The following is a 103,520-nucleotide window of genomic DNA, read 5'->3' as shown; positions in this document are numbered from 1 at the left end:
AAGGGAAAGAAATCCCAACCATATAAAGGAATCCGTCATCCACACCCGAAAGCATGGACATGACGGGGTTGTGCATCATGCACTGGCTTTTAACACACTGTTGAGTTCTCAAGAAACGGACGCGTACTCCCCAACCTGCGAGAGGCGCACATTTCGTTTTGTTCTTTCGTTGTGTCTCTATTCTTTCACCAGTCCGTTTTTCTGTCAAACTGACCGGACTTGCTTAGAATTTCGACCGCCTCTTCAATTTACCATCCCGTAGACCGGGTAGCGAATCGAAGCGACTGCCGCCCAGCACAGCGCAACGCACATCAAAGCCACCGAAGTGGAAGAGGTTGGTTGCGCCGCACCCTGGCGGCTTCTAAAGATTAGCAGCGCCTCCGACCACTCGAGACGCCTTCACTCCGATCAACGGCCACAGAACGATCACGGCCAGGAACATAGACTCCCCACGTGAGCAGCAACACACCGCCTGTGGCGAAGAAATCTCCAACTGAGCGCACCCATCACGGCGACACCGTGATCGACGAGTACGCCTGGCTTACCAATAAGGACGATCCCGACACGATCGCCTACCTGGAGGCGGAGAACGCGTTCCTCCAAGACCAGACCGCTCATCTCGGCGACCTCCAGGAGCAGGTCTTCCAGGAGATCAAGGGGCGCACCCAGGAGACCGACCTGTCGGTGCCGAGCCGCAAGGGCGCCTGGTGGTACTTCAGCCGCACCGAGGAGGGCAAGCAGTACGCCGTCTCCTGCCGCGTGCCCGCGGACGGCGAGACCCCGCCGGCGGTCACCCCGGGCGGGCGGCTCGACCAGGAGCAGGTCATCCTCGACGGCAACGAGCTGGCGGGCGACAGCCCGTTCTTCTCCGTCGGCACCAGCGCCATGACGCCCGACGGGACACTGCTGGCCTACTCCACCGACTACAAGGGCGACGAGCGCTTCACGCTGAGGTTCAAGAACCTCGAGACCGGCGAGCCGCTCGACGACGAGATCGAGAACGTCTTCTACGGCGGCGCCTGGTCGGCCGACGGGTCGGCGTTCTTCTACACGCGCGTCGACGACGCCTGGCGCCCGTTCCAGGTCTACCGGCACACGCTCGGCACGAGCGAGGACGTCCTGGTCTACGAGGAGACCGACGAGCGCTACTGGGTCGGCATCGGGCTCACCCGCAGCGAGAAGTACCTCGTGCTCGGCGCGGGCAGCAAGATCACCAGCGAGGTGCGGATCCTCGACGCGAACGACCCGACGGGCGAGTTCCAGGTCGTCCGCCCCAGGAAGACGGGTGTCGAGTACGGCATCGAGCACGCCGGTGACTTCTTCTACGTGCTCCACAACGAGGGCGCCGAGAACTTCGAGCTGGCCACCGCCCCGCTCGACGACCCCGGCACCTGGACGCCGCTGATCGCCCACAGCGCCGACACGAGGCTCCTGGAGATCGACGCGTTCGCCGGCCACGCCGTCGTCCACTTCCGCCGCGACGGGCTGACCGGGATCCGCGTCTTGCCGTACGAGGGCGCCGAATACGAGATCGAGTTCCCCGAGCCGCTCTACGAGGTCGGCCCCGCGGGCAACCCGGAGTTCAGCACCGGCCGGCTCCGGCTCGCCTACACCAGCATGATCACCCCGGCCAGCGTCTACGACTACGACCTGGCCACCCACGAGCTGATCCTGCTCAAGCAGCGCCCTGTCCTGGGTGGCTACGACCCGGCCGACTACGAGCAGTTCCGTGAGTGGGCCACCGCCGAGGACGGCACGCGGGTGCCGATCTCTCTCGTCAAGCGCAAGGACACGGCGAAGCCCGCACCCACCGTCCTGTACGGCTACGGCAGCTACGAGACCTCCATCGACCCCGGCTTCTCGGTCCCCAGGCTGTCCCTGCTCGACCGCGGTTTCATCTTCGCCGTGGCGCACATCAGGGGCGGCGGAGAGATGGGCCGCCGCTGGTACGAGGAGGGCAAGCTCACCCGGAAGAAGAACACCTTCACCGACTTCGTCGCGGCGGCCAGGCACCTGAAGGCGTCGGGCTGGAGCGACCGGGTCATCGCCAGGGGCGGCTCGGCCGGCGGCCTGCTGATGGGCGCGGTGGCGAACCTGGCACCGGAGGAGTTCGCGGGCGTGGTGGCCGAGGTGCCGTTCGTCGACGCGCTCAACACGATCCTCGATCCGTCGCTGCCGCTGACTGTGATCGAATGGGACGAGTGGGGCGATCCCCTACACAACCCCGATGTCTACGCGTATATGAAGAGCTACACGCCGTACGAGAACGTCGACGGCCGTCCATACCCTCCGATTCTCGCGATCACCAGCCTGAACGACACCCGGGTCATGTACCACGAGCCCGCGAAGTGGATCGCCAGGCTCCGGGCGACGGCCGGTGGCGGGCCGTTCCTGCTGAAGACGGAGATGGGAGCGGGACACGGCGGCCGGAGCGGGCGCTACGACGCCTGGCGCGAAGAGGCCTTCGCGCTCTCCTGGATCATCGAGAGAGGCACCGCATGACCTACCAGCCGGACGACAACCGTTACGAGCGCCAGCCGTACAACCGCAGCGGGCGGAGCGGCCTCAAGCTGCCGGCCGTCTCGCTCGGTCTGTGGCACAACTTCGGCGACAACCGGCCAATCGACAACTCGCGGGCGATCCTGCGGCGCGCGTTCGACCTGGGTGTCACGCACTTCGACCTGGCCAACAACTACGGCGTGCCGTACGGCTCGGCGGAGCGGAACTTCGGCGGGATCTTCCGCGAGGACTTCGCCGGCCACCGGGACGAGCTGGTCATCTCCACCAAGGCCGGCTACGACATGTGGCCGGGTCCGTACGGCGAATGGGGTTCGCGCAAGTACGTGCTCGCCAGCCTCGACCAGTCGCTGGGACGGATGGGGCTCGACTACGTCGACATCTTCTACAGCCACCGGCCCGACCCCGAGACGCCGCTGGAGGAGACGATGGGCGCGCTGGACCGGGCGGTGCGCTCGGGCAAGGCGCTGTACGCGGGGATCTCCAACTACTCCGCCGAGCAGACCGCGCAGGCCGCGCGGATCATGGCGGAGCTGGGCACGCCGCTGCTCATCCACCAGCCGTCCTACTCGATGATCAACCGCTGGATCGAGGACGGGCTGCTCGACGTGCTGGAGGAGGCGGGCATGGGGTGCATCGTGTACTCACCGCTCGCCCAGGGGCTGCTGACCGACCGCTACCTCGACGGCGTGCCCGCCGACTCGCGGGCGGCGACCAGCAGGTTCCTGAGCGCCGACCGGATCGACCGCGAGCTGGCGCGCGACCTCAACGAGATCGCCGGGAGCCGCGGCCAGTCGCTGGCGCAGATGGCGCTGTCGTGGGCGATCAGGGACCCCCGGGTGACCAGCGTGCTGATCGGCGCGAGCAGCGTGCGGCAGCTGGAGGACAACGTGGCCTGCGTCGACGGCCCGGCGTTCACTCAGGACGAGCTCGACGCCATCGACAAGGTCACAGGGCCTCGTGCCGCTGGAGGTAGGTGAAGGAGGCCCAGCCCGGCAGCACCGGCAGCCAGAACGTGAGCAGCCGGTGCAGCAGCACGGCCGACGTGGCCAGCTCGGCGGGCAACCCGGCCACGGTCAGGCCCAGCGTGAGCGCTCCCTCGACCGCGCCCAGGCCACCAGGTGTGGGCGCGGCCGAGCCGATCGCGTTGGCCGTGAGGTAGACGACGGCGACGGTGGTGAAGCCGATCTCGCCGCCGAAGGCCTCGACGCAGGCGTCGAGGCAGACGACGAACGCGATCGTGATCATCAGCGTGCCCACGCAGGCCTCGATCATCTTGCGCGGCGACTGCAGCACGTCGAGCAGCCTGGGCAGCACGTTGGCGAACAGCGAGTGCATCCGCCCGGTGATGAACCGGCGCAGCGGCGGCACCCCGAACAGCACCACGACCAGCACCGCCACGGCCAGCATCACCACGACCAGCCCGCGTGACGGGCTGAACGCGGTGGCGGTGTTGGACCCGGTGATGTAGGCGAACAGCAGCAGCAGCGCGATGTGGAAGACCATCATGCCGAGCTGCGAGGCGCCCACGCTGGCCACCGCGAGCGCCGGCGAGATGCCACGCTTCTGCAGGTAGCGGGTGTTGATCGCGACACCGCCGACGGCGGCGGGCGTGACGAGTTTGACGAACGAGGCCGCGAACTGGACCAGCACCGTCCGCCAGAGCGGCAGATGCTCGGGTACGAAGCCCCGGAGCATCAGCGCGGCGGCCACGAAGCTGACGAACGAGGCGACCAGCGCCAGCCCCGACCAGGCCCAGTTTGCGGTGGTGATGACCCGCATCAGGTTGACCTGGCTGAGCTGCGACAGCAGGAAGTAGGCGGCAAGCGTGCTGGCGATGATCGTGACCAGGGTGCGCGGCCGGAACCGCTCCAGCCGGATCTCCTCGACCTTGCCCTGCGGCTTGAGCGCGACGATGTGCTCGCGCAGCGCGGCGAGCGCGCCCTTGTCCTTCGACAGCGCCGATCGCGTCTCGCGGGTGAGGGCGATGCGCTGGAGCAGGGGCATCGCGGCGGCCAGCGCGTCGGGACCCATGACGGCGGCGGCGGCCCTGACGGATCGCTCGGCGCCGACACGGAGCGCCAGGTAGGTGAGCAGCTGCGCGACGTCGAGCCGGAGCAGCAGGTCGCCGGCGGCGATCTCGCCGCTGCGGGCGTCGGTGAGCACGACCCGGCCGGCCTGGTCGAGGTGGATGCTGTCGCCGGTCAGCCGCCGGTGGGCGAGCCGCTGGATCTGCAGCAGCTCGACCTGTTCCCAGATCTGCGCGAGCAGGGCGTCGTCGATGTCGGCGTCGGGCACGTCGTCGAGCGGGCGCGTCTCAAGGTGCTCATAGGCGAGCAGCGCGGCCTCGGTGCCGATCTCGCTGGTGCCGAGCAGGCGCGGCGTGCTCGCGCCCGCCGCCTGCGCGGCGTAGGCCATGAGCGCCTCGCGCTCCAGCTCGGCACGGAGCGACCTGATCGCCCTGCGTCTGGTCTCCGAGTTGAGCCGGATCCGTCGCCAGAGCCGGTACGGCAAGCCGGCGACCTGCCGGTCGCGGTCGAGCACGGTGACGTCGAGGCGGCTGGCGTCCTTGAGCCCGATGGCGTAGCGGCGGCTGCCCTGGTGGTCGTCCTCGATGCGGCGGGCCGAGACCGGGGAGAAGGAGAGCTTGCGGAGCGCGGCGATGACCGCGTTGCCGGGCGGCCGGGTGTTGGGGCTGCCCACGCCGTACAGGGTGCCGTAGCCCACGGCCATGCCGACCAGGACGGGCACGAACGCGCCCGGCAGCGTGATCTGCCGGCCGGAGAAGAGCGCGAAGATGTCGAGCGCGATCACCGTCCACATGAGCATGCGCCAGGTGGGGCGGCGCGAGATGCGCACGGCGGTGGCGTAGGCGACCACAGAGGTGAGCAGCGTGTTGAGCGGCTCGATGGAACGCCCGCCGGTCAGCAGCATGCGCAGGTCCTCGACGCTGCCTCCGATCAGCCACTGGCCGAGCAGGAACGAGCCGACCATGCCGATGATCGCGGCGATCAGGCCCTCGGCGACGCGCAGGCCGTCGCGGTGGAAGACGCGCTCGACGGCGAAGGCGACCGGCACGATGAGCACGGCCGCGCCGCCGAGGAAGGTCGCGACGCGGCTGAGCAGATCGGGGACGAGGGTGGCGCCCTCTTTGACGTCCGCTTCGAGTCCGTTGAGCGTCTGCTTCGCGACCAGGGAGATGAGGACGACCGCGGCGAGCACCACCAGCGTGGACATGAAGCGCAGCAGGTCCGAGGGCCGGCGCAGGCGCTGGGGCAGCAGCGGCTCGACTACGTAGACGTCCGGATGAGCGCGCGCTTCGTCCACGGCTGGATCCCCCTCCGCGAGGTCCTCCGCGTCATCACGTTCCCTGATTTCGGCCACCGACAGAGATTCTGCACCTTCCCGACCGACCGTACGATCTTTGGGTCCTGCCAATCCTTCACCTTTGATTTCTACCGCGAGTCGGAGCCTGCTGTGGCGTCCCATAACGCCCGGTGGAGTGACACGTAAGCTGTGTCGCATGTCGGGTGAATTGAGGGTTTTGGGGGCATGTCCATTGGACTGCCCGGATACCTGCTCTTGGATCGTCACCGTCGAGGACGGCAAGGCCGTGAAGATGCGCGGCAACCCGGAGCAGCCTTACACCAGAGGCGCGCTGTGCGTGAAGGTCAACCGGTATCTGGAGCACACCCAGGCGGACGACCGCATCCTGTACCCGCTGCGCCGTACCGGGCCCAAGGGGTCGGGGCAGTTCGAGCGCATCACCTGGGAGGAGGCGTTCGACGAGATCGGGACCAGGCTGCGGAGCATCGTCGACGAGCACGGCGGCGAGGCGATCTGGCCGTACGTGGGCACGGGCTCGCTCGGCTACATCCAGGGCGCCGAGGGCGTCGCCGGGCGCCGGTTCTGGAACATGCTCGGCGCGTCCAAGCACTGGCTGAACATCTGCGCCACGGCCGGCGGCGCCGGGCTGACCCTGACCAACGGCACGCCCGCCGGCATGGACCCCGAGGACCTCGCGCTGTCCAGGCTGATCCTGCTGTGGGGCACGAACACGCTGACCAGCGGGCATCACCTGTGGAAGTTCGTCCAGGACGCCCGCGCCGCCGGTGCCCACGTAGTGGCCATCGACCCGATCCGCACCAGGACCGCCGACCAGGCGGACCAGCACCTGGCGATCAGGCCGGGCACCGACGCCGTGCTCGCGCTGGGGCTGCTGAACGTGGTGCTCGCCGAGGGCGCCCAGGACGAGGAGTTCCTCGCCGAGCACACCCAGGGCTGGGAGTCCTTCCGCGCGGAGATCCTGGAGTATCCCGTCGAGCGGGCCGCGGAGATCACCGGCATCCCCGCCGCCGACATCCGCGAGCTCGGGATGCGGATCGCGCACACCCGGCCGACCGCGATCCGGGCCACGATGGGCGTCCAGCGGCACGCGGGCGGCGGCACCGCGCTGCGGACGATCAGCGCGATCCCCGGCGTCACCGGCGACTGGCGCCACCCGGGCGGCGGCATGGCCTACTCCACCAGCGGCCACGTGCACCTCGACATCGACACCCGCGACGACCTGCTGGCCAAGCCCGTCCGTACGCTGACCATGACCCGGCTGGCCTCCGAGCTGGACTCGGTGAAGTGCCTCTGGGTCTACGCCGCCAACCCGGTCGGCTCGACCTCCGACACCAACAGGATCCGGCGGCAACTGGAGCGCGAGGACCTGTTCACCGTGGTCATGGAGCACTTCCCCACCGACACGGTCGACTACGCCGACATCGTGCTCCCCGCGACCATGCAGACCGAGCACATGGACCTGCACGCGGGATACGGCCATCTCTACCTCCTGTGGAACGAGCCCGCCGTGGCGCCGCCCGGCGAGTGCCTGTCCACCGCCGAGACGTTCCGCCGCCTGGCCGCGCACATGGGCATGACCGAGCCGTCGCTGTACGACTCCGACCTGGAGCTGGCCGAGCAACTGCTGAGCAGCGGCCACCCGTCGCTGGAGGGCGTCACGCTGGACCGGCTGCGCAAGGAGGGCTGGGTGCGGATGAACTACCCCCGGCCGTTCACCCCGTTCGCCGACGGCTTCCCCACCGCCTCGGGGCGGCTCCGCTTCCCGCCGCGCGGCAAGGCGTACGTGCCACCCCATTCCCTGCGTACGGCCGGCGACTCACCGTACCCGCTGACCCTGGTGACACCGGCGGCGCACACCTTCCTCAACACGATCTTCGGCAACAACCCGGAGCTCAGGCGCCGGGCCAAGGACCCCGTGGTGCTGGTCAACCCGGCCGACGCCGAGGCGCGCGGGCTGGTGAGCGGGCAGCGGGTGCGGGTGCACAACGCGGGCGGCGAGTTCCTGGCCGACGTCGAGGTGAGCGACCGGGTGGCGCGTGGCGTGGTGGCCTCGCCGAAGGGGAGCTGGCCCAAGCACAACCCCGGCGGCGCGAACCCCAACACGGTCGTGGCGGAACGCGACGCCGACATGGGCCGGGGCCCCTCCTACCATGACAATCTTGTCGAGGTCAGCCCTTGTCAGCTCAGCGACAGTTTGTAGCCCTCGTGCGAGGCCTTGAAGCCGAGCGAGTCGTAGAACCGGTGCGCGTCGACGCGTGACTTGTCCGAGGTGAGCTGGACGATCGCGCAGCCCCGGGCGCGGGCCCGGTCGATCGCCCACCGCATCATCTCCCGGCCCAGCCCCTGGCCCCGGGTCGTGGCGTGGACCCTGACGGCCTCGATCTGGCAGCGCTCGGCGCCGAGTCGCGACAGGCCGGCCAGGTAGGTGAGCTGCATCGTCCCCAGGACCTTGCCCTCGCGCTCGGCGACGATCAACTCGTCGTAGGGGTTGGCGTCGATCCGCGCGAATGCCGTCAGGTACCGCTCATCGGCCGGATCTCCTTCGCGCTTGGCGCCGAGCGGGTCGTCGGCCAGCATCGCCACGACGGCGGGCACGTCTCCGGCACGAGCAGGGCGGATGGTCCAGTTTTCGTCCATGCCCGAATGATGCCGGACCGCTTGCCAGAATGATGTTCTATCGGGGAGGCTGTCCGGATGAAGGCGGTCGTCTGCACCGAGTACGGCAAGCTGGTCGAGCTCGTCGAGCGGCCCGATCCCGTCGCGGGTCCCGGCCAGGTGGTGGTCGAGGTCGAGGCGGCCGGGGTCAACTACGTCGACGGGCTGATGGTCGGCGGCACCTACCAGATCAGGCCGCCACTGCCGTTCACGCCGGGGTACGAGGTGGCCGGGCTCCTGGCCGACGGCACCAGGGTGCTCGCCATCACCGGGATCGGCGGCTACGCGACGCACGTGGTCGTTCCGGAGGCGCAGGCCGTACCTCTGCCGGAGGGCTTCGATCCGCGGACGGCGGCCGCGTTCGCGCAGAGCTACTGCACGGCCAGGTACGCGCTCAAGGAGCGCGCCGGGCTGCGGCACGGCGAACGGGTGCTGGTGCTCGGCGCGGGCGGTGGAGTGGGCCTGGCGGCCATCCAGGTGGCCAGGGCGCTGGGGGCCGCCGTGCTGGCGGCCGCGTCGACGCCGGAGAAGCGCGAGCGCGCGGCGCGGGCCGGGGCGGACGAGGTCATCGGCTACGAGGGGCTGAAGGCCGCCGCCAGGCGCTGGGGCGTGGACGTGGTGGTTGACCCCGTAGGGGGCGAACTGTCCGAGGAGGCGCTGCGCTCGCTGCGCGAGGGCGGGCGGCTCCTGGTCGTCGGCTTCGCCGGGGGCGGCATTCCGCGACTCCCCACCAACCAGGTGCTGCTGCGTAATCGGGCGGTGGTGGGGGTGGATTGGGGCGCGTGGTCGATGAGCCACGCGGCCGCCAACCGGCTGATGCTCCAGGAGCTGCTCACGATGCCCGGGATCGACCCGGCGCCACCGGAGACCAGGCCCCTGGAGGAGGCCGGACGGGCTATGGACGATCTGATCAACCGCCGGGTCACTGGGAAGATCGTGCTCGTCCCTGCATCGTGAGCGTCAGGACGCCGGCGATCAGATAGACCAGGGCGCCGTGCCAGAGCGACTCGAAGGCCGAACCGAACACACCCTCCCCGTCGAGCACCAGCTGCACCGGATAGTCGAGGACCGCCGTGATGGCGGCGGGCAGCAGCGCGAACCGCCACGGGTGCTTCAGCGCCCACAGGCGCGCCTGGCGGGTCACCCGGTCGCCCTCGTGCGGCTTGGACACGGCGCCGATGGCGGCGACCAGCGCGAAGACGCTGATCCCCAGACCGAGCGCCCAGACCAGGTCGGCGGAGCCGGGCAGGATCCAGCCCAGCCCGAAGCTGGCCGCGGCTGTAGCGCCACCGCCGATGGCGGCGGCCTTCCAGGGAGCGCCACGCAGTGCGGCGCCGGACAACGAGACCTCATCGCGTCGACTGATTTCGTTCATGTCCCTAGAGTGCCTTTTGACACCCCGCTATGGCATCGGGGACCTACCCTGAGCCTTCCCTGACATGCGGTATCAGCGTGCGGGTCGATCCCACCAGATCGTGACCCAGCGTTCGCGCGGGAGCGGCCACATGCCGAGTTCGAGGGCCGTCGCGCCGACCTCCGCCGAGCGCGACGGGTCGAGGCAGACGCGCAGGCAGACGCTCTCGGCCAGCTCCTCCAGGGAGCTGTATCGGTCCAGCGGCGCCTCGCGCTCCTCCACCCGTACGGGATAGCCGAGCGCCGCCGCCAGGGCCACGCAGTCCTCGGCGACGGGCCTGACCGGGCGGCCGACGTTGTGGAAGTGCTGCCACAGCGGCTCCATCCAGCTCATGGGATGGCGGTGCGGGAGTTCGAGCACGACGCGGCGCCGGGCGTGGTCGTTCAGCGCGCGCAGGAAGTCGGCCAGGTCCGGCACGTTGTAGATGACGTGCGCGGCGATCACCACATCGGCGACCGGCACCTGGTCGGCCACGTCGGGCCAGCGGCCGTGGACCGCGTTGAGCGGGACGCCGAGCTTGTCCGCCCTGAGGCTGAGCTCGTCGAGCATCCCGGCCGAAGTGTCGACCGCGTACAGCGTGGAGAGGCGGTCGTGCAGGGGGAGCGACGCGGCGCCGGCGCCCGCGCCGACGTCGAGCAGCGTGGCGCGCTCGCCCAGCGCCTCGATGAGGCGCGTCGCGGTGGGGCCGTCCTCGGGCTCCGCGAGCGCTCTGTCGGTGCGCGTGGCGAAGCGCGCCGGGGAATGACCCCACGGGTCGACCGGTGCCTTGGCCATGATCTCGGCGGGGATGGCCCAGGAATCCAGTCGCTCTCGCCACCGGGCGGCGAGTTCTTCGGCGTCCATGGAGATGAGCATGCCACGCATATTCATGGTTACTCGCGGGTAGCATTTCGAGTAAGGTTACTCGCCAGTACATAAAGCCCCCGGTTCAAGGAGATCGACACCATGGGCCACTACAAGAGCAACGTCCGTGACCTGGAGTTCAACCTCTTCGAGGTGTTCGGGCGACGCGAGATCCTCGGCACCGGGCCGTACGCGGATATCGACGAGGACGTCGTCCGCGGCATTCTGGACGAGGTCAACAGACTGGCCACCGATGTGCTGGCGGAGTCGTTCGAGGAGGGCGACCGGCACCCGCCGGTCTTCGACGCCGCCACGAGCTCGGTGACCATGCCGGAGGGCGTCAAGAAGTCGTTCCGGGCGCTGGTCGAAGGCGGCTGGGCACACCTTGACCTGCCGCGCGAGCTGGGCGGCCCCGGCATCCCGCGGAGCCTGGCCTGGGCCACGGCCGAGATGATCCTCGGCGCGAACCCGGCGCTCTACATGTACGCCGCCGGCCCCAACTTCGCCTACACCCTGTGGGAGGTCGGCACCGACGCGCAGAAGCGCTTCGCCGAGCTGGCCATCGAGCGCGACTGGGGCGCCACCATGGTGCTGACCGAGCCCGACGCGGGCTCCGACGTCGGCGCGGGCCGCGCCAAGGCGATCCGGCAGCCCGACGGGACCTGGCACATCGAGGGCGTCAAGCGCTTCATCACCAGCGCCGAGCACGACATGTCCGAGAACATCTTCCACCTGGTGCTGGCCCGCCCCGAGGGCCACGGACCCGGCACCAAGGGCCTGTCGATGTTCCTGGTGCCGAAGTTCCACGTGGACCTGGAGACGGGTGAGCTGGGCGAGCGCAACGGCGTCTACGTCACCAACGTCGAGAAGAAGATGGGCCTGAAGGTCTCCACGACCTGCGAGCTCACCTTCGGCGACCAGCACCCGGCCATCGGCTGGCTGGTCGGCGAGGTGCACGAGGGCATCAGGCAGATGTTCATGGTGATCGAGCACGCCCGGATGATGGTCGGCACCAAGGCCATCGCCACGCTCTCCACCGGTTACCTGAACGCCCTGGAGTACGCCAAGAGCCGTGCCCAGGGCGCCGATCTGACCAGGATGGCCGACAAGTCCGCTCCCCGGGTGCCGATCACCCACCACCCGGACGTACGCCGCGAGCTGATGCTGCAGAAGTCGTACGTCGAGGGCATGCGCGCGCTGGTGCTCTACACGGCCACGTTCCAGGACGCCATCCAGATCGACCCCGGCGACCGGCACGCGCGCGACATGAACGACCTGCTGCTGCCCCTGGTCAAGGGCGTCGGCTCGGAGCGCTCGTACGAGCTGCTCGCCCGGTCCCTGCAGACGCTCGGCGGCTCCGGCTACCTGCAGGACTACCCGATCGAGCAGTACATCCGGGACGCCAAGATCGACTCCCTGTACGAGGGCACCACCGCGATCCAGGGCCTGGACCTGTTCTTCCGCAAGATCCTGCGGAACCAGGGCGCCGCCATCAACTCCCTGCTGGCCGAGATCAACGCCTTCGCCGCCTCCGATGCCGGGAACGGCCGCCTCAAGGAGGAGCGCAAGCTGCTCGCCGAGGCCGCCGCCGACATCAAGGCCATGGGCGACACGATGGCCGGCTGGGCGCTGGGCGCGCTCGAGACGCCGAGCGAGGTCTACAAGGTCGGGCTCAACACGACCAGGCTGCTCCTCGGCCTGGGCGACCTGGTGATCGGCTGGCTGCTGCTGCGCCAGGCCGAGATCGCGCTGGCCCGGCTCGCCGAGGGCGAGGACCCCTTCTACCAGGGCAAGGTCGCGGCCGCCTCGTTCTTCGCGACGACCGTGCTGCCCCGCCTGGCCACCGAGCGCCGGGTGCTCACCGCCACCGGCCAGGACCTGATGGACCTCCCGGAGGCCGCCTTCTAGACCCTCCTAAAGGATCCACCTCTGGATCCGCCTCCCGCTGAACGCCCGCTCCACTGTGGAGCGGGCGTTCTGCTGGAAAACGCTCTCTCAGAACGGCCCGCACGCGGTACGTTCGCGACATGAGTGCCTCTCACCACGATGACCGCTCCCTGCCGCCACCCCGTTTGGAAGAGGTCTCGTCAGGCATCTACGCCTACATCCAGCCTGACGGGAGCTGGTGGATCAACAACACGGGCTTCCTGGCCGGGCGGCGCGGGGTGATCTCCATCGACGCCTGCTCGACCGAGCGGCGGACGCGGACGTACCGGCGGGCCATCGCGGAGGTCACCGCCCGCCCGATCACCACGCTGATCAACACCCATCACCACGGCGACCACACGTTCGGCAACTACCTCTTCCCCGAGGCCACCATCGTCGCCCACGAGCGGACCCGCGAGCTGATCCTGGCCGAGGGCATCCCCGAGTATCGGACGTTCGCCTGGTCACCGGACGTGGAGTGGGGCCATCTGGAGGCGGTGGCGCCGTTCCTCACCTACAGCGACCGGGTCACGGTCTACTCCGATGACTTGCGGTGCGAGGTGCGGCATGTCGGTTTCGCCGCGCACACCACCAACGACTCCTATGTCTGGATCCCGGAGCGGCGCCTGCTGTTCGCGGGCGACCTGGCCTTCAACGGCGGCACGCCGTTCGTGCTGATGGGCTCGGTGACGGGCGGGATCGAGGCACTCGACCAGCTCAAGGAGCTGGGCGCGGAGACGGTCGTGCCGGGGCACGGCGACGTGTGCGGGCCCGAGGTCTTCGACCAGGTGCGCGGCTACCTGGAGTTCGTGCTGGTGACCGCCGAGCGCGGCAAGGCGGCGGGGCTGACCCCGCTGGAGGCGGCCCGTGAGACTGACCTGGGCGAGTGGGGCGAGCTGCTCGACGCCGAGCGCATCGTCGGCAACCTGCACCGCGCCTACGCCGAGCTGGACGGATTGCCCCGGGGCGGCCAGATCGACCTTGTCGCCGCCATCACCGACATGATCACGTTCAATGGCGGAAAGCCACTCTCCTGTCTCGCCTGAGCGTGTGATCACGCATACTCGGGTATGACCGAGGGCGTACGTGCTCTTTGCCGTTGTGGAGGTCGTCATGGGTGTCGGGGTCAGCATCTTCTTCCTCACGCTCGGCGCCATCCTGCGATTCGCCATCGAGCCGGACGTGTTCGGCCAGAGCGTGCACATGGACACGATCGGCGTCATCTTCATGATCGTCGGCGGGGTGGGCGTGGTCCTGAGCATCGTGCTGGCCCCCAGGCGGGGCAGTACCTCTGACAACCGGCTGATGCACCGCGAGAACAACCCGCCGGAAATCTAGTCGGAAGGGTCTTCCGGGAGCGGGTAATCACAGGTGTCCCTGTTCCCCGGCAAGGGAGACCCTTGCATGATCACATCTGTTGACGGAGCGGTCGCCGATCCCGAGCGGTTCGCCACGGTCTTCGACGCGCACTACGAGGAGATCCGCCGGTACATCGGCCGCCGCCTCGACCTCGACATCGCCGAGGACCTCGCCGCCGAGACCTTCCTCGTCGCGTTCCGCCGTCGCGACAGCTTCGACGCGGCCAAGGGCGGTGTCCGGCCATGGCTGTACGGCATCGCCACCAACCTCATCGGCAAGCACCGGCGGGCCGAGATGCGGCGCTACCGGGCGCTGGCCAGATCCGGGCCACCACGCGACGACGGTGGCCACGACCAGCGGGTCGTGGACCGGGTCGCCGCCGGGGTGACCGTTCAGAAACTCTCGGCCGCGCTGGCCGGGCTGTCGCGCGGCGAGCGCGACGTGCTGCTGCTCGTCGCGTACGGCGGGCTGATCTACGACGAGGTGGCCGCGGCGCTCGGCATCGCCAACGGCACCGTCGCCTCCCGGCTGAGCCGGGCCAGGACCAAACTACGTGAAGCGCTGGGAGTTGAGGTCTGATGCAGGAGTTCCAGCTCATCGACGACGTGATGCCGGACGTACCGCCGGCCGACTCGGCCAAGATGATGAGGATCCGGGCGCAGCTCGTGGATCGCGCCCCGCGCCGCCGCCTGCCCGGCTGGTCCCGGATGACGCTGGCGGCCGCGTCCGTGGCGTTGGTGCTGATCGGCGGGTTCGTGGTGGTGCCGGGACTGGGCGGGGGCCCGGATACGGCCACGAAGGTGCAGGACCCGGCCGAGGCGCTCGCCGCGGCGGCGGACCGGCTGGCCGCCCAGCCGCCCGGCGAGGGCGCCTGGTGGCGGCGCGAGATGGTGCAGATCACGAGGACGCCCGCCAAGGCCACCCCGAGCTACACCGTCGAGTATCGCAACCCTGAGGTGATGTGGATCAGCCGAGACGGTGTGCAGCGGATCAAGAAGAAGGATTTCACCGCCGCACTGGTGACGCCCGACGACGAGCAGGCATGGAAGGAGGCGGGATCGCCACCCTTCTGCGAATCCAAGAACGACTGTCAGATCGGCAGGATCTACTACGGGCCGGTAGAGCTGTCGGTGTTCAAGCCCGTGACAGGGTTGCCCACCGACGCGGAAGCGCTCGAGGCCGAGATGCTCAAGCGCTACACCGACCCCCAGGACGACCGGGAGACCTGGCTCTGGACCGTCGCCTGTCAGCTGCTGGAGGACGCCGAGATCACGCCGGGCACGCGTGCCGCGCTCTACCGGATGCTCACGAAGCTGCCCAACGTGCGGGTGGCCGACGGGGTCACGGACCTCGACGGACGTACCGGACTCGGGCTGTTGTTCAACAGCCCGCACGTACTGCAGCAGATCATCATCGACCGGGAGAGCGGCGACCTGCTGGCCATTCAGCGCACACCGATTCGGCCCGACGGCTCGCTGATCGGCGAGCTGGCCAACAGCAACGTGATCAAGAAGCTCGGGTGGACCGACGAGGCACCTAAAGAGTGAGCTGTAGGGCCGCCCGGCTCGCGATGATCGGCCTGATGTGTTCCGCGATCACCTTCTGGTGCTGAGGGTGATCGCGGTACACCAGGTAGTCGTCGACGTTGTCGAAGTCGGCGACCACTCCGAACTCGTGGTTGCCCTGGTTGATGCCCGCGTCGGCGTCCGCCGTGTAGGACCGGATCTCCGGGATGATCCCCGGTAGTTTGCGCAACTCTGTCGCGACCGTGGCCTTCTGCTCCTCGGTGGCGTCTTCGGTCCAGGTGAACAGCACGACGTGGCGAATCATGAGGTCAGCCTATCGAGATCCGGTCGACGTTCGGTCCGCCGTTGGCCGTGGTGGCGGTGGCTCTGATCTTGTTGGCTCCTTGGGTGAGGTTCACGGTGAGGGTGGAGGTCTGCCAGGTGTCCCAGTTGCCGGTGGCGTTGAAGTCGCGGTTGACCGCCGTGCCGCCGTTGACCGCGATGGCCATCGGCCGGTTCACCGTGGTGCCGTTGGCGTAGCGCAGCTCCAGAGTGACCGGTCCCGCCACGGGGGCGTTGACCGTCCACTCGACGTAGCTGCCGGTCACGTTGTCGTAGTTGACGAACCCGGTGCCCGTGTAGCCGTCGTGGTTCGACTCCGCCGCGCCCTGGGAGATCGTCGCGTCCTCGGCCTGGTAGACGACCGGGCCGCTGCCGGTGGTCTCGGTCACCGCGTTCGAGGCGTCCGAGGTGTTGCCGGCCGCGTCGCGGGCCTTGACCGTGAACGTGTACGCCGTGGCGGCCGTCAGGCCCGAGACCGTGGCCGTCGTGCCGGTGACCGTGGTGGCCAGGGTCGTGCCGTTGTAGACGTCATAGCCGCTCACCCCGGTGTTGTCGGACGAGGCGTCCCAGGCCAGCGTGACGCTGGAGGACGTCTTGGCGGTGCTGCGCAGGTTCGCCGGCGCGGTCGGCTTCTCGGTGTCCGGCGGGCCGGTCGGGACGGTGAGCGTCGCGGTGTTCCAGCCGGACACCCGGACGCTCGCCGCGCCGCTCAGGTCGGCGGCCCGGTAGGTGGCGGTCAGGGTCTTCGACTCGCCCGGCCAGAGGCTGATCGCGTTGTCCGACCACTGGATCGGCAGCACCGGCTTGCCTGACGCGTCCACGACGTGCGCGTCGAGCATGAACGCGGGGATCGCGCCCGTACCGGTGTTCTTGATCGTCACACTCACGTTCCCAGGGGACGGCGAGGTGGCGGTGGCGGTGATCGGGGCCTGGGCCAGGCTGTTGAGCCCGGTCAGGTTGGCGTAGCTGGTGGTCGGCACGTAGTACCAGTCGTTGTTGTCCCAGTCGATGACGTCGCTCGCCGTGGACAGCGCGTACACGTTGCGGTCGATCTCCTCGCCGCCCCGCAGCAGGCTCAGCCGTACGAGGTAGGTCGTGGACAGGCCGCTGATCGACGGGACGGTGACCGCGGTGGCCTTGCCGCCGTCGGCGGGGACGGTGACCGTGGCCGTGTTGGTGTACTTCGAGGTGCCGTCCATGTTGAACACGTCGGTCTTGACCATCAGGCCCGAGGCCGCCGAGGGGCCGGAGTTGACCACGACGACGGACTTGTTGTCGTAGGAGTACTGGACGTGCAGCGGCCTGTTCGCCTCACGGGCGCCCCAGTAGGAGCCGCCCTGGTCGAGGTAGTAGTCGAACAACTGCCAGTGCAGCGAGGACCAGCCGCTGTTGAGCATCCAGTAGATGACGCCGGTCGAGGGGTTGCTGGAGTCGGTGAAGTTGCGGCCGTACGCCTCGAACTGCGCGCGGACCGCCTCGTACTGGGCGAGCTGCGCCTTCTTCACGTAGTCCGCCAGGCTGGACGGCACGCCGTACCGGCCTCTGAGGGCGTTGTGATAGATCGTCAGATTGTTGAACGTGCTCGACGGGGAGCGGTGATACTGCGTCGCGCTCGGGCTCTGCCAGAGCGAGTTGATCTGCGCGGTGGTCATCATCCGCTTGAGCGAGTCGAGCGTCGGGACGTCCGGGCCCGCGCTGGTCTCGGAGTTGAAGCCGAACGCGCCGCCTTCGCGCTTGTTGTACCAGTAGTTCGGCGGCACCCACTCGTACGGGCCCGGCATCTTCAGGCCCGAGTTTCCCAGTTGCGGGCTGGACTTGTCCGAGGCCACGGAGACGATCGGCAGCGGCCACTCGGCGGCCGTCAGCGCGTCGAGGTAGTTGGTCTCCTTCTGGGCCGTCGGCGGGTTGTCGGAGCCGATCAGGAACGAGATCACACTGGGGTGGTTACGCAGCCTGGTGGCCTCCGCCTGCATCGACGCCTTGGCGATGGGGTAGTCGGCCGTGGCGAACGAGCCTTCCCACTTGTTGCAGCACTCCCAGCCGGGCATGGTCAGGATGCCGTACTTGTCGGCTAAGTCGTAAAGCTCGTCGGTGTCCAGGTGGCCTTCGACCCGGATGGTGTTCAGGCCGAGGTCCTTGACGTACCGGATCTTGTCCTCCAGGTAGCGCAGGTCCTTGCGCAGGAAGATGTCCGGTGACCAGCCGCCGCCCCTGATCAGGATCGACCGGCCGTTGATCTTGTAGAAGCGGCGGCCGCTGGCGTTCTTGGCCGACTCGACCTTGCGGACGCCGAAGCGCTGGGTCAGCGTGTCGCTCACCGCGCCACCGACGGTCGCCGTGAGGTTGAGGTCGTACTGCGGCTGGGCGCCCATCTGGTAGGGCCACCAGACCTGTGGGTTCGTCAGCGTCTGGCTGAACGTGATGCGCTTCGTCTCGTTCGCCGCGAGCGAGACGTTCTGGGAGAACGTGAGCGAGCCGATCGTCCCGCTGACCGTGGTGGTCACCGCGCTGCCGGTGCCGTTGCGTACGTCGGCCTTGATCGTCAGGTCGGCCCGGTCGAGCGCGGGCACGGCCAGGTTGGTGATCACGTGCGCGTCGCGTAAGGAGACGTCGGCGCTGCGCCTGATCAGCACGTCACGGAAGATGCCCGTGTTGTCGTCGCGCGGGACCTGCACCCAGTCGATCCAGCCGATCGTCAGGTGGTTGTTCGGGTTGTTGGCGTTGACGCGGAAGGCCACCGAGTTGACGCCCGGGTGGACCAGCGCGGTGACGTCGCGCTCGTGCCGGGTGTAGGCGCCGGCGACCTGGGCGGCGGTGGCCACCTGGGTGCCGTTGACCCACACGTCGGCGCTCGACATGACGCCGCTGAAGTCGAGGAACGTGCGTAACCCGGTCTCGGAGCCGAGTGTGAAGTCCGAGCGGTACCACCAGGGCACGTCGAAGTCGGCGGTCGGGATCGACTGCATGTTCGTGGAGAAGAACGGGTCGGAGTAGACGTTGTTCTCCAGCAGCCCGGCCAGGACGGTCGAGCGCGGGCCGACCGGATACCAGCCGGAGGCCGCGTAGCCGGGGGTGGAGATCGCGGTGCCGGAGTCCGACACCTTGGCGGATGACTGGATCTTGTAGCCGGACAGGGCTGTGGAGGAGGCGGTCGCCGCTGGTGCGGCCAGGGCGACACCTCCAGCGCTGACCAGCAAAGTGCAGGTCCAGAGCAGGATGAGGATGAGCCGGGAGCGGGCCATGGGTCCTCGCAAGCTCGATCGAGTTTGTTAATAAACCTTCTTAACAACTAATCGCGATCTCGTAAATGCCCAAATTTCTGGACATCTCGGAGCGGGCTGGTTATTCTCAGGTCGAGATTGACTCACTGTGAGAAGGACGTGGGATGGAAGATTTCCTGGCCGGCTACGACCCGCGGCGGTACGCACCGGTCGCGGTGACGGTCGACGTGGTGGCGCTGACCATCCGCGACCGGCGGCTGCACGTCCTGATCGTGGAGCGCGGCGTCGAGCCGTACGAGGGCGCCTGGGCACTGCCCGGCGGCTTCATCCGGCCCGACGAGGACCTGGCCGAGGCGGCGGCACGCGAGCTGGCCGAGGAGACCGGGCTGGACACCGCGCCCGCGCACATCGAGCAACTGGCCAGCTACGGCGGCCCCGGCCGGGACCCGCGGATGCGCGTGGTGTCGATCTCGTACCTGGCCTTCGCCCCCGACCTGCCCGACCCCCGGGCGGGCACCGACGCGGCGGCGGCCGTGTGGCATCCGGTCGACGACGTGCCGCGGCTGGCCTTCGACCATCAGCGCATCCTGGCCGACGGCGTGGAGCGGGCCCGGTCGAAGCTGGAGTACACCCCGCTGGCCACGGCCTTCGCCGGCGACACGTTCACGATCTCCGAGCTGCGGCTGATCTACGAGAGCGTGTGGGGCACGCCGCTGCACGCGGGCAACTTCCACCGGAAGGTGCTGTCGGTGCCCGGGTTCGTGGAGGGCACCGGCGAGACCACGCAGACCGGCGGGCCCAAGGGCGGACCGCGGGCCAAGCTGTACCGCGCGGGCGACGCCCGGCTGCTGCATCCCGCCCTGCTGCGGCCCTCACGGGAGGAGGAGATCCGGTGAACGCCGAGGAGGCCGCGTCGATCGTCACAGGGGCGCGTTCGGCCGCCGACCTCTTCGCGGGCGACTCCCCCGCGCGGGTCTACCGGCGCCTGGCCCGGTTACTCCACCCGGACGTGTCTCCGGGGACCGCGGCGGCGTTCGCCCGGCTGGCCGAGCTGTGGTCCGACTACAACCACGGTCAGCGGGTCGGGCCTCATCGGATCGGGCCGCTCCTGCATCGGGGCGGCACCGCCGTCCTGTACCCGGCCGACGGCGACGCGCTGCTCAAGCTGCCGCGCGACCCGGCCGACAACCACCTGCTGGTGCGGGAGGCCGCCGCACTCACACAGATCGCCTCGGACGCGGACCCGCGCTTCCTGCCGTACATCCCCCGCCTTGTCTCGAAATTTCGGCATAAAGCCGGGCGGACCGTACGGCAGGCGAACGTCCTCAGCCGGGCACCCAGCGGCTTCGTCACCCTGACCAGGCTCGGCAGCGGCCTCGACCCCCGGGACGTGGCCTGGATCTGGCGGCGGCTGCTGGTGGCCACCGGCCTGGCGCACCGGGCCGGAGTCACGCACGGCGCCGTGCTCCCCCGCCACGTACTCGTCCACCCCATCGACCACGGACTCGTCCTCGTCGACTGGTGCGCCTCGCAGCTCACCAGCGCCTCGAAGGACGCCTCGGACGACGTCCTGGGCGTCACCCGATGCGTCGCCGGACTGCTCGGCGACCACCCCCGGGCGATGCGCGCCTTCGTCCACGGCTGCCTGCGGCGCCCGCCCTCCGACGCGTGGGCGCTGCTCGCCGAACTCGACGAGCTCCTCGAAGACCTTTACGGGCCGCGTACCTACCGGCCCCTTCACCTCTAAGGAGAAGATCATGGGCAGCGGAATCTGGTCCACCGACGTCTACAGCTCGGCCGCCCGCTACCGGGCCGCCACCGGCGCCAGCGCCTTCGCCTACAGCGACAGCGGCGCCTCCACCACCCACCCCGACCTCGACCCGTTCGGCGTCACGCGGGAGTGCCGCGACTCCGACGAGCACCCGGACTCGCTGGCCGTCGCCGTGCTCTTCGACGTCACCGGCTCGATGGGCCACGTCCCGCGCACGCTGCAGGCCAAGCTGCCCGACCTGCTCGGGCTGCTGCTGCGCAAGGGGTACGCCACGGATCCGCAGATCATGTTCGGCGCGATCGGTGACGCCACCTGCGACCGGGCACCGCTCCAGGTCGGGCAGTTCGAGTCCGACAACCGCATGGACGAACAGCTCGGCCAGATCCTGCTGGAGGGCGGGGGCGGCGGCCAGATGTCCGAGTCGTACGAGCTGGCCATGTACTTCATGGCCCGGCACACCTCGATCGACTGCTACGAGAAGCGCGGCAAGCGGGGATACCTGTTCATGATCGGCGACGAGCTGCCCTATCCGCGGGTCAGCGGGAAGGCCGTCAGCAAGCTGATCGGCGGCCCGCGCCAGCGCGACATCGACGTCGCGACGATGGTCGCCGAGCTGACCAGGAAGTACGACGTCTACTACATCCTGCCCGCCGGGGCCAGCTACGCCGGGAACGCGAAGGTGCTGGGCACCTGGCGCGACCTGCTCGGCCAGAACGTCCTGGAGCTCGACGACCTGGACGCGGTCTGCGAGACGATCGCCCTCACGATCGGGCTCGGCGAGGACGCCATCGGCCTCGACGAGGGCCTCGACGACCTGGCCGGGCTCGGCTCACGCGCCGGCGCCTCGGTGTCGAAGGCGCTGGCCAAGCTCGACCGCGGCACCCTGGTGGTGTCGGAGCCGCTCGACGGGCTGGACGCGTGAGCGAACACGCCATCTCAGAGCCGCTCGACGGGAGCGAACACGTCATCGTCGCCGACCTCGGGTACGGCGACGCGGGCAAGGGCACCGTCGTGGACTGGCTGTGCGCCACCCGGCCGGTCCACGCGGTGATCCGCTTCAACGGCGGCGCGCAGGCGGCGCACAACGTGGTGCTGCCGGATGGCCGGCACCACACGTTCGCGCAGTTCGGCTCGGGGACGTTGCGGGGTGTGCCGACGCATCTGTCGAGGTTCGTGGTGGTCGATCCGCTGGCGCTCTCCGCCGAAGCCGCCCATCTGGCCCGGCTCGGCGTGCCGGATCCGTTCGGGTTGCTCACGGTCCACCGGGATTGCCTGCTGGCCACGCCGTACCACATCGAGGCGGGCCGCCGGCGGGAGCTGGCGCGCGGGGCTGAGCGGCACGGGTCGTGCGGGATGGGCGTCGGCGAGACGATGGCGTACGCGCTGGCGCACGGCTCGCTCGCCCCGCGCGCGGGCGACTCTCCCGCGACGCTGACCCGCAAGCTCGGCGTGCTGCGGGAGGCGCTGGGTGTGGACGGGCCGCCGGTGGCGGACTGCGTGGCGGCCTACCGGGGGTTCGCGTCGCGGGTCCGGCTGGTGGATTCGGCTGATGACCTGCTCAGGCGGGGGCCGGTGGTGTTCGAGGGGGCGCAGGGGGTGTTGCTGGACGAGAACCACGGGTTCGACCCGTACACGACCTGGAGCACCACGACGTTCGCGAACGCGCAGGAGCTGCTGGGCGGGGCCGGGGCCGTCCGGCTCGGCGTGCTGCGGACCTACACGCCGCGGCATGGGCCGGGGCCGCTGGTCACGGAGGACCCCACGCTGGAGCTGCCGGAGCGGCACAACGGCACGGGGCCGTGGCAGGGGCCGTTCCGGGTGGGGCATTTCGATGCCGTGGCGCATCGGTACGCGGTGGAGGCGGCGGGGGGTGTCGACGGGCTGGCGCTCACGCACCTGGATGCGCCGGTGTCTCGGCTGTGCCAGGCGTACGAGGGGTTTGAGACGGGCCTCCAGGTCGGGGGCGGTGCCGCGCTCACCGCTCGCCTGTTGCGGGCCAAGCCGGTGTACGGCGATGCCGTCACCGACTGGCCCGCGGCGGTGGCGGACGCTCTGGGCGCGCCCGTCTGGGTCGGGTCATACGGCCCGACCTCGGCCGACAAGCGGGTCCTCACGCCCACTTTCGGTTAGACAAGCGGACCCTTGGTTGGACGAGCGGGTCCCGCCCTAGGTCAGGCGGGCGGGTCGCCGTCGGTCAGCTCCAGGCGAGCATGCGGAGGGGGTCCTCCAGCATGGCGCCGACGTCGCGCAGGAACAGCGACCCCAGCTCGCCGTCCACGATCCGGTGGTCGAAGGAGAGTGCCAGTGTCGTGACCTTGCGCACCGCCAGCTCGCCGTCCACCACCCACGGCATGTCCCTTATCTGACCGAAGGCGAGGATGGCGGCCTCGCCCGGGTTCAGGATCGGGGTGCCGGTGTCGACGCCGAACACGCCCACGTTCGTGATCGTGATCGTGCCACCCGACATCTCGGCCGGTTGGGTGCGGCCCGCCCTGGCGATCTCCGTCAGCCGGCCCAGTTCGGCGGCCAGGTCGGGGAGGGACAGCTGGTGGGCGGACTTGATGTTGGGGACGACGAGACCGCGTGGGGTGGCCGCGGCGATGCCCAGGTTGACGTAGTGCTTGACCACGATCTCCTGAGCGGCCTCGTCCCACGAGGAGTTGATCATCGGATACCGTCTGACGGCCGTGAGCACCGCCTTGGCGACCAGGAGCAGCGGCGAGACCTTGACCTCGCCGAAGTCCGGGAGAGTCCGCAGCCGCCGGACCGCGTCCATGGTCTCGGTGACGTCGAGCTGCAGGAACTCGGTGACGTGCGGGGCGGTGAACGCGCTGGCCACCATGGCCTGGGCGGTCATCTTGCGGACGCCCTTGACGGGGATGCGCTCCTCGCCCTGCTGGGGGGCCGCCTGAGTCGCCTGAGGGGCGGGCCCCGCCGCAGCGGCGTGGACGTCGTCCCGGGTGATCGAGCCGTGAGGGCCCGAACCCGCCAGGCCGGCCAGGTCGACACCCAGGTCCTTGGCCAGCTTGCGGACCGGCGGTTTGGCCAGGACGGCGACCTGCGACGGACTGAGGTCCGTACGGGCCGCGCCGCCTCCCACGGGACCCTGGGCCGCGCCGTCCTCCACGGGGCCCCGCGTCGCGCCGAGCTCCGCAGAGCCGCGTCCCGCCGGGCCCGCGCCAGGCGCGGTGGAGACCTCGATGCGGGACGGGTTCGCGACCGGAGCGGCCGGGATCACCGGCGGCTGGTCGGAGCCGGAGGGCGTGTCAGGGCGGGCTTTGCGCGGGCGGCGTTTGGTGGTGCCGGTCTTGACGCCGTAGCCGACCAGGACCGCCTGGCGTTCCTCCTTGGGCGCGGGGCTGCCGTGGGCGCCGGGTTCGACGGCTCCCTCGGCCGGGGGGCGCGGGACCAGGTCGTCCGCCAGCGCCTCGATCCGGCCGGCCTCGTCTCCGGAAGCGGCGGCCGCCCGGCCGGAGGTGGCGGAGGTGTCGGCCGGTTGGCCGGCGGTGTCGTCCGCCTCGTCCGTGTCGACGGCGATGATCGGCAGGCCGACGTCGATCGTCTGGCCCTCGTCGGCCATCAGGCCGGAGACCACGCCGTCCCAGGGGATCGGCAGTTCGACGATGGACTTGGCCGTCTCGATCTCCACGACGATCTGGTTGACCTTGACCGCGTCGCCGGCCTTGACGTGCCAGCGGACGATCTCCGCCTCCGTCAGGCCTTCGCCGACGTCGGGGAGCTTGAATTCACGTCGCATGAGGCCCCTCCTCAGTAGCCGAAGGCACGGTCGACGGCGTCGAGCACTCTGTCCAGGTCGGGCAGGTAGTGCTCCTCCAGCTTCGACGGGGGGTAAGGCGTGGAGAAGCCGCCGACGCGCAGCACCGGCGACTCAAGCCGATAGAAGCACTGCTCGGTGATCCGGGCCGCCAGCTCGGCGCCGAAGCCGCTGTTGACCGGCGCCTCGTGCACCACCACGGCCCGGCCGGTACGGCGTACCGAGTCCATGACCAGCGGCGCGTCGAGCGGGTTGAGCGAGCGCAGGTCGATGACCTCGACCGAGCGCCCGTCGGCCTCGGCGGCCGTGGCGGCCTCCAGGCAGGTCTTCACCATCGGGCCATAGGCGATCAGCGTGATGTCGGTGCCCTGGCGCACGGTCCGGCCCCGGTCGAGGGGCGTCCACCAGTCGGTGTCGACGGTGTCGACCTCGGCCTTCTCCCAGTAGCGCCGCTTGGGCTCGAAGAAGATGACCGGGTCTTCGCAGCGGATGGCCTGCTGGATCATCGTGTAGGCGTCGGCCGGGTTGGAGCAGGCCACCACGCGCAGCCCGGCGGTGTGCGTGAAGTACGCCTCGGGGGACTCGCTGTGGTGCTCGACCGCGCCGATGCCGCCGCCGCAGGGGATGCGTACGACCACGGGCAGCTTGATCGCGCCGAGCGAGCGCATCGGCATCTTGGCGAGCTGGGTGATGATCTGGTCGGCCGCGGGGAATACGAAGCCGTCGAACTGGATCTCGCACACCGGCCGGTAGCCGCGCAGCGCCAGACCGATCGCGGTGCCGATGATGCCCGACTCGGCCAGCGGGGTGTCGATGACCCGGTCCTCGCCGAAGTCCTTCTGCAGGCCGTCGGTGACGCGGAACACGCCGCCGAGCTTGCCGACGTCCTCGCCCATGATGAGGACCTTGGGGTCGTCCTCCATGGCCTTGCGCATGCCCTCGTTGAGCGCCTTGGACAGGCTGAGCACGCTCATGACGCCTCCTTCGTCGGCGGCATGAGAGTCATGCTGTGCTTATTGGTTCGCTCGCTTCGCTCACTCACTGAAGCCCTCCAGGTAAGCGGCGTACTGGGCGCGTTCCTCGTCGATCAGCGCGTGCGGCTCGGCGTACACGTGGTCGAAGATGTCGAGCGGTTCGGGGTCGGGCATCGCCAGGCAGCGCCTGCGCAGGTCGGCGCCGAGCTGGTCGGCCTCGCCCTCGACCGAGTCGAAGAAGGCCTGGTCGGCGAACTCGTTCTTGAACAGGTACGCCTTGACCCGCTCGATCGGGTCCTTGAGCTTCCACGCCTCCAGCTCGCTCGCCACGCGGTAGCGCGTCGGGTCGTCCGTGGTGGTGTGGGCGCCCATCCGGTACGTGAACGCCTCGATGAGCACCGGGCCCTGGCCTTCGCGGGCGTTCTTGAGCGCCTGCTTGGTCACGGCGAGGCAGGCGAACACGTCGTTGCCGTCGACCCGGATGCCGGGGAAGCCGAACCCGGAGGCCCGGCGGTAGAGGGGGATGCGGCTCTGCTTCTCCAGCGGCTCGGAGATGGCCCACTGGTTGTTCTGGCAGAAGAACACGATCGGCGCGTTGAACACGCTGGCCCAGACGAATGACTCGTTCACGTCGCCCTGGGAGCTGGCGCCGTCGCCGAAGTAGGCGATCACGGCCGCTGTCGCGTCGTCGCGCTGGACGCCCATCGCGTAGCCGACAGCGTGCAGGGTCTGGCTGCCGATCACGATCGTGTACAGGTGGAAGTTGTGCTCCTTGGGGTCCCATCCACCATGGTTCACCCCGCGGAACAGGCCGAGCAGCTTCACCGGGTCGACGTCACGGCACCAGGCCACTCCGTGCTCACGGTAGGTGGGGAAGGCCATGTCCGCGTCGGTCAGCGCCCGGCCGGAGCCGATCTGCGCGGCCTCCTGGCCGAGCAGCGACGCCCAGATGCCGAGCTCGCCCTGCCGCTGCAGCGCGACGGCCTCCAGGTCGATGCGCCGGACGAGCACGAGGTCGCGATAGAGGGACCTGACCTCTTCTGGCTTGAGATCGATGTCGTAGTCGGGATGCTCGACCCGCTCACCCTCGGGGGTGAGGAGCTGGACGAGCTCCGGGGGTGCTTGCGCACCACGAGAGGCGTCGAGTGTCACGTGCCACTCCTGTGCGGTCAGGGCCGGGGTCGATGGGGTTGCCACCTTAGGCCAGCCTTTCGAGCGTCGGACCATGTGGTGGTGGTTCGTACGCGTTTGGGGACATCGTGGCAGACGTCACAGCCCTTCGCGCAAGCCCCCATCCCCTCCCACTTCCCGTTGTGTTGCCTGCCACACGCGCCGGTAGGCTGGCTTTCCCAACTCCCGCCGCATCCAGGAGGAACGCAGTGGCGCGCGTCATCGTAGACGTCATGCTGAAGCCCGAGATTCTTGATCCGCAGGGCCAGGCCATCGCCCGCGCACTGCCCAGGCTGGGCTTCTCCGGAGTCGCAGCCGTACGCCAGGGCAAGCGCTTCGAGGTCGACCTGGAGGGGCCGGCCGACGAGGCGGCACTTGCGGACGTCCGAAAGATGGCCGAGACCCTGCTGGCCAACACCGTCATCGAGGACTACACCGTGCGCGTCGAACCGTAGAACGGCACATTTGACGCCTGGAAATACCCGCGACCGGCTAAAGTCCGGTTCGGGCGTGCCACAATGCCACGAGCTTGCCAACACTAAATAACAACAACGTGATTTTGCGGTTAGCCCCGATTTCACGGGGAAACCTACTCCAGGTGACATTCCGGAGCCCGGAGGAGTCCGGTGGATATTGAGTTCTCGTTGGCGCTGCCCCGGGATGCGATCGGCATACCGATGGTCAGGCGAGTGCTGGGAGATGCGATGCGTTCGCTCAACGTGAGCGAGGCGTGCATCTCCGACATGCTGCTCGCGGTCTCCGAGGCGTGCTCCAACGCGGTACGCCACGGCGGCCCGGCCAACCGTTACGAGGTCACGGCCTCGATCGGCTCCGGCCGCTGCGATGTACGCGTCGTCGACAACGGCGTCGGCATCCCCTCGATGCCCCTGACCTTTCCACCCCCCGACACCGAGAACGGCCGCGGCCTGCTGATCATGCGCTCGGTCGTGGATGAGATCTCCTTCGGCATCACTCCCGGCCGTGGCACCACGGTCCACCTCCGCAAGACCCTCGCCTGGGAGGAAACGGCGAACCGCCGCTCCCGCGAGCTGGCCGCGGTCTAGCCGAACTCTCAACCCCGCAACGGGCCGTCCCGACGGCCCGTCTCCAGGCGTGTGTGCGTGACGCCGTTGAGTGGCATGGACGAGCACCAGATAGCCTTGCTGTGCACACCACGAAACGCTGGAGGAGACGCAAGACATGAGCGCCCGCGTGGGGGTAGTCACCTTTCCAGGAACTCTCGACGACCAGGACGCCGCCAGAGCGATCAGACTGTCCGGCGCGGAAGCCGTTCCGCTGTGGCACGCCGACCATGACCTCAAGGGTGTGGACGCCGTCTTCCTGCCCGGCGGCTTCTCCTACGGCGACTACCTGCGGTGTGGCGCCATCTCCCGGTTCGCCCCGCTGATGCGGGAGCTCGTCCCGGCCGCCCGCGAGGGGCTGCCCGTGCTCGGCACGTGCAACGGCTTCCAGATCCTGTGCGAGGCGCACCTGCTGCCGGGCGCGCTGACCCGCAACGCGTCGCTGCACTACGTCTGCCGTGACCAGCGGCTGCGCGTCGAGTCGACCGGCACGCCCTGGACCAACTCGTTCGAGCCCGGCCAGGAGGTCGTGCTGCCCATCAAGCACGGTGAGGGCCGCTACGTCGCCGACGCCGAGACGCTCGCCGCGCTCGAAGCGGACAACCGGGTGGTCGTGCGCTACCTCGGCAACCCCAACGGCTCCCTCAACGACATCGCCGGCATCCGTAACGAGGCGGGCAACGTGGTCGGTCTCATGCCGCACCCCGAGCACGCCGTCGAAAACCTGGTCGGCGCGCCGAGCACGGACGGGCTCGGCTTCTTCACCTCCATCCTCAAGAAGCTGGTGAACGCGTGAGCACCGACAGCGTCAAGCGGGCCGTCGAAACACCCGCCGAGCCGATGCCGTTCGCCGAGCTGGGGATGAAGCAGGAGGAGTACGACCGGGTCAAGGAGATCCTCGGCCGTCGTCCCACGGGCTCCGAGCTGGCCATCTACAGCGTCATGTGGTCCGAGCACTGCTCGTACAAGTCGTCCAAGGTGCATCTGCGGCAGTTCGCCACCAAGGCCCCCAAGTCCGACGCACTGCTCGTCGGCATGGGCGAGAACGCCGGCGTCGTCGACATCGGCGACGGCTGGGCCGCCACCTTCAAGATCGAGTCGCACAACCACCCGTCCTACGTGGAGCCGCACCAGGGCGCCGCCACCGGCGTGGGCGGGATCGTCCGCGACATCATGTCGATGGGGGCCCGCCCGATCGCGGTCATGGACGCGCTGCGCTTCGGCGGCGCCGACCAGAACGACACCCGGCGCGTGCTGCCCGGCGTGGTCGAGGGCATCAGCAGCTACGGCAACTGCCTGGGCCTGCCCAACATCGGCGGCGAGGTCGTCTTCGACCCCTGCTACATCGGCAACCCGCTGGTCAACGCGCTCTGCGTGGGCCTGCTGCGCAAGGACCAGATCAAGCTGGCCACCGCGCCGGGGCCGGGCAACAAGGTGGTGCTGTTCGGAGCCTCGACCGGGCCCGACGGCATCGGCGGCGCGTCGGTGCTCGCCTCGGCGACCTTCGAGGACGAGTCGCACGCCAAGCGGCCCGCCGTGCAGGTGGGCGACCCGTTCATGGAGAAGCTGCTCATCGAGTGCTGCCTGGAGCTGTACGCGGCCGACGTGGTCGTGGGCATCCAGGACCTCGGCGCGGCCGGCGTCTCGTGCGCGACCACCGAGCTGGCCGCCAAGGGCACCGGCGGCATGCACGTCGACCTCAACCTGGTCCCGCTCCGCGATCCCTCGCTCAAGCCCGAGGAGATCCTGATGAGCGAGTCGCAGGAGCGGATGATGGCCGTGGTCCGGCCGTCGGACATCTCGGCGTTCATGGCGATCTGCCAGAAGTGGGATGTGCCGGCCACCGTGATTGGCGAGGTCACCGACACCGGCCGGCTGGTGATGACCTGGGACGGCGAGACGATCGTCGACATCCCGCCGGGCACCGCCGCCGACGACGGCCCGGTCTACGAGCGGCCGTTCCACGAGCCCGCCGGGCAGCCGGCGCTCAACGCCGACACCCCCGACCGCCTCGAGCGGCCCGCCGACCTGCGCGCCACCCTCCTGGAGCTGCTCGGATCGCCGAACCTGGCGTCGAAGGAGTGGGTGACCTCCCAGTACGACCGCTACGTCCGGTCCAACACCGTGCTCGCCCAGCCCGCCGACGCCGGCATGCTGCGCATCTCCGAGATCATGGCCGGGGCCGAGCCGACGACCAGGGGCATCGCCCTGGCCACCGACGGCAACGGCCGCTACGCGCGGCTCGACCCCTACGCGGGCGCCCAGCTCGCGCTGGCCGAGGCCTACCGCAACGTCGCCGTCACCGGGGCCCGCCCGCTGGCCGTGACCAACTGCCTCAACTTCGGCTCGCCCGAGGACCCCGAGGTCATGTGGCAGTTCGCCGAAGCCACACGCGGGCTCGCCGACGCCTGCCGGACCCTCGGTGTGCCGGTCACCGGCGGCAACGTCTCCTTCTACAACCAGACCGGCTCGATCCCGATCCACCCGACACCCGTCGTGGGTGTGCTCGGCGTGATCGACGACGTGGCCAAGCGGGTCGCCACCGGGTTCGTCGCCGAGGGGCTGCGCATCGCGCTGCTCGGTGAGACGAAGGACGAGTTCGGCGGCTCGGAGTGGGCGCACGTCGCCCACGGCCACCTCGGCGGCCTGCCGCCCGAGGCCGACCTCGCGGCCGAGCAGGCCATGGCCACCGTGCTGGTGGAGGCCGCCGCGCTGGGGCTCGTCGAGGGCTCCCACGATCTGTCCGACGGTGGCCTGGCCATCGCGCTGGCCGAGTCCTGCCTGGCGCGGGGCATCGGGGCGACGGTGTCGCTGAGCGGCGACGCGTTCACCGACCTGTTCAGCGAGTCGTCGGCGCGCGCGCTGGTGGTGATCCGGCCGGAGGCGTTCGACCGGTTCGCCGCGCTCTGCGCCGACCACGAGGTGCCCTGCTACGGCCTCGGCACCACCGGCGGCACGTCGCTGGTGGTGGAGGGGGTGCTGGAGGTGCCGGTCGCGGAGCTGCGCGAGACGCACTCCGGCACGCTGCCCGCGCTGTTCGGCTGAGGTTTCGCGCGAGGGCCGGTGATCGCACCGGCCCTCGTTCGGTGTGTCAGGACTTCTTGAGGCAGACCACGTAGACGGTGCCGCTCACGCCGTGGTTGCCGCTGCTCTGGGTGGCCACGTTGTTGTTGTCGTCCTTGACCGCGGTGACCGACCAGCCCGACCCCCCGTTGGGGGCGCTGCTGGTGACGTTGCCACCGCCGTTGATGGAGAAGCCGCCGCCGGTCGCGACGTCGCCGCTGGTGCAGGAGACGGAGCCGCTGCCGGAGCTGAAGGAGTTCGAACGGGTGTAGGTCGTGTAGGTGATGCCCTTACCGTCGACGCCGTCCTTGCCGTCCTTGCCGTCCTTACCGGGCAGGCCGTCCTTGCCGTTCTTGCCGTCGGCGCCGTCCTTGCCCGGGAGCCCGTTCTTGCCGTCGGCGCCGTCCTTGCCGTCCTTACCGTTCAGACCGTCCTTGCCGTCCTTGCCATCGGCACCGACCTTGCCCGGCAGGCCGTCCTTGCCGTCCTTGCCGTCGACGCCGTCGGTGCCGTTCTTGCCGGGCAGGCCGTCCTTGCCGTCGGTGCCGTTCTTACCCGGAAGGCCGTCCTTGCCCGGCAGGCCATCCTTGCCGTTCTTGCCGTTCTTACCGGGGAAGCCCTGCCTGCCCTGGAGGCCGGTGTCACCCTTCGGGCCCTGCGGGCCGGTGTCGCCCTTGGTGCCCTCCGTGATCGTGGTCGTCGACTGACCGCCGCCACCGATCACCATCCGGATCTCCGTCTTCTTGCACGGAGTGGTGGGGTTGAGGATGCGGACGTACCGCGACTTCTTGTGCACGCAGGCGTACACCTCTCCCGCCGACGACGCGGTGGCGACTCCGCCGACGGCGAGGAGCGACACGGCCAGTGCGCCGACAGTGGCGAGGGTGAGCGTGCGCCCACCGCGAATCTTGATAGCCACGGGTTTCCTCCGAGGAACGTGTGTTGCTCAGGGTGAGCATGAGAATCACGTTTCAAACGTTCCAAGGGATGACAAGAACTACATAACGTGTTCATCACGCGACAATGCGTATGACGCTACTTGACGAGTCATGAAAGTCGGCTGTGGGGAAAAGGACGCAGTCGTAGGCCCTGTCGGCCGTGGATAATCGGGACTGTTCGGGGGCGCACGTACTCCACGGAGGATGACCTTGCCGACCGCCAGTCCCTACCTCCCTCCTGCCACGCAGCCGGTGCGCGGGGTGGTCTGGGCCATCCATCTGGTCCTGCCGCTGCTCGGCCTCTGGCTGCTGCTGGCCCAGGACCACCTCAACATCATGTGGGAGCACCACTCCAGCCACTTCTGGATGATCATCGCGGTGGCCGGCCTCAACGTGGTGCTCGGCACCATGATCAGCGAAGCGTCACGCAGACGGCAGGACGCCCGGCTCTTCCTGGTCTCCATGGTGTTCCTGGCCAGCGCCGGGTTCTTCTTCCTGCACGGCATGGCCACGCCGCAGATCATCCTGCCCACCGGATCGATGGGGTTCGACCTCGGGCAGCAGGTCGGGCTCACGATCGCCTCGGCGTTCGCGTTCGTCTCGGCCTTTCCGCTGGGCGAGCGGGCGGCGGCGACCGTACTGAAGTCCCAGCACGTCATCCGGGGCGTGCTCTTCGGGTTCATGATCCTCTGGGGAGTGGCCTCGCTGGTCCCGGGGCTGACGCCGCTCAGCGAGCCACCGCTCAAGGAGCCGGTCGACTGGCTCGTCTGGTTGTCGCTGCCGGGCCTGGGCCTGTACGGCGCGGCCAGCGTGATGATGTTCCAGCTGCACAGGCAGCGGCCGTCGGCCATGCTGGTCAGCCTGATCACCGCCTACGCGCTGCTCGCCGAGGCCATGATCGCCGGGATGTCGCAGCTCAACTGGCACCTGTCCTGGTGGGAGTGGCACTTCCTGCTGACGCTGGCCTTCGTCTTCGTCGCCTACAGCGCGTACCTGCAGTTCATGCGTGAGGGGTCGAGCGCCGGGCTGTTCGACTCGGTGGCGCTGTCGGCGACCGTGGCCCGCATCCAGCGGCAGTACGACGAGGTCCTGGAGGAGTTGGTCGAGCACGTACGGCGCGGCGAGCCGCTGGCGGCGACCCGGCTGTCGGGCAAGTTCCGGCTCACCGAGGGGCAGACCGCGATCCTCGACCGGGCCGGCGAGGCGCTGGCCAGCGAGCGCGAGCTCTCCCAGCGATTGGGCGCTCTGGTGGCGGTGAGCGCCCAGACCCGCGTGCACCTGTCCGAGACCGACCTCCTGGCCTCCGCACTGGAACGCGTCCGCCAGGCGTACGGCGACGTGCGGATCGGCCTGGTCGCCGACGGCAGGACGCAGATCGGCTCGCGCGAGTACGAGTTCTCCGGCGACGCCCCGATCAGGCGCGACAACCTGTTCGCCTTCCCGCTGACCGTCAAGGGCCACCTGGCGGGCGTGCTGGAGGTGCCGGTCGGCCGCACGTCGCAGGACGAGGCGCTGGCCGCCACCCTGGCCGGGCAGCTCTCGATCTCCCTCGAGAACGCCCGTCTCTACCAGGAGCTCAACACCCTGTTCCGGCAGTACATGTCGCCCGACGTGGCCGCCGCCCTGCTCGCCGACCCCGCCCAGGCGGCGCTCGGCGGCCAGATGAAGGAGCTCACCGCGCTCTTCGCCGACCTCAAGGGCTTCACCACGTTCTCTGAGCGGGTCACGCCCGGCGAGATCGTCGAGATGCTCAACCGCTATCACACGGCCGCGGTGCCCTGCATCCTGACCAACGGCGGCACGATCGTGCAGTTCGTCGGCGACGCGCTGCTCGCCCTGTTCAACGCCCCGGCCACGCAGACCGGCCACGCCAGGGCGGCCTGCCGGGCGGCCCTGGCCATGCAGGAGGCCGCCGCCGAGGTGGCCGAGGAGATCGCCTGGAAGCGGGAGGACGCGGAGGCGTGGCCGACGTTCCGCGTCGGCGTCAACACCGGTCCCGCCCTGGTCGGCAACATCGGCAGCCCGGAGCTGCGCGGCTTCAACGCGATGGGCGACTGCGTGAACGTGGCCGCCAGGCTGCAGGGCCTCGCCGAACCGGGCACGGTGGTGATCGGCGAGACGACCCGCAGGCAACTGGGTGCCGGCGTCACGGTGAACTCTCTGGGCAAGCTGAGCCTCAAGGGCAAGGAAGAACTCGTGGGTGCCTACGTTCTGACGTCCTTGACCTAGATGGGCGGTGTTCGTACCGACATAATCGGCGCATGAACCCAGATCCCGGCGAGTTCCTCTCCATGCTCACAGCCGACGAGGTCGAGGAGATGCGCACGGCGGGACGCCCGCGCAGGTGGGATCGCGGAACGACCGTGATGAGCGAGGGCGACACCTCCGACTGGGTGCTCGTGCTGACCGAGGGCCGGGTGAAGGTGTCGTCGCACACGAGCAGCGGCACCGAGGTCGTCCTGGCCGTACGGGGGCCGGGCGCGCTGCTCGGCGAGATGTCGGCCATCGACGGCTCCCCGCGTTCGGCCACGGTCACCGCGCTGGAGCCGATCGCGGGCATGGTGATCCGCGACTTCCCCGCGTTCCTGCAGGAGCACGGGCGCATCGCCGTACTGCTCATGCAGCTCGTCACGGGGCGGCTGCGCGACGCCGACAGGAAGCGGATCGAGTACGGCGCGTTCGACACCACGGGCCGGGTGGCGACCAGGCTGATCGAGCTGGCCGAGCGTTACGGCGAGAAGACCAACAGCGGCGTACGCGTGGCGCTGCCGCTCTCGCAGGACGAGCTGGCCGGGTGGACCGGGGCCTCGCGCGAGGCGGTCAGCAAGGCGCTGCGGACGCTGCGCGACCGTGGGCTGATCGAGACCGGGCGGCGGCGCGTGGTGATCCACGATCTCGAAGGGCTGCGCAAGCGGGCCAGGTGACCACCTGCGACAAATCGGACGTACGTCGTACGTCATAGTGGAGGGCATGGTCGCGGTCTCCCCCGATTACGACAGCCGTCTCCGCTATGCCTGGCGCGTGTGTTCCGTGACGAGCCTGGGGCTCGTCCTCATCGGCATCGCCGGCAGCACGCTGAACGTCGCGCTGCCCTCGGTGGTGCGGCACTTCCACGCCGGCGCGTTCGAGTCGGGCTGGATCCTGCTGTCGTTCCTGCTGGTCAACACCGCGAGCCTGGTGTTCTTCGGGCGGGTGGCCGACCTGCTCGGCAGGCGGGAGATCTACCTGACGGGGTTCGCGCTGTTCACCGTGGCCTCGCTGCTGGCCGGGCTGTCGCCGGGCGTGTGGTTCCTGGTCGCCATGCGCGTGCTGCAGGCGATCGGCGCCGCGATGATCCTGGCCAACGGCACGGTCATCATCACCGACGCGTTCCCGCCCGACCGGCTCAGCCAGGGCATGGGCGTCTACATCGGCACCCTGTCCGTGGCGCAGCTCGCCGGGCCGACGCTGGGCGGCCTCATCGCGGAGACGGCCGGCTGGCAGTGGATCTTCTGGGTGAACGTGCCGGCCGGCCTGATCGCTCTGACCTGGGGCGCGGTCGTCCTGCGCAAGATGCCCCGTGGCCCACGCGAACCGGTGGACGCGCTGGGCAACGCGCTGCTGTTCGGCGCGCTCTCGGCCGCGCTGATCGCCCTGTCCGAGGCGGGCTCGGCCGGGCTGTCGAGTCCCACCGTGCTGATCGGGGCTGCGGTGTTCGTGGTGCTGGTGCCGCTGATCGTACTGGTGGAGCGCCGGGCCGCGCATCCGGTGCTCGACCTGCGGCTGTTCGGCGGGCGGCTGCTGGCCTTCGCGAACCTGGCCTCGTTCTGCAATGCGCTGGCCCGCGCGGCGCTGATCCTGGTCGTGGCGCTGTACTTCCAGGCGGCCAGGGGCGTGGACGCCTTCACCGCCGGGCTGAGCGTGCTGCCGGTGCCGGTCGGCATGGCCCTGGCCTCGCCGCTCGCGGGCTCGCTGAAGATCTCCCCGTACTTCCTGTCGATCGGCGGCACGCTGATGAGCGCCCTGGGCCTGGGCATCCTGATGCTGACGGCCGACCCCGCCACGCCGTACTGGATCATCGGGGTCGGTCTGTTCGTGGCCGGGTGCGGGAGCGGCACGTTCCTGACCGGCAACACCACGCAGGTCATGCGGGCGCTGCCGCGCGGGAGCCTGGGGGTGGTGAACGGGTTCCGGGTGATGATCATGAACGTGGGGATCGTGATCAGCGTGGGCGTGTCCCTGAGCGTCCTGGCAGGCTCGGTCGGCCCGGTCGAACGGGCCCAGGTGTACGCGGGGACACTGGCCAAGCTGTCGCCGGTGGCGGTGGGGCAGGTGATGCACGGGTTCGAGCGGACGTACGCGCTGCTGTTCGCCGTCGCCCTGACCGGCACGTTGTTCGCCTCGCTGGCCCGGTCTCAGAGCGCGGCGGCCAGCCTCGATTCGACGTCGCGGTAGCGGCTGACCGGGATCAGGTGGACGCCGTCGAAGGCGCCTGAGTCGCGGATGGCCAGGACCTGCTCGCAGGCCGCCGCCACGCCCGCCATGCGGTCGGCGGCCACCGCGCGGATCAGCGGGTCGGGGATGGCGATGTCGGGGATGGCGGCGGCCAAGGCGCGGGCGTGGCTTTCGCTGGCCAGGACCATCACGCCCGCGTAGACCGGCACGTCGACCTGGTTGGCCTCGCGCCAGCGCAGCAGGGCCTCCAGCGAGAAGCCGACCTGGAGGAACAGGAAGTCGGCCGCGCGCTTCCAGGCGGGCAGCGGCCGCAGCCCGGCCGCCGCGCCGACGCGGAACCCGCCGTCGAAGTCCCTGGCCTCGTCGATCATCGAGCGCACGGTCAGGTCACTGGTCCGGCCACCGCTGGCCGGCTTGTCCCCGTAGACGAACAGGAACTGGTCGACCCCATAGGCCGCGGCCGTCAGCAGATCGCGCCGGAACCCGAGCAGGTTGCGGTCACGGGAGTTGAGGCAGGCGATGCTCCGCCCGCCCATCGCCTCGACCTCGTGCGCGACGGCCACGCTGGACACGGTCGCCCGGCCGATGTGGTTGTCGGGGATGAGGAACGAGTGCGCGATCTTGCTCATCGTGCCGATCTGGTGCCGGACGTGCTTCAGATCAGGTTTCGTAGGGGGTTCGATCTCGCAGACCAGCTCGAATGCCATGATCGGCACTCTAACGCTTGGCCGCCAGCGCCTCCACGCCGCCGACCACCAGGTCCACGCCGAACGAGTCGTAGAAGTCGGCGGTCATCCCCTCGACCATCGGGCCCGCCATCTCCACCAGGTTCGGGTAATTTTCGGCCGGCAGTGACTGCAGGTTCAGCCGCTTCACCCGGACGATCTCGGCGATCTCCTCGGCGGTGTGGCCGGAGCGGAAGTGGACCGGGGCGTCGGCGATGGAGATGGCGCTCTGCAGCAGATACTTGGAGATCAGGCAGCACTCCTCCACGCTGAACCCCGCCGTCCGTGCCAGGCCGAGGGCCTCGTCCCAGACCGCGAGGAAGCTGGGCACCGCGCCCTGGTCCACCTGCTCCAGCACGTTCTTCGCGCAAGGGTGGGTGCGCAGGACCCGGACCAGGCCCTCGACCAGCTCCCGCAGCCGGTCGCGCCACGGGCGGTCCTCGCCGCCCTTGACCACGAAGTCCAGGATCAGGTGGTCCGCCATGCCGATGAGCAGCTGGTCCTTGTTCTTGAAGTGCCAGTAGAGGGCCATCGGCGTCACGCCCAGGTCGGCCGCCAGGCGTCTGATCGTCACGGCGTCGAGCCCTTCGGTGTCACCGATCTCCAGGGCCCGCTCGACGATGGCCCTCGCGGTCAGTTTTCCCATCACGGTTGACAACTATACGCCGTACAAGTTCACTATACGACGTACAAGTACGACGTATAGGAGACAGACGTGGACCGGAGATGGTGGGCGCTCACCGCGGTGACGCTCGGGACTTTCATGACCTACCTCGACAACAACCTCGCCAACGTCGCGCTGCCGACGATCCAGCGAGAGCTCCAGCTGACGATCTCCGGTCTGGAGTGGATCGTGAGCGGCTACATCCTGGTGTTCGCCGGGCTCATGCTGGTCGGCGGCCGGTTGGCGGACGTGTTCGGGGCCAGGCGGGTCTTCACGACCGGCTTGGTGATCTTCACCCTGTCGTCCTTCGCCGCCGGGCTGGCCGGTGACGGCACCACGCTGATCGCCGCCCGCGCGGTGCAGGGGTTCGGCGCGGCGCTGCTCACGCCGACGGCGCTGGCGTTGCTGACGCAGATCTTCCCCGACCCGGGCGAGCGTGGCCGGGCCGTGGGCATCTGGAGCGCCTCCGGCGCGCTGTCGATGGCGCTCGGCCCGGTGACCGGTGGCTTCATCAGCGAGCACCTGCACTGGGGCTGGATCTACCTGATCAACGTGCCGATCGGAAGCCTCACGCTGGGTCTGGCGCTCTGGGCCGTCCGTCCCGCCTTCACCCGGGTACGGCGCAGCCTCGACCTGGCGGGCCTGGCCACCTCGGCGCTCGCGTTGTTCGCTCTGACGTACGCGCTGATCGAGGGCGACGGCGCCGGCTGGACCTCGCCGGAGATCCTCGCCGCCTTCGGCCTCTCGCTCGCTGCGGCGCTGGCGTTCCTGCTCGTCGAGGCGCGGGCCGCGGAGCCGATGATCGACCTGTCTCTGTTCCGGGCAAGGGCGTTCAGCGGCGGCCTGGTCACCATGGGCATCTGGTCGTTCGGCGTGTTCGGCATCTACTTCTTCAGCGCCCTCTGGCTGCAGAACGTGCTGGCCTTCTCCCCCACCGAGGCCGGCGCCGCGTTCGTGCCGATGGCCCTGCTCATGGCGGTCATGGCGATCCTGTCGCAGCGGATCAGCGCGCGGCTGGGCATCGGCCCGACCGTCGCGCTCGGCATGGCGCTGATGGGCGGCGGCATCCTCATGCTCTCCGGGATCGGCGCCGACGGCGGCTACGGCGACGTCCTGCCCTGGTTCCTGCTGTACGGCCTGGGCGGCGGCCTGCTGGTGCCCCTGACCTCGGCGATCCTCACCAGCATGCCCGCGGGCAGGTCGGGCGTGGCCTCCGGGGTCCTGAACGTGTCACGCGAGGTGTTCGGGCTGCTCGGCATCACCGTCCTGGGCGCCATCCTGAACTCCAGGCAGAGCGCCAGCGACCAGCCGCCGCTGACCGCCTTCCTCGACGCCTACCAGTTCACGCTGGTGCTGGCGGCCGTGCTCGTCCTGGCGGCGGTCCCGGTCAGCCTGTACGCCCTGCGCACCCGCCGTACGAGCGGCCAGGCGGACCAGCAGCCGAGCGCCGACCAGCGAGAGCACTCGACAATCGGTTAGCGCGCGGCGACGGCGGCGGCCTCGTCGATGGCCTCCTCGATCAGCGGGTCGGCGAACTGGGTGCGGTACAGCTCCTCATACCGCCCCCCGGCCGCGAGCAGCTCGGTGTGCGTGCCCCGCTCGACCACCCGCCCGTCCTCGATCACCAGGATGACGTCGGCCGCGCGGATCGTGGAGAGGCGGTGCGCGATCACCACGGCGGTCCGGCCCTGCAGGGCCTCGCCCAGCGCCTCCTGCACCGCCGCCTCCGAGGTGGAGTCGAGCGCCGCGGTGGCCTCGTCCAGGATCACCACCCTGGGCCTGGCCAGCAGCAGCCGGGCGATCGTCAGCCGCTGGCGCTCGCCGCCCGACAGCCGGTAGCCGCGCTCGCCGACCACGGTGTCGAGGCCGTCGGGCAGGGACTCGATCAGCGTGGCCAGCCTGGCCCGGCCGAGCACCTCCCACAGCTCGGCCTCGTCGGCCTCGGGCTGAGCCAGCAGCAGGTTGGCCCTGATCGTCTCGTGGAACAGGTGCCCGTCCTGGGTCACCATGCCGAGCGTGTCGCGGATCGAGTCGGCGGTCAGGTCCTTCACGTCCACGCCGCCGATCCGTACGGACCCGGAGTCGGCGTCGTACAGCCTCGGCAGGAGCTGGGCGATCGTCGACTTGCCCGCACCCGAGGAGCCCACGAGGGCGACCATCTGCCCCGGTTCGGCGGTGAAGGAGACGCCGTGCAGCACCTCGGCCCCGCCGCGCGAGTCGAGCACGGCGACCTCCTCCAGCGAGGCGAGCGAGACCTTGTCGGCCGAGGGGTAGGCGAAGCGCACGTCGTCGAACTCCACCGAGACCGGCCCGTCGGGGACTTGGACCGCGCCCGGCCGTTCCTTGATGAGCGGTTCGAGGTCGAGTACCTCGAAGACCCGCTCGAAGCTGACCAGCGCGCTCATCACGTCCATCCTGGCGCTGGCCAGCGCGGTCAGCGGCATGTACAGGCGGGTGAGCAGCAGCGCCAGCGCCACGACCGAGCCGGCGTCGAGCTGGTCGCGCAGCGCGTAGAAGCCGCCGAGGCCGTACACGAGGGCCAGGGCCAGCGCGGAGACCAGGGTGAGCGCGGTGACGAAGACCGACTGCGTCATGGCCGTACGCACGCCGATGTCACGCACCCGCCTGGCCCGGCTGGCGAACTCCGCCGACTCGCGGGCGGGCCGGCCGAACAGCTTCACCAGCGTCGCGCCTGGCGCGGAGAAGCGCTCGGTCATCTGCGTGCCCATGGCCGCGTTGTGGTCGGCCGCCTCACGCCTCAGCCGGGCGATCCTGGTCCCCATCCGGCGGGCGGGCAGGACGAACACCGGCAGCAGCAACAGCGCGAGCAGCGTGATCTGCCAGGAGATCCCGATCATCACGATGAGGGTCAGCACGAGCGTCACGACGTTGCCCGCCACGCTGGACAGGGTGTCGGTGAAGGCGCGCTGCGCGCCGATCACGTCGTTGTTCAACCGGCTGACCAGGGCGCCCGTGCGGGTCCTGGTGAAGAAGGCGATCGGCATCCGCTGCACGTGGTCGAAGACCGCGGTGCGCAGGTCGAGGATCAGCCCTTCACCGAGCCCCGCCGACAGCCATCTGTTCAGCAGCCCGAGCCCGGCCTCGGCCAGGGCGAGGACGGCGATCAGTCCGGCGAGCCCGGCCACGACGCCGAACGCCTCGCCCTTGACGATCGCGTCGACGACCCGGCCCGCGAGGACGGGCGAGACCACCGCCAAGGCCGCCATCACCACGCTCAACACCAGGAAGAGCACCACTCTTCGCCGGTGCGGGCGGGCGAAGGCGGCGACGCGACGGAGCGTCGCCCTGGACAGCGGGCGACGCTCCGTCTGGTTGTTCAGCGAGTACAGCTGGTGCCATGCGGTCATTTCCATGCTCATGCATGGCAGCTTAGGAGCTGAACTTAACTTGAGGTCAAGCGCCGACCTTCTGGCCCTTGGCGTGCCAGACCACGGCGACCGACGGACGCGGCTGGTCACCGTCGGGCCAGTGGCTGGCCGGCTTGTCCGGGGTGGCGCCGTCCAGCTCGCCCGGGTGCTGCACCGCGACGAACACGCTGCGCTGGTCCGGGGTGACCATCGGCCCGCAGGTCTCCGCGCCGAGCGGGACCGTGAGGAACTGCCGCAGGTGCCCGCGCTCCTTGCCGCGCACCGGCATCACGAACATACCGTCGTTGCTGCCGAGCTGGTTGCCGTCGGTGGCGATCCAGAGGTTGCCGTCACGGTCGAAGGCCACGTTGTCCGGGCAGGAGATCGGCGAGACCTTCGTCTTGTCGTAGCCGGCGAAGTAGGTCGCGGGGTCGTTCGGGTCGCCGCAGATCAGCGGGAGCGACCAGGCGAACGTCTTCTCCCCCGCGTCGTCGCGCCGCTCGACGATCTCCAGCACGTGGCCGTGCTTGTTGGACGGGCGCGGGTTGGCCTCGTCGACCTGGGCCGCGGTGCGGTTGGTGTTGTTGGTCAGCGCCACGTACACGCCGCCGGTGACCGGGTTGCGCTCCATGTCCTCGGGGCGGTCCATCTTGGTCGCCCCCACCTTGTCGGCGGCGACGCGGGTGTAGACGAGCACCTCGATGGCGGTCATGCCGTCCACGTACGACCTGTCGCCCGAGACCAGCGGGATCCACTGGCCGGAGCCGTCGAAGGCGCCGTCGGACGGCAGCTTGCCCGACCCGTCGATCTCGGTGGCCGGGCTGTCGCCGGTGAACTTGGCGACGTAGAGCGTGCCCTCGTCGAGCAGGTTCCGGTTGTGCCGGTCGTTGCCGGGGATGTAGCGGTTCTTCGAGACGAACTTGTAGATGTACTCGAAGCGGGAGTCGTCCCCCATGTACACGACCACGCGGCCGTCGCGGGCCAGCGTGGTGTTGGCGGCCTCGTGCTTCAGGCGGCCCAGCGCGGTCCGCTTGACCGGCGTCGAGTCGGGGTCGAACGGGTCGATCTCCACGACCCAGCCGAACCTGTTGGCCTCGTTCGGGTGCTTGGCCAGGTCGAAGCGCTCCTCGACGCGGTCGAACCGGCGGTTGCTCGCCGGGGTGCCGGTCGTGATCGTGTAGCGGGAGATGTACGGCAGCTGCGCCGCCGGCACCTTGTCGCCGTTGACGAAGTACTGGTCGATGTTCTCCTCGGCGGTCAGCACCGTGCCCCACGGCGTCGATCCGCCGGAGCAGTTGTTCAGCATGCCGACGGGGGTGCGGCCCGCCGGGTCGGCGGCGGTCTTGAGCGGGTCACTGCCCGCGGCGGGGCCGCTGAAGCGCATCGGCGTCTGGGCGGTGATGCGCCGGTTGTAGCGCCTGCGGCCGTTGGTGACCAGCTTCCACTGGCCGGTTCCGCGTACGCGCTCGATCTCCACGACCGAGCCGCCGTGCGCGGCCAGCGCGATCTTGATCTGCTCCTCGGTGGCGGCGGCGCCGGTGGTGTAGCCGCGGAACATCAGGTTCTCGTTGGTGTACTCGTGGTTCACCCACAGCAGCCCGCGGTTGGCGCCCATCGGGAAGAGCGTGACGAAGTCGCAGTTGTACCCGAACTGCTTGGACTGCGCCTCGGCGCTCTGCTTGTCGAAGTCGAACGCGGGCGCGTCGGCCGTCACGGGGTCGCCCCAGCGCGCGACGACGGCCGAGGTGTAGCCGTCGGGGACGCGCAGCGCGTCCTCCTTGTTCGGCGGCACGGGGGTGAAGCGGATGTCCCCCGAGGAGTGGCCCAAGAGTTCGGCCTCCGGCTCCGTAGGCTCGGCCAGGGCCGGCACGGCTCCGGCGAGGCCGACCCCGGCGACCCCGGCGGCCAGGGCGCCCAGGGTGCCGGCGCGGAGCATGCCCCTGCGGGAGATCGCCTGCGCGACCACGTCGCCGAAGTAGGGGTTGTCACTGGTGTTGGCCACGTCGTGCGCACAAGCGTTGCCGCAGCGGAACCGGCAGGTCATCGCCGATCGGCCAGATGTATGCGTGGGCAGCAGCGGTAGCAGCCGGTTCGCCACAGGTCCTCCAAAAAAGTACGGTCTTCCGGCCGGGACGCTACGACCGTCATCGAAACCGCAGATGAACGACGACCGCCAGCACGATGAACGCTTCCTGGGGACACAATGGTGTGGTGCCATCGAGGAAACTGGACCCAGAGAAATTGCGGGCCGCGCTGGACGCCCAGCTCGTGGCGCTGGACGAGCCGCCCTTCGACGGGCCGCCGTCGGCACTTGCCGGTGCGCTGGTCTCAGCCGTGCTCGCCGCGTACGAGCGGGACCTGCGCCCCGAGCGGGACGCGGCCCGGCAAGCCATACGCTACCTGCTCGACCGGCTGGCGACCGCCGCGCCTGGGCGGACGGTGGAGGTGCGCGTGCCGCCGTACGCGGCCGTACAGGCCATCGCGGGGCCACGCCACACGCGCGGCACTCCCCCGAACGTCGTGGAGACGGACGGCCGCACCTGGATCGAGCTCGCGCTGGGCCGCCTCACATGGGCCGAGGCCATGGCGAAGGGCGCCGTCTCGGCGAGCGGCGCCCGTGCCGACCTGTCCGACCATCTCCCTCTTTAGGGGTTCCGCCGCATCCAGGGGAACTTGTCCTCGAAGCACTTGTCGGCGAGCTGGCCGGGAAGGTGGCCGCACTCCTGGACCACGTTCCAGAACCAGATGGCCACGATGGCGAAGATGATCAGGGCGAGGACACTGACCGCGATGCCCGTGATGGCGCGGCCCTTGCCCACGCCCCTGCTGAGCGCGACGCTGCCGAAGACGATCGACAGGATCGCGGTGAGCAGGCCGGTGAAACAGACGAAGACGAGAAACGGGCTGGCGACGCCCAGCACCAGCGAGGCCGTGGCCAGACCGCTGCCCGGTTTGATGGGCTGGCCGGTCTGATAGGGGCCGTACCCCGGGGGCGGGCCGTAGGGGGGACCGCCGCCGCCGGGCGGGCCGCCGTACGGGCTGGAGGGCGAGGTGCCGGGGACGGCGGGAATGGGCTCGGTCCTCGGCGGAACGTCCCGCTGCTCGCCGTATGCCTTGGGGCCGCCCTCGTACGGCGACCCGGGCGGAGGAGCTCCCCCGTATGGCGGCCCGGCGCCTTCACCGGACGGCTGCGGGCGGCCTTCCTCGAACGGCCACTCGGGGCCCTCCTCGGACGGCTGCGGGCGACCTTCCCCGTACGCAGGCCCGGCGCCCTCACCAGACGGCTGTGGGCGACCTTCCCCATACGCCGGGCCCGCGCCCTCACCGGACGGCGTCAGCGGGCGGGTCTCCTCGGACGGCGGCGGCTGCGCGCCCGGAGGCGCGAACGACGGCCGCTCCTCCTGCGATGACGGCGGCGGCTCCTCCGACGGCTCGTAGCGCGACGGTGTCGTGGACCTCGGCGCGCCGGGCTCCCCGCCCTCACGCTCCCAGCCCGGATAGGGCGGCCGCGCCCCGGGCGTCGGGAACACCTGGGTCTCCTCCGCGTCGCGCTCCGGGCCCGCGGCCGGGCCCGGTGTCTCGGGAGCGGTGGGCAGGTCGGGGTGGAACGGCGTCCGCGGCTCGCCAGCGGGACGCGGCGGCTCCTCCCGGGGAACCACCGGCGGCGCGGGCGTGATCGGCTCCTCGACGCCAGGCTCCCCACCCTCCCCCTCGGCGCCCCTGCCGGAGTCGCCGGTGGGCTCGTCCTCACGCGGCGGCCGGCCGGGCTCGTCCCGCGAAGGGCGGTCGCCGTCGTTCGGCCGGGGGTGGTTCGGATCTCCAGGTGTGGTCACGTCTGCGTCTCCCGACGGGTCTGCATGCCGGATACTTCACCCTTTCGCGCATGCCACCACCGAAACCGCACGACACGGTAAAACCCCCCTCATCCTTGGGTCACCATGCACCAAAGCGGCAGGCGGCGGGCAAGATGAGGAGATGCTGGACGAGACCCTGACCTACGCGCTGATCATGATCATGAAGACGCATCGCAACCAGATCGCGGCGGCCTTGGTCCCGCTGGGTCTGCACGTCGGCCAGGAACTGCTGCTCAACCAACTATGGAAGCAGGACGGCCTCACTCAGAGCGAGCTCATCGGCAGGCTGGGCGTCGAGCCGCCGACCGTCACCAAGACCGTCCAGCGCCTGGAACGGGCCGGCTTCCTGCACCGGGCACCCGACCCCGACCGGCCACGGGTGACCCGCGTCTGGCTGACCGACGCGGGCAAGGCCGTCCGCGAGCCCGTGGAACAGATCTGGGCGAGGATGGACGAAGAGCTGCTGGGCACCTTCGACGCCGGGGAGCGCGAGGTGTTCGCCCGCCTGCTGCGTGCCATGCCCTAAGAACCCTTTCACTCCCAGCGAAACCGCCTTGTGGTCCGGCGCCCGCCTGATGTTAGCTGGCTAATTAGTCGGCTAATTTACAAGGAGTTTGAACATGCACGTTCTCATCACCGGCGGTTCCTCCGGCATCGGCGCGGCCACGGCCGTCGCCTACGGAGCCACGGGAGCCCGCGTCACCATCACCTACAACTCCGGCGAAGATCGGGCGGCCCAGGTGGTCAAGCGAGTGGAGCAGGCCGGCGGCAAGGCCGCCGCCGTACGCCTCGACCTGGAGGACCACGCGAGCATCACCACCGCCGCCGAGGAGGTGGGGCCGGTCGACGCGCTGGTCGCCAACGCCGTGCGCTGGGGCACGATCATGCCCAACAGCGTCCCCTTCGAAGACGTGCCCGCGGCGGAGTGGACGGCCGCCCTGCACGCCAACGTGGTCGGCAACGCCGTCCTCGTGGGGGCCGTGCTGCCCGGCATGCGGCGCAACGGTTTCGGGCGGATCGTGTTCGTCTCATCGGGTGCGGCGGAGGAGGGACTGCCGGGTCCCGGGGCGTACGGCACGGCCAAGATGGCTCTGCACGGCATGGCCCGCGCGCTCGCCTGGGAGGCCGGCAAGGACGGCATCCTGGTGAACGTGGCCGCCGCCGGATTCACTCTCACCGAGCGCGAGCGGCCCGTCCCGCAGGAGGTCGCGGACGCGCTCGCCGCCCGTACCCCCACCCGGAGGCTCTCGACGGCGGACGACCTGGCGGCACTGATCGTCTTCCTCGGCTCCGCCGCGAACCGCAACCTCACCGGAGAGATCATCCGCGACGGATCCAACGCCGGCCGGTCGGCGCACGCCCTCTGATCTGGCCCCCGGGTGCGAGCAGGGGAGCGGCCGACCTAGACTGAAGCACGTGCTGAAAGGCGACGGCCGGCTCGGCCATGACCTGGACCCCCAAGACCGTGCTCCGCAAGACGCTTGTGGTGTCTTCGGCGTCTGGGCGCCAGGCGAGGAAGTCTCCAAACTCACCTACTACGGTCTGTACGCGTTGCAACACCGCGGACAGGAGTCCGCAGGCATCGCGGTCAGCGAGGGCAGCCGCATCCTCGTCTACAAGGACATGGGCCTGGTCGCCCAGGTCTTCGACGAGTCGGTGCTCGGGACACTCCGGGGCCACCTGGCCATCGGCCACTGCCGCTACTCCACGACCGGCTCCAGCGTGTGGGAGAACGCCCAGCCCACGCTCAGCTCCACCGACGTCGGCGGCCTCGCGCTCGCCCACAACGGCAACCTGATCAACACCCCGGAGCTGGCCCAGCGGCTGGCCCCCGGGGCGACCAGGGCGACCACCGACACCGACGTGCTCACCACGCTGCTCGCCCAGGACGACCGGTCCATCGAGGACGCGGCGGCCGAGCTGCTGCCGCAGGTCAAGGGTGCCTACTCGCTGGTGTTCATGAACGAGAAGACCCTCTACGCGGCCCGTGACCCGCAGGGCATCCGCCCGCTGGTCCTGGGCCGGCTGGAGCGGGGCTGGGTGGTGGCCTCCGAGACGGCCGCGCTCGACATCGTGGGTGCCACGTTCACCCGCGAGATCGAGCCGGGCGAGCTGCTCACGATCGACGAGCGCGGCGTCAGGTCACGCCGGTTCGCGCTGGCCGAGCCGAAGGGCTGCCTGTTCGAGTACGTCTATCTGGCCCGCCCCGACACCACCATCGCCGGGCGCGGCGTGCAGGTCACCCGGGTCGAGGTGGGCCGCGAGCTGGCCCGCGAGCACCCGGTCGAGGCCGACCTGGTCATCCCGACGCCCGAGTCCGGCACGCCCGCCGCCGTCGGCTACGCCCAGGAGAGCGGCATCCCCTACGGCCAGGGCCTGGTGAAGAACTCCTACGTCGGCCGCACCTTCATCCAGCCCTCGCAGACCATCCGGCAGCTCGGCATCAGGCTCAAGCTCAACCCGCTGCGCGAGGTCGTCGAGGGCAAGCGCCTCGTCGTCGTGGACGACTCGATCGTCCGTGGCAACACCCAGCGCGCGATCGTCAGGATGCTGCGCGAGGCCGGCGCCAAAGAGGTGCACGTACGCATCTCCTCGCCGCCCGTGGCCTGGCCGTGCTTCTACGGCATCGACTTCGCCACCAGGGCCGAGCTCATCGCGGGTTCGCTCACCGTCGAGGAGATCCGCGCCTCGCTCGGCGCCGACTCGCTGGGCTACATCTCGCTGGAGGGCCTGACCAAGGCCACCACCATCCCCGCCGAGCGCCTGTGCCGGGCCTGCTTCGACGGTTCCTATCCCATCCCCATCGACCAGGACAACGTGGGCAAGTTCGTGTTGGAGAGCAAGGCGTGACGACGTACGAGGCCGCCGGAGTCGACATCGAGGCGGGCGAGCGCGCCGTCTCGCTGATGAAGGCGAAGGTGGCCCGCTCGCGCCGGCCCGAGGTGGTCGACGACGCCAGCGGCTTCGCCGGCCTGTTCGACGCCTCGGCCCTGCTGCGCTACCAGCGCCCGCTGCTGGCCACCTCGACCGACGGCGTGGGCACCAAGGTCATGCTCGCCCAGCGATACGGCAAGCACGACACGATCGGCATCGACCTCGTCGCCATGGTCCTCGACGACCTGGTGGTGTGCGGCGCCGAGCCGCTGTTCATGACCGACTACATCGCCTGCGGCAAGGTGGTGCCCGAGCGGATCGCCGAGATCGTCGGCGGCGTCGCCGAGGGCTGCCGGCTGGCCGGGGCGGCCCTGCTCGGCGGCGAGACCGCCGAACACCCGGGCGCCATGGGCCCCGACGAATACGACCTGGCCGGCGCGGGCACCGGCGTCGTGGAGGCATCGGCGATGCTCGGCGCCTCCCGCGTGCGGGCCGGCGACGCGGTGCTCGGCCTGGCGTCGTCGGGAGTGCACTCCAACGGCTATTCGCTGGTACGCCACGTGCTGCGCGAGTCGTCGCTGTCGCTCGACGCCCACCTCGACGAGCTGACCAGGCCGCTGGGCGCCGAGCTGCTGGAGCCCACCCGGGTCTACTCGCTCGACTGCCTGGAGCTGGCCCGCGCGGTGGACGTGCACGCCTACGCCCACATCACGGGCGGCGGCATCGAGAACAACCTGTCCCGCTCACTCCCCGACCACCTGGACGCCGCCCTCGACCGCTCGTCGTGGACCCCACCACCGATCTTCTCGATCCTGGCCGGCCACGGCAAGATCGCCCAGAAGGACATGGACAAGACCTTCAACCTGGGCGTCGGCATGGCCGCCATCGTGGCACAGGAGGCTGCGGACGAGGCCCTACGCCTCCTGGCCGACCGCGGCCTGGAGGCCTGGGTCCTGGGCGAAATCACCGAGGGCACAGGCAAGGCCAGCTACCGCTGACACGGGCGGCAGGGGTTGCGCTGGCGACACCTGCCGCCAATTCACCACCCAGATGGTCTCACCGTCTTGTAACGGCGCCCGGCCCTGTGCGGGCTCAGCGGCCGTATTCCTGGAGGCCCCCAGCCCTGTACGGCGGGTGGCGGCCAAGTTGGCCGTGCCGTAAACCCACAAAAAAGAAAACTCACCCCACGGGTGGGTGCCGTGGGGTGGGCTTCGCTCAACCAGAAGAACGACTACGAACGCCCGGACGAACGACCGTCGTCGTTGTTGCTGTAGTCATCGGCGTAATCGGCATAGCGATCCGCCAGCTCATCGCTGAGGTCGTCGGCGTCGTCGTTGTCGCTGGAGTCTCCGACCCCGAGTTCATCGCGAAGACGATCAAGATCCGTGCCACCGCTGTTGTACTTCAGCTGGCGAGCAACCTTGACCTGCTTGGCCTTTGCTCGGCCGCGCCCCATTGGCTCGACCCCCTCGTGTGGGGTCGTCCCCGACCCCTCGTCGCTAACGCACCACACACTGACGCCGCCTGACTTTGGGCGTCAGCCTATCGTTCGCCTATTACCGTACCTGTTTTGTGCCCAGCTCGGTACGTCGTATGGGCGTGGGGCGTCAGTGGCCCAGCCAAATGCCCCTAATACGCCCGACTTCCGACATTCTGCGCTCGGCCAGCCTATCTGCTGCGACCGCCGGAGGGACGCCCTCCTCGGTCGCGATCGCGAAGATCTTCAGAGTCGTGTCGTAGATCTGGGTCGCCTTGGCTCTGGCACGCTCCATGTTGAAGCCCTCGAGCTCGTCCGCGACCTGGATCACGCCGCCCGAGTTGACCACGTAGTCGGGCGCGTAGAGGATGCCGCGCTCCGCGAGCTGCTTCTCGACCCCGGGATGGGCGAGCTGGTTGTTGGCCGCGCCACAGACGATCTTGGCGCGGAGCGTGGCCGATGCCCGGTCATCGAGCGCCCCGCCCAGCGCGCAGGGGGCGAACACATCGATGTCGGCCGCGATGAGCGCCGCCGCGTCTGCCACGACGTCCACCTCGGGGTGGCGCTGCCGTACGCGCTCGACCGCCTTGGGGTCGACGTCGCAGACGACCACCTCGGCCCCGTCCTCGCGCAGCAGGCCCACCAGCCGGTGGCCGACCTTGCCGACGCCCTCGACGCCGACCCGCCTGCCGAGCAGCGACGGCGTGCCGTACACGCGCTCGGCCGAGGCCCGCATGCCCTGGAAGACGCCGAACGCGGTGAGGATCGAGGAGTCTCCGGCGCCGCCATGGGCCAGCGTGCGGCCGACCACGGAGCGCGACTCCCTCGCGATGACATCCATGTCCTCGCTGTACGTGCCCACGTCACAGGCGGTGATGTAGCGCCCGCCGAGCGACTCGATGAAGCGGCCGTAGGCGCGCAGCAGCGCCTCGCTCTTGTCCCGGCCCGGGTCGCCGATGATGACGGCCTTGCCGCCGCCGAGGTCGAGACCGGCCAGCGCGTTCTTGTAAGCCATGCCCTTGGCCAGGTTGAGCACGTCGGCCAGGGCCGCCTGCTCGTCCGGGTAGGGGTAGAACCTGGTGCCTCCCAGGGCCGGCCCGAGTGCGGTGTTGTGGATGGCGATGATGGCACGCAGGCCGCTCTGCTCGTCCGCGCAGAATACGACCTGCTCATGGACGTCCTTGTGGGACGAACCGAAGACATCGGTCACGGTAGTGACTCCCTGTCCGTTACACTCCGTCGCTCCGTTGCGACGGATATCGCTTCTCAGCGTAATAGCCGCGACGGTGCGAGCAGGTTGTCTTCATGACACGATGCCTCCGTGCTGCCCTATGCCGCTTACCTCCGGGTCTACGAGCCGCTGACCGCGTTCGCCGAGTCCGAGCGCAAGGTCTGGGCCGAGTACGCCGAATCGCGCGACCGTCCCCGCCGGGCCACCGCCCTCAACGCCGAGCACGACGAGGCCGTCAGGCGCCTGCTCGGCATGCCGCCCCACCCGGCACCCGCGCAGGAGAGCCCCAACGCCTATCTGCGGCGCGTTGAGGACCGGCTCTATGTCTGTCCGTGGCAGACGCGGTTGCGCTCGTGGCTGGCCTTCTCAAGGCTGCGTGGCAGCACTCCCGTGAAGCTCATGGACCGGTTTGTCCCGAAGGCGATCGCCGAGCAGACCGTCGACGACTTCGACAGGTACAAGCGCACGGGTGGCTCCTCCGCGCTCCGGACCCACATCCGCACCACGGCCTGGCACGTGCCACCCGCGTGGTTCGTGCCCTTCGACGGCAACGAGCGCTGGCTGGTGCTCGGCTCCTCGACCCCGGGACAGGACGTGACCACCACGACGGGACGCAACCTCATCTACGTCACCTCCATGGCCCAGGCCAGGAGGCGTTCCGCGCGGGCGTTGCAGGTGCTGCGCAGGCACCTGGGCGAGGTGTCGGCCAACTTCGACGTGGAGGACGTGGCCAGGTGGCTTGAGGAGTTCCACCCGCACTCGCTGGTCGAGCTCGATTACGGCGGGTTGGTGCGCCTTATGGATGATGACGCCCTGCAAGCGGATCAGTCCGTCGCGGAGCTCTCCGCGGCCCTCACGGGGCTGGACACGGGTCAAGAAGAACTTGCCTACGCCATGTATCAGAGGGTGATCCTGCGCTGGAAGTCAATGCAACTTCTGGAATCTGCCAACTGAGCCCCAATGCAACCGTCTGACCTGCATAAGTAGGTCATGACTCGCGGCTGCTCTCTTCTGCGAACTGAGTAGTTTGCCGTTTTCACTGCGATACCACGAAACGTGTCGCTAGAATCACCGAGCGTGACATCGCCATGTGAGCGGGCAGTTGGGTCAAAGAAGGGCTCGCAAATCGCTCTGCGTGGCGGTATGGTCACTTCGGGTGATGCCGCATATGGCTCAGAAAAGCCGCACGCTCTGGGCTATAGGGGGACATCCGTGACACGCGCAAAGGGAGTCACAGGATCGCTGAGCCGGTCCACACGGAGGAGAGGCCGCACAAATGTCAGCTCGTACACCCGAGGCCGAGCCGCTGCTTACGCCCGCTGAGGTCGCGACCATGTTCAGGGTCGACCCCAAGACCGTTACCCGGTGGGCGAAGGCAGGCAAGTTGACGTCGATTCGTACCCTCGGCGGTCACCGGCGTTACCGGGAGACCGAGGTCAGGGCACTGCTGGCGGGCATTCCGCAGCAGCGCTCGGAGTAGTGCCGGGGTCGTCACGAACCTCAGGGGGGTTGAATGGTGGGCCGTGCTGGACAGCCCGGTCCACCCAGGTGACGACGTCATGTCGTAGTAGTGGGAAGCTGGCGCCGCCCGCCCGGCGCCATCCTTCCCTAGGCGAGCTGTTCCCTGGTCAGTAGATCCAGCAATCCGTCGACCTCCGCGTCATAGCCGGCGGCTACTCTGAGTAGCGCCACCATGTGATCGACGAGCATCTTCTCCAGCGTCGCGCGTTCGATGTCGCGGTGCTCCAGCCAGTCCAGGCCCGCGGTCTCCACCGACGCGATCCACGATCTCAGCGTCGTACGCAGCACCGGACTCGGCCGCTCCACCCGCATCTGCCGCTGGATGAGCCGGAAGAGGCGTTGCCGCACCCCGTCGACGATCTCCCCGATCTCCCCCGCCCGGTTGGCGGGTCCACCGCGCAGCAGCGCCGCGAATCCGGCCGCGTGCTCCTCGACGAAGTCGAAGTAGCGCCGCAGCCCCGAGGCGAGTTCGTCCAGCGGCCTGCCGCCGCCCTGCGGGCGCAGCCGCGACTCCAGCTGCTCGGCCGCGCTCTTCAGCGCCGCTACGTACAGCTCCTGCTTGCCACCGAAGTAGTGGTAGACCAGTGCCCGCGAAGCGCCGGCGGCCGAGGCCACGTCGTCGATCGAGACGTCTTCCGCGTCGCGTGTGCTGAAGAGCTCGAGTGCCGCGGCCATGAGCTCCTCGCGACGGCGATCCACGCTGAGCCTGCGCCGAGCCGGTCGGGCCGCTTCGGCTGACTTCCCGAGTGTCACAACTGCACAGTATCCGACCCCCTGCCTAATAGCGGACATGTAGCCAACTGGTCAATATCAGCCTTCCCTAACCTGAAGCCGTACCCTGTGGCGAACTCGATCGTTTGGTCAGACAGGTGCCCAACTTCGCATCGCGGGGGAGACACATGTCAGGACCACCCGTCAACACTTCAACTATCGCCGAGCTCCGTGAGGTAGACGCGATGCCTCGGCCAAGACCCACCATCCGCAACGTCGCCGAGCGAGCCGGCGTCTCGAAATCGCTGGTCTCACTCGTACTGCGCGGATCCCCGCACGTGAGCGAGCACCGGCGGCAAGCTGTTCTGCAGGCGGCCCGCGAGCTCGGCTACCGGCCCAACGCGGTCGCGCGGAGCCTCGTCGAAGGCCGTACCCACCTCGTCGGCGCGCTCGTCGCCGACCTGCACAACCCGTTCTACGCCGAGTTCCTCGACGGTCTGCAGGAGAGCCTGCACGGCGACGGACTGCGCATGCTGATCGGCAACAGCCAGTGGGACCCCGCCTTCGAGGACGAGGCCGTGGAGGCCTTCCTCGAGCTCAGGGTCGACGGGCTGGTGCTGCTCGGCATCGCGCCGACCAGCGAGACGCTGATCGAGGCGACCTCCTACACGCCCACGGTCGTCGTAGGGGAACGTGACATCGAGCTCGACGGTGTCGACATCGTCGTCGACGACGACCAGCTCGGCGCCCGTCTGGCCATCGACCACCTGGTCGAGCACGGCCACAAGCGGATCGCGCACATCGAGGGTCCGCGCTCATCACGCTGCGAGGGTTATCTCGTGGCGATGCGCAGGCACTCGCTGGCGCCGTACATCATGGTCGAGGCCGCGGAGTCGACCGAGGAGAACGGCCGGCAGGCCGCCCTCGCCCTGCTCAGCCGCGAACCCAGGCCCACGGCGATCTTCGCCGCCAACGACGTGGTGGCGCTCGGCGTCCTCTCGGCCGCGGCGGAACTGGGGCTGAAGGTGCCGGACGACCTGTCGGTGGTCGGTTACGACAACACCCACCTGGCCGCCTCGCACCACATCTCTCTCACCTCCGTCGACCAACCGCGCCGCACCATGGGCCGGTCCGCGGCGGCCCTGCTCAGCGACCGGATCGGAGACCCAGCGAAAGTCGCCCGGCTACGCCAGGTGACCCCCGAACTGATCGTCCGGCGAAGCACAGGACCCGCATAGGGAGCACGGGTCGCGTTTAGAGAGAGCCAAAGCTGGGTCAACCCGTGCGGCGGCGGCGCCGCACGGAGGTTTACTCGTCAGGTCAAGCGACACGATCTGATCCGGGGGGACAGCCATGCGTGATCCGGAACTGGTGTCCTGCGCCCAGCGCGCGGCGACCGAGCTCGAACGCGCCTGGGCGCAGTGGCGCGCGGGCAGGGACAGGGGTACCGACGTCGGCGCGGAGTCCGTGGCCAGCTACGTCGCCCACTCCCTCGACCACCCATGGGGACGTCCGCGCGTCGTTCTCGGTCTCGACGCCGAGGACGCTCGGGAGCTGGCCGCGCTGCTCGAACGGCAGGAGGTGGGCGAACACGTCTGGTGACGCCCGCCCCTGAGGTGAGCCTGCGGCGGGGACCGCTCTGGACATAAGCGTCTGGCGAGGACCGCTCTTGACGTAAGTTGGAACGCATGCGTGCTCTTCCTGCGTCACTCCTCGCTGTCTGCGGCCTGATCGCCACCGCGTGCGGCAGCACCGGCAGCGGTGGCGCCGCGGCAGGTCAGGCCGCCCAAGCGGCCGCGACGACCCTGGCCCCCGCCCCGGCGCAGGCTCGTACCAAGCCCCAGGCAGCGGCCCGGCCGCTGGAGGGCAAGACCATCGTCATCGACCCGGGGCACAACGGCGGCAACTACCGCGATCCGAAGGCCGTCAACCGCAAGGTCAACGTGCTGACCAAATGGAAGCCGTGCGACACGACGGGCACCGAGACCAACAGCCACTACACCGAGGCCGCCTTCACCTGGGACGTCGCCAACCGCATGGTCAAGATCCTCAAGACCCGCGGCGCCACGGTGAAGCTGACCAGGGCCGACAACAGCAGCGTCGGGCCGTGCATCACCGAACGGGCCGCGATCGGCAACAAGGCCAAGGCCGACGCCGCGATCTCCGTGCACGGCGACGGCGCGGCGGCCGCCAACTACGGCTTCCACGTCATCATGCCGAAGAAGATCAACGGCCCGGTCGACCCCGTCGTGGCCGACTCGCGCAGGCTGGGCCTGGCCGTGCGTGACGCGTACCAGAAGGGGACCGGCCTGCCCTACTCGACCTACATCGGCAGCAAGGCCCTCGACTTCCGCAACGACCTCGGCGGCCTCAACCTGTCGACGGTGCCGAAGATCTTCATCGAGTGCGGCAACATGCGCAACGCGGCCGAGGCGGCCAAGTTCCAGGATTCCGCGTTCCGACAGCGGATCGCAGTAGCGCTGGCCGACGGTTTGCAGCACTATCTCAAAGCATGATTCCTCGCCCCAATCTGCTGAACGATCTCTCCGGTTCCTACGAGCTGACCTCGGGCGCGGCCATCTCGGGGCCCGAGGACCTGGTCGACGCCGTACGACTGGCGCTGCCGGTGCTCGACCTGCGGCCGGGCGACGCGGGAGCCGTCGATCTGCGGCACGACCCGGCCCTCGGCCCGGAGGCGTACCGGCTGGTCGTGGGGTCGCGCGGGGTGGAGATCACGGCGGGTGACCGGGCGGGCGCCTTCTACGCGGGGCAGTCGCTGCACCAGTTGCTGCCACCCGCGTCCTACCGTTTCTCGGCCGAGGCGGCGTGGATCGTTCCCGGGGTGCGGATCGAGGACGCTCCCCGCTTCTCCTGGCGTGGCCTGCATCTCGACGTGGCCAGGCACTTCTTCCCCAAGCGTGAGGTGCTCCGCCTGATCGAGCTGATGGGGATGCACAAGCTCAACCGGCTCCACCTGCACCTGGTCGACGACCAGGGCTGGCGGGTGGAGAGCAGGGCGTACCCGCGGCTGCACGAGGTGGCCTCGCACCGCTCACGTACCGCGACCAACCACTACCGGGAGCCCGAGGCCTACGACGAGATCCCGCACGGCGGCTACTACTCGCTCGATGACCTGACGGAGATCGCCGCCTACGCGCGGGCCCGCGCGGTCACCGTCGTGCCGGAGATCGACGTGCCGGGGCACGCCCAGGCGATCCTGGCGGCCTATCCGGAGTTCGGCTCCTCCGACGACGACTACCAGGTGCTGGAGCGGTGGGGCATCACCCCGGCCATCCTGTCCCCCATGCCGCCCACGGTCGAGTTCCTGACCGCGATCTTCGACGAGCTGATCGGCGCCATCGGCGAGACCCCATACGTGCACATCGGCGGCGACGAGGTGGTGCTCGACCACTGGGCCGCCTCCCCCGAGATCACCGCCTACCGCGACTCGCTGGGCCTGTCGTCCATGGGCGAGTTGCAGGCGTGGTTCCTGCGCCGGCTCGCCGACGTGCTCGCGGACCGCGGCGCGCGGGCGGTCGTGTGGGACGAGGCGTTCGTCAGCGGCGAGCTGCGGCACGACACGCTGGTGATGCCGTGGCGCGGGATGGGCGTCGGCCGGCGGGCCGCCGCGGCGGGCCACGACGTGATCGCGACGCCGGTGTTCCCGCTGTACTTCGACTACGCGGAGTCGGCGTCGGCCGACGAGCCCATGGCGATCGGTGACGCGATCACCGTCGCCGACGTCGCGGCCTTCTCCCCCGCCCCGGACGACTGGTCCGGCGAAGAGCGGTCGCGGGTCGTCGGGGCCCAGGCCCAGCTCTGGACCGAGCGCATCCCCGACCCTCGTACGCTCGACTACCGGGCGTGGCCGCGGGCGTGCGCCCTGGCGGAGGTGGCGTGGTCCGGCTCGGCGGCGGCCGACTTCCCCGCCCGCCTTGAGGAGCATCTCGGCCGGCTCGACGCGATCGGGGTGGAGTACCGGCCGCTGGACGGGCCCAAGCCGTGGCAGCGACGCAGACCCCACCGGCCCGCCACCGTACGCGTGGCCGAGGTGATGAAGCGGGTGGACTCGATGACCCACGACGCGGAGTCGACCAGGCCCAGCGTGTGACCGTCCGTCACATCTCCAGCACCATGGTCATGAAGGCCAGCAGATCGGCCCGGCGCCGGAACGGATTGCGGTAGAGCGCGGGCCCGCCCAGCCTGATCCGCAGCGCCTCGCGGACGATCCGGTGCCAGCGCGCGTCGAACACCTCCAGCGCATATTCGCCCGCGGCGGCCTTCGACGTCACCTCGCCCACCGCGAGCGTCTGACGCAGGCGGGTGACGCCGAGCGCTCCCCACGCGGTCTGGAACTCGCGCAGCGCGGCCACGCCCGCCCGGGAGGCCGGCCGGGCGCTGTGGTGTACCCACCTGGTCCAGTACGTCGCCAGGTTCTCCCTGGTCCGCTTGGCGAGGGTGTCCCAGTCGGTGTGGATGCCGAGCTGGGCCGCCGACGGCCCTCTCACGGTCACGCCACCTTGGGCCAGCACGTGCCAGGTGACCAGGCCGCGCTCGAACCTTCCGGACTCGGTCAGCCGCCATTCGTGCACCGACGGACCGTCGGGCGCCTGTGCCGGGTCCTTGCGCAGGTCGTTCCAGGTGACGTAGAGGCCGTCGAAGTGCGGCTTGGTCCCACGGGTCTTCAGCTCGGCGTGGATCGTACGAAGCGCGGCGGGATCGGGCGGCCGGCCGGTCACCGCGACGAAGTCGACGTCGCTCACCCGCGGCCGGTAGTCGCCCAGTGCGATCGATCCCTGCAGGTACAGCCCCTCGATCAGACCCGGTGCGTGGCGATCGGCCAGTTCGAGGTAGTCCCGGCACAGGCGCGCGGGTGTGTCGTGCAGATCATCGAGCATCCGGGAACCCTAGCAACGCGGGGAACGCCCGCTGTCCCAGTTGGCTCGTTCTTCCGCCTGCCGTGGGCTCCCGTCCGCCCACCCGTTTCAGGCCGTACGGCCGATCGCTTCTGAGATCGAGGTGAGGCCGTGGCGGCGGACGCGGCGCGCGAGCTGCCGGTGGATGCGCGCGGCCCAGAACGGCCCGCCGTAGATCCACCCGGTGTAGCCCTGGACCAGGGTGGCCCCGGCGAGCAGGCGTTCCCACACGTCGTCGACGTCCTCCACACCACCCACGGAGACCAGGGTGAGCCGGTCGCCGACGCGAGCCCGCAGCCGGCGCAGCACCTGCAGGGAGCGTGCCTTGAGCGGGCGGCCCGACAGCCCGCCGGTCTCGCCGCCGTGCCGGATCGTGGTGTTGGTCGCGATGATCCCGTCGAGCCCCAGCTCCAGCGCCAGGTCGGCGACCGCGTCGATGTCCTCGTCCGCGAGGTCGGGGGCGATCTTCACCAGCAGCGGAGTGCGGCGCGGCGTGCCGTCGGCGACCTCCTTGACCGAGGCGAGCAGCGGGCGCAGCAGCGACACGGCCTGCAGGTCGCGCAGTCCGGGGGTGTTGGGCGAGCTCACGTTGACCACGAGGTAGTCGGCCAGCGACGCCAGCTCCTTGGCACTGGCCACGTAGTCGGCGACGGCCCCGGACTCGGGCACCACCTTGGTCTTGCCGATGTTGACCCCGACCACGACCGGCAGCCCCCGGGGGCGGCGCAGGCGGCGCGACGCGGCGGCCGCCCCGGCGTTGTTGAAGCCCATCCGGTTGATGACGGCCCGTCCCGGCACCAGCCTGAACAACCGGGGCCGGGGGTTGCCCGGCTGGGCGTGCGCGGTGATGGTGCCGACCTCGACATGGCCGAAGCCCAGAGCGGCGACGCCCTCGGCGCAGGCGGCGTCCTTGTCGAACCCGGCGGCCAGGCCGAGCGGTCCGGGGAAGTGCACGCCGAACGCGCTGACGCGCAGAGCCGGGTCGTGCGGCGCGAGCGCTCGATAGAGCAGCCGCTTGAGCAGGGGCAGCGCCGAGAGCAGCGCAAGGGCCCTGACAGTCAGATGGTGCACGGCCTCGGCGTCGAAACGTCGCAAGACCTGCGTGAACACGAGGCGATACATCAGGGGTCAGGCTACCAATCACGGGGACCCCCTATATTGACGGGCATGGCGCAGCTCAAGATCTACGGTCGGCGGGACGTGTGGGCCGGGCGACAGCGGGAGCTCTCGGATCTCCTGCACTCCTGCGTGGTCAGCGCGTGGGGGCTGCCGGAGGACAAGCGGTTCCACCGGTTCCTGCTGCTCGACGCCGAGGACTTCGTGTGCCCGCAGCGCGGCCCGGACTACCTGATCATCGAGGTGGTCTGCTTCACCGGCCGCAGCGACGACGCCAAGCGGGCGCTGATCCGGACGATCTACGAGAGGTCGGGGCTCGCCGCCGAGGACGTGGAGATCACGATCATCGAGATGCCCCAGGTCAACTGGGGCATCCGTGGGGTCCCGGCGGACGAGCTGGCGCTGCCGTACAAGGTGGACGTCTAGCCGAGGGTGCCGAGCACCACCGCGCCCGCGCCGATGGCGAGGGCCAGCGGGAACGCCCACCACTTCGGCGCGGGACCGTCGCGTAGCACTTTGACGCCGAAGGGCACGAGCGCGACGCACAGGCCCGCGGTGGCCACGATCGACATCACGCCGGTGCCCTTGAGCACGCCGATCGGCAGCGCGGACATCAGGCCGAGGGCGACCGCCCGTACGAGATCCAGCGTGCCGGCCCGCCACAGGCCGACGGCCAGCACGATCCAGCCGAAGAACAGCGCCACGCTGAGCGAGGCGAAGACGTGGAAGGCTCCATAGGAGTCCGCCACCGCCCGCTCCGCGGCCGGCAGGCCCTGCACGGAGACCAGCTGGAACGCCAGATGGCTGACCCCGGCGTGGAAGGCCCGCTCGAACAGGCCCAGCATCACCATCACCCCGCCCCACAGCACCCACCGCGAGCCGGGCGAGCGCCGCACGAGGCCGAGCACGCCAGGCCAGAGCAGCACGTTGCCGGCGGCGAAACAGCTGTAGGAGGCGGTCATCAGCGCTGGGTCCCCGGCGAAGGCCGCGAGCTGGCGCGGGAAGAAGGCGTCGTACGGCAGGCGCAGCAGTACGCCCGCCAGCATGAGGACCGGTGCGATCACCAGGCTGACGCCTTCGGGCCACCGTCCGGGGAATTCGGTCATGCCTCGATCCAACCGAGCGCGATCGGCCGGGTCATTGGCACAGGGGCGAGGTTCAGGGGTAGCGCTAGGTGGACGGTATGGTCCGACTCATGAGCACTCACTATGACGTCGTCGTTCTCGGCGCGGGTCCCGGAGGGTACACGGCCGCGGTCCGCGCCGCCCAGCTCGGGCTGCGCGCAGCGGTCATCGAGGAGAAGTACTGGGGTGGCGTCTGCCTGAACGTGGGCTGTATCCCGTCCAAGGCACTGCTGCGCAACGCCGAGCTCGCGCACATTTTCCACAACGAGGCCAAGACCTTCGGCATCAGCGGCGAGGTCAGCTTCGACTACGGCGCCGCCTTCCAGCGCAGCCGCAAGGTGGCCGACGGGCGGGTCAAGGGCGTCCACTACCTGATGAAGAAGAACGCCATCACGGAGTACGACGGCCGCGGTACGTTCCTCGACGCCAACACCATCCAGGTGAACGACGAGACGATCACCTTCGCCACCTGCATCATCGCCACCGGGGCCAGCACCAGGCTGATCCCGGGCACGTCGCTCTCGGAGCGGGTGGTGACGTACGAGGAGCAGATCATGACCGATCAGCTTCCCGGCAGCATCATCATCGCGGGCGCGGGCGCGATCGGGGTGGAGTTCGCGTACGTCCTGCACAACTACGGCGTCAAGGTGACGATCGTGGAGTTCCTCGACCGCATGGTCCCGCTGGAGGACGCGGAGGTCTCGGCCGAGCTGGCCAAGCGCTACAAGCGGCTCGGCATCGAGGTGCTCACCTCCACCCGCGTCGACGGCATCGAGGACACCGGTGCCTCGGTCAAGGTGACCGTCACCCGCGACGGGCAGCAGCAGGTGCTGGAGGCCGACAAGGTGCTGCAGGCCATCGGCTTCGCACCGCGCGTCGACGGCTACGGCCTGGAGAAGACCGGCGTGGCCCTCACCGACAGGGGCGCGATCGCGATCGACGGCAGGTGCCGGACGAACGTGCCGCACATCTTCGCCATCGGCGACGTCACCGCCAAGCTGATGCTGGCGCACGCCGCCGAGTCCATGGGCATCATCGCGGCCGAGACGATCGGCGACGCGGAGACCATGGAGCTCGACTACGTGATGATCCCGCGGGCCACGTACTGCCAGCCGCAGGTGGCCAGCTTCGGCTACACCGAGGCGCAGGCCCGGGACCTGGGCTATGACGTGAAGGCGGTCAAGTTCCCGTTCACCGCGAACGGCAAGGCGCACGGCCTGGGCGACGCGAACGGCTTCGTCAAGATCATCAGCGACAACAAGTACGGCGAGCTGCTCGGCGCGCACCTGATCGGCCCGGAGGTGACGGAGCTGCTGCCCGAGCTGACGCTGGCCCAGCAGTGGGACCTCACCGTGCACGAGGTCGCGCGCAACGTGCACGCCCACCCCACGCTCGGCGAAGCGGTCAAGGAAGCGATCCACGGCCTCGCCGGCCACATGATCAACATGTGATCGCTGGGGGCAAAAGCCCCAGGTAGACAGGCATTTATGGGTCTTCGTGGTCAGCACGAAGTCAGCACGCTGCTGCCGGGACTTCGGCGATGCCCGTCTGATAACCGGCCTGCATCACGTCGAGCGCCCTGTCCCACGCCTCGTCCACGAGGTGGCCGTACGTACGGAATGTGATCCCGATGTCCTGGTGTCCCAGCCATCGGGACACGTCCGTGATGGGGATGCCCTGGGCAAGTTGCATGGACGCGTAGGAGTGGCGGAGTCCGTGAGGGGTGAAGTCCTCGGGAAGGCCCACCGTCTTGGCTGCGGCGGCGAACGCCAGCCGATAAGTCTCGTACCCCACCCAACCTCCCTTGGCTGCCTGGAACAGGTACCCGTCGGCGGTGCCGTGGCTCTCGATGTGCGTGGTGATGGCGGAGTGAACGAACGGCGGCAGCGGCATGACCCGGTAGTCCCCTTCCTCACGGTGCTTGAGTGGGCCTAACACGCGCTTTCTGGTCACCTGCTCGTGGATGCGCAGTCTCCGGCCGCCGAACATCACGCCTCCCTCAGCGACGGCGAACGCTTCGGATACCCGGAGACCGCATCCGGCCATGAGCCACACCGTCGCCGCCCAGCGGGCTGGCATGGAGTCGGCGAGCTTGCTGATCTGCGCCCAGGAGGGAACCAGAAACTCCTGTCTCTGCGCGGCGCTGGGCAGTTCGATGTCCGTGCAGGGCGACTCGGGGATGAGCTTGTCCTTTGTGGCCTCGCTGAAGATTGCGGCCACGACCATATAGGCGCTGTGGATGGTGTTCGGCGCGTACGCTGCCTTGATCAGGGCTGAGATGAAGTTCTTGATGGTCTGCCTGGTGATGGCATTCAGCCGAAGGTGACCGAGAGTCGGGTTGATCTGGTTCTTCAGCGCATTGCCGTAGATCTCAACGCTCTTGGCCGACAGCCCGACACGGCCTGAGAGCCAGCTGTCCGCGTAGTCGGCGAAAGTGATCGCTCCGGCTTTGGGATCGATGGTGCGGCGTAAGCCGCTCACCTTGTCGGACTTGATCTCCAGAATGAACGCTTCTGCGTCCTTCTTCATGTTGTGCGGGTAGGACTGCTCCTGTTGCTTGGTGCCGCGTCCGCCGAGCCGGTAGCGGACGGTCCAGGAGTGGCCGCACTTGCCCCAGGATCGTTCGGCGGTCTTGCGGTCGTCGGCCTTGCGGAGGTCGAGTGTGCGTCCGGCTTTGGTGTCGGCGCACTCGCATTTCTTGATCAGGCTGGCCACGTTAGTTCGTTTCCTCGCTTTCGTTCATCGCCTTGAGCAGTGAGACGGCCTTGTCGGTCAGGGTGCCGCCCGATTGGCGTTCGGCGGCCTCGGTGAGCATGCCGTTCTTGCGGGCCAGGGAGATCCAGTTGGCTGCTGCTCTTCGGTCCGCACCCACGATCTCGGCGAGGTCCTGCACGGGGTTGGGCTCGCGCATGAGCACATACCAGACGTAGAGGACGGCTATGGCGAGGTGGAAGGACTCCGGTCGCCCGGTCCGGCCTGGCTTGGGGTTGTCCTTGACGGTCTGCCGAATGTGCCGCATCGCCCAATCGGTGCGCGGTTCCAGCACGTGGAAGATGTCTTGTTCGCGGCTGAGTCGCTGAAGGTCGCTCTTCAGCTCTCGCGCGATGTCGGCCAGTGGGATGGATCGCAGCGTGCCCGTGGTGATGCCTCGGGCCATCAGTTCGGGGTCGTTGGTGGTGATGCGCAGTTCGGTAGGGCCGCCCGTGCTGTTGGACGACCACCACATGTCCACCTGCCAGCCGTCGTACCAGTGCTGGAGGTGGTAGCCGGGGCCCTGCTCGGGCCGCACCTCTTCTCTCGCGTGCGTGTGTGTGTGCGGTTCCTCTTGTTTGGTCATGGCGATGACGCTACACCATTCACGGACAGTCTGGAAGACTGTTCATGTATTGCTTGACCATCTGTACCTGAATGTGCAACGGTGATCACCGCCCGCCGCGCCGGGCCGGGAAGGGCTGCGAGGCCACGCCCGGCCGGGGCGGTCACGGGCATGCCTTTGACAACTGCACAGCGGACACGACGCGAGGCGTACAGATTGCGGGCGCAGCGTGCCCGCACATGAGAGAGGAAAGCGATTTGGGCAGCGGAGGAAGCAACCGACTCATGAGTGTGGAAGAGGTGGCCGCCCACCTGGGCGTGCCAAAGAGCACGGTCTACAACCGATGGAAGCCCTGGAACCTGAAGGGCCACCGCATCGGCCGACGCGTGATGTTCAGGGAACGCGACGTAGAGACCTGGATTGACCGCCAAGCCATCCATTGACCATCGAGACAGGGGGAAATGCGATCACTAATCAGTTGGAGTGGACTATGGCAAGGGATCGAATTGACTTTTCCTGAACATCAGTTTGGCAAGGTTTTTCAGCGGTATGCGGGCAGCGTGGCCCGTCAGGGGCGCAATCTTTCCTTAGATGCCCGACTCCTTTTGGCCGCCATCGCTCGCGCAAACAACACAGGGCACGCTGTATTCAAAGCGGGGGAGCTGCGGCAGGTCCTTAGCCGAGAGAAACCGGACGGGACTGTTAAGCCCGCTTCGCGGTCAACCGTCTACGACACGTTGAAAAAGCTTCGCTTGGCAGGGCTCGTACTGCCTCGCGGCGGGGAAACCTGCGTATGGCTTCCGCGAGAATTCTGGGAACGCGGATTGGACAAGGGCGCAATGTGTCCCGTTCATCAAACGTGGGAGTCGGGCTATGTGTCGAATGTCGATTCGACCATGGCCCATGAGTCCTATGATGCTGGACCGATGTGGTAGTCCTATGAATCCAGACCCGTTGATCCGAAGATCCTGGACTGGATTATGTCCCTGACCTGCACAAATGCGACTTCCTCTCTATTCTTGTGTTCCTTCGGCAGGCGAGGAGGGACGACGAGCCAGACGAAGGAATAGTTAAGGGGCCAGCTTGGGGGCTGGCCCCTACTTCAACCAGCTATCTAAAGGGCCTGGAGGCACTAGCCGGAAGGCCCATTAGTTGTGACTAGTTGATTAGATAAGGCAGCATTTGAAGGCTGCCATGGATTGATAGTTACTTAGACGATTGGAGGGCCGTTGGCCCTGGCTAACAAGATTTGCAGTGAGAGTGGATGTCATCAGATCGCCGTGCGCGGCGAAGGCAAGTGTTCCGCCCACCGCCGTAAGCCGTGGGCGGTGACGTCCAAGAGGAATCTGTCTAGGCCGAAGGATTGGAACCACCGCCGCAGGGCGGTTCTCAAGCGTGATGCTGGAGTTTGTTATTTATGTGGGCAGGCCGCTGCCAACGAGGTGGATCACGTGACGGCCGTTGCCGATGGCGGCGGCTGGGATTACGACAACCTTCGCGCCGCTCACCGGGCCTGTCATCAAGCCAAGACTCTTCGGGATCGGGCCGGAAGAGCCCGCCGAACGAACGCACGATAATTCGTTAGTTCGTTAGTTGGCAAGCCGCTTCCCCCAGCGCGGCAGATAAGGAGTAGATGTGTCATGGCGCTCTCAGCGAGATTATCTCACCCTGGTATTCAAGTGCGGATATTGCGACAAGCTGTGCAAGGAGACCAGGAAGCTGGGTTCGGGCCGTCCTGGGCCTTGGCGTCGCTACTGCTCGGCCGAGTGCCGTCAGGCCGCTAAACGGTTACGCGACCGGGAGCATGCGCAGCAGCGTTATCGCCGCAGCAAGGGCTTGTGTCTGAAGTGTGGGCTCAAGATCGATGCTGAAGAGTTCGATCCGTACTGCTCATTGCGTTGTGATGATGTGCTGTGGGAGATCCGGACGGCCGTGAGGTGAGGTTTCTCGCACAAATAGTTAACTTCCCCCTCTAATAGAGGGTAGGGGAGGAATTCTAGACTCTCCCGCACCACACAGGCTGTTGAAGGCCCTCGGTGACCTCGTGCCGGGGGCCTTCTTCATCCCCTCACACTCACACCTTTGGAGAACAACACTGATGATTACCGTTACCCAGCTTGAGACTATGAGCGCTCTGGAGATCCTCACCGCCTGGCGTGAAGGCGACTTGGACTCTGCCATCCGTATCGTGTCCGTGAACGGCGATCTGGACAACCCGAGGTCGCTTACCTACGCGTGGCAGGCGACGCCCGAGCATGACGAGCTGCGTATGCGCACCTGGTAAGCCCCAACACGCACCCACGAATTGACTATCGAAGGGAGTAGCCGAAATGGACGACTCACCGACTAACACGCTTGACGCCACCACCGAAATGGAGCCGGTGGCCGAAGCAATCTCAGAAGGCTCTCAGATCAACTCTGAGACCGATAAGTGGAAGAGCCTCAGCCGGGCTAACGAAGCGCGGTGGAAGGTCGCCAGCGCCGAACTGGAGGCCGCAACGGCCAAAGGTGCGGAACTGGAACAGGCCATGGCCGCGATGCAGCAAGAGCACGCTCTGACGCTGGCTGAGATTCATCTCCAGCAGGCCGCCCAACAGCGCGGCATGGAGCTGGCCCCAGAGGCGATCTCCAGGCTGAACATGTCCGCCTTCCTCACCGGGGAAGGAACGGCCGACCTTGACGCGATCACAGAGTTTGTTACTTCGCTCGGTTCTGCGACCAGGAAGCCCACGTATCCCCAAGGCGTGGGCATCGGCCCTCAAGGTTCAGGTCCGCCCGTTGATCGTGGCGTTTCCCTGGATGCGCGAGCACGCCGCTAACCCCTACTGAAAGGATTTCTCTTTGGCAATTAACCCGATCCCCGCATACGCGCACGCAGGTACGCATGCGTTCGTTCCCACCGAGTGGAGCAGCGAGCTTCTCACCCAGTTTGATCCGCTGCTGGTGTGGGCCTCACCTCTGGTGGTGAACACCGACTATGAGGGCGACATCACCGCACAAGGTGACCGGATGGTGGTCAACGGCCTCATCCGACCCAACGTGGGGCGCTATGACGACGTTGCCGGAATGACGATCGAAGACCTGAAGACCGTTGAGCAGTACGTAGACATCAGCGAGGCCGACTACGTCGCCTTCTATGTGCGCAACATCGAGACGGTACAAGTGGCCGGCGCTCTGGCCGCGCCGGCCGCTCTGGAGTCCATCCGTGCTCTGGCGGCCTCTACGGACGCGTTCGTTGGCGCGACCATTGCGGCCTCGGCTACCAGCCTCCCTCAGGTGAACGTAAGCGCCCAGGCTGACAGCCGTGACAAGGGCGAGGCGCTGTTGGAAGCCATCTTCGACATGATGGAGAAGCTCGACACTGGCAAGGTGCCGGACGGTCGATACGTTGTCGTCGGCCCCAAGGCCAAGCGCTATCTGATGCGTGCCCCTGACGTGGCCAACGCCGCCGCTCTGGGTGAGGCCGGGGCCACGGCCAACGGCGTGGTTGCCCGCCTGGCCGGGTTCACGCTCCTGTCCACCACGGCCATGCCGACCGGCGTGGACATTCTGGCCGGACAAAGGTCCTTCACCACGTTCGCCAGCCAGTTCACCGACTTCCGGAGTCAGCCGGTGGAGAAGTATCGACGCGACCAGATAGACGCCCTGCACCTGTACGGCGCTCGGGTTCTGTCCTTCCCTGGTGGCAAGCAGCCCACCGCGCCCAACGTCGCCGTGAAGGATTCCGAGGGCCTCGTGAAGGCCGCTGTGAAGTGGGCCGCCTAAGTTAATTCTGAAGACGCACGAAGTCCCCTGGATTCAATGGAAGAGTCCGGGGAATTCTTGCTTTCTGGACTGCGAGTTTTGTAAGTTTCTCCACCCCATAAGAAGACTGTAGTCCAGCTCAGAGCATGTTTTATGTCTTCTTGAAAAGTCCCAGACTCGTACCTGGTCGGAGGAACCACCCCCCTCGGGGTCACGTCCGCCCTCAAAAAGTGCATACCCCCTGGTCGACACTCTAATTAACCTTCCCGAGCAACCCTTGCCTGTTGACCTGTCTTAACAAACTTTCTCGGAGTTAATTCGAGCAAAGGTATTGACACGAGATTCACGCTCATGACACTTTGCTGATCGCTGGACTTGATCAACCGAACGCCGAAACAAACAAACTCGGGATCGAGAAACCAGCCTCAGACATAAGACAGCCCCAGAGCGACAGAGATTGGCGTCGCTTGCGCTCTGGGGCCACCAATCAAGGAGCGTAGCTCATGCAGTCCAACACCGTCGCTGCCCGTCCCCAGGTCTCCCCCGTGGTCTACAGCGGCCTTCTGGGCAGGATCGTGCAGACCATCACCCCGCACAGCGAGGCCGACCCTGTGGGCATCTTGGGCGCTCTGCTGAGCGCCTTCAGTTCAGCCATCACCAACCTGCCTCAGGTGGTCTACGGCACGCAGTGCCAGACCTTGAGCACGTGGATCGTGCTGATCGGCAACACCGGCATGGGGCGCAAGGGCACGGCTACCCGTGCCGCACTTCAGGTGGTCAAGGGCGCGCTTCCCGACTGGGCCAAGTCCACGGTCCTGGAGGGGTGTCCCCAGTCCGGGCCTGCCTACGTCTCCACCCTGGCGGACATGAACGGCAACGCTCTGATGATCGAGGAGGAGTTCGCTGACCTGCTGAAGGTGTCGGCTCGATACAAGTCCTTCGGCAAGGCCATCCGGCGTAGCTGGGAAGGGGCCTCGATCAGCAACCGCACCAAGGAAGCCGTGATTCACGTAGACGCTCCCCACGTGTCCATCATCGGGAACGTGACTCCCGCTGAGTTCGCGGGCAGCATCGGCAAGGCCGACCGCGCCGGGGGCACCCTGAACCGCTTCCTGTGCCTGTTCGTCGAGCGCTCCAAGAAGATCAAGCTCTCGGAACAGATCAGCGTCTATGCCTGGTCTGAGCTGATGCGGCCTCTCGTGAGGGAGTTCCGCAATGCGGTGGCGTTCGCTCGGGACGTGGAAGAGGTCACCGTCTCGCGCAGCGCCATGGCGCTGTGGGATGACCAGCTCTCGGAGATGATCGACTCCATGACGCTGGGCCGTGAGGCCATGGAGCAGTTCGCCGCTCGCGCGGCTGACTACGTGTGGCGTCTCAGCGCCCTGTACGCGCTGGCCGACCGCAGAGACGAGATCACGACTCGGGACCTGGAAGCCGCAACGGGCCTGGTCTCCTACATGTGCGACTCGGTCACCTACCTCTCGCCGGACGTGGCCAACGCCGGAGGTTCGGCTGAGGAGACGGTGGGCACGCGCGTGGAGCAGTTCATCAAGGCCGCTGGCTCTGAGGGCGTCAACAGCACGGCCCTGTTCCGCAAGTTCGGCCGTAAGGCCGCTGAGATGAACGAAATCATCTCCGAGCTTCCCAGCGTGACCATGACCAAGGTTCAGCCACAGGGCGGGGGCAGGCCCGCCCTGGTCTACCGCTACGAAGCTCCCGAGGAGACTGCGGACCGCTCAAACGAACTTACTGACTCTGAGGGGGAGGAGCTTCCCGAGATCCTCATGGACGAAATCCACGACTCTGTGGAGGAGCCCGCCGAGTTGGCCACCACCGAGGAGGCAACTCCCGAGGAGGAGGCCGCCCCGGAAGAGGAGACCCAGCCCACGCCGTACTACCTGTCGGATGACGAGTGGGACGAGATCGACGCCGCCCAGAGCGTCACGCCTGAGCGTGAGACGGCTCCTGAGCCCGAACCGGTAGAGCAGGTCACCGAGGAGCCTGCCGTCTCGTCGGAAGCCGTCAAGGCGTTCCTGTCCTCTGAGGCCGGGGCGGAGATGCTCCAGGAGATCCTGATGTCCATGATGGCCAAGCAGGCTGCGGCCAGCACACCCCAAACGGCCACGGTGACCAAGGCCAAGGCTCCCCGCAGGAGCCGGGCCAAGGGCAATGCCGAAGCGCTCTTCCAGGCTCCTGAGATAGCGGCCTAACGTCCGGCAGGGCAGGCCCCCGGCTACGGTCGAGGGCCTGCCCATTGGTACGTCATCCCCGAAGGCCGGTACGTGAAATGGCAAACGTACGCGCTCCCCTGGCCGGTACGCAAAGGCCCTGCTTGGCAGGGAATGATGGACCAAGCGGGGCGGTGAGGGCTTTCCCGTTTCTGGATCGGTTCTAGGGCCAATGGAGCGTGGCGGGGCATCTCCTGCATTTAGCCGTAGAAGTTGCTGGATTTGGAAGTCCCCAATCGTGGCCGTGTTGTTGACATAGAGTCTTCGGCGGCTTCTTCTCTGGCTTCTTCTCGTCGTCCTTTGGCTTCTTTCCCATTCGAGCCGTCCTTTCGCATAGAAAGGCCCCCGACCAGAGGGCGGGCCGACCGCGTACAGGGGAAGCGCGATCCTTCAGGCAGGAAACCATTGGTGGGGGGTTCGTCTGCCTGTCTGGTCGGGGGCGTCTGAACCCCCGGCAAGCCGGAGTGAGTGTGAATGGGGTTTCCGGCCTGCCAGGGGCGAACGGCACCCCGGAAGAGGGAGAACCAGCGAGAACACCTCAACCGGGGCTGTCTTTAGGGGCGCTCTCCGCTCTTCCACGGACGCCAGCCCCGGCGCCAGTCGTTCATGAACGACTGCACGATGAGCGAGACCAGTCCCAGCAGCGGGCAGAGAGCCAGGTAGGCGGCGGTCATGCGCAGCATGCGCACGCCCAGCTCGACATTGCCTAAGCCGCCCACGGCGCATCACCTTCTGTCACGGCCGGCTGCACGTCCTGTAGCCGCATTAACAGCTCACGGGCGAGCACGTGATGCATGTCGTAGTCGTCGAACGCCAGGACGGCGTTCCGCTCGAACGGAACCAGCGGCGGCAGGTAAGGAACAAACAAATCCGCGCGCACCCCGTACGGCGAACAGTCGCCCACGGTGAAGACGGCCGCGTTACGCCGCAGGTGCGAACACTGCGCGATCGCCTCCGGGATGCATCCCCGGCACGTCGGCGGCGCGTTGGTATAGCCATCGCCATCACGCCCATCTCCCGACAGCAACCACCAGATTCGGCCCGTCGCCCGATCCACAGCAGAACGGGCGCACACCTGACACAGCCGCTTTTCCATGCAGCGCCACTGCCGCAGCGTGTTGACCGTCTTGAAGTCGGGCCGCCCGCCTCGGTTCTGACTCTGCCGAAGGCGAAGGACACCGTTGCCGAAGTCGTCGCGGTGCGACACGACGTAGCCCAGTCGCAGCCCGCCACGGCGCGGTACCCACTTCAGTGGAGGATTCTGAGTCTCGCCTGTCCACCCGATCACGTACGGGTAGCGGAACGCTGTCTCGCTTACCTTGGCTCTGCTCATGCCAACGCTCCGGCGTTCTGAGCGACCAGCAGAGCAACGCGGCCCGGCTGCTCTGCCGGTACGACCTCCACCCTGTCGGCCCGCAGCTCGTTGTCAGGTCCCCCACGCGCCAGCTCGACCATGTAGGCGCCCGAGCGAACCCCGATGGTCACCGTGGCGACCCGCCAACCGGCATTCGCGTAGACGATGAGCTGGGGTGGGTACCGAAGCTTGTCGGCAGGCTGGTACGGCTCGGCCTCACACTCGACCGCAAGCCGCTTGATCAGTTGCGCGTTGACGCCTTCGGCCGTCAGATGCTCAAGAACCCGGTCGAGGGCGGCGTTCTGCGCTGCCGCCTCCGCCTCCCGGATCGGCTCCCCCAACAGGTCTTCGGCTGATGCGGTTGTGTGAGTGACGGCCATGTCTCGACGCTAGGAGCGAGTGATCCCAGAGCACCAGAAACTTGCGGATACTTGCGGGCGCCTACTCCAAGGAGTCCATCGCTGACTTGATTAGGGCACGCGCCTGTCGTCCGAAAACGGCTATCTCATGGAGCCGAGTGAACGTCTCGGCGTACATGGCGATCTCCCTCGGTTGCGTGATCGTGAGGAAGCCAGATACCAGTTCCACATTCGCTTGCGCGTCATCAAAGATGTAGAAGTTCTCGACAGGCCACCGCCCCGCCCGCTCCACGTTGGGCGGGATCACCGCCAGTGACACAGAGGGAAGCGCCATCGCTTCCAGCAGGTAACCGAGCTGTCCAATCATCACCTCAGGGCCGCCGCGCCGGTAGGTCAGCACCGCTGCCTCCAGGATGAACACAAACCGGTGGTTGCCCTCGTAGAGGATGTGCTGCCGAGCCATCCGCTCGGCGACGGCTTCGGCGACATCATCGACAGGGACGCGTCTGCCGTCCCGGATCGCCGCCAGGGTGGCCGTGGTGTACCCGGCCGTTTGAAGGAGCCCAGGAATGACGTCCTGGCAGTAGGAGCGATACACCTTGGTCCGCTCGTACAACTCTCGGACGGCGGCATTCAGGTGGGTGAGGCCCGACTTCTCAGCTCGCCGCCAGTCCAGCCAAGCCGAATCCACGGCACGGAGTTCGGCGATCAGCTCAGGTAGCAGGCCGGGCACTCCGCATGCCTGCACCCAAGCCGCTATGTCGCCCTCGGATGGCTGCTTCTTGCCGTGTTCGATCCGCGAGGTTTTGGCCTCATGCCACCCCGCCAGAGCTGCCAGTGCTCGGGAAGTCAGATGCGCGTCAAGCCGTAGGTCGCGCAGTCGGGCGGCAAGGGCTTGTCTGGCTGCCTGAGCGCTGGAGCTGGAAGAATGCGGGGTGGACATGAGTCTGTGCGAGACGTGATCAGCGGGGCGACTAGATCCGATACCCCTCATGGTCGATGGCGCGGTCCCAGGCAGCCGCGAACGCTGACGAACACAACGCTACGGTTGCCGGATCATCGGTCTCATCATTGGAGACCCATGCGCCGTCGCCCGCGAAGTGGCAGAACTGCACCATGCGGTCATCGAAGACCCACACGTCATTTCCCGGCAGAGCCAGATCCGAAGCTAGGTGCCTCGGTAGCCATCTGATCGCCTCACCCGCCGCCAGGTTCACTCCTGGCGTGACGGCATGCTCGAAGGCGATGTAGGTGCTCACCGGCTCGGACACCACGCGGACCCTCCGCATGCTCACCCCTCGAACGATTGCCGTGCGGGCGGTGGCGGTCCACTCGGAGTACAGCCGCACTGCTTCGGCGAGATCTCCGGCCTCCCAAGCGAGGTAGCCGGGATCACCGGTCATGTACTGGTCTCTGAACTCCAGCTTGAAGGCTGTGTGCTCACACTTCGCCAGCAGCTCGCCGAACTCTGTCACGGCATGCCTCCATGATGATCTCGATCATGCGCTCGGGGAGTCGCACTACCGACTCCGTATCCAGGATGGGGCTGTCGGCTGTGACCCTCGCAAGGATCTCTGGATCAACAACGGTCTCCCCCTGGAAGAAGAAGTCACCCGTTGCCTCGTCCCGGAATACGGCCGGACAGTTGTTGCCCGGATTGGTTGGGTCCTTGCCGTAGAACGTTATCGCCACGGTGGTCTCCTACCTCTGTGGTTTGCGGCTCCTTGCGCATATGCGAGCCTGAACGCACTCGGGAGGGTAGTCAAGAGGCTCTCAGAGGGTGGGGCCATCACGGGTCAGCACAACGTCAGCACCGGTGCTGACAACAGCGGTGATCAACCCGGAACAACAAGAAGCCCCAGACTCCCGGAAAGTACCGTGAGCTGGGGCTAAGTCTCTTGTTTGACGAGGTCACAGGTCGCGTGCTACCGAAAACCACACCACACGATCAACATGTGACGAACGGATGATCGGCACGGCCTATGCCGTGCCGATCGCTACTTGCTCTTTGTTATCCGCGCGGATAAATTTACTCGCATGGATAACAAAATCTGGACTCCCGTCAGGACGCTCTTCGTCGTCATGCTCGCCGTCTCGGTCCTGGCTCTGGTGGTGGCGGCCATCGTCGGCGGGGACTGGGTGGTGTGGGTACGCGGCGTGGCCGTGGCCGCCGCTGCCGCCTGGCTCATCGCACTCACCGGCCAGGCCGAGAAGGGCAGGCGGGCCGCCTATGTCCGCATCCGCTTCATCGCGACCATCGCCCCCATCGGGATCCTGCTCATCGTGGCCGTCCCGTCCAGCGGCTACCCGCTGTGGATGCGGGTCGAGCAGGGCCTGGTCGGGGTGCTGCTGGTGGCCGTCGCAACGCTCGTCAACCGCCGGACCGTACGGCAGGCGTACCCGAAGCGTGGCAAGCTCGGATGACATGGAGACAGCTCGTCATGCGGCGACTGAGGCACGCAAGGCCCAGATCACCCAGGCCACGATCGCCCTGCTGGCCGGACGCGGTTACGCCGCGACGACCTTCGAGGCCATCTGCGAGTATGCCGGGCTCAGCAGCAAACGGCTCATCTCCTACCACTTCTCCAGCAAGGACGAGCTGCTGGCGGCCGTGGTCCGCACGGTCGTGGACGACGCGGCCGCCTTCATGCGGCCCGCGCTCGACGCCGCCGACGGCGCCCGCGACCTGCTCCAGGCGTACATCCGGTCGAACGTGGCCTTCATCGCCGCCCATCCCGACCATGTGCGGGCCGTTCAGCAGATCGCCTTCAACTCCGCCCCGCTCGGCGGCCAGGAGCGAGACGCGGCGATCGGCCGGTTGGTGGCGTTCTTCGATGATGGGCGGCGTACGGGGACGTTCCGGTCGTTCGACTCGACCATCATGGCCACGACGCTGCGGGCCGCGATCGACGCCGTGGCCGACCGGCTGGTCGACGGGCTGGATCCGGAGCTGTGCGCGGACGAGCTGGTCGATACCTTCGACCGGGCGACCCGCGCGTCAGACGACGCCTAGCGCCGCCGGCCACGGCCCGCGCCGACGCTCGTCCGCCCATGACGCTCGCCCCTCTGACGGCGCCCGCCCACCCTCCCGACGGCGCTCGCCCGTCTACGACGTCCGTCCGCCCCTCCGCCCGATGGCGCGAGACGACGGCCGGGCGCGGAGCGAGGCCGTCAGGTGGTCGTCAGGGCGACCGTCGGGGACAGGCGGGCGGCTCGCATGGCCGGGTAGAGGCCGGCGAGCGTGCCGATGACGAGTGTGGCGGCGATCGCGCCCCCGAGCGCCCATGGCGGCACCACGGCCGGCCAGCCGCGTGACAGCGCGTAGCCGGTGGTGGCCAGCGCGCCCAGCACCGCCCCGACGACCCCGCCCAGCGCGGACAGCAGCAGCGACTCCGAAAGGAACTGGACCCGCACCTGCCCACGCGTCGCGCCGAGCGAGCGGCGCAGGCCGATCTCGCTGCGTCGCTCCAGCACTGAGATCACCATGGTGTTCGCCACGCCCACGCCGCCGACCAGCAGCGCGACCGCGCCGAGGCCGAGCAGCAGGTTGGTGAACGCGCCCGCGGCGGCCGCCTTTGCCGCCAGCGCGTCGGACGGTCTGCTGACGTTGACCTCCTGCGGGTTCTCCGGGTTGACCGTACGCGGGAGCACCCCTCGTACGCCCTCCACCGACTCCTCCGCCGACCGCTCGTAGATCGTCGACGGGTGGCCGTCGAAGCCCAGCAGCTCCGCCCCGGCGGGGAACCCGACCAGCACCGACCGTTCGATCTCCGGGGCGAGCGGCATCGGGGTCAGGATGCCGACCACGGTGAACCACCGGCCGCCCATCCACACCCGTACACCGGTCCTGGAGATGCCGAGCGTCTCCGCGGCCTTGGCGCCCAGGACGACGACGGGTTGCCGCTCGGTGGCGGCGTTCAGCCAGGTGCCCTTCGACAGGCCGCCCTCCAGCGTGGCGAGCAGGCCGGTGGTCGCCGCCTGTACGGCGATGCCGCCGGTCACCTCCTCGGGGATGTAGCGGGTACGCCGTACGGTGGCGGTGATGGCTCCGGTGGCGCCGGCCGTACGGACCGGGCCGATGCGCTCGACCATGGCGACGGCGCCGGTGGGCAGTTCGGCCGGCTTGCCGAACATGGTCTGGCCGGCCGAGACGGTCAGCAGGTTGGTGCCGAGCCGGTCGAGCTGGCGCAACAGCTGCTCGCGGGAGGAGGCCGAGATGCCGATCACCGCGATCATCGTCGCGATGCCGATGGCGATGCCGAGCGCCGACAGGATCACTCTCGTCGGGCGGGTGCTGAGCCCGGCCGCGCCGACCCGCAGGACGTCGGCGAAGCCGAGACGGGCGGGCGTCAGCCGGTTACGCGTCACTCTGGAGCTCCTTGCTCGAAACCGGCGGGGGTGCCCGTGCGTGTGAGGTCGGCGACGATCCGGCCGTCGCGGAGCCTGACCTGGCGGTGGCACCAGGCGGCGATCTCCGCGTCGTGGGTGATGATCGCGATCGTCGTACCGGCCGCGTGCAACCCGCCCAGAACCGTCAGCACCTCGGCCCCCGAGGCGGAGTCCAGGTTCCCGGTCGGCTCGTCGGCCAGCAGCAGCGGCGGGTCACCGGCGACGGCTCGGGCCACGGCCACCCGCTGCTGTTCGCCGCCCGACAGCTGGTTCGGCCGGTGTCCCAGCCGGTGGCCGAGACCCACCCGTTCCAGGGCGGAGGCGGCCAGCTCGCGTCTGGCCCGCAGCCCGACGCCGCTGTACAGCAGGCCGTCGGCCACGTTGTCCAGCGCGCTCACCCCCGGAGCCAGATGGAACTGCTGGAACACGAACCCCAACTGCCGCGCCCGCAGCGCGGACAGCTCCCGGTCGGAGAGCGCGGCGACGTCGTAGTCGGCGACGCGCACGGTCCCGCTGGTGGGCAGGTCCAGGGTGCCGATCATGTGGAGCATGGTGGATTTCCCGGAGCCCGACGGCCCCACGATGGCCACCAGCTCACCCCGCTCCACCGTCAGGTCAACCCCGCGCAGCGCCTCGACGTGGCCCTCGTAGACCTTGGTCACGTCGTGCAGCTCCACCACGCTCATGTCGCGGGCACCCCGACCTTCATGCCCTCGGCCAGCCCCGCGCCGCTGATCTCGACCCGGCTGCCGCCGAAGCCACCGACCTTCACCTCCACGACGCGGGTCGCGCCGCCCTCGACCACCTCGACGCCGAAGCCGCCCTCGCGCAGCGCCAGCAGTGCCTCCACCGGCACGCTCAGCACGTTCTTGCGTCGCTCGCTGACCAGCTCCACGTCGACCGGGGCCTGGTCCAGCTTGGACTTCGGGGGCTTGGTCAGCGTGATGTCCACGTCGATGGTGGTGCCGTCGTCCTGGCTCTTGGCCACCGTGCCGACCTCGCTGATCTTCCCGGCCGCCTGCTCGCCGCCGGGCAGCTCCACGCTCACCTTGGCGCCCTTCTTGGCCATCGCCTGGTCGCCGGTGTCGAGGTCCACGTGCACCAGCCGCCGCAGCTCGCTGACCGTGAGGACCGTCCGGCCGGGACCGGCCTTGCCGCCGACCGCGGCCTTCGCCTCGGTCACCCGTACGGCCGAGGGCAGGAACGTCACCTGCGCGGCGTCCACCTCGCCGGTCTCGGACAGCCCCACGTCGTCCTGCCACTCCTTGACGGCCTGCCGCGTCGCGTAGCTGAAGTGGTCGTCCACGGTGAGGTCGTCGCCGTAGCCGAGCGCCTTGAGGTTGCGCTCCAGCTGATCGACGTCGGGGCCGTCCGACACGCCGGAACGCAGCGTCCGGTAGAGCGGCAGCTTGCCGTACATCAGGATGAGCGGTTTCCGGTCGATCCTGATCAGCGGGCGTCCCCGCCGGATCACCGCCCCCTCCGCGGCCACCCACGTCACGGTGCCCGCGGCGCCGGCCGCGAGGTCTCGCTCGCCGGAGTAGGTGAGGGCGCCGCTGACGGTCTTGGTGTCGACCAGGTCCTGCCTGGTGATCTCCGCGGTGGCCGGCACCGGGGGCTTGCTCGGCGCCGCCGCGCCCGTGCCGCCGCTCTGGTTCAGTACGGTCAGCGCCGTCCAGGCGGCGGCGACCGCGAGCAGGGCGGCGCCGGCGAGGGCCAGGGGGCGCCTCACGGCTTGCCCCCGAAGCCGGGACCGAAGCCCGGAGCGAAACTCTTGCAGGCTTCCTGTGCCTCTTTGAGCTTCTTCTCGCCGCCCTTGCCGACCTTGATCTGGATCTGCCCCTGCGGCCCCGGGTCCGGCATGTCCACGCCGTGCTCCCGCATGCAGCGGGCGAACTTCACCATCTGGTCCCGTTGCTTCGGATCCATCGGCTGGTTCGCCCGGTCGCCGATCACGTCCTTCATCAGGGGCTGGCACGCCTCCATCGCCTTCTTCATCTTGCTGGGGTCCTCGCCCTTCTTCTGCCTGAGCATCACGCTGCCGTCGGCCTTAGGGTCGGGCATGTTGATGCCGTGCTCCCGCATGCACTGGGCGAACTTCAGCTGCGCCGCCTGCCGGTCGGCCGCCGACACCGAGCTCGACGCGGTGGGCGTGGCCGTACCCTTGCCCGCGCTGGCGATCCCGTCGTCGGCGGTGCCGCCGCCCTGTCCGCACGCCGCCAGTGCCAGCACCAGCAGGGGTACGGCAGGCAGCAGTCGAACTCTCATGACCCGCTCCTTCGCCATCCGGGTCACTCGCCCGGGATGCGCGGCCCACTCCACTCCCACCCGTGCTAAACCCGGATAAGGCGCTTACTCGCGGCTAACACCCGACCCGCCACGCTCGACCACATGCGAGTGCTTGTCGTGGAAGACGAGGAAGAGCTGGCCGACGCGGTCGCGCGCGGTCTGCGGCTGCACGCGATGGCCGTCGACGTGGCCTACGACGGGCAGGAGGCGCTGAACCTGGCCTCGTACGTCGACTACGACGTCGTCGTCCTCGACCGCGACCTGCCCGAGGTGCACGGCGACGACGTCTGCGGCGAGCTGGCCAGCTCCAGCCGGATCCTCATGCTGACCGCCGCCGGGCAGGTCCGCGACCGGGTGGACGGGCTGTCGCTGGGCGCCGACGACTATCTGGTCAAGCCGTTCGCGTTCGCCGAGCTGGTGGCCAGGATCCGGACACTGGCCCGCCGGTCCTCCCGGGCCGCGCCGGCCGCGCTGGAACGGGCCGGCATCCGGCTCGATCCCGGCCGCCGTACGGTGACCAGGGACGAGCGGGTGGTCGCGCTGAACCGCAAGGAGTTCGACGTCCTGGAGCAGTTGCTGCTGGCCGGCGGCGCCCTCGTCACCTCGGCCGAGCTGCGCAGACGCGTCTGGGACGAACACGCCGACACCGGCACCGGCGTGCTGCGCGTCACGATCACCTCGCTGCGCAGGAAGCTCGGCGCGCCGCTCGCGGTCCAGAACGTGCCCGGCAAGGGCTACCGGCTGTGACGCGTGCGCGGCCGTGGAACCGGCTCGGGCTGCGGATGCGGCTCGCCCTGCTGTACGGCGGGCTGTTCTTCGTCGCCGGGTCGATGCTGCTCTGGGTCACCTACCTGCTGACCGCCCAGGCGCTGAACACGCAGTTCGTCACGAGGTTCGGCGGCTCCGCGGTCGCCGTCTCGAAGGATCCGCCCATCGTCGGCCCCTCCATGCAGCAGGTACAGCTCGACGTGGAACAAGGGGCAGCCACCGTGCTGAGTGACATGCTGCGGTCCTCGGTCGTCATCATGATCCTGATCGGGGTCATCGCGTTCGTGCTCGGCTATCTGGTGGCCGATCGGGCGTTGCGGCCGTTGGATCGGGTGACGGAGACGGCGCGGCGGTTGTCGGAGAGTACGTTGCATGAGCGGATCGGGTTGCGGGGTCCGCATGATGAGGTGAAGCGGCTGGCCGACACGTTCGACGCGATGTTGGATCGGTTGCATCGGGTGTTCGAGGCGCAGCGCAGGTTCATCGGTAATGCCTCGCATGAGTTGCGGACGCCGTTGGCGATCAATCGCACGATTCTGGAGGTGTCGCTGGAGGAGCCGGCGGCCTCGCCGGATCTCAAGGCGCTGGCCCGGGCGCTGCTGGGCACCAACGCCCGCTACGAACGGCTGATCGAGGGCCTGCTGCTGCTCGCGCAGTCGGAGCAGGAGCTGACCGCGCGCAAGCCCGTGGAGCTGCCGCGGATCGTCCGGATCGTGCTGGAGCAGATCGAGGTCGTGGCCGGGAAACGGCACGTCACCGTGCACGAGGACCTGCGTCAGGCCGTCGCCGGGGGCGACCCGCTGTTCCTGGAGCGCTGCGTGTTCAACCTGCTGGAGAACGCGATCAAGTACAACGTCCGCGACGGCGACGTGTGGGTGACCGTCCGCCCCGACGGTGACGGCGCCGTCATCGTGGTGGAGAACACCGGCCCGCCGGTCTCACCGTACGAGGTGGACGACCTGTTCGAGCCCTTCCACCGGCTGCACGCCGATCGGGTGCGGTCGGCCAGGGGGTCGGGGCTCGGGCTGTCCATCGTCCGGGCCATCGTCGACGCGCACGGCGGCACGGTCACCGCCGCGGCCAGGCCGGAAGGCGGGCTGGCGGTGACCGTACGGCTGGCGCCATCACTGACCGGTCAGGCGGGATCCGTCCCGAATTCCAGCAGGGTCTCCCGGCCGATCTCCTGAGCCGCCTCCTTGACCGCGCGCAGGATGCCGTGGGCGCCGCTTGCCTCGGCGAGCTCGGCTGCCTCGTCGAGCACCCGCAGCGCCTCGTCACGGCGGCCTTCCGCGTCGGTGATGTAGGCCAGCCCGATCAGGTTCGCGGCGACGCCGGGCAGGAAACCGAGTTCGCGGCGCAGGCGTGCCGACTCCTCCAGCCGTTCACGGGCCGGGCCCAGCCGGCCGGCGACGTGCTCGGCGAAGCCCAGGTGCCTGAGCGCGTACGACATGGTCAGCTTGTCGCCCGTCTGCGCTGCGAGTTCGTGGGAGCGTTCGAGGACGGGGACCGCGGTGCCGTTGTCCTGGCGGACGACCTGGTGGAAGATGCCGATCCAGAACAGCGACTCACCCTCGCCGCGCACGTCACCGAGTGCTCGGTAGAGCCGCGCCGCGCGCTCGAACAGGGCCAGTTCGCCCGGATCCTCTCTCCTCTGGTCCAGAAATCGCCCGTGAACGATCCGGCCACGGGCGAGGGCGAGATCCGCCTCGGCCGCGTCCAGTTCCCGGTCGGCCGTCTCCAGTGCCGTGGCGTCTCCGTCGAAGACGGCGCGCTCGTACAGTACCCTGGCTCGCTCGATCCGCTCGTCCACGTCTGCCCCCGACCTCGGCTGTACCGGCATCGAGCGTATAGGGACCCTTTCTGAGGTCGTCCGGATATTTCTGGATTGCTGTAACAACGATGAGGCCCGGACCACTTCCTGGTGTCAGAAGAACGATGTCCGGGATTAAGGGGCTGAAGCGGTGACGGATGACGCGCACCGGTTCACCAGCATGTACGACGAATGCCGACAACGCGTGTGGGCCTACGTGGTCAGTCGCGCGGGCCGGCAGGTGGCGGACGAGGTGGTGAGCGAGACGTTCGCGATCGCCTGGCGGCGGCTGGACGACGTACCGGAACCGGCCCTGCCATGGCTGCTCGGCGTCGCGCGCAACGTCCTGCGGGACAACATCCGCGCGGAGACCCGGCGGGAGGCGCTGAACGCGGAGCTGCGGGCCTGGACCGAGGGCGACGTGGCCGACCAGGTGACCGAACGGCTCGGCGTACTGCGGGCGCTGGCCGAGCTGCCGGAGGACGACCGGGAGGTCCTCCTCCTGATCGCCTGGCAGGGCCTGTCCCCCAAGGACGCGGCCCGGGTCATCGGCTGCTCGTCCGCCGCCTTCCGCGTACGGCTGCACCGTGCGCGCAAGCGGCTCAAGCAGGCGATGGAACCAGCGGGACAGTCCCGGCCCCGGGTGCGGAACCTCAGCGAGGAGTGGTCATGAACCCCATCGACGAACTACGGGCCGCCCGGCCCGCGCACCTCGGCGACACGCCGGTCGACGAACGCACCAGGGCCGCGGAGCTCTCGTACGCCATGTCCCGGCCGCGGTCGGCGAGGCGTAAGCGCAGGGCTGTACGACCGGTGTGGGGTTTCAGCCTCGTCGGCGCCGCCGCCGCCGCGACCGCCGTGGCCGTCGTGGTCTCCGGCACCGGCGGCACGACGCCGCGGGCGCCCGATGTGGCTGCCCCGACGACGGTCACCTCGTCCACGCCCAAGGTGAAGCTGTCGGCTCGGGACATCCTGCTGACCGCCGCCGCGAAGGCGGCCCGCCAGCCCGCCGGGAAGGGCGCCTACTGGCACACCGTGTCCATGCGGCGGACCCTGTTCGCGGTCGACGGCGCCGACTACCAGGTCATGGACCGGCAGCGGGAGGAGGGTTGGACGCCCAATGCCACCGGTGGGGACCAGTGGGGCAGCATCAAGCCACTCGGCGCGCGACCGGTCACCGCCGCGGACGAGGAGGCGTGGAAGCAGGCCGGTTCCCCGGCCGAGATCCCGGTCAAGGTGCCGGGCAAGTCACGCCGGATGACCCTCACAGCCTCTCCCCGAAAGGCGTTCGGCGGCCACAGCCCTCTGGTCGACGGGGACAAGGTGTTCTGGCTCGGCCGGAACGTCACCATGAAGGACCTGCGCGGCCTGCCCTCCGACCCGGCCAAGCTCAAGGCGTGGCTGCTGCGCTCGTACGAGGGGCACAGCCCCGGGTCCAGCAGCGACCCGATGACGGCCGAGCCCTGGCTCTTCACCGTGAGCGTGGGGTTGATCACCGACATGCCGGTCACACCCCAGGTACGCGGCGCCGCCTTCCGTATGCTCGCCGACCTCGACATCGTCGACGTCATCGAGAACGTCACGGACGCGGAGGGCCGCCAGGGCACCGCCGTGGCGGTCAAGGAGCACACCATGTACTCCGGCATCGTGGAGACTCGGCTGATCTTCGACCAGGCGACCGGGCAGGGCCTGGCGAACGAGAGCGTCTTGGTGAAGCCCGAAGGTGTCCAGAGCTCCTTCGAACCCGGCACCGTGTGGAACTCGCAGGCCGTACTGGAAGCCGGCTGGACCGACCGCAAGCCGTCATCCTGAGCCTTGGAGAAACGACCGCCCTCGCCGGTTCGGCGGGGCGATCGTTTTCAGGCGAGGCTCAGACGCGCTTCCACCGCCACTGCCCATTGCTGTACTGGCTGCACCGAACACGGCGAACTCGCCATCAGCATGTACCGCACCTCGGTATTCGACAATCCACCAGGTTGTACAAATACAATTAGCGCTTTCCCACGGCGTTGAGCGCCTCTCGGGTCGCGGCTCCCTGGGCCTGGGGGAACATCCGGCGGATCAGGCGTCGAACCAGGCTGTGGAAGGCGGTGTCAGCAGCAGAACGATGACCGCCACCGACAGCCCGAGCCCCAGGAGCTCTCCCACGTTCGGCGCCGCGCCCGACCCGCTGAACGCCCCCACCACGTAGCTGATCACGTTCACGCCCTGAATGCCGATCCCCGTCCAGCGCACCCACTTCCTGCGCGACTTCATCTTGACCACCACCAGCACGATGACCACGGCGCTGGCGATTCCGTACAGCAGGGGGAGCAGGACGATGGCGTTCCAGCCCACCTGTGCGAACAGCAGGGCCAGGATGGCGGTCATGATCAGCGTCAGGACCATCTGAACGCACATGATCGTCCGGGCGGCTCGGACCGTGCCGGGCATGACCAGAGTCTGAGCAGGCTGCACCGAGGCCTCCATCATGTACGTGCGCGCACCTTTGCGGATCTTGGCCCAAGCAAAGTCCTCCTCCCAGCCGACTGTCAAGGTATTTGCCGTGGACAACTAATACCGAGACGCAGTTGATAATTACTTATTCGGTGAATGGAGCCACAGCTGTCGGCGTGAAAGTTTCACCCTTGTTTGACGAGCCGGGCGACACCCCGCACGATCATCGTCGAGTGGATAGCGCTACCCATGGCGAGGTGCACCGATGCCGAGATTCTCCTTACGAGCCGCGTCCGCCGTCCTGCTGACGCTGACCGCGCTGAACGCCCCCGCGGCGTACGCCGACGAGGTCACCCCGGTCGCGGTGACCGTCAACGCCCGCGCCGCGCTCGCCACCGTCCCCGAAACCGGTATCGGCACCAACCATGCGATCTGGGACACCAATCTGGGCACCGACGCGACCGCTGACCTGCTCAAGGACGCCGGCGTGAAGCTGCTGCGCTATCCCGGCGGCTCCTACTCGGACATCTACCACTGGGTCGACCACACCGCTCCCGGCGGCTACGTGGCGCCCAACACCGACTTCGACACCTTCATGCGTGGGGTACGTCGCACCGGGGCGCAGCCGATGGTGACCGCCAACTACGGCACCGGCACCGCCGAGGAGGCCGCGGCCTGGGTACGTAGCGCCAACGTCACCAAGGGCTACGGCGTCAAGTACTGGGAGATCGGCAACGAGAACTACGGCAACGGCCACTACGGCTCCGCCTGGGAGGCGGACAACCACGCCGACAAGAGCCCGGCCGAGTACGCCCGCAACGTCGTGTCCTACGCGGACGCGATGAAGGCGGTCGACCCCACCATCAAGATCGGCGCAGTGCTGACCACGGCCGCCAACTGGCCCGACGGCATCGTCGCCGACGGCGACAACGGCACCTGGAACAAGGTCGTCCTGTCGATCGCCGGCCCGAAGATCGACTTCGTGATCCTGCACTGGTACCCCGGCGCCCTCGACAAGTCCGCCCAGGTCCCCGACATGATCCAACTCACCCGGCAGCAGATCGCGAAGTACGCCGGGCCCGGATCCGAGCGGATCGGCCTCGCGATGACCGAGTTCAACACGGGGTCCAGCAGCGCCGGCACCAACACGCAGCCCGGCGCGCTGGCCGCCGCCGACGCCTACGCGACGGTGCTGGCGAACGGGGTGTTCACGGTCGACTGGTGGAACGTCCACAACGGCATCGGCAACGTCACCCAGGTCGAAGGGCATACCGATTACGGAGACTTCGGCCTGCTGTCGAGCGCTACCTGCACCTCCGACGGCAGCGTCTGCGAGCCGCCGCTGAACACCCCGTTCGCGCCGTACTACGCACTGCAGATGATGAGCAGGTTCGCCCGCCCCGGCGACCAGTTCATCCGGGCCGCGACCGACCAGGCGAAGGTCACCGCGCACGCCGCCCGCCGCCCCAACGGCGATCTCTCCGTCCTGTTGATCAATACGTCATCCGACACGTCCTACCCCGTCACGATCAGCTACTCCGGCTTCAGCCCGGCGTCCGGCGCGCCGACCGTACTGACGCACACCAACGGCGCCACGAGCATCACCAGCTCGACAGCGGGAACCGCGACCAGCCAGACCCTGTCCCCGCTCTCCCTGACCACGATCGTCCTGCACCCCTCCACACCCCAGACCGGCCGTCCGGGCACGCCGGGGCAGCCGACCGCCACCAACGTCACGGACAGAACCGCCACGATCTCCTGGCCCGCCGCCGCCCCCGGTGCGCGCCCGATCGCCAAGTACGAGCTCCACCGCCAGAACGGCGCCATCAGCGAGCAACTCGGCGAGACCCCCGGCACCTCGCTCACGGTGCACAACCTCACTCCAGGCACCCGCTACACGCTCAACGTGATCGCCCGGGACAGTGGCGGCGGCCTCTCGTGGGCCTCCCCGCCGCTGACGTTCACCACCGGCACACCCGCGTCCAGCTCCTGCTCGGTACGGCTGACCATCCAGACCGACTGGGCCAGCGGCTACGTCGGCTCCATCGACATCACCAACAACGGCGCACCGATCAACGGCTGGACCCTGAACTTCAGCTGGCCCCGAACGTGGCAGAGCCTGGGCAGCGGCTGGAGCGCCGTCTGGACGCAGAACGGATCGGACGTCAAGGCCGTCAACGAGGCCGGAAACGGCTCGCTGCCCACCGGAGGATCGACCTCGATCGGCTTCGTCGGCAACTACAACGGCCCGAACGTGCTACCTGCCGTCTTCACCCTCAACGGAACCGTCTGCACGACCCAGTAGCAGCGCTCGTCACGGCCCGCTGGCGCGTGGCTGCGATCTCAAAATAATTGACAGTTCATTCTGGAAAACCGTAGGCTCGGTGCCGTGGCAAGGACCAAGGAGTTCGATCCTGATGCGGCGCTGCAGGCGGCCTTGGAGCTGTTCTGGGAGCGGGGTTACGAGGCGACGTCGATGGCCGACCTCGTCGAGCACCTGGGGATCGGCAGAGCCAGCATCTACGCCACCTTCGGCAACAAGCGCGACTTCTACCTGAAGGCCTACGAGCGCTACCTGCAGAACGGCATCGACTTCATCGGCCGGCTGTCGCAACCGGGGCCGGTGCTGCCCGCCGTACGCGCCCTGGTCGAGCAGTTCGCCGAGGAGTCCGCCCACGACGAGAAGCGCCGCGGTTGCCTGGTGGTCAACACCGCCGTGGAGGTGGTGCCGCACGACGCCACGCTGGCCCGGCGCGTCGAGTCCAACTGGGATTTCATCGAGACCACGCTGACCTCGGCGCTGACCAGGGCCCGCGCGCAGGGCGAGCTGGCCGAGGAGAAGGATCCTCGGGCGCTCGCCCGGTTCCTGCTGACCGTGATGCAGGGCATGCGGGTCATCGGCAAGAGCTCCAACGATCCTGAGCGCCTCTACGACGCCGCCGCACAGGCGCTGCGCGCTCTCGACTAGCCCGAACCCTCCCCTGCCGCCAAGCCCTTGAAGCTTCAGACACTCATGCCTTCATACTGGAACGATCGATCTGGAAAAGAGGAGCCGGTGACCGTCTCGCCCGCACTCACCCGGCCCACCGCCCCCGCCTTCGCGCTGCTCGGCAGCGTCCAGATCATGCTGATCTCGGGCATAACCGTTGTCTCCGTCGCTCTGCCGGCGATCCAGGATGAACTGCGGCTCAGCGGTGGTGATCTGGCGCTGATCAGCACGGCGTACGGGCTGGCGTTCAGCGGATTGCTCCTGCTCGGCGGCAGGCTGGCCGACCTGTACGGCAGGCGCAGGGTGTTCATGCTGGGCCTCGGCCTGTTCGGGGTCGCCTCGGCCGGGGCCGCCCTGGCCCCGGGGCTCGGCCTGCTCCTCACCGCGCGGTTCGCTCAGGGGATCGGCGCCGCCCTTGTGGCTCCCTCGGCCATGGCCCTGCTCGGTGTGCTCTTTCCCGACCCCCACCGGCGGGCCCGGGCCACCGCCGTCTGGGGCGGTCTGGCGGGCATCGGTGCGACTGGGGGCATGCTGCTGTCCGGTGTGTTCGCCGAGTGGGCGTCTTGGCGGTGGGCGTTCGGCGTGCCGGTGATCGCCACGGCTCTCGTCATCGTGGCGGCGCCCCGGCTGCTGCCCGCCGATCGGCCGGTACGGCGTACGCGCATCGACATCCTCGGCGCCGTACTGGTGACGGCAGGACTCTCCACACTGAGCTACGGGCTGGTGGAGAGCTCGTACGGCCCTCTCATCGGCGGAGCCGTGCTGCTGCTCGCGTTCCTGATCGTGGAATCCCGTACAGCCGCCCCTCTGGTGCGGCCGGCGTTCTTCGCCGTACCGCGCAGAGCCGTTGCCCTGGCGGCGATCGTCCTTGGCTCGTCGGGCATGGCCACCAGTTTCTTCTTCCTCTCGCTGCATCTCCAGCAGGTTCGTGGCCTGTCTCCGCTGCTGACCTCCGCCGCGTTCCTGCCGTACGGCGCGGTCCTGATCGGTACGGGCGCGGTCGCCGGGCGGCTGCTCGCCCGCTTCGGCGTCCGGATCGTGCTCACGACCGGCCTGATCACGGCCGCCGCCGGACTGGTGCTGGTCGGCAGGTTCGACGGCGCCCTCATCGCCGGGCTGCTGGTCCTGCCGCTCGGCATCGCCCTGACGTTCGCCGGGGCGACCGTGGCCGCGGTCACCGACGTGCCCGACGAGCAGGCCGGGCTCGCCGGCGGCGTGGTCAACACGGCGATGGAGGTCGGACCGACCCTTGGCCTCTCCGCACTGGTGTCGCTGGCCGGTGGCACGACCTCCGGCTATGGCTTCGCGCTCGGCATCGCCGCTGTCGCCTTCATCCTCATGGCCCCCATCGCAGCCCTACTACTGCGCAACCCTCGATAAAGGAGAACATCGTGACCGATCGATTCATCGGCAAGGTCGCCCTCGTCACCGGCGGCGGCTCCGGCATCGGCCGGGCGACCGCCCGGGCCTTCGCCCGTGAGGGCGCCACCGTCGTCGTCTCCGGGCGTGACGCGGAGAACCTCGACCAGACCGTCAAGCTGATCGAGGCCGAGAACGGGCGAGCGAGCCTCGTCATCGCCGACGTCACCAAGCAGGAGGACGTCGCCCGGATGGTGGCGACGACCGTGGAACGTCACGGCGGCCTGCACGTCGCCCACAACAACGCCGGTGTCTTCGGCCCGTTCGCTCCGCTCGCCGACCTCGACGTCGACGGCTGGCGCAACGTGTTGGACGTCAATCTGACCGGCGTGTTCCTGTCGATGAAGTACGAGATTCAGCACATGCGCTCCCATGGCGGAGGCACGATCGTCAACACCTCCTCCAACATCGGCGCCCATCGCAGGCTCCCCGGAGCGAGCGCCTACGGCACTTCCAAGGCGGGTGTGAGCTTCCTGACCCGTACCGCGGCGCTGGACCACATCGATGACGGCATCCGCATCAACGCGGTCAGCCCCGGAGCCAGCGACGCTCCGATGTCCACGCGGCCCGGCGAGAGCCGCGAGGAACGCGACGCCCGTCTCACTCCGCACATTCCGCTCGGCCGGGTCGGCACACTCGAGGAGGTCACCGCCACCGTGCTGTGGCTCGCCTCCCCCGAGTCCGGATTCGCCGTCGGCCACGACCTCGTCATCGACGGCGGCGCCACCGCCTGATCACGAAGCGGGGTCCGGGGTGGCCACACCGCCCCGGACTCCAGCTCGAATGACGTCCGCACCGTGTTCCGCGAAGATCGTCTGGATGATCGCGAAATAGGGTTGAGCGTCCGCCAAGGCCCTTGTCAGGGACCGCCGCGCCACGTGGGAGTCGTTCCAGATCAGGGTGAACGGCGTTCTAGCTCCGAAGCGACCCCGCAGACAGTCGTCCAGCGCATCGAGGTTCCAGCCGAAGTAGCCACCAGGCCCGTTGATGGCTTCTCCGAGCGCGAGGTAGAAGGCGGCCTCATCGGTGACGTGAGTCCCATCGAGGTGGTAGACGCGTCCTGGCGGCTGATCGAGCCGCCTCGCTCGCCGGGAGTTGTTGCGGCGGACGATGGTCAGCCATTCCCCCCTGTCCTCCGGCCCGTACTCGGCCCACTGGTTCGGCTGATCAGGCCGAGCCACCCGCCAGCGCTCCCAGAGATGCCGCGCCCTGGGCGGAGGACTGTCGAACCCCCACAGAGCGACGATGTCCACCCGCTCGGGATCAAGTCGCGAGGGCCGCCAGTCGGTGATCTCGCTCATCCAGAAGTCCGCGAGCGGCTCTCCTGCCATGTCGAGCAGCCGAAGCCCTTCCAGGCCCAGAGGGTTCCTCTGGCGGTAGCGCTTGGATCCTGCGAGGTAGTCGCGTAGCCGCTGAGCGGGAAGGCACCCCAGGAGCTCGACCGTCACGTCCTCGCCCGGATCGGCGAAGAAGCCGCCCGCATCGAGGCAGGCCCCGAGAACCTGATCATCATCGTCGATCAGGAGAAATTTCGGCTCGACGGAATCCACGGGCTCCATAAACCGTCCCAGAAAAGCAAAAAGCCCCGAACAGTGATCCGTTCGGGGCCAAAAAAATGTGGTCAGGGGCAGGGTCGAACTGCCGACCTTCCGCTTTTCAGGCGGACCAATCATCCTGGCCGGGCAGCGGAGACCATGGTCAGAGGATGGTGGACGGTGGCCGAGGTGGGGTCTACGTGCGGGGACGTTGCTGTCAGCGCTGCTGTCGCCTGAACATCCGACAGAAGCACCTGCGCCAAGGACTTCGGCGACGTCGCGGCGCCGGCCCTCCACAGGTCACAAAGCGTCTCTTCACAGCCCTGGATCTGCGTGAGGATCCGCTCTTCGTATTGCTCACTACTGAGATCTTTTGGGCGCGGAAGAGCGTAGTCGCTTCCATGACGCCAACCAGAGTCGATGGGCTTTTTTCGCAAGTCATCTAACACCGGTTCGAAGGTTGACTCATTTGCGGCAGCGTGCTCTGCTCACAGTCACCTTCAAAGCTCTGCGCCGGGTCACCCTCGATCCCTGGCGCATCGGAAAATCCTCCAGGCAGCGCTCGTCCTGCTTCATCACGAGCATGACCGGACCATGTCGCCATCACATAACGTGATCTTCAGTTACGGAGAACAGCTTACTCCGATGATACGGAATCTCCACATCACAAGTTATGGTCTGAGATCAATGAATCCGGCCCTGGCCTGCACCAATCTCGGCACCGCGCCAAACTAGTGGCCAACCCTGATGATCTGCGCCTTCTTCCGTAACCGTTCGATCTGGCCGGAACCAGCCGGGTACAGCGCATTCTTCCCAGGGCATTTCTGAGTTATCCTTGACCCCAGCAGCCGGATTTGAAGACACCCTTTCAGGCTTCGTCATAAACCGTTTCTTGTGACTGTGCACGAGGTCAGGAGTAAATAGAGCAGCGACTCTTGAAGTCGCTTACTCGCGCACATCCCGGCATGCTCGATCGACCGCGCGCTCCTGACTGGATCCCATTCAGAAACAGTCCGGCAAAAAGAAACCACTCAAGCGAAGGGATCACCATGCATTTCCGAACGCGCGCCATGCGCTTGGCCGCCCTGGTGGCCATGAACTGCGCCCTGATCGCCGCTTTCACCACCAGCCCGGCCGACGCGGACCGTACCCCGTCCACGCCGTTCGCCACCGAGAACCAGAACACCCCCTGGAAGGGCTACAAGCGCTCGTACACCGTGACTCTCGTCCGGACGGCCGCCGCGGTGCCGACGAGCGGGCAGGCTCCGGCGGCCATCATCACCTGCAGTGGGGGCATCTCCAACCCGACCGTGGTCGGCGCCCAGGTGGTCGCCACCGCCTCCGCGCAGTGCGACGCCCTCGTCGACACGATCGACCTCGCCATGACTTTCGTCGTCAACGGCACCGGACTACCCTGGGAGATCACGACGGGGAGTAACGTCTCGCAAGTGGGGAACTCCAGATCCGTCGCGTGCCCGGGAGGAAGCGCCACCTACCAGTCTCTGGGGGCCGCGCGATTCACGAAGGCCGGCTACGCGAACTCACCCCTCGTGATGAGCGGCGGGTCCGCGACTTACACCCTCTCCTGCTGATCCCGCGAGCAGAGGTACGTCCATCCACCGCCGTCACCCTGCCCTGCTGACGCCGCGCCCACGAAACCCTGAATCCGTCGGCGCCCCCAGGGACGGTCACATGACGGCCGAACGATCGAGGGCCTGACCGCCGTTACCAGCGATCAGGCCCTCGACCCGCGACCACCGCCTCGGGGTGGTGGGAGGGCCCGGGGACGGTTCAGCCGGAGGGGTACGGGCACAACGCGTCATCCAGGGCCTTGAATCTCGAGTGAGGACAGGAAGCCGTCGAGCGAGAGCACGGCGTGCACGGTTCGGTGTCTGAGGAACATGGGAACCGGATCGTGCGCTAAGCGTTTGTCGTGGTGAGCATCGGTTTGACCGTCCATGATCGCTTCCGGGAAACTTCGAGGGTCTTGTCGTAGACCCCATGGAGGTTCACGGTGCCGGTCGAGTTCTTGTCCGATGAGCAGGCGGCGGGGTTCGCACGTCAAAGGCTCATCGCGGGCAAGCAGCTGTACCACCTGCTCGCCGAGACGCCCGGGTCCGGCGACCTGCTGGGAGCTGGCTGAAGAAGACTGGTGACGTTGCTGTCACCAGAGATCAAAAGCCACGAACGGTGATCCGTTCGGAGCATTCGTGCTGTTCAAAAGGTGGTCAGGGGCAGGGTCGAACTGCCGACCTTCCGCTTTTCAGGCGGACGCTCGTACCAACTGAGCTACCTGACCCAGAGCGGTCCTGACGGGACTTGAACCCGCGACCTCCACCTTGACAGGGTGGCGAGCACTCCAACTGCTCTACAGGACCTTGCTTTCCGACTCGCTTAGCTTACCAGCTCCACGGTGGCCTTTGACCATCCGTTTTGTGACGCGCTAAGCAGTGCCCCCAACGGGATTCGAACCCGTGCCGCCGCCTTGAAAGGGCGGTGTCCTAGGCCGCTAGACGATGGGGGCTCAGGAACTTTCCCTGTCGCCTTCCGTCGGAGACCTCTGAAGCATAGGGGACGATTGCCCCTGATGCCAAAGTGGCGGACCGGCGGCCGGCGTTGTCGTGCCAGTGATCGATCCCGTTGGCGACGGGGCGTTCGTTGGCGCTGGAGAAATCATACGTCCCGGGTCACGCTCCACGTGACGCTGGATGTACACAGACTGCTCCCCGAGGCCCCCGAGCGTGATGTCGTCCCAGGCCTGCAGGCGTCTGGTCTCCTTGTCGAAGTACATGACCGAGGCCTGTACGGGGGTCGGCTGGGGGTGTTCGAGGGCACGCAGGCCGGCGCCGCCCGTAGAGCCCTGGACCAGCAGGCGGGTGCCCGTGGGCAGCACAGTCGTTGATCGTTCGTGCGTGTGACCTGCGAGAATGATCGGTGTGGCGCCGGAGAAGCCGCGGCCGACCTCCGGGTCGTGGACGGCGACTATGTCCGGTTTCCCCATCCGCGGCACGTGTGACCGCCCGAACTGCGCCAGCACGGCCGGGTCCGAGTCGACAGCCACGGTCTTGTCGGGAGTGAAGCGGGGGTCGCCCAGGCCGTAGATGTTCAGGCCTGCCACCTTCTGCGCCTTGTCATCCAGAACTATGGCGTTCTTCTGCTTGGCGACCGCTTTCTGGGTGATCATCGAGTCGTGGTTGCCGCGAACGTAGACGTACGGGACACCGAGGGTGGAGATCTCGTCGACGAACTTGTTCTCGGTCTTGGTGCCGTGGTCGGAAATGTCGCCCGTGTCGATGATCATGTCGACCTTGAACTGGTCCTTCAGGGAGCGGACGACGTTCCAGGCGATCGGGTTGATGTGGACGTCCGAGATGTGCAGGACGCGGATGGATCTGGGGTCCGCGTCGTACAACGGCAGGGTCGACACCGTGTCGTACAGCTTCGAGACGTTGGTCACCAGCTTGGTGAGCTGCGACCGGTACGACTCGAACTTCGTCACGATCGACTCCGCGCTGCCCACCAGCGACGGCGCGGCGGCGATCAGGCCCGAATATCTGGGCTCTACGAGCGAATTCGGGCGGAATGTGAGCGCGGCGAGCGCGCTCGTGCCGGCCAGCGCCACGGAAGCGGCCAGCAAGCCGAGCAACGCCACCCGCGGCCGCCTGAACACCAGCAGGCTCGCGATCAGCGCCCCCGCTCCCGCGCACAGCATCGAGCGGATCAGCAGCAGGCGGACACCGTCCAGCAGGTCGCGTTCGATGATCTCCGGCAGCCGGTCCGCCAGGCGGGGGTCCTCAAAGAGCGCCTTGGCGCGTTCCTGGTCGATGTTCTCGAGCGAGATGCGGAGTCTGAGCGGGGCGTCATGGGTGCGGAACGTGAGCGTGCCCAGCGGGCTGGCGTCCACGATCGTCTCGCCGTCCCAGGCGGGCCGGAGCGACATACCCGTCTCCACCGGACCGACCTGGGCCCTGAGGGTCCCGCTGAGGAAGATGCCGAGCCAGGCGCCCACCGCGGCCACGATGAGGACGGCCACGGCCCTGGACACCCGCGACTGGAGGACTGCCTTCACTCTGTCAGTGAACTTCATACAGTTTCTTGCTTACCCGACCAGCGGGGCAGAATGGCAAGGGTGATCGAGGTTTCGCGGGAGAAGTTCGAGGAGCTCGTAGCCGAGGCGCTGGACACGATTCCCCCAGGTCTGACCCGGGTGATGAGCAATGTCGTCGTCACGGTCGTCGACGATCCGCCCGAACCCAACCTGCTGGGCCTGTACACCGGAATCCCCCTCACAGAGCGCGGCGATTGGTACTCCGCAGTCCTGCCCGACCGTATTGAGATCTACCGGAACCCGATATGCCAGATTTGCGATACAGAGGACGACGTGGTGGACGAAGTACGCATAACGGTCGTCCACGAGGTCGGGCATCACTTCGGCATCGATGACGCCCGGCTCCATGAACTAGGCTGGTAACCGTTCGCAATGGGTTGGCTTCTTTGGGTTGCGGGCCGTCAAATGATCGGGCACCTTAGGTGACATAGCGAGCACTCTGAGTCAGGCACAGCGGAGTCCAATGGGGGCCATGCGGACGCGACGGCTGCTGGGACGGCATCGCCGCGCCCTCCAACGCCAAGCCACATACGGCGAGGTCATCGCCATCAGGGAGTTTCGCGCGCTCTGGTACGCCCAGGGCCTCTCCCTGCTCGGTGACCAGCTCGCCCAGGTGGCGCTGGCCGTCCTTGTCTATGACCGCACACGATCACCGCTGGCCACCGCAGCCGTCTACGCGCTGACCTACCTGCCGACGATCCTCGGCGGCCCGCTGCTGGCAAGCCTGGCCGACCGGTTCGCGCGCAGGGGCGTCATGATGACGTGCGACCTGCTCCGCGCGGCCCTGGTGGGCGTGATGGCGCTCCCGGGGGTGCCGTTCCCCTTGCTGTGCGGGCTGGTGTTCCTCGTGGTGCTGCTCAGCGCGCCGTTCTCGGCCGCGCGCGCGGCACTGCTGCCCGAGGTGCTCGAAGGTGATCGGTACGTCGTCGGCTCCGCCTTGCAGAACATGACGAACCAGGGCATCCAGATGCTCGGTTTCGCGGCCGGCGGTGCGATGATCGCCACGATAGGCCCCTACCGCGCGCTCGCGCTCGACGCGATCACGTTCCTGGGCTCCGCGTTGATCCTGGTCATCCGCGTACGACCACGTCCCGCCGCCGCCCGCGAGGGCGCAAGGGGGTCGATGTGGGCCATGACCAGAGCGGGAGCCCGCCTGGTCTTCGGCGATCGAAAACTCCGCACCCTTGTGCTGTTCGCGTGGCTCTGCGGCTTCTACATCCTGCCGGAAGGCATAGCCGTCCCCTATGCGGCGAAGCTCAGCACCGGCACCCTGTCGCTCCCGGTGGTCACCGGGCTGCTGATGGCGGCGATGCCGACGGGGACCGCGGTGGGGGCGTTCTTTTTCAGCAGGTTCGTCACGCCGCCGCGGCGCCTGCGCATGATGGGGTGGATGGCCATGTTGAGCTGTCTGCCGCTGGTCGTGACCGCGCTGCGGCCGCCGTTGGCCGTGGTGCTGGCCGCGTGGTTCCTGTCGGGGGTTGGCGGGGCGTACCAGCTCGCGGCGAATGCCGCTTTCGTCCAGTGCGTACCGGCGGATCAACGTGGTCAGGCGTTCGGCCTGGTGCAGTCGGGGCTCATGGCCGTACAGGGGATCGGGATCTTGATCGGCGGGTTCGCGGCGGAGAGACTCGGTCCAGAGCCGGTGGTCGCGCTGGCCGGCGTCATCGGTGTGACGGCCGCGGCCGTGCTCGCCATCCTCTGGTCCGAGTCCCGCGTCGAGACCCCCGCCCGCGCCTGATCACTGCTGCGGCTTCTGCTCGCCGCTGTAGTCGGTGTGGTCCTGCCAGGTGGACTTGGCCTGCTGCTTGTCGAGCAGGTCCTGGACGATCGAGCTGTCCCGGCCCTCTTCCGGCATGAGCAGCCAGCCGACCGCGTACACGGCGACCCCGAGCCCACCGAACAGCGTGACGATCGCCAGGCCGATTCTGATCAGGTTGGCGTCGATGCCGACGTACTCCCCGATGCCCGAGCAGACACCGGCGATGATCCGGCCGTTGTTGGTCCGACGAAGCTTCTTGACGTTGTATTCGCTCATGCCTCAAGACTGCCCTTCGGCCCGGCGTTCGCACATCAGGATTCCCCCTGGTAGAACCCTGGTAGGCCCTTACATACGGAAGGACGATCGATGGATGATCTGCTGCGCCTGGACGACCGGCTCGACGGCGACCAGCGGCTGATCCGCGACACGGTCAAGTCCTTCGTCGCCGACCACGTCCTGCCGTACGTCGGCGACTGGTTCGAAGAGGGCACCTTCCCCGCCCGCGAGCTCGCGCCCGCACTCGGCTCGCTCGGTCTGCTCGGCATGCACCTGGAGGGCTACGGCTGCGCCGGCACGGACGCCATCTCGTACGGCGTGGCCTGCCGCGAGCTCGAAGCCGGGGACTCGGGTCTGCGGTCCTTCGTCTCGGTTCAGGGATCGCTGGCGATGTTCCCCATCTGGCGTTATGGGTCCTCCGAGCAGAAAGAGCAATGGCTGCCCGCGATGGCCGCCGGTGAGGCGATCGGCTGTTTCGGCCTGACCGAGCCCGACCACGGCTCCGACCCCGCCAACATGCGCACGTACGCCAAGCGGGACGGCTCCGACTGGATCCTCAACGGCTCCAAGATGTGGATCACCAACGGCTCGATCGCCGACGTGGCCGTCGTATGGGCCCAGACCGACGAGGGCATCCGCGGCTTCGTCGTACCGACCGATACGCCCGGCTTCTCCGCCCCTGAGATCCACAAGAAGCTGTCCCTTAGGGCCTCCGTCACCTCGTCCCTGTACTTCGACGACGTACGCCTTCCGGCCTTCGCGGTACTTCCCGGAGTGTCCGGCCTCAAAGGCCCGCTCTCCTGCCTCTCAGAAGCCCGCTTCGGCATCATCTGGGGCGTCGTGGGCGCGGCCCGCGCCTGCCTGGAGGCGGCGGTCTCGTACGCGAAGACCCGCGTCCAGTTCGACAAGCCGATCGGGGCCTTCCAGCTGACGCAGGAGAAACTCGCGTGGATGTACGTCGGGACGGCCCAGGCGGGCCTGACGGCCCTGCATCTGGGCGCCCTGAAGGAGGCGGGAAAGCTGGAGCCCCGGCAGATCAGCTTCGGCAAACTGGCCAACGTACGGGCAGCGCTGGACATCGCCCGCCAAGCTCGGACGATCTTGGGCGGGAACGGGATCACGCTGGAGTACCCTGTGATCAGGCATATGAACAACCTGGAGAGCGTGCTCACCTACGAAGGCACCCAGGAGATCCACACACTGGTGCTGGGCGAGGCGCTGACAGGGCTCGCGGCTTACCGGTGAGGGGGCGAAAGGGCGTCGCGTGGGGGGCGGTAATCTCTGTACCCTTGCTGTTGCTGGGGGCGTTAGCTCAATTGGCAGAGCTGCGGACTTTTAATCCGTAGGTTCCGGGTTCGAGCCCCGGGCGCCCTACCATTCTTCACCCTTATGACCAGGCGTTTTACCACTCCGCCGGAATCCGTAGGGTCGCTAGAACCCTCTTGGGAGACCGAGGGGAGACCGCCAGTTTGGGAGACCGCTCGCGGGACGATGGCCGCGCTCGCCTCAGCCGCCTCGTGCGCCAGCTCCGGTAGCACCGTCGTGTAGGTGTTCTCAGTCAAATTGGTCGAGCTGTGGCGCAACATCGAAGACACCATCTTCGTGTCGGCTCCGGCGGCGTAGGCGAGCGTGGCCGCACAGTGCCGTAGGTCGTGCAGCCGGATCGGCGGCAGGCCCGCCTGATAGGCAAGTTGCGAGAACAGCTCGCTGACCCAAGCCGGATGCAACTCGGTGCCATCCTCGCGTGTGAAGATCCGGCCGGTGTTGGTCCACGACTCGCCCCACTCCTGCCCCTCGGCGTTCTGGCGTGCCCGGTGCTCCTTCAGCACGGCCACAGTCCCAATGTCGAGGGCGATCACTCCGTCGCTCGCCTCCGTCTTGAGATCGCCCTCCTCGAACTCCCATCCGTCCTGGAAGAGCTGCTTCTCCATGGCCAGCGTTCGCTCCTCCTCGTCGAGGTCCACCCATCGGACGCCGCACCCTTCGCCACGGCGCAAGCCGCGGAACGCGATGAGGTGGAAAAGTGCGTACAGCCGATGTTGAGCGGCGACGTCGAGGAATGCGCCAAGTTGGACCGGCGTCCAGACCATCACGGGTGATGGTCGCAGTTCGAGGGTCTCCCATACCCGCACGGCGCTGATCTTCTTGCCGCCCTTTTCCGCCCGCACGGTCTCCAGACGCTCGGCGAACTTGGCGTTGAACGCCTCCAACCTCTGTTTGGTCCACACCAGAGCCTTGGGCCGCTTCACCTTGTCCAGCTTGATGGCACCGGCGTTGTTGACGCTGATGATCTCTTGTCGTACGGCGTCGCTCAGCACCGTGCTCAGCGTGGCTCGGATCCGCTGCTTCGTCGCTGGTCCGGTGACCCTCTTGCCTCGAACCCAGGCACGCACCGCTGGGTCTTCCGACGCGCGCGACTCCAGGATCTCCTTGTTCTTTTCGTCGATGCGGGTGAACACCTTCTGCAGGACCGACACCCACAACCTGTCCATGCGGACATGGGCGAGCACCTCTTTCAGGTGCTCCTTGTAGTGGGACCGGTAGCTCCTGAGCGTGGTCTTACGAATGTCGCCGCTCCGCTCGTGCTCCGCCATGCAGCTCTCGAAGAAGTCGCCGAACAGCATGGAGCTGAGCCGCTGGCCGCCGTTGTACTTGCGGCGCAGTTCGTCGTAGTCCGGCAGCGGCGCCTCCTTCTTGTGGGCCGCTTTGATCATGTCGAGGATTTCCATCCTCGCCTGGTGCCCGTCCGGCCCGGCCTCGGGGATGTCGAGGAGACGGCCCGCCTTCTCGTAGAAGGCGGTCAGGTTCGCCTCGGTGTTGAAACCGCCCAGGCGGAGATACACGCGCTTTCCGTCAGGCCCTGCGGGCACCTCTTCCTTGCCGTACCAGCGGCCATGGTTAGGGTTCCATGAGCCGTCCTTACGGCGCAGCCTGGAGCACTTCGCGCCCAGCTCGCGGCCGTCCTGGCGACACTTGCATCGTTTGAATCCGTTGCCGGTCATCTGCAACTCACCTCAGTCTTGTGTCGCGGTAGATACCGCCGACCTTCTTGGCGTCGACGTAGTCCTCGGAGGTCGCTCCCAGCTGAGCCGCCAGTTCTTCCTGCTCTTGTTTGGTTTCGCCGCCCTTCCAGCGCAGTCCGATCCGGGCTGCCAGGCTTTCGAGGTAGTCCAATCGGTCCTGGGGCTTGCGGTCGATGATCTGCTGGAGTCGGGTGTCGATCTCAGCTACGACGTCGTCAGTGGAGTGCGCCTCGCCTCGTTCGTAGGAGTCGATGATCAGGATGGCCGCATCGAGCATCCCGGCACGGACCAGGACCTCCGCAGAGTCCTGGACCAGCTCCGGCACCGCCCGCACCTGGCTGCCGGGGATTGTCCTGCCGAACAGGTCGCGCAGGCGTAGGAGGTCGGCCACGATGCTGTGGCGCCAGCGGCGGTCTTGCGTTGGCGGGGTCAGGTCCCGGCCGTTGCCCATCGTCTGCAGGGTTCGTTCAAGCACGTCGTACGTGACCGCCGCGTCCCGCCATGAGTCCGCGGCGAGCCATGTCTCGATCGCCTCGCTCGTTCTGTCCGCGGCGACCCTCCTCGTACTCAAGAACTCCTTGTAGGCCGCCTGGTTCTCTTGCTGGCTGAGGCGGTGGCGCAAACGCGCCCAGGCGAGGATGAACCGCGCGTACTGCTCTCGGGCATCACGTCCTTCCTGGGTGACGGTCCGGCTCAGGTCGTGCAGGTCGCGCCCTTCGGCTCCCTCTGAGGGCAGCGGAAGTTCCTCGAGAGGAATCCCGAACACCTGGGCCATGGCGATCGCCTCATCGACACTGATCGCCCGGCGGCTTCCGTCCGGCTTGGAATTAACGATCTTCGAGATCGCTGACTGATGTGTCGGGCAGCCGGCGTTCGTCAACTCCTGCGCCATTCGGTCCTGAGACCAGCCGCGCCGGCGCATCTCCCAGGCGAGTCTCAGGGCGATGTTCTCCTCGCTCAGCCTGCGCGGATCGCGGTCATCGCCTGGATCGACCCTCTCGCCCGCGCCCCTTTTGTCGGACATTTCAGCACCCATTGACGCCCCCAGCTCTCATCCAGACAGGATCGGACGTTACCCGCACTGGGGTTGCACGTCCATCCGAATCTATGTCACGCTGATCAGCATCAGGAGGAGATCCTAACTGGATGGCATCGCCTGACACGATTCGGCACAGTCCGGCACGGCAGACGAGCCCCTCCCCTAGGAAATGGAATGCGCAATGACCCAAGCCCTGACCATCGAGGAGTTACTCGACCTCCCCGCCACGGTCGATCTGCCAACAGCGGGAAAAGCCTTCGGCATCGGCAGAACCAAAGCTCACGAACTGGCCCGCAACGGCACGTTCCCCTGCCGCGTACTCCGCATCGGCAGCACCTACCGCGTCGGCCGAGCCGCCATCCTCCGCTCCCTCGGGATCGACGACCCTGCACTCGCCCCCACAACCCCCGCCCAAGTGATCGACATCGCATCCTGACGCACGCCCCCTCGGCGCCAGCAGGCCTGCTCACTGATCCAGCACTCGCCAGTACCCGGGGCCGCATCCAATCGGCGCTGCCGCTATCAGCGCCGCAATCCAGAGCTGGGGCGCCCCAGACCACCGCATGGGATGCGGCCTTATCCCTTCGTAGACCGAGGGTTCCGTCCCACCACCAACAACAAGCACCACCCGGCCGCCAAGGGCGGCTGCCTGGTCAGAAGGGGAACACCGGCGTGAGCAGCACGTCACAGCCACCACTACGCATCGTCCCCGACCTCCACGCAGATCTTGACTTCACCCAGGAGCCGCCGCACGACATCGAAGCCGAACAGGCCGTGCTCGGATCCGTCATGCTCGCCCCGCACATGCTGGCTGAGTTGCGACCGTTGGTGGACGAGAGCGTCTTCTACCGGCCCGCGCATGCTCGGATCTGGCGGACCATCATCGGACTGGCCGACCGGGCCGCCCCATGCGATCCCATTGCCGTCTCCGGCGCCCTCGGCAAAAATATCGGTGCCGTGGGCGGCGGCGCATACCTGCACACACTGACCGCCGCCGTGATTACCACGGCCAACGCCAGCTACCACGCCCGCGGACTGCGCGAGATGGCCTACGCCCGCCGTGTGATCGAGACCGGCACCCGTCTCATTCAGCTCGGACAGCATGCCCCCGACCTGGACGACACCGAGGATCTGCGCACTCGGGTCACCGCCACTTGCGCCGGGATCACCACCCCGGATGTGCGCGGCTGGCCCGAGCCCACGCCGCTATCCGCCACTGGCGAACTGGCCGCTTTCCCGCTGTGGGCGCTCCCCGGCTGGCTGGGCGACTACTGCGCCGCACTGGCCGAAGTCACCCAGACCCCGCCCGACCTATCCGGCTGCCTGGCACTCGCGACGCTTTCGGTGGCCGCCGCCGGACACATCTGGGTACAAGCCCCCGCCTGGATTGAACCCACCAATGTGTTCACCGTCATCGTGCTGCCGCCTGGCAGCCGCAAGTCGGAAGTGTTCGCGCAGATGACCGCCCCCATCCGCACCGCCGAATCCCAGTTGGTCGAACGGGTCCAGCCGACCATTGTCGAAGCTCAGCTGGCACGCCGAATCGCCGAGGCGGAGGCAGAGAAGACGGCTACGGCCGCCGCCGCAGCAGACCCGCTACAGAACGCCGACGCGCTGGCCAAAGCCTCCGCCGCCGCCCTCGCCCTAGAAAAGATCACCGTGCCATCCGAGCCGACGCTGTTCACTGTCGACACCTCGGTGGAGAAACTCGCCTCCCGCCTGGCCCAACAGGGAGGTCGCTTTGCCGTTCTGGGGCCGGAGGGCAAGATCTTCTCCGTCCTGGCCGGCCGCTACTCCAAAACCCCAGACCTGCAGGCGTTCCTGTCGGGTCACGCGGGTGAGGAAATGCGCATCGATCGCATCGGCCGGGCCAGCGAGCGCATTGAGGCAGCCACCCTCACCCTCCGCGTGTGCGTCCAGCCCGGCGTCTTGGCCCGGTTGGGCAACACCCCCGAATTCCGCGAACAAGGCCTGCTCGGACGCATCCTGTACGCGCTGCCGGACTCCCTCCTCGGCCGCCGCAAGGCGAACCCTGCCCCGATCCCCACCCCCGTGCAGCAGGCATACACCGCCCACATGACCACGCTGCTGCTCTCCCCCCATGATTTTGACCACGGCACCGCCGACCAAGAGCGGCCCCGGCACACCCTTACTTTCACCCCCGACGCCCAAGAAACGATCACCCGGCTGCTGGCCCAGACCGAGCCCCGCTTCCTGCCCGGCGGCGACCTGCACCACATGACCGACTGGGGCGCCAAACTCGTCGGCGCCACCGTACGCATCGCCGCCCTACTGCACCTGGCCGCCCACCTCAAAGACGGCTGGTGCCGACCCATCACCGCCGACACCTTCGCCGCCGCCTGCCAAATCGGCGACTACTTCACCCACCACGCCCAAGCCGCCTACGACGCCATCGGCGCCGACCCCGCCATCGCCGACGCTCGCGCCCTGCTGGACTGGGCCAGTCGCACCGCCACCAGCCGCTTCACAGGCCGCGAGGTTCTGACCAAGTTGCGCCGCTTCAAAACCATGGCCGACCTCGAACCCGGCCTGCGCGTGCTGGAAACCCACGGCTGGATTCGTCGTCTTCCCACCGCCACTCCCAGCGGGCGGGGCCGCCCGGCCGCCCTCGCCTATGAACTCCATCCCCAGGCCACCACATGATCTCCGGTTCGTCTCTTACGCAGCGTCACCATCAACCGGTCCGAGAGAGCAGCCGTCGGCTGTCAGCACGTCAGCAGAATTCAGCAGAAATGTTTTTGCTGTCTTTGGCTGACGTGCTGACCGCCGACATCCCCCTATTCCGCTCACAGAGGGTTACCGCTCTCGGCATGGCAAGACCGGCTCAAGAACACCACCGACGTCGCTGCGGGTGCTGCCCCGCCAGACGCACGCATCTTCACCCGATCGAAGCGAGCTCACCAGCGACAGGAGACTCTCCCCCGAAGTGCACCGTGACGGCAATGACAGAACGCGCTGACCTACGTGCTCCTGAGCAGGCAAGAGCATCCGAAATACAAACGGCGGCATCAGATCCCACTGGCTCAGGCCGGTGGCAGTAAGGCGGCCGGGGCTCAGTGGCTTCAACACCGAACCCCGGCCTACGACCCAGCAACCTGATTCACCCAGGAGCCAGGCCATGAGCCACCACCCTTCCACACCCGCCATCGCCGGAAAAGCGACGCCCGACGACCCTCCCCCATCTCGACTCCAGCGCTTCTTCACCATCCCGTTCCGCGCTCGCAACGGGCACGCTATGCCGGTCGCCGAGACCGACATCGCCACCGGCGCGGGCCGCCTCGGAGACCGAGTGATTCTCGGCTTCGCGGTGGCCGTTCTCCTGGCCGTTGCCGGAGCCGCGGCCTACGTCTCGTACCACCACTTCTACGGCCTGGCGATCGTCCTCGGAGAGCGGCACGACATGGCCGTGCTCTACCCGGCGATGTCCGACGGCGTGATCGTCATGGCCTCGCTGGTGATGGTCTACTGCTCGCGCCGCAGGCTTCGCGTGCCAGCCCTGGCATGGATCGCGCTCGCCCTGGGAGGCGCGGTGACGCTGGCGGCCAACGTGGCGCACGGCTGGTCCGGTGGACTCGGATCGCGCCTGGTCAGCGCCCTGGCACCGCTGGCGTTCGCGGGCGCATACGAGCTGCTGATGTGGATCGTCCGCAACACCCGGCGACCGTCGGTCGTGGCCCCAGCAGAGAAGCACGTGTGCCAGTCCATCGAGACCCTCGTCGAGGTGGAGCGGGTGACCTCGGTGCTGCCCGCTGACCGGTACGAGGCGGCACGGCTCAGCTACATCGACAGTCTTGGCGAGGGCAAGCAGCGACTCGGCCGGCGCCCTCTGATGCACCGGTGGGGACTAGAGCAGCGCGAGGCCGAAGAGATCATCACCGAGGTGGATCGGGAGCGGTCCCAAACTGCTGAAGGAAAAGGTGCCGAGCCGACCGACTCGGAGGTCATGGCGCCGCCCACGAACGGCACACGTTCGATCGGCGCTAGCGAGGCGGAGGTGGCGTGATGAAGGACCTCCTGATCCCCGCGATGCTCGTGTCCCTGCTCCTACTATGGGCCACATGCGAGGCGACTCCAGCGGCCCGGAGTGCCAGGCAGATGTGGACGGCCGTCCGCCGTACCGGTTGTGCCCGCACCGCGTTCACAGTGGCTCGCGTCGCTATGGTGGTCGTGCTGCTCATCCTGGCGGACCTGTGCCGCCTGGCCGGACACGACGTCAAGGCAGTCCGCGTCGTTGCCAAGGCGCTTGCAGTCCACGCCGAGATCCTCGGGGCGGTCATCACCCGGGCGGAGGTGAGGGCATGATCGCCACAGAGGAAATGCAGGATGGCATGGTGATCGCCCTCCCGGACGAGGCCGACGACGTCCTTGAGGGCACGGTGCTCCTGGTCGATCAACCGCATGCGCCCGAGCCGATGGACCTGATCGCCGAGTTGGCCGCGCGCCGACAAGAGCGGTCGCCGCTGATCCCGGTGTGGCTGAAGTCGCGAGCCGACGCCTTGCAGGTGCTCAAATGGCAGGCCGAGCACACCGGCTACGTGCTGGCCTATCACGTGCTGCGCGGCCCGAAGTACGCGGTCAAGCTCGCGGCCCGCTCCCCGGCCGGCGCCTGGCGCCTGCTCGTGGAGCTGTTGCGCTGGCTGTTCGACATGGAAGGCCGCCCGGTCCGCCGGGCGGCAGCCACGAAGGAAGAGGCCACGGACTACCTGGCGCTGTCCAGGCAGCGTGACGACCGGGTCAAGG

At 68.2% G+C, this 103,520-nt stretch carries 100 protein-coding genes, 4 tRNA genes and 2 pseudogenes (1 of these 106 running past the window's edge); 63 read left to right on the top strand and 43 right to left on the bottom strand.

The genetic code is table 11. The features are described 5' to 3' along the window. Positions 1-453: 453 nt before the first annotated feature. Both KME78_RS67350 and mgrA read left to right on the top strand, forming a co-directional pair. Positions 454-2,502, top strand: coding sequence for a S9 family peptidase (locus KME78_RS67350; RefSeq protein WP_308127179.1), 2,049 nt, complete (start codon positions 454-456; stop codon positions 2,500-2,502). Beyond that, positions 2,499-3,497 carry an L-glyceraldehyde 3-phosphate reductase gene (gene mgrA / locus KME78_RS29340; RefSeq protein ID WP_219532593.1) on the top strand — a complete coding sequence of 333 codons (999 nt, stop codon included), beginning with the start codon at positions 2,499-2,501 and terminating at the stop codon, positions 3,495-3,497. Before KME78_RS67350 ends, mgrA begins: the two co-directional genes overlap by 4 nt. On the opposite strand, the gene KME78_RS29335 is transcribed toward mgrA, so the two are convergent. Next, positions 3,466-5,901 (bottom strand): lysylphosphatidylglycerol synthase transmembrane domain-containing protein, encoded by a 2,436-nt coding sequence (locus tag KME78_RS29335; RefSeq protein ID WP_308127178.1) that lies wholly within the window; start codon positions 5,899-5,901, stop codon positions 3,466-3,468. The two genes, mgrA and KME78_RS29335, sit on opposite strands and share 32 nt — an antisense overlap. 175 nt (positions 5,902-6,076) lie before the next feature. On the opposite strand from KME78_RS29335, the gene KME78_RS29330 reads away from it, so the two are divergent. Next, positions 6,077-8,065 carry a molybdopterin-containing oxidoreductase family protein gene (locus tag KME78_RS29330; RefSeq protein ID WP_308127177.1) on the top strand — a complete coding sequence of 663 codons (1,989 nt, stop codon included), beginning with the start codon at positions 6,077-6,079 and terminating at the stop codon, positions 8,063-8,065. Here KME78_RS29330 and KME78_RS29325 read toward each other — a convergent pair. Next, positions 8,044-8,502: a GNAT family N-acetyltransferase gene (locus KME78_RS29325; protein ID WP_219532591.1), complete on the bottom strand. Its 459-nt coding sequence runs from the start codon at positions 8,500-8,502 to the stop codon at positions 8,044-8,046. The two genes, KME78_RS29330 and KME78_RS29325, sit on opposite strands and share 22 nt — an antisense overlap. A 57-nt stretch (positions 8,503-8,559) precedes the next feature. On the opposite strand from KME78_RS29325, the gene KME78_RS29320 reads away from it, so the two are divergent. Then, on the top strand, positions 8,560-9,477 hold the full coding sequence (locus KME78_RS29320; RefSeq protein ID WP_219532590.1) for a zinc-binding dehydrogenase: 918 nt from the start codon (positions 8,560-8,562) through the stop codon (positions 9,475-9,477). On the opposite strand, the gene KME78_RS29315 is transcribed toward KME78_RS29320, so the two are convergent. Both KME78_RS29315 and KME78_RS29310 read right to left on the bottom strand, forming a co-directional pair. Continuing rightward, complete coding sequence (locus KME78_RS29315; protein ID WP_219532589.1) at positions 9,443-9,895, bottom strand: hypothetical protein; 453 nt, start codon at positions 9,893-9,895, stop codon at positions 9,443-9,445. The two genes, KME78_RS29320 and KME78_RS29315, sit on opposite strands and share 35 nt — an antisense overlap. A gap of 72 nt (positions 9,896-9,967) precedes the next feature. Continuing rightward, complete coding sequence (locus KME78_RS29310) at positions 9,968-10,789, bottom strand: class I SAM-dependent methyltransferase (RefSeq protein WP_219532588.1); 822 nt, start codon at positions 10,787-10,789, stop codon at positions 9,968-9,970. A 90-nt stretch (positions 10,790-10,879) separates the two neighbouring features. Here KME78_RS29310 and KME78_RS29305 point away from each other — a divergent pair, with 90 nt between their 5' ends. The 5 genes from KME78_RS29305 (at position 10,880) to KME78_RS29285 (ending at position 15,609) form a co-directional block, all read left to right on the top strand. Next, a complete protein-coding gene (locus KME78_RS29305) occupies positions 10,880-12,685 on the top strand; it encodes an acyl-CoA dehydrogenase (RefSeq protein WP_219532587.1) in 1,806 nt (601 codons plus the stop codon). A 119-nt stretch (positions 12,686-12,804) separates the two neighbouring features. Then, on the top strand, positions 12,805-13,749 hold the full coding sequence (locus KME78_RS29300) for an MBL fold metallo-hydrolase (protein ID WP_219532586.1): 945 nt from the start codon (positions 12,805-12,807) through the stop codon (positions 13,747-13,749). A 67-nt stretch (positions 13,750-13,816) separates the two neighbouring features. Then, positions 13,817-14,041, top strand: a complete 225-nt coding sequence (locus tag KME78_RS29295) for a hypothetical protein (RefSeq protein ID WP_219532585.1) — start codon at positions 13,817-13,819, stop codon at positions 14,039-14,041. A 66-nt stretch (positions 14,042-14,107) separates the two neighbouring features. Continuing rightward, the gene (locus KME78_RS29290) at positions 14,108-14,641 is read left to right on the top strand and encodes an RNA polymerase sigma factor (RefSeq protein WP_219532584.1); all 534 of its coding nucleotides are present in this window, start codon (positions 14,108-14,110) and stop codon (positions 14,639-14,641) included. Next, on the top strand, positions 14,641-15,609 hold the full coding sequence (locus KME78_RS29285) for a CU044_5270 family protein (RefSeq protein WP_219532583.1): 969 nt from the start codon (positions 14,641-14,643) through the stop codon (positions 15,607-15,609). Before KME78_RS29290 ends, KME78_RS29285 begins: the two co-directional genes overlap by 1 nt. On the opposite strand, the gene KME78_RS29280 is transcribed toward KME78_RS29285, so the two are convergent. Both KME78_RS29280 and KME78_RS64750 read right to left on the bottom strand, forming a co-directional pair. Further along, the gene (locus tag KME78_RS29280) at positions 15,599-15,892 is read right to left on the bottom strand and encodes a Dabb family protein (RefSeq protein ID WP_219532582.1); all 294 of its coding nucleotides are present in this window, start codon (positions 15,890-15,892) and stop codon (positions 15,599-15,601) included. The two genes, KME78_RS29285 and KME78_RS29280, sit on opposite strands and share 11 nt — an antisense overlap. 4 nt (positions 15,893-15,896) lie before the next feature. Then, positions 15,897-19,151 carry a glycosyl hydrolase 2 galactose-binding domain-containing protein gene (locus tag KME78_RS64750; RefSeq protein WP_246652010.1) on the bottom strand — a complete coding sequence of 1,085 codons (3,255 nt, stop codon included), beginning with the start codon at positions 19,149-19,151 and terminating at the stop codon, positions 15,897-15,899. Between the two features lie 143 nt (positions 19,152-19,294). Between KME78_RS64750 and KME78_RS29260 the strand changes: the two genes are divergently transcribed. Genes KME78_RS29260 through KME78_RS29245 form a run of 4 tightly spaced genes read left to right on the top strand, consistent with a single transcriptional unit; the run spans position 19,295 to position 23,031 of the window. Continuing rightward, positions 19,295-20,026 (top strand): NUDIX hydrolase, encoded by a 732-nt coding sequence (locus KME78_RS29260; protein WP_219532581.1) that lies wholly within the window; start codon positions 19,295-19,297, stop codon positions 20,024-20,026. Beyond that, a complete protein-coding gene (locus tag KME78_RS29255) occupies positions 20,023-20,877 on the top strand; it encodes a molecular chaperone DnaJ (RefSeq protein WP_219532580.1) in 855 nt (284 codons plus the stop codon). Before KME78_RS29260 ends, KME78_RS29255 begins: the two co-directional genes overlap by 4 nt. A 10-nt stretch (positions 20,878-20,887) precedes the next feature. Continuing rightward, positions 20,888-21,823 (top strand): hypothetical protein, encoded by a 936-nt coding sequence (locus tag KME78_RS29250; protein ID WP_219532579.1) that lies wholly within the window; start codon positions 20,888-20,890, stop codon positions 21,821-21,823. Then, the gene (locus KME78_RS29245) at positions 21,820-23,031 is read left to right on the top strand and encodes an adenylosuccinate synthetase (protein ID WP_308127176.1); all 1,212 of its coding nucleotides are present in this window, start codon (positions 21,820-21,822) and stop codon (positions 23,029-23,031) included. The genes KME78_RS29250 and KME78_RS29245 overlap by 4 nt, the downstream gene beginning before the upstream one ends. A gap of 64 nt (positions 23,032-23,095) precedes the next feature. Here the strand turns inward: KME78_RS29245 and KME78_RS29240 are convergent, their stop codons facing one another. The 3 genes from KME78_RS29240 to pdhA are packed head-to-tail and all read right to left on the bottom strand — an operon-like array spanning position 23,096 to position 26,802. Continuing rightward, positions 23,096-24,658 (bottom strand): dihydrolipoamide acetyltransferase family protein, encoded by a 1,563-nt coding sequence (locus KME78_RS29240; RefSeq protein WP_219532578.1) that lies wholly within the window; start codon positions 24,656-24,658, stop codon positions 23,096-23,098. Positions 24,659-24,669: 11 nt separating this feature from the next. Further along, positions 24,670-25,650, bottom strand: a complete 981-nt coding sequence (locus tag KME78_RS29235; protein ID WP_219532577.1) for an alpha-ketoacid dehydrogenase subunit beta — start codon at positions 25,648-25,650, stop codon at positions 24,670-24,672. Between the two features lie 60 nt (positions 25,651-25,710). Then, positions 25,711-26,802 (bottom strand): pyruvate dehydrogenase (acetyl-transferring) E1 component subunit alpha, encoded by a 1,092-nt coding sequence (pdhA, locus tag KME78_RS29230; protein WP_219532576.1) that lies wholly within the window; start codon positions 26,800-26,802, stop codon positions 25,711-25,713. Positions 26,803-27,029: 227 nt separating this feature from the next. Between pdhA and purS the strand changes: the two genes are divergently transcribed. From purS to purL, 4 genes are all read left to right on the top strand, one after another. Beyond that, on the top strand, positions 27,030-27,275 hold the full coding sequence (gene purS, locus KME78_RS29225) for a phosphoribosylformylglycinamidine synthase subunit PurS (RefSeq protein ID WP_219532575.1): 246 nt from the start codon (positions 27,030-27,032) through the stop codon (positions 27,273-27,275). Between the two features lie 222 nt (positions 27,276-27,497). Beyond that, on the top strand, positions 27,498-27,884 hold the full coding sequence (locus KME78_RS29220) for an ATP-binding protein (protein WP_219532620.1): 387 nt from the start codon (positions 27,498-27,500) through the stop codon (positions 27,882-27,884). A 136-nt stretch (positions 27,885-28,020) separates the two neighbouring features. Further along, positions 28,021-28,698 (top strand): phosphoribosylformylglycinamidine synthase subunit PurQ, encoded by a 678-nt coding sequence (gene purQ / locus KME78_RS29215; protein WP_219532574.1) that lies wholly within the window; start codon positions 28,021-28,023, stop codon positions 28,696-28,698. A gap of 44 nt (positions 28,699-28,742) precedes the next feature. Then, positions 28,743-30,947: a phosphoribosylformylglycinamidine synthase subunit PurL gene (purL, locus tag KME78_RS29210; protein WP_219532618.1), complete on the top strand. Its 2,205-nt coding sequence runs from the start codon at positions 28,743-28,745 to the stop codon at positions 30,945-30,947. A 46-nt stretch (positions 30,948-30,993) separates the two neighbouring features. Here the strand turns inward: purL and KME78_RS29205 are convergent, their stop codons facing one another. After that, entirely contained in the window at positions 30,994-31,884 is an 891-nt protein-coding gene (locus KME78_RS29205) for a collagen-like domain-containing protein (RefSeq protein ID WP_219532573.1), read from the bottom strand. 223 nt (positions 31,885-32,107) lie between these two features. Between KME78_RS29205 and KME78_RS29200 the strand changes: the two genes are divergently transcribed. The 3 genes from KME78_RS29200 to KME78_RS29190 are packed head-to-tail and all read left to right on the top strand — an operon-like array spanning position 32,108 to position 36,337. Continuing rightward, complete coding sequence (locus tag KME78_RS29200) at positions 32,108-34,132, top strand: adenylate/guanylate cyclase domain-containing protein (RefSeq protein WP_219532572.1); 2,025 nt, start codon at positions 32,108-32,110, stop codon at positions 34,130-34,132. A gap of 32 nt (positions 34,133-34,164) precedes the next feature. Further along, positions 34,165-34,827: a Crp/Fnr family transcriptional regulator gene (locus KME78_RS29195; RefSeq protein WP_219532571.1), complete on the top strand. Its 663-nt coding sequence runs from the start codon at positions 34,165-34,167 to the stop codon at positions 34,825-34,827. A 46-nt stretch (positions 34,828-34,873) separates the two neighbouring features. Continuing rightward, the gene (locus tag KME78_RS29190) at positions 34,874-36,337 is read left to right on the top strand and encodes an MFS transporter (RefSeq protein ID WP_219532570.1); all 1,464 of its coding nucleotides are present in this window, start codon (positions 34,874-34,876) and stop codon (positions 36,335-36,337) included. Here KME78_RS29190 and KME78_RS29185 read toward each other — a convergent pair. Then, the gene (locus KME78_RS29185; RefSeq protein WP_219532569.1) at positions 36,298-37,044 is read right to left on the bottom strand and encodes a methylenetetrahydrofolate reductase; all 747 of its coding nucleotides are present in this window, start codon (positions 37,042-37,044) and stop codon (positions 36,298-36,300) included. The two genes, KME78_RS29190 and KME78_RS29185, sit on opposite strands and share 40 nt — an antisense overlap. 10 nt (positions 37,045-37,054) lie before the next feature. Further along, positions 37,055-37,708, bottom strand: coding sequence for a TetR/AcrR family transcriptional regulator (locus KME78_RS29180; protein ID WP_246652060.1), 654 nt, complete (start codon positions 37,706-37,708; stop codon positions 37,055-37,057). A 69-nt stretch (positions 37,709-37,777) separates the two neighbouring features. Between KME78_RS29180 and KME78_RS29175 the strand changes: the two genes are divergently transcribed. Beyond that, positions 37,778-39,205 carry an MFS transporter gene (locus KME78_RS29175; protein ID WP_308127175.1) on the top strand — a complete coding sequence of 476 codons (1,428 nt, stop codon included), beginning with the start codon at positions 37,778-37,780 and terminating at the stop codon, positions 39,203-39,205. On the opposite strand, the gene KME78_RS29170 is transcribed toward KME78_RS29175, so the two are convergent. Continuing rightward, entirely contained in the window at positions 39,202-41,106 is a 1,905-nt protein-coding gene (locus KME78_RS29170) for an ABC transporter ATP-binding protein (protein ID WP_219532567.1), read from the bottom strand. The genes KME78_RS29175 and KME78_RS29170 overlap by 4 nt on opposite strands. 34 nt (positions 41,107-41,140) lie before the next feature. Beyond that, complete coding sequence (locus tag KME78_RS29165; protein WP_219532615.1) at positions 41,141-43,138, bottom strand: PhoX family protein; 1,998 nt, start codon at positions 43,136-43,138, stop codon at positions 41,141-41,143. A gap of 167 nt (positions 43,139-43,305) precedes the next feature. Between KME78_RS29165 and KME78_RS29160 the strand changes: the two genes are divergently transcribed. After that, a complete protein-coding gene (locus KME78_RS29160; RefSeq protein ID WP_372454958.1) occupies positions 43,306-43,743 on the top strand; it encodes a sterol carrier family protein in 438 nt (145 codons plus the stop codon). On the opposite strand, the gene KME78_RS29155 is transcribed toward KME78_RS29160, so the two are convergent. Further along, positions 43,740-44,927: a DUF4190 domain-containing protein gene (locus KME78_RS29155; protein ID WP_219532565.1), complete on the bottom strand. Its 1,188-nt coding sequence runs from the start codon at positions 44,925-44,927 to the stop codon at positions 43,740-43,742. The two genes, KME78_RS29160 and KME78_RS29155, sit on opposite strands and share 4 nt — an antisense overlap. A gap of 142 nt (positions 44,928-45,069) precedes the next feature. Here KME78_RS29155 and KME78_RS29150 point away from each other — a divergent pair, with 142 nt between their 5' ends. The 4 genes from KME78_RS29150 to purM all read left to right on the top strand — a co-directional run bounded on the left by KME78_RS29150 (position 45,070) and on the right by purM (position 48,820). Beyond that, positions 45,070-45,474: a MarR family winged helix-turn-helix transcriptional regulator gene (locus KME78_RS29150; RefSeq protein ID WP_219532564.1), complete on the top strand. Its 405-nt coding sequence runs from the start codon at positions 45,070-45,072 to the stop codon at positions 45,472-45,474. Between the two features lie 94 nt (positions 45,475-45,568). Continuing rightward, complete coding sequence (locus tag KME78_RS29145) at positions 45,569-46,315, top strand: SDR family NAD(P)-dependent oxidoreductase (RefSeq protein ID WP_219532563.1); 747 nt, start codon at positions 45,569-45,571, stop codon at positions 46,313-46,315. A 49-nt stretch (positions 46,316-46,364) separates the two neighbouring features. Then, the gene (gene purF / locus KME78_RS29140; protein ID WP_219532562.1) at positions 46,365-47,798 is read left to right on the top strand and encodes an amidophosphoribosyltransferase; all 1,434 of its coding nucleotides are present in this window, start codon (positions 46,365-46,367) and stop codon (positions 47,796-47,798) included. Beyond that, positions 47,795-48,820, top strand: coding sequence for a phosphoribosylformylglycinamidine cyclo-ligase (gene purM / locus KME78_RS29135; protein ID WP_219532561.1), 1,026 nt, complete (start codon positions 47,795-47,797; stop codon positions 48,818-48,820). The genes purF and purM overlap by 4 nt, the downstream gene beginning before the upstream one ends. Before the next feature lie 233 nt (positions 48,821-49,053). On the opposite strand, the gene KME78_RS29130 is transcribed toward purM, so the two are convergent. Beyond that, positions 49,054-49,278 (bottom strand): DUF3073 domain-containing protein, encoded by a 225-nt coding sequence (locus tag KME78_RS29130; RefSeq protein ID WP_219532560.1) that lies wholly within the window; start codon positions 49,276-49,278, stop codon positions 49,054-49,056. A 151-nt stretch (positions 49,279-49,429) separates the two neighbouring features. Continuing rightward, positions 49,430-50,509: a Leu/Phe/Val dehydrogenase gene (locus KME78_RS29125; RefSeq protein WP_219532559.1), complete on the bottom strand. Its 1,080-nt coding sequence runs from the start codon at positions 50,507-50,509 to the stop codon at positions 49,430-49,432. Between the two features lie 111 nt (positions 50,510-50,620). Here KME78_RS29125 and KME78_RS29120 point away from each other — a divergent pair, with 111 nt between their 5' ends. Together KME78_RS29120 and bldC are read left to right on the top strand one after the other, a co-directional pair. Further along, positions 50,621-51,484, top strand: coding sequence for a DUF8083 family protein (locus KME78_RS29120; protein ID WP_219532558.1), 864 nt, complete (start codon positions 50,621-50,623; stop codon positions 51,482-51,484). 322 nt (positions 51,485-51,806) lie between these two features. Beyond that, positions 51,807-52,010, top strand: coding sequence for a developmental transcriptional regulator BldC (gene bldC / locus KME78_RS29115; protein WP_013133571.1), 204 nt, complete (start codon positions 51,807-51,809; stop codon positions 52,008-52,010). Positions 52,011-52,138: 128 nt separating this feature from the next. Here bldC and KME78_RS29110 read toward each other — a convergent pair whose 3' ends face one another. Next, positions 52,139-52,726, bottom strand: coding sequence for a TetR/AcrR family transcriptional regulator (locus tag KME78_RS29110; RefSeq protein WP_219532557.1), 588 nt, complete (start codon positions 52,724-52,726; stop codon positions 52,139-52,141). A 281-nt stretch (positions 52,727-53,007) separates the two neighbouring features. Here KME78_RS29110 and KME78_RS29105 point away from each other — a divergent pair, with 281 nt between their 5' ends. From KME78_RS29105 to KME78_RS29090, 4 genes are all read left to right on the top strand, one after another. Beyond that, positions 53,008-54,000 (top strand): LacI family DNA-binding transcriptional regulator, encoded by a 993-nt coding sequence (locus KME78_RS29105; RefSeq protein ID WP_219532556.1) that lies wholly within the window; start codon positions 53,008-53,010, stop codon positions 53,998-54,000. Between the two features lie 115 nt (positions 54,001-54,115). After that, positions 54,116-54,364, top strand: coding sequence for a hypothetical protein (locus KME78_RS29100; protein WP_219532555.1), 249 nt, complete (start codon positions 54,116-54,118; stop codon positions 54,362-54,364). A gap of 86 nt (positions 54,365-54,450) precedes the next feature. After that, entirely contained in the window at positions 54,451-55,278 is an 828-nt protein-coding gene (locus KME78_RS29095) for an N-acetylmuramoyl-L-alanine amidase (protein WP_219532554.1), read from the top strand. Next, the gene (locus KME78_RS29090; protein ID WP_219532553.1) at positions 55,275-56,873 is read left to right on the top strand and encodes a beta-N-acetylhexosaminidase; all 1,599 of its coding nucleotides are present in this window, start codon (positions 55,275-55,277) and stop codon (positions 56,871-56,873) included. Before KME78_RS29095 ends, KME78_RS29090 begins: the two co-directional genes overlap by 4 nt. 7 nt (positions 56,874-56,880) lie before the next feature. Here the strand turns inward: KME78_RS29090 and KME78_RS29085 are convergent, their stop codons facing one another. Together KME78_RS29085 and KME78_RS29080 are read right to left on the bottom strand one after the other, a co-directional pair. Further along, positions 56,881-57,660 carry a nucleotidyltransferase domain-containing protein gene (locus KME78_RS29085; protein WP_219532552.1) on the bottom strand — a complete coding sequence of 260 codons (780 nt, stop codon included), beginning with the start codon at positions 57,658-57,660 and terminating at the stop codon, positions 56,881-56,883. Positions 57,661-57,747: 87 nt separating this feature from the next. Next, positions 57,748-58,800, bottom strand: coding sequence for a quinone-dependent dihydroorotate dehydrogenase (locus KME78_RS29080; RefSeq protein WP_219532551.1), 1,053 nt, complete (start codon positions 58,798-58,800; stop codon positions 57,748-57,750). 45 nt (positions 58,801-58,845) lie between these two features. Between KME78_RS29080 and KME78_RS29075 the strand changes: the two genes are divergently transcribed. Next, on the top strand, positions 58,846-59,220 hold the full coding sequence (locus KME78_RS29075) for a tautomerase family protein (RefSeq protein ID WP_219532550.1): 375 nt from the start codon (positions 58,846-58,848) through the stop codon (positions 59,218-59,220). Here the strand turns inward: KME78_RS29075 and KME78_RS29070 are convergent. Then, entirely contained in the window at positions 59,217-59,900 is a 684-nt protein-coding gene (locus tag KME78_RS29070; protein WP_219532549.1) for a hypothetical protein, read from the bottom strand. The two genes, KME78_RS29075 and KME78_RS29070, sit on opposite strands and share 4 nt — an antisense overlap. 89 nt (positions 59,901-59,989) lie before the next feature. Between KME78_RS29070 and lpdA the strand changes: the two genes are divergently transcribed. Next, entirely contained in the window at positions 59,990-61,369 is a 1,380-nt protein-coding gene (gene lpdA, locus KME78_RS29065; RefSeq protein WP_219532548.1) for a dihydrolipoyl dehydrogenase, read from the top strand. Positions 61,370-61,430: 61 nt separating this feature from the next. On the opposite strand, the gene KME78_RS29060 is transcribed toward lpdA, so the two are convergent. Both KME78_RS29060 and KME78_RS29055 read right to left on the bottom strand, forming a co-directional pair. Beyond that, positions 61,431-62,633, bottom strand: coding sequence for a tyrosine-type recombinase/integrase (locus tag KME78_RS29060; RefSeq protein WP_219532547.1), 1,203 nt, complete (start codon positions 62,631-62,633; stop codon positions 61,431-61,433). 1 nt (position 62,634) lies between these two features. Further along, a complete protein-coding gene (locus KME78_RS29055) occupies positions 62,635-63,255 on the bottom strand; it encodes a hypothetical protein (RefSeq protein WP_219532546.1) in 621 nt (206 codons plus the stop codon). 263 nt (positions 63,256-63,518) lie between these two features. Between KME78_RS29055 and KME78_RS29050 the strand changes: the two genes are divergently transcribed. The 6 genes from KME78_RS29050 to KME78_RS29025 all read left to right on the top strand — a co-directional run bounded on the left by KME78_RS29050 (position 63,519) and on the right by KME78_RS29025 (position 69,188). Continuing rightward, positions 63,519-63,677, top strand: coding sequence for a helix-turn-helix domain-containing protein (locus tag KME78_RS29050; RefSeq protein ID WP_246652007.1), 159 nt, complete (start codon positions 63,519-63,521; stop codon positions 63,675-63,677). A gap of 837 nt (positions 63,678-64,514) precedes the next feature. Continuing rightward, positions 64,515-64,811, top strand: a complete 297-nt coding sequence (locus tag KME78_RS68100; protein WP_372454960.1) for an HNH endonuclease — start codon at positions 64,515-64,517, stop codon at positions 64,809-64,811. Between the two features lie 548 nt (positions 64,812-65,359). Continuing rightward, positions 65,360-65,518, top strand: a complete 159-nt coding sequence (locus KME78_RS29040) for a hypothetical protein (protein ID WP_219532543.1) — start codon at positions 65,360-65,362, stop codon at positions 65,516-65,518. Positions 65,519-65,564: 46 nt separating this feature from the next. Beyond that, positions 65,565-66,053, top strand: a complete 489-nt coding sequence (locus tag KME78_RS29035; RefSeq protein WP_219532542.1) for a hypothetical protein — start codon at positions 65,565-65,567, stop codon at positions 66,051-66,053. A gap of 22 nt (positions 66,054-66,075) precedes the next feature. After that, positions 66,076-66,999: a hypothetical protein gene (locus KME78_RS29030; RefSeq protein WP_219532541.1), complete on the top strand. Its 924-nt coding sequence runs from the start codon at positions 66,076-66,078 to the stop codon at positions 66,997-66,999. A 482-nt stretch (positions 67,000-67,481) separates the two neighbouring features. Further along, positions 67,482-69,188, top strand: a complete 1,707-nt coding sequence (locus tag KME78_RS29025) for a YfjI family protein (RefSeq protein WP_219532540.1) — start codon at positions 67,482-67,484, stop codon at positions 69,186-69,188. Between the two features lie 572 nt (positions 69,189-69,760). Here KME78_RS29025 and KME78_RS29020 read toward each other — a convergent pair. The 6 genes from KME78_RS29020 to KME78_RS28995 all read right to left on the bottom strand — a co-directional run bounded on the left by KME78_RS29020 (position 69,761) and on the right by KME78_RS28995 (position 72,611). Continuing rightward, on the bottom strand, positions 69,761-69,925 hold the full coding sequence (locus KME78_RS29020) for a hypothetical protein (RefSeq protein ID WP_219532539.1): 165 nt from the start codon (positions 69,923-69,925) through the stop codon (positions 69,761-69,763). Then, positions 69,913-70,539 carry a hypothetical protein gene (locus tag KME78_RS29015; RefSeq protein WP_219532538.1) on the bottom strand — a complete coding sequence of 209 codons (627 nt, stop codon included), beginning with the start codon at positions 70,537-70,539 and terminating at the stop codon, positions 69,913-69,915. The genes KME78_RS29020 and KME78_RS29015 overlap by 13 nt, the downstream gene beginning before the upstream one ends. Further along, positions 70,536-70,940 (bottom strand): hypothetical protein, encoded by a 405-nt coding sequence (locus KME78_RS29010; protein ID WP_219532537.1) that lies wholly within the window; start codon positions 70,938-70,940, stop codon positions 70,536-70,538. The genes KME78_RS29015 and KME78_RS29010 overlap by 4 nt, the downstream gene beginning before the upstream one ends. A 61-nt stretch (positions 70,941-71,001) precedes the next feature. Further along, the gene (locus tag KME78_RS29005; protein ID WP_219532536.1) at positions 71,002-71,862 is read right to left on the bottom strand and encodes a helix-turn-helix domain-containing protein; all 861 of its coding nucleotides are present in this window, start codon (positions 71,860-71,862) and stop codon (positions 71,002-71,004) included. A 31-nt stretch (positions 71,863-71,893) separates the two neighbouring features. Continuing rightward, on the bottom strand, positions 71,894-72,394 hold the full coding sequence (locus tag KME78_RS29000; protein ID WP_219532535.1) for a DUF6879 family protein: 501 nt from the start codon (positions 72,392-72,394) through the stop codon (positions 71,894-71,896). Further along, entirely contained in the window at positions 72,360-72,611 is a 252-nt protein-coding gene (locus KME78_RS28995) for a hypothetical protein (protein ID WP_219532534.1), read from the bottom strand. Before KME78_RS28995 ends, KME78_RS29000 begins: the two co-directional genes overlap by 35 nt. 345 nt (positions 72,612-72,956) lie before the next feature. Here KME78_RS28995 and KME78_RS28990 point away from each other — a divergent pair, with 345 nt between their 5' ends. Next, entirely contained in the window at positions 72,957-73,343 is a 387-nt protein-coding gene (locus KME78_RS28990; RefSeq protein WP_219532533.1) for a hypothetical protein, read from the top strand. A 1-nt stretch (position 73,344) separates the two neighbouring features. Beyond that, positions 73,345-73,932, top strand: coding sequence for a TetR/AcrR family transcriptional regulator (locus KME78_RS28985; protein WP_219532532.1), 588 nt, complete (start codon positions 73,345-73,347; stop codon positions 73,930-73,932). Positions 73,933-74,090: 158 nt separating this feature from the next. Here the strand turns inward: KME78_RS28985 and KME78_RS28980 are convergent, their stop codons facing one another. The 4 genes from KME78_RS28980 to KME78_RS28965 are packed head-to-tail and all read right to left on the bottom strand — an operon-like array spanning position 74,091 to position 77,576. Further along, positions 74,091-75,287 (bottom strand): ABC transporter permease, encoded by a 1,197-nt coding sequence (locus KME78_RS28980; protein WP_219532531.1) that lies wholly within the window; start codon positions 75,285-75,287, stop codon positions 74,091-74,093. Then, complete coding sequence (locus KME78_RS28975; RefSeq protein ID WP_219532530.1) at positions 75,284-75,994, bottom strand: ABC transporter ATP-binding protein; 711 nt, start codon at positions 75,992-75,994, stop codon at positions 75,284-75,286. Before KME78_RS28975 ends, KME78_RS28980 begins: the two co-directional genes overlap by 4 nt. After that, on the bottom strand, positions 75,991-77,040 hold the full coding sequence (locus KME78_RS28970; RefSeq protein ID WP_219532529.1) for an efflux RND transporter periplasmic adaptor subunit: 1,050 nt from the start codon (positions 77,038-77,040) through the stop codon (positions 75,991-75,993). Before KME78_RS28970 ends, KME78_RS28975 begins: the two co-directional genes overlap by 4 nt. After that, the gene (locus tag KME78_RS28965; protein WP_219532528.1) at positions 77,037-77,576 is read right to left on the bottom strand and encodes a hypothetical protein; all 540 of its coding nucleotides are present in this window, start codon (positions 77,574-77,576) and stop codon (positions 77,037-77,039) included. Before KME78_RS28965 ends, KME78_RS28970 begins: the two co-directional genes overlap by 4 nt. A gap of 123 nt (positions 77,577-77,699) precedes the next feature. Here KME78_RS28965 and KME78_RS28960 point away from each other — a divergent pair, with 123 nt between their 5' ends. Together KME78_RS28960 and KME78_RS28955 are read left to right on the top strand one after the other, a co-directional pair. Continuing rightward, positions 77,700-78,344, top strand: coding sequence for a response regulator transcription factor (locus tag KME78_RS28960; RefSeq protein ID WP_219532527.1), 645 nt, complete (start codon positions 77,700-77,702; stop codon positions 78,342-78,344). After that, the gene (locus KME78_RS28955) at positions 78,341-79,552 is read left to right on the top strand and encodes a sensor histidine kinase (protein ID WP_308127174.1); all 1,212 of its coding nucleotides are present in this window, start codon (positions 78,341-78,343) and stop codon (positions 79,550-79,552) included. Before KME78_RS28960 ends, KME78_RS28955 begins: the two co-directional genes overlap by 4 nt. Here the strand turns inward: KME78_RS28955 and KME78_RS28950 are convergent. Next, entirely contained in the window at positions 79,501-80,175 is a 675-nt protein-coding gene (locus KME78_RS28950) for a tetratricopeptide repeat protein (protein ID WP_219532526.1), read from the bottom strand. The genes KME78_RS28955 and KME78_RS28950 overlap by 52 nt on opposite strands. 151 nt (positions 80,176-80,326) lie before the next feature. Between KME78_RS28950 and KME78_RS28945 the strand changes: the two genes are divergently transcribed. Further along, positions 80,327-80,848 (top strand): RNA polymerase sigma factor, encoded by a 522-nt coding sequence (locus tag KME78_RS28945; protein ID WP_308127173.1) that lies wholly within the window; start codon positions 80,327-80,329, stop codon positions 80,846-80,848. After that, positions 80,845-81,987, top strand: coding sequence for a CU044_5270 family protein (locus KME78_RS28940; protein WP_219532525.1), 1,143 nt, complete (start codon positions 80,845-80,847; stop codon positions 81,985-81,987). Before KME78_RS28945 ends, KME78_RS28940 begins: the two co-directional genes overlap by 4 nt. Positions 81,988-82,236: 249 nt before the next feature. Here KME78_RS28940 and KME78_RS28935 read toward each other — a convergent pair whose 3' ends face one another. Further along, entirely contained in the window at positions 82,237-82,632 is a 396-nt protein-coding gene (locus KME78_RS28935) for a hypothetical protein (protein ID WP_219532524.1), read from the bottom strand. Positions 82,633-82,876: 244 nt separating this feature from the next. Here KME78_RS28935 and KME78_RS66380 point away from each other — a divergent pair, with 244 nt between their 5' ends. The 4 genes from KME78_RS66380 to KME78_RS28915 all read left to right on the top strand — a co-directional run bounded on the left by KME78_RS66380 (position 82,877) and on the right by KME78_RS28915 (position 87,753). After that, positions 82,877-84,916, top strand: coding sequence for a cellulose binding domain-containing protein (locus KME78_RS66380; RefSeq protein WP_219532523.1), 2,040 nt, complete (start codon positions 82,877-82,879; stop codon positions 84,914-84,916). Positions 84,917-85,000: 84 nt separating this feature from the next. Beyond that, positions 85,001-85,579 carry a TetR/AcrR family transcriptional regulator gene (locus tag KME78_RS28925; protein WP_219532522.1) on the top strand — a complete coding sequence of 193 codons (579 nt, stop codon included), beginning with the start codon at positions 85,001-85,003 and terminating at the stop codon, positions 85,577-85,579. An 87-nt stretch (positions 85,580-85,666) separates the two neighbouring features. After that, a complete protein-coding gene (locus KME78_RS28920) occupies positions 85,667-86,980 on the top strand; it encodes an MFS transporter (protein WP_308127172.1) in 1,314 nt (437 codons plus the stop codon). A gap of 11 nt (positions 86,981-86,991) precedes the next feature. Next, positions 86,992-87,753 carry an SDR family NAD(P)-dependent oxidoreductase gene (locus tag KME78_RS28915; protein WP_219532520.1) on the top strand — a complete coding sequence of 254 codons (762 nt, stop codon included), beginning with the start codon at positions 86,992-86,994 and terminating at the stop codon, positions 87,751-87,753. Here KME78_RS28915 and KME78_RS28910 read toward each other — a convergent pair whose 3' ends face one another. Then, on the bottom strand, positions 87,754-88,569 hold the full coding sequence (locus KME78_RS28910; protein ID WP_308127171.1) for a barstar family protein: 816 nt from the start codon (positions 88,567-88,569) through the stop codon (positions 87,754-87,756). A 469-nt stretch (positions 88,570-89,038) separates the two neighbouring features. Here KME78_RS28910 and KME78_RS28905 point away from each other — a divergent pair. From KME78_RS28905 to KME78_RS66375, 3 genes and pseudogenes are all read left to right on the top strand, one after another. Continuing rightward, positions 89,039-89,148: pseudogene (locus tag KME78_RS28905) on the top strand (IS5/IS1182 family transposase); the annotation flags it as partial. A 455-nt stretch (positions 89,149-89,603) separates the two neighbouring features. Beyond that, positions 89,604-90,146, top strand: a complete 543-nt coding sequence (locus KME78_RS28900) for a hypothetical protein (protein WP_219532519.1) — start codon at positions 89,604-89,606, stop codon at positions 90,144-90,146. A gap of 422 nt (positions 90,147-90,568) precedes the next feature. Continuing rightward, positions 90,569-90,697 carry a hypothetical protein gene (locus KME78_RS66375; protein ID WP_281428888.1) on the top strand — a complete coding sequence of 43 codons (129 nt, stop codon included), beginning with the start codon at positions 90,569-90,571 and terminating at the stop codon, positions 90,695-90,697. Between the two features lie 82 nt (positions 90,698-90,779). Here the strand turns inward: KME78_RS66375 and KME78_RS28895 are convergent. The 4 genes from KME78_RS28895 to KME78_RS28880 all read right to left on the bottom strand — a co-directional run bounded on the left by KME78_RS28895 (position 90,780) and on the right by KME78_RS28880 (position 92,623). Further along, positions 90,780-90,853, bottom strand: a tRNA-Phe gene (locus tag KME78_RS28895). A 5-nt stretch (positions 90,854-90,858) separates the two neighbouring features. Next, positions 90,859-90,932, bottom strand: a tRNA-Asp gene (locus KME78_RS28890). 73 nt (positions 90,933-91,005) lie between these two features. Further along, positions 91,006-91,078 (bottom strand) — tRNA-Glu (locus KME78_RS28885). Further along, the gene (locus tag KME78_RS28880) at positions 91,079-92,623 is read right to left on the bottom strand and encodes a metallophosphoesterase family protein (RefSeq protein WP_308127170.1); all 1,545 of its coding nucleotides are present in this window, start codon (positions 92,621-92,623) and stop codon (positions 91,079-91,081) included. Positions 92,624-92,674: 51 nt separating this feature from the next. Between KME78_RS28880 and KME78_RS28875 the strand changes: the two genes are divergently transcribed. Continuing rightward, on the top strand, positions 92,675-93,025 hold the full coding sequence (locus tag KME78_RS28875; protein WP_246652006.1) for a metallopeptidase family protein: 351 nt from the start codon (positions 92,675-92,677) through the stop codon (positions 93,023-93,025). A gap of 109 nt (positions 93,026-93,134) precedes the next feature. Next, positions 93,135-94,400, top strand: a complete 1,266-nt coding sequence (locus tag KME78_RS28870) for an MFS transporter (RefSeq protein WP_246652005.1) — start codon at positions 93,135-93,137, stop codon at positions 94,398-94,400. On the opposite strand, the gene KME78_RS28865 is transcribed toward KME78_RS28870, so the two are convergent. Continuing rightward, positions 94,401-94,697, bottom strand: coding sequence for a PspC domain-containing protein (locus KME78_RS28865; RefSeq protein WP_219532516.1), 297 nt, complete (start codon positions 94,695-94,697; stop codon positions 94,401-94,403). A gap of 90 nt (positions 94,698-94,787) precedes the next feature. On the opposite strand from KME78_RS28865, the gene KME78_RS28860 reads away from it, so the two are divergent. Together KME78_RS28860 and KME78_RS28855 are read left to right on the top strand one after the other, a co-directional pair. Continuing rightward, complete coding sequence (locus tag KME78_RS28860; RefSeq protein ID WP_219532515.1) at positions 94,788-95,942, top strand: acyl-CoA dehydrogenase family protein; 1,155 nt, start codon at positions 94,788-94,790, stop codon at positions 95,940-95,942. 56 nt (positions 95,943-95,998) lie between these two features. After that, a tRNA-Lys gene (locus tag KME78_RS28855) sits at positions 95,999-96,074 on the top strand. Positions 96,075-96,292: 218 nt separating this feature from the next. On the opposite strand, the pseudogene KME78_RS68095 reads toward KME78_RS28855, so the two are convergent. Then, positions 96,293-96,787 (bottom strand): annotated as a pseudogene (locus KME78_RS68095) (tyrosine-type recombinase/integrase); the annotation flags it as partial. Positions 96,788-97,195: 408 nt separating this feature from the next. Between KME78_RS68095 and KME78_RS64735 the strand changes: the two are divergent. Further along, on the top strand, positions 97,196-97,609 hold the full coding sequence (locus KME78_RS64735; RefSeq protein WP_246652003.1) for a hypothetical protein: 414 nt from the start codon (positions 97,196-97,198) through the stop codon (positions 97,607-97,609). A 97-nt stretch (positions 97,610-97,706) separates the two neighbouring features. On the opposite strand, the gene KME78_RS28845 is transcribed toward KME78_RS64735, so the two are convergent. Beyond that, positions 97,707-98,756: a helix-turn-helix domain-containing protein gene (locus KME78_RS28845; protein WP_219532514.1), complete on the bottom strand. Its 1,050-nt coding sequence runs from the start codon at positions 98,754-98,756 to the stop codon at positions 97,707-97,709. A gap of 184 nt (positions 98,757-98,940) precedes the next feature. On the opposite strand from KME78_RS28845, the gene KME78_RS28840 reads away from it, so the two are divergent. From KME78_RS28840 to KME78_RS28820, 5 genes are all read left to right on the top strand, one after another. After that, positions 98,941-99,195, top strand: a complete 255-nt coding sequence (locus KME78_RS28840) for a DNA-binding protein (protein ID WP_219532513.1) — start codon at positions 98,941-98,943, stop codon at positions 99,193-99,195. Positions 99,196-99,431: 236 nt separating this feature from the next. Then, positions 99,432-101,423: a DUF3987 domain-containing protein gene (locus KME78_RS28835; RefSeq protein ID WP_219532512.1), complete on the top strand. Its 1,992-nt coding sequence runs from the start codon at positions 99,432-99,434 to the stop codon at positions 101,421-101,423. A gap of 475 nt (positions 101,424-101,898) precedes the next feature. Continuing rightward, positions 101,899-102,783 (top strand): DUF2637 domain-containing protein, encoded by an 885-nt coding sequence (locus KME78_RS28830; protein ID WP_219532511.1) that lies wholly within the window; start codon positions 101,899-101,901, stop codon positions 102,781-102,783. After that, positions 102,783-103,082: a hypothetical protein gene (locus KME78_RS28825; protein WP_219532510.1), complete on the top strand. Its 300-nt coding sequence runs from the start codon at positions 102,783-102,785 to the stop codon at positions 103,080-103,082. The genes KME78_RS28830 and KME78_RS28825 overlap by 1 nt, the downstream gene beginning before the upstream one ends. Further along, on the top strand, positions 103,079-103,520 hold the beginning of the coding sequence (locus KME78_RS28820; protein WP_219532509.1) for an FtsK/SpoIIIE domain-containing protein. Its footprint extends 1,664 nt past the window's final position; only the first 442 of its 2,106 coding nucleotides appear in the window; its start codon is at positions 103,079-103,081; the stop codon falls past the right edge of the window. The genes KME78_RS28825 and KME78_RS28820 overlap by 4 nt, the downstream gene beginning before the upstream one ends.

Source organism: Nonomuraea guangzhouensis (assembly GCF_019396345.1).
GTDB classification, from domain to species: domain Bacteria; phylum Actinomycetota; class Actinomycetes; order Streptosporangiales; family Streptosporangiaceae; genus Nonomuraea; species Nonomuraea guangzhouensis.
Note: the sequence above shows the minus strand (reverse complement) of the source record. Positions and strands in the feature narration are given on the sequence as shown.

Bases quoted from the DNA above. Each gene is read 5' to 3' on its own strand.
- KME78_RS28845 (WP_219532514.1), bottom strand. From the start codon at position 98,756: ATGGGTGCTGAAATGTCCGACAAAAGGGGCGCGGGCGAGAGGGTCGAT.
- KME78_RS28860 (WP_219532515.1), top strand. From the start codon at position 94,788: ATGGATGATCTGCTGCGCCTGGACGACCGGCTCGACGGCGACCAGCGG.
- KME78_RS29085 (WP_219532552.1), bottom strand. From the start codon at position 57,660: ATGCTCGATGATCTGCACGACACACCCGCGCGCCTGTGCCGGGACTAC.
- KME78_RS29200 (WP_219532572.1), top strand. From the start codon at position 32,108: ATGACCTTGCCGACCGCCAGTCCCTACCTCCCTCCTGCCACGCAGCCG.
- KME78_RS28865 (WP_219532516.1), bottom strand. From the start codon at position 94,697: ATGAGCGAATACAACGTCAAGAAGCTTCGTCGGACCAACAACGGCCGG.
- KME78_RS29260 (WP_219532581.1), top strand. From the start codon at position 19,295: ATGGAAGATTTCCTGGCCGGCTACGACCCGCGGCGGTACGCACCGGTC.
- KME78_RS29310 (WP_219532588.1), bottom strand. From the start codon at position 10,789: ATGCTCATCTCCATGGACGCCGAAGAACTCGCCGCCCGGTGGCGAGAG.
- KME78_RS28960 (WP_219532527.1), top strand. From the start codon at position 77,700: ATGCGAGTGCTTGTCGTGGAAGACGAGGAAGAGCTGGCCGACGCGGTC.
- KME78_RS28940 (WP_219532525.1), top strand. From the start codon at position 80,845: ATGAACCCCATCGACGAACTACGGGCCGCCCGGCCCGCGCACCTCGGC.
- KME78_RS28975 (WP_219532530.1), bottom strand. From the start codon at position 75,994: ATGAGCGTGGTGGAGCTGCACGACGTGACCAAGGTCTACGAGGGCCAC.
- KME78_RS29040 (WP_219532543.1), top strand. From the start codon at position 65,360: ATGAGCGCTCTGGAGATCCTCACCGCCTGGCGTGAAGGCGACTTGGAC.
- KME78_RS29145 (WP_219532563.1), top strand. From the start codon at position 45,569: ATGCACGTTCTCATCACCGGCGGTTCCTCCGGCATCGGCGCGGCCACG.
- KME78_RS29300 (WP_219532586.1), top strand. From the start codon at position 12,805: ATGAGTGCCTCTCACCACGATGACCGCTCCCTGCCGCCACCCCGTTTG.
- KME78_RS64750 (WP_246652010.1), bottom strand. From the start codon at position 19,151: ATGGCCCGCTCCCGGCTCATCCTCATCCTGCTCTGGACCTGCACTTTG.
- KME78_RS28985 (WP_219532532.1), top strand. From the start codon at position 73,345: ATGGAGACAGCTCGTCATGCGGCGACTGAGGCACGCAAGGCCCAGATC.
- KME78_RS29025 (WP_219532540.1), top strand. From the start codon at position 67,482: ATGCAGTCCAACACCGTCGCTGCCCGTCCCCAGGTCTCCCCCGTGGTC.
- KME78_RS29070 (WP_219532549.1), bottom strand. From the start codon at position 59,900: ATGACCGAATTCCCCGGACGGTGGCCCGAAGGCGTCAGCCTGGTGATC.
- KME78_RS29170 (WP_219532567.1), bottom strand. From the start codon at position 41,106: ATGAGCATGGAAATGACCGCATGGCACCAGCTGTACTCGCTGAACAAC.
- KME78_RS64735 (WP_246652003.1), top strand. From the start codon at position 97,196: ATGGGCGAGCACCTCTTTCAGGTGCTCCTTGTAGTGGGACCGGTAGCT.
- KME78_RS29315 (WP_219532589.1), bottom strand. From the start codon at position 9,895: ATGAACGAAATCAGTCGACGCGATGAGGTCTCGTTGTCCGGCGCCGCA.
- KME78_RS29080 (WP_219532551.1), bottom strand. From the start codon at position 58,800: ATGTATCGCCTCGTGTTCACGCAGGTCTTGCGACGTTTCGACGCCGAG.
- KME78_RS29095 (WP_219532554.1), top strand. From the start codon at position 54,451: ATGCGTGCTCTTCCTGCGTCACTCCTCGCTGTCTGCGGCCTGATCGCC.
- KME78_RS28840 (WP_219532513.1), top strand. From the start codon at position 98,941: ATGACCCAAGCCCTGACCATCGAGGAGTTACTCGACCTCCCCGCCACG.
- KME78_RS66380 (WP_219532523.1), top strand. From the start codon at position 82,877: ATGCCGAGATTCTCCTTACGAGCCGCGTCCGCCGTCCTGCTGACGCTG.
- KME78_RS29005 (WP_219532536.1), bottom strand. From the start codon at position 71,862: ATGTCCACCCCGCATTCTTCCAGCTCCAGCGCTCAGGCAGCCAGACAA.
- KME78_RS29235 (WP_219532577.1), bottom strand. From the start codon at position 25,650: ATGAGCGTGCTCAGCCTGTCCAAGGCGCTCAACGAGGGCATGCGCAAG.
- KME78_RS29190 (WP_219532570.1), top strand. From the start codon at position 34,874: ATGGTCGCGGTCTCCCCCGATTACGACAGCCGTCTCCGCTATGCCTGG.
- KME78_RS29075 (WP_219532550.1), top strand. From the start codon at position 58,846: ATGGCGCAGCTCAAGATCTACGGTCGGCGGGACGTGTGGGCCGGGCGA.
- lpdA (WP_219532548.1), top strand. From the start codon at position 59,990: ATGAGCACTCACTATGACGTCGTCGTTCTCGGCGCGGGTCCCGGAGGG.
- KME78_RS29185 (WP_219532569.1), bottom strand. From the start codon at position 37,044: ATGGCATTCGAGCTGGTCTGCGAGATCGAACCCCCTACGAAACCTGAT.
- KME78_RS29180 (WP_246652060.1), bottom strand. From the start codon at position 37,708: ATGGGAAAACTGACCGCGAGGGCCATCGTCGAGCGGGCCCTGGAGATC.
- KME78_RS29290 (WP_219532584.1), top strand. From the start codon at position 14,108: ATGATCACATCTGTTGACGGAGCGGTCGCCGATCCCGAGCGGTTCGCC.
- KME78_RS29240 (WP_219532578.1), bottom strand. From the start codon at position 24,658: ATGCGACGTGAATTCAAGCTCCCCGACGTCGGCGAAGGCCTGACGGAG.
- KME78_RS29150 (WP_219532564.1), top strand. From the start codon at position 45,070: ATGCTGGACGAGACCCTGACCTACGCGCTGATCATGATCATGAAGACG.
- KME78_RS29015 (WP_219532538.1), bottom strand. From the start codon at position 70,539: ATGAGCAGAGCCAAGGTAAGCGAGACAGCGTTCCGCTACCCGTACGTG.
- KME78_RS29280 (WP_219532582.1), bottom strand. From the start codon at position 15,892: ATGATTCGCCACGTCGTGCTGTTCACCTGGACCGAAGACGCCACCGAG.
- KME78_RS29035 (WP_219532542.1), top strand. From the start codon at position 65,565: ATGGACGACTCACCGACTAACACGCTTGACGCCACCACCGAAATGGAG.
- KME78_RS28830 (WP_219532511.1), top strand. From the start codon at position 101,899: ATGAGCCACCACCCTTCCACACCCGCCATCGCCGGAAAAGCGACGCCC.
- purQ (WP_219532574.1), top strand. From the start codon at position 28,021: ATGAGCGCCCGCGTGGGGGTAGTCACCTTTCCAGGAACTCTCGACGAC.
- KME78_RS29305 (WP_219532587.1), top strand. From the start codon at position 10,880: ATGGGCCACTACAAGAGCAACGTCCGTGACCTGGAGTTCAACCTCTTC.
- KME78_RS29130 (WP_219532560.1), bottom strand. From the start codon at position 49,278: ATGGGGCGCGGCCGAGCAAAGGCCAAGCAGGTCAAGGTTGCTCGCCAG.
- KME78_RS28875 (WP_246652006.1), top strand. From the start codon at position 92,675: ATGGCAAGGGTGATCGAGGTTTCGCGGGAGAAGTTCGAGGAGCTCGTA.
- bldC (WP_013133571.1), top strand. From the start codon at position 51,807: ATGTCAGCTCGTACACCCGAGGCCGAGCCGCTGCTTACGCCCGCTGAG.
- KME78_RS28990 (WP_219532533.1), top strand. From the start codon at position 72,957: ATGGATAACAAAATCTGGACTCCCGTCAGGACGCTCTTCGTCGTCATG.
- KME78_RS28900 (WP_219532519.1), top strand. From the start codon at position 89,604: ATGCATTTCCGAACGCGCGCCATGCGCTTGGCCGCCCTGGTGGCCATG.
- KME78_RS29110 (WP_219532557.1), bottom strand. From the start codon at position 52,726: ATGGCCGCGGCACTCGAGCTCTTCAGCACACGCGACGCGGAAGACGTC.
- KME78_RS28870 (WP_246652005.1), top strand. From the start codon at position 93,135: ATGCGGACGCGACGGCTGCTGGGACGGCATCGCCGCGCCCTCCAACGC.
- KME78_RS29220 (WP_219532620.1), top strand. From the start codon at position 27,498: ATGGTCAGGCGAGTGCTGGGAGATGCGATGCGTTCGCTCAACGTGAGC.
- KME78_RS29100 (WP_219532555.1), top strand. From the start codon at position 54,116: ATGCGTGATCCGGAACTGGTGTCCTGCGCCCAGCGCGCGGCGACCGAG.
- KME78_RS29105 (WP_219532556.1), top strand. From the start codon at position 53,008: ATGCCTCGGCCAAGACCCACCATCCGCAACGTCGCCGAGCGAGCCGGC.
- KME78_RS29320 (WP_219532590.1), top strand. From the start codon at position 8,560: ATGAAGGCGGTCGTCTGCACCGAGTACGGCAAGCTGGTCGAGCTCGTC.
- KME78_RS28965 (WP_219532528.1), bottom strand. From the start codon at position 77,576: ATGAGAGTTCGACTGCTGCCTGCCGTACCCCTGCTGGTGCTGGCACTG.
- purL (WP_219532618.1), top strand. From the start codon at position 28,743: ATGCCGTTCGCCGAGCTGGGGATGAAGCAGGAGGAGTACGACCGGGTC.
- KME78_RS29285 (WP_219532583.1), top strand. From the start codon at position 14,641: ATGCAGGAGTTCCAGCTCATCGACGACGTGATGCCGGACGTACCGCCG.
- KME78_RS29250 (WP_219532579.1), top strand. From the start codon at position 20,888: ATGGGCAGCGGAATCTGGTCCACCGACGTCTACAGCTCGGCCGCCCGC.
- KME78_RS29055 (WP_219532546.1), bottom strand. From the start codon at position 63,255: ATGACCAAACAAGAGGAACCGCACACACACACGCACGCGAGAGAAGAG.
- KME78_RS29050 (WP_246652007.1), top strand. From the start codon at position 63,519: ATGAGTGTGGAAGAGGTGGCCGCCCACCTGGGCGTGCCAAAGAGCACG.
- KME78_RS29165 (WP_219532615.1), bottom strand. From the start codon at position 43,138: ATGACCTGCCGGTTCCGCTGCGGCAACGCTTGTGCGCACGACGTGGCC.
- KME78_RS29010 (WP_219532537.1), bottom strand. From the start codon at position 70,940: ATGGCCGTCACTCACACAACCGCATCAGCCGAAGACCTGTTGGGGGAG.
- KME78_RS29325 (WP_219532591.1), bottom strand. From the start codon at position 8,502: ATGGACGAAAACTGGACCATCCGCCCTGCTCGTGCCGGAGACGTGCCC.
- KME78_RS29090 (WP_219532553.1), top strand. From the start codon at position 55,275: ATGATTCCTCGCCCCAATCTGCTGAACGATCTCTCCGGTTCCTACGAG.
- KME78_RS29195 (WP_219532571.1), top strand. From the start codon at position 34,165: ATGAACCCAGATCCCGGCGAGTTCCTCTCCATGCTCACAGCCGACGAG.
- mgrA (WP_219532593.1), top strand. From the start codon at position 2,499: ATGACCTACCAGCCGGACGACAACCGTTACGAGCGCCAGCCGTACAAC.
- KME78_RS29295 (WP_219532585.1), top strand. From the start codon at position 13,817: ATGGGTGTCGGGGTCAGCATCTTCTTCCTCACGCTCGGCGCCATCCTG.
- KME78_RS28825 (WP_219532510.1), top strand. From the start codon at position 102,783: ATGAAGGACCTCCTGATCCCCGCGATGCTCGTGTCCCTGCTCCTACTA.